This window comes from Segatella hominis (assembly GCF_004535825.1).
GTDB classification, from domain to species: domain Bacteria; phylum Bacteroidota; class Bacteroidia; order Bacteroidales; family Bacteroidaceae; genus Prevotella; species Prevotella hominis.
Window position 1 is genome coordinate 57,672 of record NZ_SGVY01000003.1, and the last position, 102,872, is coordinate 160,543.

82 protein-coding genes and 3 pseudogenes (1 of these 85 only partly in view) are annotated in these 102,872 nt (G+C 43.4%); 35 read left to right on the top strand and 50 right to left on the bottom strand.

Annotation, left to right across the window (positions count from 1 at the left end):
• Positions 1 to 229, top strand: partial view of a S46 family peptidase gene (locus EXN75_RS01550; protein WP_134842532.1) — the end only. Its footprint begins 1,913 nt before the window's first position; the window shows 229 of its 2,142 coding nt (coding positions 1,914-2,142); its start codon lies beyond the left edge, outside the window; the stop codon is at positions 227 to 229.
• Between the two features lie 218 nt (positions 230 to 447).
• Here EXN75_RS01550 and EXN75_RS01555 read toward each other — a convergent pair whose 3' ends face one another.
• On the bottom strand, positions 448 to 675 hold the full coding sequence (locus tag EXN75_RS01555; protein ID WP_187349064.1) for a hypothetical protein: 228 nt from the start codon (positions 673 to 675) through the stop codon (positions 448 to 450).
• Positions 676 to 938: 263 nt separating this feature from the next.
• The gene (locus tag EXN75_RS01560) at positions 939 to 2,891 is read right to left on the bottom strand and encodes a DEAD/DEAH box helicase (RefSeq protein ID WP_134842533.1); all 1,953 of its coding nucleotides are present in this window, start codon (positions 2,889 to 2,891) and stop codon (positions 939 to 941) included.
• 221 nt (positions 2,892 to 3,112) lie between these two features.
• Between EXN75_RS01560 and EXN75_RS01565 the strand changes: the two genes are divergently transcribed.
• Positions 3,113 to 4,711, top strand: a complete 1,599-nt coding sequence (locus EXN75_RS01565) for a DUF3843 family protein (RefSeq protein ID WP_134842534.1) — start codon at positions 3,113 to 3,115, stop codon at positions 4,709 to 4,711.
• Positions 4,712 to 4,794: 83 nt separating this feature from the next.
• Here EXN75_RS01565 and EXN75_RS01570 read toward each other — a convergent pair whose 3' ends face one another.
• A complete protein-coding gene (locus EXN75_RS01570) occupies positions 4,795 to 6,081 on the bottom strand; it encodes an alpha/beta hydrolase family protein (RefSeq protein WP_134842535.1) in 1,287 nt (428 codons plus the stop codon).
• A 216-nt stretch (positions 6,082 to 6,297) separates the two neighbouring features.
• On the opposite strand from EXN75_RS01570, the gene EXN75_RS01575 reads away from it, so the two are divergent.
• Positions 6,298 to 6,831 (top strand): LOG family protein, encoded by a 534-nt coding sequence (locus EXN75_RS01575; RefSeq protein WP_134842536.1) that lies wholly within the window; start codon positions 6,298 to 6,300, stop codon positions 6,829 to 6,831.
• 87 nt (positions 6,832 to 6,918) lie between these two features.
• Here the strand turns inward: EXN75_RS01575 and EXN75_RS01580 are convergent, their stop codons facing one another.
• The 4 genes from EXN75_RS01580 to EXN75_RS01595 all read right to left on the bottom strand — a co-directional run bounded on the left by EXN75_RS01580 (position 6,919) and on the right by EXN75_RS01595 (position 12,325).
• Positions 6,919 to 8,373 carry an ATP-binding protein gene (locus EXN75_RS01580; protein WP_134842537.1) on the bottom strand — a complete coding sequence of 485 codons (1,455 nt, stop codon included), beginning with the start codon at positions 8,371 to 8,373 and terminating at the stop codon, positions 6,919 to 6,921.
• A gap of 344 nt (positions 8,374 to 8,717) precedes the next feature.
• Entirely contained in the window at positions 8,718 to 9,968 is a 1,251-nt protein-coding gene (locus EXN75_RS01585) for an ATP-binding protein (RefSeq protein WP_118117900.1), read from the bottom strand.
• Between the two features lie 205 nt (positions 9,969 to 10,173).
• On the bottom strand, positions 10,174 to 11,361 hold the full coding sequence (locus EXN75_RS01590) for an FprA family A-type flavoprotein (RefSeq protein ID WP_040553662.1): 1,188 nt from the start codon (positions 11,359 to 11,361) through the stop codon (positions 10,174 to 10,176).
• 25 nt (positions 11,362 to 11,386) lie between these two features.
• Positions 11,387 to 12,325 carry a carbohydrate kinase family protein gene (locus tag EXN75_RS01595; RefSeq protein WP_134842538.1) on the bottom strand — a complete coding sequence of 313 codons (939 nt, stop codon included), beginning with the start codon at positions 12,323 to 12,325 and terminating at the stop codon, positions 11,387 to 11,389.
• 300 nt (positions 12,326 to 12,625) lie between these two features.
• On the opposite strand from EXN75_RS01595, the gene EXN75_RS01600 reads away from it, so the two are divergent.
• Positions 12,626 to 13,972: a M16 family metallopeptidase gene (locus tag EXN75_RS01600; protein WP_134842539.1), complete on the top strand. Its 1,347-nt coding sequence runs from the start codon at positions 12,626 to 12,628 to the stop codon at positions 13,970 to 13,972.
• A 1,627-nt stretch (positions 13,973 to 15,599) separates the two neighbouring features.
• Positions 15,600 to 15,755, top strand: a complete 156-nt coding sequence (locus EXN75_RS17565; RefSeq protein WP_158570091.1) for a hypothetical protein — start codon at positions 15,600 to 15,602, stop codon at positions 15,753 to 15,755.
• On the opposite strand, the gene EXN75_RS01605 is transcribed toward EXN75_RS17565, so the two are convergent.
• The 4 genes from EXN75_RS01605 to dapB all read right to left on the bottom strand — a co-directional run bounded on the left by EXN75_RS01605 (position 15,746) and on the right by dapB (position 19,440).
• Positions 15,746 to 16,459, bottom strand: coding sequence for a WbqC family protein (locus EXN75_RS01605; protein WP_118117892.1), 714 nt, complete (start codon positions 16,457 to 16,459; stop codon positions 15,746 to 15,748). The two genes, EXN75_RS17565 and EXN75_RS01605, sit on opposite strands and share 10 nt — an antisense overlap.
• 160 nt (positions 16,460 to 16,619) lie before the next feature.
• Complete coding sequence (locus EXN75_RS01610) at positions 16,620 to 17,093, bottom strand: S26 family signal peptidase (RefSeq protein WP_134842540.1); 474 nt, start codon at positions 17,091 to 17,093, stop codon at positions 16,620 to 16,622.
• A gap of 30 nt (positions 17,094 to 17,123) precedes the next feature.
• On the bottom strand, positions 17,124 to 18,572 hold the full coding sequence (gene lepB, locus EXN75_RS01615; protein WP_118117888.1) for a signal peptidase I: 1,449 nt from the start codon (positions 18,570 to 18,572) through the stop codon (positions 17,124 to 17,126).
• A gap of 106 nt (positions 18,573 to 18,678) precedes the next feature.
• On the bottom strand, positions 18,679 to 19,440 hold the full coding sequence (gene dapB, locus EXN75_RS01620) for a 4-hydroxy-tetrahydrodipicolinate reductase (RefSeq protein WP_022111309.1): 762 nt from the start codon (positions 19,438 to 19,440) through the stop codon (positions 18,679 to 18,681).
• Positions 19,441 to 19,639: 199 nt separating this feature from the next.
• Between dapB and EXN75_RS01625 the strand changes: the two genes are divergently transcribed.
• From EXN75_RS01625 to dprA, 3 genes are all read left to right on the top strand, one after another.
• Positions 19,640 to 20,041 (top strand): acyl-CoA thioesterase, encoded by a 402-nt coding sequence (locus EXN75_RS01625; RefSeq protein WP_022111308.1) that lies wholly within the window; start codon positions 19,640 to 19,642, stop codon positions 20,039 to 20,041.
• 52 nt (positions 20,042 to 20,093) lie between these two features.
• Positions 20,094 to 21,389, top strand: a complete 1,296-nt coding sequence (locus EXN75_RS01630; RefSeq protein ID WP_118117887.1) for a DUF2851 family protein — start codon at positions 20,094 to 20,096, stop codon at positions 21,387 to 21,389.
• A 110-nt stretch (positions 21,390 to 21,499) separates the two neighbouring features.
• Positions 21,500 to 22,627 (top strand): DNA-processing protein DprA, encoded by a 1,128-nt coding sequence (gene dprA, locus EXN75_RS01635; protein WP_134842541.1) that lies wholly within the window; start codon positions 21,500 to 21,502, stop codon positions 22,625 to 22,627.
• 166 nt (positions 22,628 to 22,793) lie between these two features.
• On the opposite strand, the gene EXN75_RS01640 is transcribed toward dprA, so the two are convergent.
• The 8 genes from EXN75_RS01640 to EXN75_RS01675 form a co-directional block, all read right to left on the bottom strand.
• A complete protein-coding gene (locus EXN75_RS01640; protein WP_134842542.1) occupies positions 22,794 to 23,120 on the bottom strand; it encodes a cupin domain-containing protein in 327 nt (108 codons plus the stop codon).
• A 36-nt stretch (positions 23,121 to 23,156) separates the two neighbouring features.
• On the bottom strand, positions 23,157 to 23,888 hold the full coding sequence (locus EXN75_RS01645; protein WP_134842543.1) for an aromatic aminobenezylarsenical efflux permease ArsG family transporter: 732 nt from the start codon (positions 23,886 to 23,888) through the stop codon (positions 23,157 to 23,159).
• A gap of 33 nt (positions 23,889 to 23,921) precedes the next feature.
• Positions 23,922 to 24,341: a nitrophenyl compound nitroreductase subunit ArsF family protein gene (locus EXN75_RS01650; protein WP_134842544.1), complete on the bottom strand. Its 420-nt coding sequence runs from the start codon at positions 24,339 to 24,341 to the stop codon at positions 23,922 to 23,924.
• 81 nt (positions 24,342 to 24,422) lie between these two features.
• A complete protein-coding gene (locus EXN75_RS01655) occupies positions 24,423 to 24,680 on the bottom strand; it encodes a thioredoxin family protein (RefSeq protein WP_134842545.1) in 258 nt (85 codons plus the stop codon).
• A gap of 57 nt (positions 24,681 to 24,737) precedes the next feature.
• Positions 24,738 to 26,453: a DUF6850 family outer membrane beta-barrel protein gene (locus tag EXN75_RS01660; protein ID WP_134842546.1), complete on the bottom strand. Its 1,716-nt coding sequence runs from the start codon at positions 26,451 to 26,453 to the stop codon at positions 24,738 to 24,740.
• 19 nt (positions 26,454 to 26,472) lie between these two features.
• On the bottom strand, positions 26,473 to 29,226 hold the full coding sequence (locus tag EXN75_RS01665; RefSeq protein ID WP_246031260.1) for a TonB-dependent receptor: 2,754 nt from the start codon (positions 29,224 to 29,226) through the stop codon (positions 26,473 to 26,475).
• Between the two features lie 49 nt (positions 29,227 to 29,275).
• On the bottom strand, positions 29,276 to 30,559 hold the full coding sequence (locus EXN75_RS01670; protein WP_246031261.1) for a DUF4876 domain-containing protein: 1,284 nt from the start codon (positions 30,557 to 30,559) through the stop codon (positions 29,276 to 29,278).
• A 185-nt stretch (positions 30,560 to 30,744) separates the two neighbouring features.
• The gene (locus EXN75_RS01675) at positions 30,745 to 31,548 is read right to left on the bottom strand and encodes a helix-turn-helix domain-containing protein (protein WP_134842547.1); all 804 of its coding nucleotides are present in this window, start codon (positions 31,546 to 31,548) and stop codon (positions 30,745 to 30,747) included.
• A 132-nt stretch (positions 31,549 to 31,680) separates the two neighbouring features.
• On the opposite strand from EXN75_RS01675, the gene dusB reads away from it, so the two are divergent.
• Entirely contained in the window at positions 31,681 to 32,670 is a 990-nt protein-coding gene (gene dusB / locus EXN75_RS01680; RefSeq protein WP_134842548.1) for a tRNA dihydrouridine synthase DusB, read from the top strand.
• Between the two features lie 180 nt (positions 32,671 to 32,850).
• Here the strand turns inward: dusB and ybeY are convergent, their stop codons facing one another.
• The 3 genes from ybeY to ruvB all read right to left on the bottom strand — a co-directional run bounded on the left by ybeY (position 32,851) and on the right by ruvB (position 34,936).
• Positions 32,851 to 33,285: an rRNA maturation RNase YbeY gene (gene ybeY, locus EXN75_RS01685; protein WP_006848933.1), complete on the bottom strand. Its 435-nt coding sequence runs from the start codon at positions 33,283 to 33,285 to the stop codon at positions 32,851 to 32,853.
• Positions 33,286 to 33,411: 126 nt separating this feature from the next.
• Entirely contained in the window at positions 33,412 to 33,900 is a 489-nt protein-coding gene (gene coaD, locus EXN75_RS01690; RefSeq protein ID WP_134842549.1) for a pantetheine-phosphate adenylyltransferase, read from the bottom strand.
• Between the two features lies 1 nt (position 33,901).
• Positions 33,902 to 34,936 carry a Holliday junction branch migration DNA helicase RuvB gene (gene ruvB / locus EXN75_RS01695; RefSeq protein WP_022111302.1) on the bottom strand — a complete coding sequence of 345 codons (1,035 nt, stop codon included), beginning with the start codon at positions 34,934 to 34,936 and terminating at the stop codon, positions 33,902 to 33,904.
• A gap of 293 nt (positions 34,937 to 35,229) precedes the next feature.
• Here ruvB and EXN75_RS01700 point away from each other — a divergent pair, with 293 nt between their 5' ends.
• A complete protein-coding gene (locus EXN75_RS01700; protein WP_134842550.1) occupies positions 35,230 to 36,201 on the top strand; it encodes a bile acid:sodium symporter family protein in 972 nt (323 codons plus the stop codon).
• Positions 36,202 to 36,680: 479 nt separating this feature from the next.
• On the opposite strand, the gene EXN75_RS01705 is transcribed toward EXN75_RS01700, so the two are convergent.
• The 7 genes from EXN75_RS01705 to EXN75_RS01735 form a co-directional block, all read right to left on the bottom strand.
• Complete coding sequence (locus tag EXN75_RS01705) at positions 36,681 to 38,264, bottom strand: S41 family peptidase (protein WP_134842551.1); 1,584 nt, start codon at positions 38,262 to 38,264, stop codon at positions 36,681 to 36,683.
• Positions 38,265 to 38,447: 183 nt separating this feature from the next.
• Positions 38,448 to 40,337: a DNA topoisomerase IV subunit B gene (locus EXN75_RS01710; protein ID WP_370453525.1), complete on the bottom strand. Its 1,890-nt coding sequence runs from the start codon at positions 40,335 to 40,337 to the stop codon at positions 38,448 to 38,450.
• A gap of 159 nt (positions 40,338 to 40,496) precedes the next feature.
• The gene (locus EXN75_RS01715; protein WP_134842552.1) at positions 40,497 to 41,648 is read right to left on the bottom strand and encodes an N-acetyltransferase; all 1,152 of its coding nucleotides are present in this window, start codon (positions 41,646 to 41,648) and stop codon (positions 40,497 to 40,499) included.
• Positions 41,649 to 41,754: 106 nt separating this feature from the next.
• Positions 41,755 to 43,338: a class I SAM-dependent methyltransferase gene (locus tag EXN75_RS01720; RefSeq protein WP_223176139.1), complete on the bottom strand. Its 1,584-nt coding sequence runs from the start codon at positions 43,336 to 43,338 to the stop codon at positions 41,755 to 41,757.
• A gap of 290 nt (positions 43,339 to 43,628) precedes the next feature.
• A complete protein-coding gene (locus EXN75_RS01725; RefSeq protein WP_118117872.1) occupies positions 43,629 to 44,387 on the bottom strand; it encodes a succinate dehydrogenase/fumarate reductase iron-sulfur subunit in 759 nt (252 codons plus the stop codon).
• A gap of 15 nt (positions 44,388 to 44,402) precedes the next feature.
• A complete protein-coding gene (locus EXN75_RS01730) occupies positions 44,403 to 46,385 on the bottom strand; it encodes a fumarate reductase/succinate dehydrogenase flavoprotein subunit (RefSeq protein WP_134842554.1) in 1,983 nt (660 codons plus the stop codon).
• Between the two features lie 32 nt (positions 46,386 to 46,417).
• Complete coding sequence (locus EXN75_RS01735) at positions 46,418 to 47,104, bottom strand: succinate dehydrogenase/fumarate reductase cytochrome b subunit (protein ID WP_134842555.1); 687 nt, start codon at positions 47,102 to 47,104, stop codon at positions 46,418 to 46,420.
• A 225-nt stretch (positions 47,105 to 47,329) separates the two neighbouring features.
• Here EXN75_RS01735 and mnmG point away from each other — a divergent pair, with 225 nt between their 5' ends.
• The 6 genes from mnmG (at position 47,330) to deoC (ending at position 54,028) form a co-directional block, all read left to right on the top strand.
• Entirely contained in the window at positions 47,330 to 49,201 is a 1,872-nt protein-coding gene (gene mnmG / locus EXN75_RS01740) for a tRNA uridine-5-carboxymethylaminomethyl(34) synthesis enzyme MnmG (protein ID WP_134842556.1), read from the top strand.
• A 328-nt stretch (positions 49,202 to 49,529) separates the two neighbouring features.
• Entirely contained in the window at positions 49,530 to 50,060 is a 531-nt protein-coding gene (locus tag EXN75_RS01745; protein WP_118117866.1) for an adenine phosphoribosyltransferase, read from the top strand.
• Positions 50,061 to 50,294: 234 nt separating this feature from the next.
• On the top strand, positions 50,295 to 52,142 hold the full coding sequence (gene uvrC / locus EXN75_RS01750) for an excinuclease ABC subunit UvrC (protein ID WP_118117864.1): 1,848 nt from the start codon (positions 50,295 to 50,297) through the stop codon (positions 52,140 to 52,142).
• A gap of 75 nt (positions 52,143 to 52,217) precedes the next feature.
• Positions 52,218 to 52,670 (top strand): D-aminoacyl-tRNA deacylase, encoded by a 453-nt coding sequence (gene dtd / locus EXN75_RS01755; protein ID WP_134842557.1) that lies wholly within the window; start codon positions 52,218 to 52,220, stop codon positions 52,668 to 52,670.
• A 1-nt stretch (position 52,671) separates the two neighbouring features.
• Positions 52,672 to 53,007, top strand: coding sequence for a nucleotide pyrophosphohydrolase (locus tag EXN75_RS01760; RefSeq protein ID WP_134842558.1), 336 nt, complete (start codon positions 52,672 to 52,674; stop codon positions 53,005 to 53,007).
• A gap of 82 nt (positions 53,008 to 53,089) precedes the next feature.
• On the top strand, positions 53,090 to 54,028 hold the full coding sequence (gene deoC / locus EXN75_RS01765) for a deoxyribose-phosphate aldolase (protein WP_134842559.1): 939 nt from the start codon (positions 53,090 to 53,092) through the stop codon (positions 54,026 to 54,028).
• 189 nt (positions 54,029 to 54,217) lie between these two features.
• Here the strand turns inward: deoC and EXN75_RS01770 are convergent, their stop codons facing one another.
• On the bottom strand, positions 54,218 to 55,195 hold the full coding sequence (locus EXN75_RS01770) for a polyprenyl synthetase family protein (RefSeq protein ID WP_134842560.1): 978 nt from the start codon (positions 55,193 to 55,195) through the stop codon (positions 54,218 to 54,220).
• A gap of 107 nt (positions 55,196 to 55,302) precedes the next feature.
• Here EXN75_RS01770 and polA point away from each other — a divergent pair, with 107 nt between their 5' ends.
• Entirely contained in the window at positions 55,303 to 58,065 is a 2,763-nt protein-coding gene (polA, locus tag EXN75_RS01775) for a DNA polymerase I (RefSeq protein WP_134842561.1), read from the top strand.
• Positions 58,066 to 58,298: 233 nt separating this feature from the next.
• Here the strand turns inward: polA and EXN75_RS01780 are convergent, their stop codons facing one another.
• Positions 58,299 to 61,229 (bottom strand): transglutaminase-like domain-containing protein, encoded by a 2,931-nt coding sequence (locus EXN75_RS01780; protein WP_408005913.1) that lies wholly within the window; start codon positions 61,227 to 61,229, stop codon positions 58,299 to 58,301.
• A 370-nt stretch (positions 61,230 to 61,599) separates the two neighbouring features.
• Here EXN75_RS01780 and EXN75_RS01785 point away from each other — a divergent pair, with 370 nt between their 5' ends.
• Positions 61,600 to 62,361 (top strand): copper homeostasis protein CutC, encoded by a 762-nt coding sequence (locus EXN75_RS01785; RefSeq protein ID WP_134842563.1) that lies wholly within the window; start codon positions 61,600 to 61,602, stop codon positions 62,359 to 62,361.
• Between the two features lie 99 nt (positions 62,362 to 62,460).
• Here EXN75_RS01785 and cysS read toward each other — a convergent pair whose 3' ends face one another.
• Positions 62,461 to 63,951, bottom strand: coding sequence for a cysteine--tRNA ligase (gene cysS, locus EXN75_RS01790; protein ID WP_134842564.1), 1,491 nt, complete (start codon positions 63,949 to 63,951; stop codon positions 62,461 to 62,463).
• 402 nt (positions 63,952 to 64,353) lie between these two features.
• Here cysS and EXN75_RS01795 point away from each other — a divergent pair, with 402 nt between their 5' ends.
• On the top strand, positions 64,354 to 65,859 hold the full coding sequence (locus tag EXN75_RS01795; protein WP_118119371.1) for an acetyl-CoA hydrolase/transferase C-terminal domain-containing protein: 1,506 nt from the start codon (positions 64,354 to 64,356) through the stop codon (positions 65,857 to 65,859).
• 366 nt (positions 65,860 to 66,225) lie between these two features.
• Here EXN75_RS01795 and EXN75_RS01800 read toward each other — a convergent pair whose 3' ends face one another.
• Positions 66,226 to 66,993, bottom strand: coding sequence for a hypothetical protein (locus EXN75_RS01800; protein WP_134842565.1), 768 nt, complete (start codon positions 66,991 to 66,993; stop codon positions 66,226 to 66,228).
• A complete protein-coding gene (locus EXN75_RS01805) occupies positions 66,990 to 68,090 on the bottom strand; it encodes an AAA family ATPase (protein WP_134842566.1) in 1,101 nt (366 codons plus the stop codon). The genes EXN75_RS01800 and EXN75_RS01805 overlap by 4 nt, the downstream gene beginning before the upstream one ends.
• 1,078 nt (positions 68,091 to 69,168) lie before the next feature.
• On the opposite strand from EXN75_RS01805, the gene EXN75_RS01810 reads away from it, so the two are divergent.
• The 6 genes and pseudogenes from EXN75_RS01810 (at position 69,169) to EXN75_RS01830 (ending at position 73,560) form a co-directional block, all read left to right on the top strand.
• Positions 69,169 to 70,731 (top strand): ATP-binding protein, encoded by a 1,563-nt coding sequence (locus EXN75_RS01810; RefSeq protein WP_118119365.1) that lies wholly within the window; start codon positions 69,169 to 69,171, stop codon positions 70,729 to 70,731.
• A 10-nt stretch (positions 70,732 to 70,741) separates the two neighbouring features.
• Positions 70,742 to 71,164, top strand: coding sequence for a hypothetical protein (locus EXN75_RS01815; protein WP_134842567.1), 423 nt, complete (start codon positions 70,742 to 70,744; stop codon positions 71,162 to 71,164).
• A gap of 164 nt (positions 71,165 to 71,328) precedes the next feature.
• Positions 71,329 to 71,754: a hypothetical protein gene (locus EXN75_RS01820; RefSeq protein ID WP_022110469.1), complete on the top strand. Its 426-nt coding sequence runs from the start codon at positions 71,329 to 71,331 to the stop codon at positions 71,752 to 71,754.
• Positions 71,755 to 71,768: 14 nt separating this feature from the next.
• Complete coding sequence (locus EXN75_RS17985) at positions 71,769 to 72,185, top strand: hypothetical protein (RefSeq protein ID WP_223176140.1); 417 nt, start codon at positions 71,769 to 71,771, stop codon at positions 72,183 to 72,185.
• Between the two features lie 107 nt (positions 72,186 to 72,292).
• Positions 72,293 to 73,136 (top strand): annotated as a pseudogene (locus EXN75_RS01825) (ATP-binding protein); the annotation flags it as partial.
• Positions 73,137 to 73,272: 136 nt separating this feature from the next.
• Positions 73,273 to 73,560, top strand: coding sequence for a helix-turn-helix domain-containing protein (locus EXN75_RS01830; protein WP_134842568.1), 288 nt, complete (start codon positions 73,273 to 73,275; stop codon positions 73,558 to 73,560).
• A gap of 214 nt (positions 73,561 to 73,774) precedes the next feature.
• On the opposite strand, the gene EXN75_RS01835 is transcribed toward EXN75_RS01830, so the two are convergent.
• Genes EXN75_RS01835 through EXN75_RS01845 form a run of 3 tightly spaced genes read right to left on the bottom strand, consistent with a single transcriptional unit; the run spans position 73,775 to position 76,075 of the window.
• Positions 73,775 to 74,380, bottom strand: coding sequence for an RNA methyltransferase (locus EXN75_RS01835; RefSeq protein WP_134842569.1), 606 nt, complete (start codon positions 74,378 to 74,380; stop codon positions 73,775 to 73,777).
• Entirely contained in the window at positions 74,373 to 74,810 is a 438-nt protein-coding gene (locus EXN75_RS01840) for a SufE family protein (RefSeq protein WP_118119359.1), read from the bottom strand. Before EXN75_RS01840 ends, EXN75_RS01835 begins: the two co-directional genes overlap by 8 nt.
• Positions 74,810 to 76,075: a peptidase U32 family protein gene (locus EXN75_RS01845; protein ID WP_134842588.1), complete on the bottom strand. Its 1,266-nt coding sequence runs from the start codon at positions 76,073 to 76,075 to the stop codon at positions 74,810 to 74,812. Before EXN75_RS01845 ends, EXN75_RS01840 begins: the two co-directional genes overlap by 1 nt.
• 129 nt (positions 76,076 to 76,204) lie before the next feature.
• Here EXN75_RS01845 and EXN75_RS01850 point away from each other — a divergent pair, with 129 nt between their 5' ends.
• The 10 genes and pseudogenes from EXN75_RS01850 to EXN75_RS01895 all read left to right on the top strand — a co-directional run.
• Positions 76,205 to 77,275 (top strand): C1 family peptidase, encoded by a 1,071-nt coding sequence (locus EXN75_RS01850; RefSeq protein WP_134842570.1) that lies wholly within the window; start codon positions 76,205 to 76,207, stop codon positions 77,273 to 77,275.
• Between the two features lie 721 nt (positions 77,276 to 77,996).
• Positions 77,997 to 78,641 carry a hypothetical protein gene (locus EXN75_RS01855; protein ID WP_118120025.1) on the top strand — a complete coding sequence of 215 codons (645 nt, stop codon included), beginning with the start codon at positions 77,997 to 77,999 and terminating at the stop codon, positions 78,639 to 78,641.
• 77 nt (positions 78,642 to 78,718) lie between these two features.
• Complete coding sequence (rpoN, locus tag EXN75_RS01860; RefSeq protein WP_118120023.1) at positions 78,719 to 80,248, top strand: RNA polymerase factor sigma-54; 1,530 nt, start codon at positions 78,719 to 78,721, stop codon at positions 80,246 to 80,248.
• 43 nt (positions 80,249 to 80,291) lie between these two features.
• Complete coding sequence (locus EXN75_RS01865; RefSeq protein ID WP_118120021.1) at positions 80,292 to 80,900, top strand: phosphatase PAP2 family protein; 609 nt, start codon at positions 80,292 to 80,294, stop codon at positions 80,898 to 80,900.
• Between the two features lie 61 nt (positions 80,901 to 80,961).
• Complete coding sequence (gene purE / locus EXN75_RS01870; RefSeq protein WP_134842571.1) at positions 80,962 to 81,468, top strand: 5-(carboxyamino)imidazole ribonucleotide mutase; 507 nt, start codon at positions 80,962 to 80,964, stop codon at positions 81,466 to 81,468.
• Positions 81,469 to 81,516: 48 nt separating this feature from the next.
• Entirely contained in the window at positions 81,517 to 83,385 is a 1,869-nt protein-coding gene (locus EXN75_RS01875) for a 4-hydroxy-3-methylbut-2-en-1-yl diphosphate synthase (RefSeq protein ID WP_134842572.1), read from the top strand.
• Between the two features lie 110 nt (positions 83,386 to 83,495).
• Positions 83,496 to 83,897: a hypothetical protein gene (locus EXN75_RS01880; RefSeq protein ID WP_134842573.1), complete on the top strand. Its 402-nt coding sequence runs from the start codon at positions 83,496 to 83,498 to the stop codon at positions 83,895 to 83,897.
• 103 nt (positions 83,898 to 84,000) lie between these two features.
• Positions 84,001 to 84,180 (top strand): annotated as a pseudogene (locus EXN75_RS01885) (flavodoxin-dependent (E)-4-hydroxy-3-methylbut-2-enyl-diphosphate synthase); the annotation flags it as partial.
• Between the two features lie 677 nt (positions 84,181 to 84,857).
• Positions 84,858 to 85,340: an energy transducer TonB gene (locus tag EXN75_RS01890; protein ID WP_134842574.1), complete on the top strand. Its 483-nt coding sequence runs from the start codon at positions 84,858 to 84,860 to the stop codon at positions 85,338 to 85,340.
• Between the two features lie 306 nt (positions 85,341 to 85,646).
• Positions 85,647 to 85,952: pseudogene (locus EXN75_RS01895) on the top strand (IS1380 family transposase); the annotation flags it as partial.
• Positions 85,953 to 86,162: 210 nt separating this feature from the next.
• Here EXN75_RS01895 and EXN75_RS01900 read toward each other — a convergent pair.
• From EXN75_RS01900 to EXN75_RS01960, 13 genes are all read right to left on the bottom strand, one after another.
• A complete protein-coding gene (locus EXN75_RS01900) occupies positions 86,163 to 87,488 on the bottom strand; it encodes a TlpA family protein disulfide reductase (RefSeq protein WP_134842575.1) in 1,326 nt (441 codons plus the stop codon).
• A gap of 21 nt (positions 87,489 to 87,509) precedes the next feature.
• Positions 87,510 to 88,328, bottom strand: coding sequence for a DUF4465 domain-containing protein (locus EXN75_RS01905; protein WP_134842576.1), 819 nt, complete (start codon positions 88,326 to 88,328; stop codon positions 87,510 to 87,512).
• A 25-nt stretch (positions 88,329 to 88,353) separates the two neighbouring features.
• Positions 88,354 to 89,802, bottom strand: a complete 1,449-nt coding sequence (locus tag EXN75_RS01910) for a RagB/SusD family nutrient uptake outer membrane protein (RefSeq protein ID WP_134842577.1) — start codon at positions 89,800 to 89,802, stop codon at positions 88,354 to 88,356.
• Between the two features lie 7 nt (positions 89,803 to 89,809).
• A complete protein-coding gene (locus EXN75_RS01915; protein WP_134842578.1) occupies positions 89,810 to 93,232 on the bottom strand; it encodes a TonB-dependent receptor in 3,423 nt (1,140 codons plus the stop codon).
• Positions 93,233 to 93,503: 271 nt separating this feature from the next.
• Positions 93,504 to 94,565: a FecR family protein gene (locus EXN75_RS01920; RefSeq protein WP_134842579.1), complete on the bottom strand. Its 1,062-nt coding sequence runs from the start codon at positions 94,563 to 94,565 to the stop codon at positions 93,504 to 93,506.
• Between the two features lie 83 nt (positions 94,566 to 94,648).
• Positions 94,649 to 95,155 carry an RNA polymerase sigma factor gene (locus tag EXN75_RS01925; protein WP_134842580.1) on the bottom strand — a complete coding sequence of 169 codons (507 nt, stop codon included), beginning with the start codon at positions 95,153 to 95,155 and terminating at the stop codon, positions 94,649 to 94,651.
• A gap of 100 nt (positions 95,156 to 95,255) precedes the next feature.
• Positions 95,256 to 96,068 carry a DUF3108 domain-containing protein gene (locus EXN75_RS01930; RefSeq protein WP_118115906.1) on the bottom strand — a complete coding sequence of 271 codons (813 nt, stop codon included), beginning with the start codon at positions 96,066 to 96,068 and terminating at the stop codon, positions 95,256 to 95,258.
• A gap of 6 nt (positions 96,069 to 96,074) precedes the next feature.
• Complete coding sequence (locus EXN75_RS01935; RefSeq protein ID WP_134842581.1) at positions 96,075 to 98,051, bottom strand: Ig-like domain-containing domain; 1,977 nt, start codon at positions 98,049 to 98,051, stop codon at positions 96,075 to 96,077.
• Between the two features lie 68 nt (positions 98,052 to 98,119).
• A complete protein-coding gene (locus EXN75_RS01940; protein WP_022109730.1) occupies positions 98,120 to 99,628 on the bottom strand; it encodes a GH3 auxin-responsive promoter family protein in 1,509 nt (502 codons plus the stop codon).
• Positions 99,629 to 99,763: 135 nt separating this feature from the next.
• Positions 99,764 to 100,366: a hypothetical protein gene (locus EXN75_RS01945; protein ID WP_134842582.1), complete on the bottom strand. Its 603-nt coding sequence runs from the start codon at positions 100,364 to 100,366 to the stop codon at positions 99,764 to 99,766.
• A 294-nt stretch (positions 100,367 to 100,660) separates the two neighbouring features.
• Complete coding sequence (locus EXN75_RS01950; RefSeq protein ID WP_118115914.1) at positions 100,661 to 101,002, bottom strand: hypothetical protein; 342 nt, start codon at positions 101,000 to 101,002, stop codon at positions 100,661 to 100,663.
• 75 nt (positions 101,003 to 101,077) lie between these two features.
• The gene (locus EXN75_RS01955; protein ID WP_134842583.1) at positions 101,078 to 101,620 is read right to left on the bottom strand and encodes a hypothetical protein; all 543 of its coding nucleotides are present in this window, start codon (positions 101,618 to 101,620) and stop codon (positions 101,078 to 101,080) included.
• A gap of 268 nt (positions 101,621 to 101,888) precedes the next feature.
• On the bottom strand, positions 101,889 to 102,719 hold the full coding sequence (locus tag EXN75_RS01960) for a hypothetical protein (protein WP_134842584.1): 831 nt from the start codon (positions 102,717 to 102,719) through the stop codon (positions 101,889 to 101,891).
• Positions 102,720 to 102,872 lie beyond the last annotated feature (153 nt).

Consider the following 102,872-nt stretch of genomic DNA (forward strand, 5'->3'; position numbering starts at 1 on the left):
CTTGACCAACAACGACATTACTGGCGGTAACTCTGGTAGCCCAATGTTCAATGGCAAGGGTGAGTTGATAGGTCTTGCATTCGACGGCAACTGGGATAGCCTCAGCTCAGACATCAACTTCGACAAGCGCCTGGCTCGCTGTATCGGCGTAGATATTCGCTATGTGCTCTACCTGATGGATAAGTGGGGACACGCAGACCGCCTCTTGAAGGAGATCAATGCGAAGTAAATCCTATCTCTGAATCAACAGAGATGATATAAAGAGGTTTATCCTGGGATAAAGATTAGTCTTAGGATGATATAAAAAGAGCGGAAAAACAGCTGTTAACTGTTAACCTGTTAACTCCTGGCTTTCCGCTCTTGTTTTATTTAGTCTTTCTATTCTTATTATCTTGCTGATTTTCAGTTTATTTTTATCTTACAGATTCGCAACCTACAGAATTCCAATTAATATTGCGAGATATTATTCAGTTCCTTCAATGAAACCTGACGAGGTTTTTCGGCGAGTTTCTTCTTCAATTCATCCACCGTTATTTCTGCAGATGGATTGAAATCGGCAGAGCGCATGTAATCAATTACACTCTGATAGAAAGCCTTGCCTTCCGGGTATTTGGCAGCCTTCTCCAAATCACTCATGCAGACAAGGACCTTTCCGGCTCCCACCTTCCATTCCATGACCAAACCAAGTTTATGATTCCGCTACCATTGCCAGTTGGTGTGCATTTCCATTTTGGGCTTGATAAGATTGTCAGAAAGTTGCTTCAATAATTCCATATTTCTTGCCTTATTTGATGTTTACAGCTACAATTATACAAAAATTGCGGTAAAAACGCCGCAATTTGCTAAAGAAATTGCTGTATTTTTACCGCAAATATGGATATTGCATCAAAACATCCCTTTGATGCAGACTTTCATCTTATTATAAATCGCTGCCTAAACTACTTCTTCTTAGGACGACGACGAGCCCAACCTTCTTCCTCGAAGTTTGGCTCCTCGCCCTTGAATTTCACATTGTCATTGTTCTGGAAGAACTGACGCCAGTCGCCTGTTTCCTCCTCACGGCGTGCTTTCTTTCCACCACGACCTTTCTCTGAGCCACGGCTTCCACGACCTCCACGCTCAGAACGAGCATCATCAGAACCTCTGCGTCCACGGGAACCCTTCTCTGCAGAACGTCCGCCACGACTGCCTCTGCCCTCAGCATCACGTCCACCACGACTGCCTCTGCCATGACCTTCCTCGTCAGCATCATTACATCTTACGGTTCTGCCCTTGTACTCAGTTCCGTTCAAAGCCTTCATCACGCGCTTAGCATCCTCCTCTGGCACTTCGATGTAGGCAAACTTACTCAGCAGATCGATGTGACCAACCTCCTGGCGACCCTTCACGTGCTTGTTCAGATACTGCATGATTTCGCCCGGATAGAAACCATCAGCCTTACCCAGATTGATGAAGAGGCGCTTGAATCCAGCCTCAGTTTCGTGCTTTCTGCGACCACCAGAAACCTTGCCACGCTCACCACGACTTCCACGATCTTCGCCATTACGTGAACCCTTACCGCTCTCTGGCTTCACAATCTCTGGAGCATTCTTGTAGTAATCCAGGAACTTACCGAAGGTGATGGTCACCATCTTCTTGATGATATCCTCCTTGTCGATGTACTCAAATTGGCGGTTGATTTCTGCCATGTATGGTTCAATCTGATCCTCATCCACATCGGTCTTCATGATGTCGTCCATCGTCTTAAAGAGCTGCTTCTTGCAGATTTCCTCTGGGGTTGGCAAAACGCCATCCACGAAGTCCTTGCCTATCTGCTTCTCTATCTGGCGAACCTTGAATTTCTCACGAGTATGGATAATAGAGATGGAAGTTCCCTTCTTTCCGGCACGACCGGTACGACCGCTTCGGTGGGTGTAACTTGCCACATCGTCAGGCAAACCATAGTTGATAACGTGAGTCAGATCATCTACGTCCAGACCACGTGCTGCCACATCAGTAGCCACCAGGAACTGAACGGTATGGTTGCGGAACTTCTGCATGGTGAGGTCTCGCTGCTGCTGGCTCAAGTCACCATGCAGGGCCTCTGCATTATAACCATCCTTGATGAGCTTATCTGCAATATCCTGAGTCTCCAGCTTGGTGCGGCAGAAGATAATCGCAAAGATGCGTGGATAGAAATCCACCACGCGCTTCAGAGCGAGATACTTGTCCTTGGCATTTACCAGATAGTAGATGTGGTTTACATGCTCAGCACCCTCGTTGCGCGAACCCACTACGATTTCCTTGTGGTCGTGCAGGTAGTTGAGGGCAATCTTCTCGATGTCCTTGCTCATGGTAGCCGAGAAGAGAAGGGTATTTCTATCCTCCGGCACGTTCTCAAAGATGGCATTGATGCTCTCAGAGAAGCCCATGTTGAGCATCTCGTCAGCCTCATCAAGCACCACGTTATTGACGTGCTCCAACTGAGCCACACCACGATTAATCAAATCGAGCAATCGTCCAGGAGTAGCCACGATAATCTGCACACCATGCTTCAGGGTGCGTATCTGGCTTCCGATGTCAGTACCACCATAGACTGCAGCAATATGCAAACCGTCGATGTACTTGGCAAAACTGTTCAAATCGTCTGCTATCTGGAGACAAAGCTCACGTGTAGGACTGAGGATGACAGCCTGCGTCTCCTTGCTATTAGCATCAGTCTTCTGGATAACCGGAATACCGTAAGATGCGGTTTTACCCGTACCCGTCTGCGCCAACGCAATCACGTCGTTCTTATTACCAAGCAAATATGGGATTACTTCTTCCTGAACTGGCATTGGATTCTCAAATCCAAGCTCTTCGATGGCACGGCGAATCTCTTCGCTCACGCCCAATTCTTCAAATGTCTTCAAATCTTTTTAACCTTAATTCATGTATAATCAAATAGAAGGCCGAATTCACCCTCCCAGCCATGAATTAGGGTGCAAAATCCTTCTAAAACGCTTGCGGCAACCATATAGTTTTATTAAGATTGCCTAAATTCGGGTGCAAAGTTACGAAAAAACTTTGAATTTCTTGCAGATTTCTCTATTATTTCATTACCTTTGCACGAAATAACAAACAATCGAATGATATGAAAAAAGTAATTTTCACTCAAGAATGGATGGCAATGCATCCATACGAGAAACCTAATGAAGTGGATCAATATTATACGGAGTTATCCAATGAAATATACCACGCCCTCGACGATGCCTGCTTCACGCATCAGTTCAAAGACGTGGAAGATGCCAAGCAGCTCGCCCTCTGCATCGCCGGATATTTTGAGGACGTGCTCTCCGGTACTTGTATCTGGAAGACTTTCACCGCAGAATGCAAGAAGCGATATGGTTCATACATCCCATTCTATGAGAACGAAAAGGAGTTTGTCAAGAACTCTCTCAATGAAGATGATGCGCCATACGATCCGGACGAGATCAACATCTCCGACATCAAGTTCCTGTGCTGGCACCATTACCAGCAGAGTGCCTACATCCAGGAGGCCGTACCTTTCCTCTTCAGTACGATAGAACTGGCAGCCAAACTGGTGTATAATCTTCTCGACAAGGAGTATGAAACTGCACCGGAAAACGAGCGTCTGCGTGAATTTCTCTGCGAGTTGCCTACAGCAGAAGACAAGTTCCTGGAATACAGAGACGTGCTGGCATGGTTTCACTATAACTGCTTCTTCAACATCAACAATCTCAAGCGCCTGCAGTTCGACCTCGAAAAGCTCGCCCGCTCTCCACAGGGCTTCAATGAAATCATCGCCTACTCCATCCAGATAGAGCACACGATGAACAGCCGCCACAATCTTTTGGCTCTCACCTCTGCTGAATGGCTTGCCAAGATCAGCGAGCATCATCCTGCCCACAAACTCTGGACGGACATCGATTACAAGGGAACCAGAGCCTTCAGAATGATGAAAGAGGATGAGAAATTCTTCTATCTAAAGGATTTGTATGAGGAAGAAGATGATCCGGAGAAGGCCTCAAAGGAGAATCAGGAGAAGGCAGAAGAAGGGAGCCTCATCAGAGTGCTCAAGGAATCTACCAATATTGGGGATGCTTCTTCCTTCCTCAGCGGCGAGAATGTGCTCGTATGCAATCTCTTCCGATTTGGTGGAGACTGGTGGCAAACCGGTGCTCTCCTCGATCCTACTTATGAAGACAACAAGGCTCAGATAGAGGCTGAGAGAAATATTCAGAAACACAAGAAGAGCATCCACGACTACAATCTGCTCAAGCAGAATGGCTATGGAGACAAGTTTGTGTTCATCGAGGATGTCAAAACGATGAAGGAATTCCTGAAGAATATCGGTTTCGAACTGCCATCCAACATCAGTTTCCCTCAGAAATACGAAAAGGGAATCATCGTGTACGGAAGTCCTTATACGGGCATCAACATCAGCTTCGGAACCGCCCATTGCATCGCTTCGCCTGAAAACCCATACTACAATGCCGAGCGTGCAGCAGAGGACAGTTTCAATATCATCTCCGGCAACGGTCTTCCTTTCCCTTACGAGATTGTTTGCAAGCTGATAGAAAAGGGAATGCTTCCTGATGCCAACATCTTCACCAGCCGATATGTGAAGGAAGAGGGTCTGAAGATTACTCAGGCCAATATCCAGTTCCTTGCCGATTACTATCTGATGGGCAGAAAGGACAAGGACTTGTCGCCTGAAGAGTTGTGGTAAAGATTGATTTCGTATATTCAAAAAGTTCACTACGCTAACGGCATTTTTTAAGGGGTTAGCGTAGTGGACTTTTGATATTTTCCCTATTTCAGATTCTTATCCAGAAACTCCAGCATTTTCTCCTGCGCCTTCAGTCCGCAGGAATGAGGGATTTCCCAAAGCTCCGTATCCAGCAGATTATCAGCCCCCTGACTCTTCCAAACCTTGTGCATTTCGGCGAAAGCATCCTTTACACCAGGCACGGGAAAGAGCTTGTCTTTTGTGCCATTGATGAAGAGCATCGGTTTCGGACAGGCGAGGGAAGCGATATGGGGATAGTCGAGATACTGGCGCAATCCAGGAAAGCAATTCGCAAAACCACCATTCTCCTTTCTGCCAAAACGCCTGGTAAGTTGAGCATCCGTGGTAATCATCCAGCAGATGGAAGCACCCACCCTGATTCTATCCGACAAAGCCGAGAGCATCCACGAGCGATAGGCTCCCATCGAACACCCCACGCATCCGATACGCTTCGCATCCACCATCGGCAGAGAAGCCAAGAAATCGGTACTGGCCATATCGTCGTAAGTCATGAAGGCAGAAAGGTCACGACCCAGCATCATCATATTGCCGGCGATAAGATCGTATTTATTTCTATCCACGCCCTCCTTTCGGCCTCGTTCTCCCCACATCGGCGCATCAATCGAGAGCACCACATAACCGTGCTTCGCCAGGTAATCGCCCACATACTGACCATCATAAAGCTGGTTTACCCACGCATCTGCATCGTCCAGAACCTCCTGGTTGGCAGCCTTCTTCTTTTCAGAAATCTTCCCATCCGCATCCTGCTCTTCAGAAGCGATAAAGAAAGGGCGAATCATCTTCTCCTTTCCTATAAAGAGATGGGCGCCATGATCGTGGAGCGCCACCACGGCTGGGAATTTCCCCGATTTCTTATTCTGAGCAGAAGACAGCAACCCAGCTTCTGCTTTAGGGTTCTTCCCTTCTTCAGAATCCGGAATCAGGAGATAAGCCGTAATGCGGGAATAGGCATTAATATTGAAGGCGATTTTCTGCGCCTTATATCCGTCTCTCTGTTCCTCACCGAGCACTTCCATATCCCAAGCCGCAGCCGCCTTCGGAGGCGTCATCATGCATTCGAATACCTTCTCTCTTGCCACCTCCTTCCACTTCTTGAAGTTTCTGATAGGACTGTTGCCCCAAGCCATCGGATAGGTCAGTTCCTTCTTCAGTTGCTCCACGTAGGTAGGAATTTCTCCCTCCCATTCATACTTCTCCCGCTTCTGAAGTTTTGGTTTCTGAGAGACCTGTGCAAACGCTACAGACGCCTGCAGTAATGCAATGATGCTATATGTGATAATCCCTTTCATTCTGTTGTATCGTTTATAAGAAATCTTTTGTCCTGTTTTATAAGAAATCTATTTTTGTTTATCAGATTAGTTATTGTTTGCAAAATTAAGAAATTATCCGCAAAAACAGATGAATAATCTCGATATTTTTGCGTATCTTTGCCTAAACATCAATAAATAATGGATAAGACATCAATAAATAACAGATAAAACATCATAATCATAGAAGATAAAGACATGAAAATAGCAGTTTTTTGTTCAGCGAATAAGAATATCGACCCGGATTTCTTCACGATAACAGAAGAGATGGGAAAGTGGATGGCAGAGAACGGCCACGACCTGGTTTTCGGCGGATGTAACTCCGGACTGATGGATTGCATAGGCAAGGCGGTGAAGGCGCATGGCGGCAGAACCATCGGCGTGGTTCCTACGCTTGTAGAAAGAGGCGGCAGAACCTTCCCTGACCTCGACATTGAGATTCCGTGTGATAATCTCAGCGACCGCAAGGACCTGATGCTTGCCCAGAGCGACCTCTTCGTAGCCCTTCCTGGCGGCGTCGGCACCCTGGATGAAATCTTCACCATCGCCGCCGCCCACACCATCGGCTACCATCACAAGATGGTGATTCTCTACAACATGAAGGGCTTCTGGAACTCCACCATCGCCCTGCTGGACGATTTGGCAGAGAAAAGCATGATTCGCGGCGATTGGCGAGATGTGATAGAAGTGGCGGATAACCTGGGAGAGTTGGCTAAGCTCTGCGAGGCATAGAACCCTCTATGGAAATCATCTATAGAAATGAAGTAAAGCGACCTTCTACCGAGAACACAATTCGGCAGAAGGTCGCTTTTTACGTTCTTACAAACCAAAACTCTTCCTGGCTTGCCTCAATGTATTCTCTCCTACCGTATAAGCATAGCAGGCAGAAGGAATGAAACGAAGCGTACCAAAATCCATCTCCTTTACTCCTCCCTTACTGATGGAAGTTACCAATGCCTGAGGCAGATGATTCTTCTCCATAAAAAACTGTAAGGACGAAAGTTCAGAAGGTCTGTCGAAGAACCTGTCCGACCATTTGATTTCCACCGCCCAATAAGGCTTCTGCAAAGCATCATTGATGCCCACCAAATCCACCTCGCCCTGCGAACGCCCCATCTTCCAGTTGGCATAGGCAATGTGCCCCTTTCTCGGAATCCACTGCGAATAAATGGCAGTTTCTATCATGTCTCCGATATTGTCATCCATGATCTTGATTGGCTCAAAAAGCGCACATCTCAGCGAAGGATTAGTCAGATAAATCTTGAAAGTAGTTTGGCGCTGGAATCGCTTTGCCGTATCATCCGTTCTTGTCACAACCTTTATCAGGAAAGCAGCCTCCAGATACTGGACGTACCTGCGAATGGTTTCCTTCTTGACACCCGATTCCTTCGACATACTTTCATACGAAAACTCCATACCGCTATGATAAGCTATCATCGTAAACAACGAGTTCAGTTCCTGCACATCCGAAATGCCATAAAGACTCGGCAAATCTCTCAACAATACCTTATCTACAATATCGTGGCGAACAAACTGCCCCGGGTCTTCCTGCATTCGGGAAGAAAAAGCCACCTCAGGATAACCGCCATAATTGATATAGTCGAGGAAGAGACTGTTCAGCTTATCAATATCTATCGTACTATAGATATCGCTCTCTATCCCATCCCATTCCACCTTGGATTGGCGCATCAGATGCTCATATTTCTTAAGATGGATATACTCGAAGAAAAGCAACGGCGGCAGATTGAAATCGGTAAACCTGCCCGCTCCGCTTTCGTTGCTGCTCTTTTTCAATGCCGCAGCAGCAGAACCGGAAGCCACAAACTTCACGTTGTGATAGGTATCTACCAGGGATTTCAGATTGATTTCCCAGTCTTTGAGATACTGTATCTCATCGAAGAAAACATAAAATTCTTCCTGGCTGTCTTCCTTATCCAATATCTGTTTTGCCAAAGAAAACAACTGTTCCAAGAGGATATTGTTATAGATAGGAGTTTCCACCGAAACATAGATGATATTCTGAGGCGATACCCCCTCGTCTATCAACCGCTGGATGGAATGATAGAGCATCACCGTCTTACCCACTCGGCGAGGTCCCATCAAGATGAGGGCACGCTGAATGCTGACATCCCTTACCAGTGGATAGAAGATGTCGAGATAGAGGCGAGGACTCATTTCCTGATAGTAAGAAGGTATCCTGCCTTCCGTCCACCAGGGGTTGTCTATCTTCAACCTACCTAATATCTGTTTCTCTAAAAGTGCCGTATATTCCATAATTCCAACTATTTTTTGGCACAAATATACGGATAAATTTCTTGTTCTGCAAGTTTTGGTAAAAATAAGCCTATATTTTTAGGCTTAATTTGCATTTCAAGGCGATTTTTCAGGCAAAAGCGTGCATTTTAAGGAAAAAGGGACTCAGTTTCACTCATTTCTTATATTAATTTACGCTTATAACTTATTGAATATCAGTAACAAAAACAAGGTTTGTAAATTAAGCATGTTTCAATATGCTTAATTTGCAACAATATAGAACTCTAAAGTAAGAGCGGAAAAACAACTGTTAACTCTGTTAACCCCAGTTGTTCTTCCGCCTTTGATATTTTCTTCAAGACCATCTATCCCTTATTTTCTTTCCCCAAGAGAAAATCGGAGAGACTCATCATCAGAATGCCTTCTTCATTATAACCCGAACGATACCTATCCCCTACGATTATCAGTTTGCGGAAGCCATCGTTTACATTCAAAAGAGAAGCCTGCTCCTGATCTACCTTCTCCTTATCAGGCAAGGCATAAGCAGACTGGATATAGAGGCGTTCATCATGACGGTTCACCACGAAATCTATCTCAAGATTCCTACGCTGCAGCTTACCATTCTCATCCCGCTTGAAGCTCTCTACTGACCCCACATCCACAGTATAACCCTGCTTCCGCAATTCGTTATAAACCACGTTTTCCATGATATGGGTGAATTCTATCTGCCGGAAATCTACCACGGCATTTCTGATACCGATGTCCTCGAAGTAATACTTGGTACCAGTACCAATATATTTGCGTCCTTTCACATCATAGCGCAAAGCCTCGCTAATGATGAAGGAATCCTGCAGGTTCTCCAGATACCTGCCAATAGTTTTAGTACCGATTTCCACTCCTCCAACAGATTTGAACGTATTAGAAATTCTCTGCACATTCGTACAGGAACCAATCGTAGAAGCCAGAAGGCGCACCAACTCGCGCATCCCATCAGAATTCTTCAGCCGATTACGCTCCAAAACATCCTTCAGATAAACCGTCTCGTAAATCTCACGAAGATAATTCTGTTTCGCTTCAGGAGTTTCTATCTGCGCCACAGCAGGCAATCCACCATAAAGATAATAGGTTTCCAGGGCTTGACGCTCCTCTCCTCCTACCACTTCATAATATTCAGAAAAACTCAACGGATGGATTCGGATTTCCCAACCTCTACCACGAAATTCAGTTATCACATCCTTCGATAAGAATCGGGCATTGGAACCAGTAACATACACTTCGGCATTTTCCACATGGAGATAAGAGTTGAGCACATCCTCAAACTCCTTCACCATCTGAACCTCATCCAAGAGAATATAATACCTATCCTTATCTTTCATCAAAGCATCGATATGCTCCAGCAAAGCATCAGGGTCACGGAGTTTCTTGTTTCTACGGTCTTCAAGATTTACTTGTATGATATGATCTTCCGCAACACCTCTTTCAAGCAAATGCTTGCGGAAGATGTTGAACAAAAGGAAGGATTTACCACAACGGCGAATGCCGGTGATAATCTTTATCATCCCATTGCCTTCTGCCGAGATGAGTTCTTTCAAGTATGCTTTACGTTCAAAATACATAGTTTATGACGTTTTTTTGTGTCAAGACACGGTTTTCGGTCACAAATATACGCTTTTTACTCGATAACGCCAAACTTTTTCATCGATTTAACTCTTTAGAAACATAAAAAAGGGCACGATTGCTCGTGCCCAATAGATGAAATCTTTCATTCTGAATGAATACTTTCATTTAAAACCTTTCATTCAGAATGAATAGATTCTTATTTTATTCCGCCAGCAGCTTCTCGGCCATCGCCTTACCCAGCGCCTCGCACTGCGCCTTTACCTCTGGAGTAATCGCCTGCTTCATATCCACCGGCTCGCCCACTGGCTCGTAGTGGAGCTTGGTTTCGTTCCACTCCTGAATCTTAGCCACTGCCTTGCTTGCCCAGCAATGAGAACCGTACCAGCCAAGGAGGTGGTTCTTGACGTCCTTATTGGCAAGCTCGGAGAGGAGAACCTCCATCTCGTGATAAAGACCGGCATTGTAGGTTGGAGCACCCACGATGAGACCCTTGTAGCGGAAGATGTCGCGCAGGATGTAGCTGTGGTGAGTCTTCGAGATGTTGTACATTACGATGTTCTTCACGCCAGCCTTGCTTGCTGCACGGGCGATGATTTCGGCCATGCGCTCGGTGTTGCCGTACATGGTGCCGTAGCAGATAACGAGACCCGGCTCCGTCTCGTACTTCGACATCTTATCATACATGCCGATTACCTTCTCAATATGCTCGTGCCAAACAGGACCATGGGTTGAGCAGATGTAATCCAGCTCCACGCCAGCCAACTTCTTCAAGGCATTCTGAACAGGGATTCCATACTTACCCACAATGTTTGAGTAGTAGCGAACCATCTCCAGCCAGAAAGTCTCGCAGTTGATTTCCGTATCGATGATTCCGCCGTTCAGCGCACCGAAGCAGCCGAAGGCATCGCCCGAGAAGAGCACCTTGTTCTTCGCATCCAGGGTAACCATGGTCTCTGGCCAGTGAACCATAGGGATGAGAACGAAGCTCAGTTCATGATTGCCGAGCGAGAGGGTTTCGCCATTCTTCACCTCCACCACATCGTCGGTAACGCCATAGAAGCCTTCCAGCATACCGAGAGTCTTCTTGTTGCCCACAATCTTGATGTTAGGGTAATATTTCTTGATGAGGGCGATGGAGCCGCTGTGGTCAGGTTCCATGTGGTTGATGATGAGGTAATCGATTTCGCGGTCGCCAATCACCTCGTGGATATTCTCGAGGAACTGGGTGAAGAAATCCACCTCTACAGTATCTACCAGCGCTACCTTCTCATCGTCAATGATATAAGAGTTGTAGCTCACTCCGTTAGGCAAAGGCCAGAGGCCCTCAAAACGATGCTTGTTGCGGTCGTTAACGCCTACATAATAAATTTTGTTTGTAATCTCAGTCATAATATTTTTTTACTTTTTTACCTTTTTACTTTTTTACCTTTTTACACCGCTCTCCGAATTCCTTGGAAACATAGTTGTAGATGTCCTTGCAGCATTCGGCAGAGAACTCCTGGGCACTCTTCAGCAAACTGTCCCATTGCGCCTCGGTCAAACCGTGATCGATGTCTTCGCGGGTGATTCCATCCTTGATCAATCCGAATACGAAACCGGCATTGAAGTTGTCGCCAGCTCCGATGGTGCTCACCGTCTTCATCTTCTCGGAAGGATAACTCTTGGCAAATCCGTTCTCAGCACGCACCTCCACCGGGTCGGCACCCTGGGTGCAGATGAACTTCTTGCAGTAGAAACTGATTTCGGCATTATACACCTTGTCAGCCTCCGGTTTTTTATAGAGAATTCCGAAGTCCTCATGACTGCCGCGCACGAAATCCGCCATCTCTAAATTCTCTATCAGATTAGGCGTAATCTTCATGATTTCGTTCTGATGAGAAGCACGGAAATTCACGTCGTAATAGAGGATGGCTCCACGACTCTTGGCGTATTCCAGGAAGCCAGCCACCTGAGGACGAACCACAGGATTCAGGGCGAAGAACGAACCGAAGAGTACGATGTCGCCTGCATTGATTTCGGGAGTAGCAAACTCCAGCTGGTCGTGCGGATGATCCTTGTAGAAGATGTAGTCAGCATTGTTGTTCTCATCGAGGAAAGCTAATGAGAGAGGCGATTTCGAATCAGGGAAGATGCTCACATTGTCGGCATTCACCCCATTCTCCCTCAAAAACTCGATGACATACTCGCCGATACGGTCGTTGCCTGCCTCGCTGATAAACGAAGTATTCACCCCCGCACGCCCCAAAGAAATGACGGCATTAAACGATGAGCCGCCCGGCACTGCTTCTATCGGCTTGCCATTCTTGAAGATAATGTCCAGAACGGTCTCTCCTATTCCTATAACCTTGCGCATTGTATATTTCTGTATCTTGTTAAAAACTATATTCTTGTCAAAAAACTATATTCTTGTTCAACCGGAAACGATTCTTGCCTGACCGGGAAACAGTTTCCTATCTGAAGAAGAATTGGAATCATTCCCCGTCCGGATTTCCCCGGCAGAATTAATTGCAGGCAAAGATAAATGTTTTTGGCGATAATGCAAAATAAATAGCTGATATTTTTGGATAAATTACATTTTAGATGTAACTTTGCACATTAGAAATTTGCACAATGAATTTTGCACATTGATTTTGTACATTGATTTTGCATAGAAATGAAATACAATACACATACACTCGACAACGGACTCCGCATCATCCATCTGCCTTCCGATAGCAAGGTAGTATATTGCGGTTATCAGATAAACGCCGGCACCCGCAATGAGGAACCTGGCGAAGAAGGACTCGCCCATTTCTGCGAGCACGTCACCTTCAAGGGCACTGAGCGGCGCAAGGCGTGGCACATTCTCAACTGTCTGGAGAGCGTGGGCGGCGACCTCAATGCCTACACCAACAAGGAGGGCACCGTATATTATTCTGCCATTCTGAAGGAGCACATCGCCAGGGCAGTGGATCTGCTTTCCGACATCGTGTTCCACTCCGTCTATCCGCAAGCGGAAATCGACAAGGAGGTGGAGGTGATCTGCGATGAGATTGAGAGTTACAACGATTCGCCTGCCGAACTGATCTATGATGAGTTTGAGAATATTCTCTTCAAGGGTTCGCCCTTAGGACATAATATTCTGGGCACTGCCGAGCAGGTTCGCTCCTTCACTACTGAGGATGCACTACGATTCACCCGCAAACTCTATCGCCCCGACAATGCGATATTCTTCGCTTATGGGGATATTGATTTCAAGAAGCTGGTGAAGCTTGTCAGGAGGGCACTCGCAGATGATGATTCGGGCAAGCTTGCTGAAGAGGATTGTCACGCAGATTTCGCAGATGACGCAGATTTCTCGGGAGACACGGGATTCGCGGGGGATGAGAATTCTATTACTACAGAAAAATCTGTGTCATCTGTGAAATCTGTGGGACCTAAAAATTATCCATCTGTGGGGGAAGAGATTGCCGGGCAGACGATTGTGATGCAAAAGAATACCCATCAGGCGCATGTGATGATAGGAACAAGAGCCTACGATGTGAACGACGACCGACGAATGCCGCTCTATCTGCTCAACAATATCCTCGGCGGACCGGGCATGAACGCTAAACTCAATCTCGCACTGAGAGAGCACAATGGACTGGTCTATACCGTGGAAAGCACGATGGTGGCCTACGGAGATACGGGCACCTGGAGCATCTACTTCGGTTGCGATGAACACGACATCAAGCGCTGCCTGCGACTGGTGCGCAAAGAACTGGACCGGATGATGGAGAAACCGCTCTCCGACTCTCAACTGAAAGCTGCCAAAAAGCAGATTAAGGGTCAGATTGGCGTTGCCTGCGACAACCGTGAGAACTTCGCCCTCGATTTCGGTAAGAGCTTCCTCCACTATGGTTGGGAGAAAAACGTTGATTGCCTCTACGAACAGGTGGAAGCCATTACCAGCCAACAGATTCAAGACGTGGCAAGGGAACTTTTCGACAAAGACAGACTCATCACCCTGATCTTCAAATGAGAAAGACAATTAAATGAGAAATTACAAATGAGAAAGGCAACTGCGAAGGGAAAACTACACCCCCTGCAATTGCCTTTATATTACCTATTGAATTAATAACTGCCTTTTCAAAAACTGATTTCATCCGGTTCGGCCAGCAAACAGTTTTTTCTGAAACCCAACCGCCATGAAACAAAAAAAGGAGCTTTTCGCCCCTCATAGCGGAAGCCCATTTGGCTTCCTCTTCGTTCAAAAACTACTTTCAAACGCGGAGATTTTCATCTCCAATTCAAACTTTAAACACAGGGACTTTCACCCCTAAAACTCTAACTAAACGCAGGGATTCACACCCCAATCTAACCATTTTTTCGAAACCCATGACTACGGTTCCGTTCGCATGATTCCCTCTTAGGAAACCTTCTTGGCTAAGCCTAAGCGAGGTCGTTCTTGATTGCACTAACCTCAGCTGCAACAGCTACCAATACTGCGAAAACCATACCTAAAACTAACATAATTTTTACCTTTCTTTTTTTAAGAGATTGCTTCCCGAAGAAAGACAACCTCAAGTTATCCTAATAATCTTTACCTACCTCTATATTGAAGACTCCGAAGAGCCTGTCAACTTTCATTTGTTATCCTATCTGCAATCTTTTGCCTTTATCTTAACTTTTCCAGCAATCTTTTCATGTTCTTCTTAGCAATCTCTTCATGCCTTCCAAGCTCGTTCTATGCTTATCCTAACAATCTTTTTTTTCTTATCCTAACAATCTTTTGTAACCTTGTATCTTATTTCTGGTGCAAAGGTATAACTTTTTGTGTGCGCACACAAACAATTTAAGAGAAAAGTTTCCATACACTCTGTTTTTTTGATTTAAGTCAAGAAACCGGGGTAAATAGTACCTGCATGGAAGCCAGCCAGTCATGCCATGGGTCTGATAAACCACCAGAATATCCTGCAGAGTGATAATTCAAGTTTCGCAAGTTCAGTCTATTTATATTATAATTAAGGTGATATCGTATCTATTTTATACTCAATAAATGCCCTTTTCGTACTAAAAACAATCATTTGATAACCATTTTTTAGCGATATTGGGGCTTTTTCCAGCATTTTTGCCACAGCAAATGCAAAAGGATAAAAACATAAAAAGGACGAATACCAGCGCCTGAAACACGCTGATATTCGCCCTTCGATATACACACAAATACTTGAGAGTCAAACACTTTTTAGCAAACACATCTAACATAGATTTGCTTTCTAAGAAATGGCAAATCCGTTCAAAATCGGTCATGGTCATTTTCGGTCAAAATGAAAATGGAATTGGTCAAAGTAGTCTATAATATATTATAGGATAAAAGAGCGCCCCCGAAATGATTTTGACCGAAGATGACCATGACCAAATGACCGCTTCATCAAAATCCAGGGCCGCTAACCTTCATTTTTCTTCCAAATCAATCAAAATGCACAAAACGATTGCCAAAATATCGCGATAAAACGTTATCAATCAAGCACTTACGAAAATGCCACCGAAATCTATAGCGAAATAATTTGTTTTCAATTCCCAAAAGTTGTACCTTTGCACCAGCAATCGAAAGAAAGTTTCTCTTGTACTGGAAGTCAGGCTTAATAGACGACTAACCTCAGTCATCAATGATGACCAAAATAAGGGCAAGAAACGGGGGGCAAGCAAAGTCACGTATCAACCAGACAAGGAAAGAGGGTAAGAATCCAGACGAGGCCGACCTCAACCTGGTGAAGACCGAAAAGAAAAATGCCTTCGCCGTATCATTTTTGTCTTACAAATAGAATATCGCCTCATTGCCCTCATTGAAAAGCAGGTCGAGAATGCTCATGTTGGGCAAGAAACCATGTTTCTGCTCATACACCTGATAATAGCGCTGAGGAATGAAATCTGCATCAGGAAGAGGCTTTTTCGGACGAATCGCATCACGGAAATCCCGTATTTGAGCGTTGAATGTTGAGTGTTGAGTGTTGAATTGGGCTTGCGCTTCTGGGCTATTGAATTCTTCACTCTTCACTCTTCCTTCTTCACTTAAAAAGCTCTTCATTCTTCGTTCTTCACTTAAAACGTATCGGTCTGTAACCGAGACTTTCGGACGGATGTCGAGCAGTTCTATCATCTTCTCCATGATTTCCATATTGAAATCAAAGAGGAATTCGTATTTCTTCTCGTAGAAAGGGCGGATGTCGTCCTGATAATACTCGAAGAAAGGACTCTCACCATAAGCCGAGAGAAGCGCATTCCAATGCACGTGGCGCCAGTTGGCATGGTCGGAAATGCGAATATCCTTCATCGCCAGCGAAGTGCCGTGATTGGTAGGAATGGTGAGAGAAAGAGGACCATTGGTGGTAGGGATAATCATTCGGTTGCGGTAAGTCTGCTTGATAAAGCTCTCATGGCGCTCTATCAGGCACTCCTCATAGCGGTTCAGCTTCTGATACCACTGCACAGGACCGAAATACGTGGAAGATAATATTGCTTTCAAAATCTTTTTCTTTTAATAGTTTGGGGTTCTTGAAATTTCTGTCTCTTATCTATAAAATGAAATTGAACAACTTGATTGGGATAAACCAACTGATGAAAACTGGTTCAAAATAAAAATAAACTGTCAACAGTCAACAGTTAACAGTTTATTTTTCTATACTTGTCTAAAACAACTTATATGCTTTTCCGATAATCTGATGCTTGTGGACAATGGTTTTTCCCTTCGCCGTGCGCACGAGATAGAAGCGGCAATCCTTGCAGCCGCAGCGCTTGCAGCAGATGGTAGGAATGACGTATCGCTCCCTGCCCATGCGAATCGTATCGCCAGGCATCTGCTCGATGACTCCGATGAAATTGGCTTCCATCCAGCCCCGCACATAAGAGCCTTTCTTCTCCCTACCCATATATTTCGACTTCGGAGTAACGAGGCACTCTACGGAATCGGCAAAAACTATTGTCTCGCCACGGTGAAAAATATCGCAGTCAATCCTGTTCACTATCACTCTGTTACCCTCCTTCAGCTGGGGAGGAAGCCCACCTTCGGGCACAGAAAAGACAGTGAATACATAGGTGCGGATGCCCCATGCTAAGAGCAATGCCAGCACCAATGAGAGGAGGAATTTGAATGCTATTTTCAAACCGTCTGAATCTTACTTTTGTTATCGACCTTACTTGATGTTATCGACAAACTTGAAGAGTCGGTTCCAGCGAATACCCGAGAAGCCCGGATGGTCTGGACTGTGGCTCCACCAGATGAAGATAGGTTTGCCCACCACATGATCCTCAGGCACAAAGCCCCAATAGCGGGAGTCGGCTGAATTGTGGCGGTTATCGCCCATCATCCAGTAATAGTCGAGCTTGAAGGTGTAACTCTTCGCCTGCTTGCCGTTGATGAAGATGCGGCCCTGGCGGTCCACCTTCAGGTCGTTGCCCTCATACACCTTGATGCAACGCTCATATACAGGCAGATTCTTCAGCGTGAGGGCGATAGACTGGCCCTTCTTCGGAATCCATACCGGACCGTAATTATCGCGCGTCCAACCCGTATAGGCATTCAGCGGATAGAGGTCGCCATAAGTAGCATCGGTATTGATGGAGATGCTCTCCACCAGATTTTTATTGGCCTTCAGAGCGAGATAAGCCTTGCGGGTAAGCGGAATAGCGCCCGACTGGTTGTAGGTCAGCAAGTCTTCATTGGTAATGCCCAACTCGTCTGCCAAATCCATCGGGAACTCGCCCTTGAGCTTCATCTTGTAGGTATATTGCACATTGTCAGGCTCCTTGTTGGCCTTGCCGTCCAGATATACGATGCGATTCTTGATCTGCAGGGTCTGTCCTGGCAAACCAACGCAGCGCTTCACGTAGTTCTCGCGGCGGTCGGTAGGTCGGCTGATGATGTCGCCATATTCGCCCGGATTGCTCACGATGTAGCTTCTGCCCACCTGGTAAACCTGCTCGAAATACTGGCGCTGCTGCAGCGGATTCATCTGTCTCACGTCCTTGGAAAGTCCGTTCTGCTCCAAAATCTGCTCGCCGAATCCATACACCATCTGGTAGTAATCCTGTGCCTGATAGCGCTCTTCATTCACCAAGGTATCGCCCGCAGGATAATTGAACACCACGATGTCGTTGAGCTTCACATCGCCCAATCCCTTCACGCGGCGATAATCCCAATGAGGCCATTCACAGTAGCTCTTCACGTTGACCAGCGGCATGGTGTGCTGGGTGAGAGGCATGGTGAGTGGAGTCTGAGGAATACGTGGACCGTAGCTCACCTTGCTCACGAAGAGATAATCGCCCGTGAGAAGGCTCTTCTCGAGAGATGAAGACGGAATCACATAGTTCTGGAAGAAGAACAGGTTGATGAAATACACTGCCACGAGGGCGAATACCAGAGCATCTACCCAGCTCATGATGAAGCGTACAGGACCCTCGGAGTCCTTCCACCACTGCCAGCGTATCTTCTTGGTAATATACACATCAAAGATGAATGGCACGACGATCAGTCCCAGCCAACTCTTCAACCAGATGAGGAATGCAAGGTACAGTACTATCACAATGGCAAACTTCGTCCACTGCACCTTCATATTCAGTTTTTGTTTCTCTTTATCTATCATTTTTTTCTCTTTTTTCTGCTTATCAGATCAGAACGTTTTTATTAGGAACTGCTTAAAGATTCCATCAGAATTTCATCCTTAGAACCAATCTGAACCTGTTTATCATTTAGAACTTAAAGAGATCTGATGTGGTGAGCAGACCGGAATGGTTGGCTGTGAACTCAGCTGCAAGCACAGCTCCGAGCGCGAAGCCCTTGCGTGAATGAGCACTGTGCTCAATGGTAATCATATCGGCATCAGAATCGTACATCACGGCATGGATTCCAGGAACCTCGCCATCGCGCACGCAGTTGATCACCAAATCCTCATCAGTGATGTTCTGATCGCCCTCGTCGTGATGACCGTCCTCAGTCCAGTAAGTCACGCCGCGCTTCCAGTCTTTCTTGCGGTCGATATTGTCGATGATTTCCTCTGCCAGGGTGATGGCAGTGCCAGAAGGAGCATCGAGCTTATGTACGTGGTGGGTTTCCTGCATACATACAGAGTACTGTGGGAACCCGTTCATGATCTTAGCCAGATAACGGTTGACGGCAGAGAAGATAGCCACACCGATACTGAAATTAGAGGCCCAGAAGAGGGTCTGCTTACCGTCGGCGCAAAGTTTCTCCACGTCTTCCTTATGGTCTTTCATCCATCCGGTAGAACCCGAAACCACCTTTACATTGTGGGAGAAAGCCTTGAGATAGTTGCCGTAAGCGGCAGTAGGGTTGGTAAACTCGATAGCCACATCCGCAGAGCAGAACTCCGGGCTGTCGATATCTTCAGGGTTATTTACGTCAATCTTACATACGATTTCATGGCCACGCTGCAAGGCGATCTCTTCGATCATGTGTCCCATCTTGCCGTAGCCTATCAAAGCTATTTTCATTGTTATCTTGTTTTTTTGTTTATTCCTTTCGGCAAAAATAATCAAAAATCTTGGAAAAACCGATTTATTTGTAGAAAAAAGCGCATTATTATAGTAATAAATAGAAAATTTTGCTTATTTTTGCAGTGATTTGGGGCAAAATCGTATGATTCTAAACATTTTAGCCTACTTCTGAAAGAATTTAAAAAAAATAAAAGATATGAGCAAATACATATTTGAAACAAAAATGGAGGTGCGCGACTATGAGTGCGACATAGAGGGAATCGTAAACAATGCCAACTATCTGCACTACATGGAACATACGCGCCATCTCTTCTTGAAGGAATGCGGACTCAGCTTTGCAGAAATGCACAATAAGGGCGTGGACGCAGTAGTGGCTCGCATGAACCTGCAATACAAGGTGCCGCTGCAGTGCGACGATGAATTCCTCTCCCGCCTGTGGCTGGAAAAGCAGGGCGTAAGATACATCTTCCATCAGGACATCTTCCGTGCTAACGATGAGAAACTCTGCCTCAAGGCTACCGTAGAACTGGTGTGCCTCATCAATGGCAGATTGGGTAATAGCGAAGACTACGACAAGGCTTTCGAGCGCTGGCTTTAAAAACCAAATCTTTTGAAACCAAATCTTTTGAAACCAAATAAAGAAAACTATCATGGAGCAATTACTTCACTATGTATGGAAACACAAGCTGTTTCCACTTTCTCCTCTCCATACTACCGACCATCGGCAGGTGGAAGTCATCGACCCAGGGCTGCACAACCGCAATGCGGGACCCGATTTCTTCAATGCTAAAATCAAGATAGATGGAATGCTCTGGGTGGGCAATATCGAAATACACGACAAGGCGAGCGACTGGTATCTGCACGGACACGAGAAGGACGAGCGATACGACAACGTGGTGCTCCACGTATGTGGAATCATCGACCTGGAAGCCCGCAACTCCAAGGGAGAACCCCTCACGCAGATGCAGCTCAGCATCCCCGAAAACGTGCTCCGACACTATCAGGAACTGCTCTCCATCGACCAGTATCCACCCTGCTATCAGATTATCCCTGCCCTCACCCGACTCTCCGTACACTCCTGGATGAGCGCCCTGCAAACCGAGCGACTCTCACAGAAAACAGAAGCTATTGCCGAGAGAGTGAAGAAATGCAACGGAGACTGGGAAAACGCATACTTCGTGACCCTGGCTCGCAACTACGGATTCGGCATCAACGGGGAAGCCTTCGAGCAATGGGCTCTCTCCATCCCCCTGCACTCGGTAGATCATCACCGCGACGACCTCTTCCAGATAGAAGCCATCTTCTTAGGACAGGCTGGACTGCTCGAACTGTCAACCATCCCCGAACGCTATCAGAAAGACGCACTGAACGACGGATATTTCTCCAAACTCAGGAATGAATACCTCTATCTGCAACATAAATTTTCGCTCGCGCCCATAGACTACAAGCTCTGGCGCTTTCTGAGACTGCGCCCGCAGAACTTCCCCCACATCCGCATCTCCCAACTGGCCAACCTCTATTTCCGGCGCCAGGCAAGTCTCAGCCATCTGCTCGAAGCCACCACCGTGAAGGAGGTCATCGGAGTGTTGAAAACATCGGTTACGCCCTACTGGGAGACGCATTACACCTTCGGAAGCGAGAGCATACGCAACGAGAAGCACATATCCCCTTTCTCGCTCAACCTGCTCATCATCAACACCGTCATTCCCATCCTCTTTGCCTACGGACGGCACAGAGGCGAGGAAAAGTACTGCGACCGGGCTTTCGAATTCCTGGAGGAGCTGAAGGCTGAAAACAACCATATCGTGAGAATGTGGCAGCAATGCGGATTGGAGGTGGAAAACGCCGGAGACTCGCAAGCCCTCATCCAACTGAAAAAGGAATATTGCGACAAGAAGGAATGTCTGAGGTGCAGGATAGGATATGAGTACCTGAAGAGAAAGTAAAGAGTGAAGAACGAAGAGTGAAGAATTCTACAACATGTAGGGAAAACCCTTAGCTCTCAAAGGTGCAAACCTAACTATTAAATTACAAACAATAAATCAAAAACAACACCGTGGATCAACAAGAAATTTTAAATACGATTCTCCTCACAAGGCTCAACTACTTCAGTCTTGCGGGAATGCTGGAACTATATAGAAAGGTGGGCTCGGCTACGCTCATCATGGAGCACAAAAACAATCTCCGTGACATCCTGCCCGATGCCTCAGATAAACTCGTGAACGCCATCCAGAATAGCGATGAGGCAAGAAAAAGGGCAGAAGTGGAACTGGAATACGACCTGCGCTACGGCATAGAACCCCTCACGATGAACGACGAACGCTACCCCAGCCGACTCAAAGAATGCGATGATGCGCCGCTCATGCTCTTCTACAAGGGCAACGCCAACCTGAACCAACAGCGCGTCATCAATATCGTGGGAACCCGCCATTGCACTCCTTACGGCGAGGATCTCATCCGCCGATTCATCACCGATCTGAAGCAGCTCTGTCCACAGGTTCTCATCGTGAGCGGACTCGCCTACGGAGTGGACATCAATGCCCACCGACAGGCGCTTGACAAGGGGTATGAGACGGTAGGCGTGCTGGCTCACGGACTGGACGACCTCTACCCCAACCGCCACAAAGAAACGGCGCTAAGGATGATAGAACAGGGCGGACTGCTCACGGAATTTCTGACCCAGACGAACGCCGACAAGATCAACTTCGTGCGCCGCAACCGCATCGTGGCAGGAATGTCGGATGCCTGCATCCTCATCGAAAGCATGGCCCACGGAGGAGGACTCATCACCTGCCAGATTTCCCAGTCCTACAACCGCGACGTATTCGCCTTCCCTGGCAGGATAGGCGATGCTTACAGCGAGGGCTGCAACAATCTGATACGCGACAATGGAGCCACACTCCTCACCTCTGCCGCCGACTTCGTGAAGGATATGGGTTGGCAGGATGACGCCAAGCTGATGCGCGCCAAGCAGCAGGGCATTGAGCGTAGCCTCTTCCCTGAGTTATCGCCCGAAGAACAGCTCATCGTAGATATTCTCTCCAAGACCAACGACCTCCAAATCAACCTCATATCCGTGAAGTCGAACATCGACATCACTCGCCTCACCTCCATCCTCTTCACGATGGAAATGAAGGGCATCTTGAAGACCTTGGCAGGAGGAATGTATCATCTGCTGAAGTGAAGAACGAAGAGGGAAGAACTGTTCGACGCACGAAGTAAAAGTTAATTAAAGAGAAAGATTATAAAAGCTTTAACAATAAAAAAGGGTATGCCATATCTTACAACATGGTACACCCTCTTTTATTTTCCCTATTTCGAGTCAACAATGTTAACAGTCAACAGTTGAATTATCCCTTAATCATCGTCAAAATCATTTTAAACTTCTGCTCTGCGTAGAGAGCATGAGGCACATTGGCTGGCATGATAAGCATCTCGCCAGTCTTTACTAGATAAACTTCACCACCTACGTGAATTTCTGCCACACCGTCCAAGATCTCAACGACAGCATCGAAAGGAGCAGTATGCTCACTCAATTGCTGCCCCTCATCGAAGGCGAAAAGAGTGATATTGCCAACAGAATTGTATGTAATTTGCTGACTTACGATACTACCCGTAGAATATTCGATACGATCGGATACTAAAAACGGAGTCTTTGGAGTTTCTATTTTCTTCATTTCGTTTCCTATTTTAATGTTTCTATTCAAAGTTCATTATTCCAATGTTGTAAAGATGTGTAAGTAATATACGCAGAAGTAATACAAGCCAGCAATGATAAAAGCAATACCAACTACGATATTTGCACGCTTTTGGATAATAGTTACCCAATTATAGAGTTTACCCAGTCGAGATATGCTAAAGCTTACAATCCATGCAATCAGCACCACAATGATACTGGAGCCTATGGCAAAGACCACTGGGAATAGATATCCACCTGTTTCTACCGCTGACATAGGCAAGAGCATCCCGAAATAGAACACGCCACTTATCGGGCAAAACGCCAAGGCGAAAAGCAACCCCAAAACAAAGGCACCGAAAGTTCCAGTCAATTGCTTACTTCGCTCTGTGGCATGGAAGCCAAACTTCTTGAGTGGTATTTTTTCGCCGAAGAGCAGAAACAAACCGAAGAGCACAAATGTAGGACCTAACACATAGCCTCCATTCTCGCTTACAAAGATCTGGACATTGAAAGTACTTGCCCCTTCTCGAATGATAAAGATACAAAACACACCAAGCAAGGTATAGGTGACGATACGCCCAATGATATACACCAACCCATTGATAAATGAGCGCTTGCCATCCTCCACATCCTTACCAATAAATGCCAATACCATCACATTGGTGGTAAAAGTACAAGGACTTACCGATGTAAGAAGTCCAAGCAACAGTGCCGTAAACAACGGAATGGTACTAGTATCTATCAGTTGATTGAGAATTTCTTCCATAGCTTCTTGACAATCCTCTATCCAACAACAAGGCTACTTCATCATTTTCTTGATTTCCACAACCAACTGTTTGCGGAACTCAGCCGTATTGGTACGAGCGTTCTTGATGGCAAACTTAGAAAGGTTGTTAACAGTCTCCTTACCCTGCGCATCATGCTTAATCAACACAAGCGAAGTCCAGGCAATCTGATACTTCTCTGCAATAGCCTTGTTTGTCTCCTGAGAGAAGTCGATGACCTTGTAAATCACCTTTGCACCCTTCACAGGTTTCTTGAAATACTGATTTACCACCTCCTCAGAGTTCTTCTTGATGGCCTTGCAAGTCTCACATTGCTTCACTCCGTGGAATACTACCACCTCGATGGTGCTACCTGTCTTAGACTTAGCATTACAAACTACGCCGCACAAGAGTACAGCCAATACCGAAAGCATGAAAATTCTAAATTTTCTCATTGTACTAATATCTTTAAATGTTTATACTTACTATCTATGATAATTACTATAGAATATTGTTCTTACGATGTTATTATCTATTTATAAAGAAAGTTCCCTCTTCAGGATTTCCCTGATTTTTTCTACAGAGAGGTCACTTCCTTGCGAGATCACCTTCTCATTCACGATGAGGGCTGGCATCTGCAACACCTCATATTTGAGCGCCACATTAATGTCGTAAACGAACTCTGGCTGACAGTCGATTTTCAGTTCATCCACTGCTTGTTCCACATTAGCATAGAGCTGACTGCAACAAGAGCAACCACCGCTCAACACCTTGATGTCAATGTCTTTTTCCATTTTTCTACGTTTATATGTTTATACTATGTCTTAATAATTCATCCTGTGTCAGATGGTCTAAAACTCCGCAAAGAGCGTCAGTTTCATCCAGTGCTGATCATGCCTGTCTGGAGTTATACTCACTGTTTTTTTCTTGGCTGAAGGAATTTGGGCTTCATAACGCCCAGCATCATAAGCCACGTTCTCCAGACGATTCCCAGTCACCCACATCCATACTAGTTGTAATCCCATTCGAGCAAAGCTAAAAGTATGAGCCACCTCAGCCTCCAGGTTGAGCACATCTGCCTTATGTGCATAATAGGCAAATGTACAGAAAGTATGTTGATATTCCGTATGTCTATCCATATCCACATTCACATGATACTGATGCTCCGGCGAGGTGCGATGACCATAGCAAACCGTCAATCTCGCATTCCCCCACTTAGAGCTATGCTTTGCCTCCATTCCTACCTGCGGAGTTACAAGTGCGTTGCGAACGAGGAACCCCTTCTCTTTGTAGGTCTCTTCCCTCTTCAGATACTCCATACCACCAAAGAGCGACAGTGTGCTGAGCGCACCAAAATACTTTGATACTTTGAGCTGGGCATTGCCTTGCATCATATTCATCTTGTAACGATCTTGCTGCCCTATCTTGCGATAGTCATATACATCCACTCCATCCACTGTTGCTGACACATAACGTTCGAAGATATACTCATGTCCCTGACGTTGAGCACTCTCCAAATGTCCCGTAAAGCCTAAGCCCCAACTTTGGTTGTTCCATAGCAGGCTAGCATCTGCTTTCAGTCGATAGGTCATCGCCCTATAAAGGTTAAGTTTATGTATATTCTCCTCGGTGTTCATCTCATCGAAGCCATAACCCAAGCGAGCATTCAATCTCAGAGGGTGGTTAGCATTCGATGAGAAGATCACGTTGGCACCATACGAGTGCTGATGTTGTTGATGCTTCATTGAATTGTAGATAGGACTATGGATATAGTCGTACATTCCGAAGCCATACTCCATAAAGAAGCCCGCAAACTGACCTGTGCGGAAATGCCTGATGTCTGTGTGCTGCCGATGCAACTGGTAGTCTATATCCAAGCCAATGCGACTGCCTCCGTTCAAAAGGTAACTGGCACCGCACTTTAAAGTAAGCCAGGAAGTTATATTCTCGATGCGCGGGTCAGTCTTACGAAATGCAAAATCGCCCTTATATTCGCCAAAGAATCCCATGTCGACACGCTGGTTTAAACGGAAACTATAGGCACACAAGAGATTGTAGGTCTCATAGTTCATATTGCCACCCGTAGAATCTGCCACGACATAAGGCCAATAAGTCATCGGGAAACGTTGTGCATTCCACCCGATGTTGCGATGGCTTCCCGATGTAAACGAAGCCTTGCCATAGAGCAGGCTTTTCTCACCTCTCATCACACCATTGGCGACAACGGAGTAATCTTCGAAACGATTGCCTTCCATCGGGATGAAATCTCCCTGCATCTTACCTCCCGCCCCTTGCAATGCCACGACTAAAGAGTGGGAGCTAGCTAAGGTCTTCGGATTGTCATTGAAGTAAGAACGGCGATTATCCAACCCATGCCTCAACATGGCAGGATTGGTAAGTACGACGTTTCGAATCTGCAGTTCAGGTCGGGTACCTAGCTCTTGACATTCCACCTCCAACGGAGAATGGGAATTCTCGAAGAGCAAAGATTCCTGTGCCATGCCCATCGAAGACATCATCAGCATCCCCAAAATACAGATATGTTGTTTCTTTTTATTCTTTCTCATTCTAAATACTAAAGCTTATCTAAATGCTAAAAGTCAATTCCGCACCAAAGAAAGCTTTCTTCCATATACGAGTATTCTGCTGGTAGCGGTTCTTGTAGCTCGGATTGATGTCGAGGATATTGTTAACAAAGAACGCTCCCTTCACCATTCTACAGAATTCCTTGGTCAACTTGAAGTTCACGGAGAGCGAGATTGGTTCTTTCTCGTAGTATTCCTCTTTGTAAATATGATAGTGACGCCATGTCAATTCACCACCATCTATCTTTTGGATTATACGCTCGTCCACGCTCTTGCAAACTCCGTCATTTCCATAATAATAGGTGGGATACTCATCTCCATTAATTCGCTTCACATCATTGAGCCATATCATTTGGAAGAAAGTAGTGAAAACCATTTTATAACGAGGTATATTGGTATTGAACCACACGTTCGTATTGAAGATGCGGCGACGAGTCACATCATCCTTCTCATAGATTCCCACGTATGACAATGGCTTGTTATTGTCCTTGAAACTATGGTGATATTCTACTGGGGCTGTCTGTCCATACTTGGTCGCATAGTAAGCGCCATTCACCTCTATGGTAGTGGCTAGCTGCTGTATCTTCGGGAACACAAAGCGGTATTCCAATCCTTGTTTTTCCGTCTTAACACTGTTTCTTACCACAGGCATATCCACGAAGGTTTGGTACATCTCCTCGTTATAATCGTCCTTGCTTGGTCGATGGCCTATGATGGCTTGTCCATTCTTCGGATCCATATATCGCAGATAGCTCACAGGGTGATAGTTAGTTATACTACCAAAACCGCACTTCGACTTCTCCGAAAACACCGTGAGTGAGAGCTGATAGCCCTCAAAACTCAAATCGACGCCTCCCTCCCACTTATTATTTCGGTTGGGGCGAAGCTGATAGTTGGTCACATCATACTTGCGTGTATCTGTGAGCAAATAATTGTTCTTATCGTTTTGCTTCACGTATGCACTCAACATAATCAAATCCTTATACACGGGATCTGGATAGATGTAATCGAGCGTAGGAAACTTATTCTCCTGTCCATATCCCATACGCAACATCGCCTTCAACATCTTGCCATTCTTTCCCATTGGAACATTGAAAGATATGGCACCGTTGACACGTGGTTCAGCTACCACCTTACTCAGTTCTGCATAGGCCTTGTCAAGATTGAACATTTTAGAAAAGCGTACACCGGCATTCAGCGCCAAGTCAAAATACTTGTTGCTGTGCATAATTTGCTCCTCAACATATGCTGCGCCTGCCGACATAGCTGGTATCGCATCATTAGGCATAGGGCGCACATATTCGCTATTATTAGGATATGGTGGACGACTCATGTCTACAACCACACCCTTACCACCATTCTTGGTATACTTCCATTCCGCACCATATATTAGTTTGTTCTTAATCCAAGAAGTCTCGAAAACGCTCTCCGCATTAAGTTGATTAAGCCAAGCCAACGGCTGGTTGTCTATGTGGAATCGACTATAATAAGCCGATGGCAAGAAGATGCCCTCATGTTCTCCCTCCCCGTTATCAAGAGGCGAAGGGAGAGGTATATCAAGCTGTACATAACGATTACGATCTATACGGTCGTACGTATAGTCGAGCGAAGAGATATATTCAATATTGTCTATCCATTTAGCCAACTCAGAAAAACGCCCCTTGAAGACCAACGACGTGCGAGAATACTTGTTCTTTAACATCTCGTTGAACTCATCCGTCAACTCATCCTCCTTAGCTTGATTGAGCGTATAAGTCTCCGAGGCACGAAAGAAAAGGAAGAGCGGCTTGCCCCATACATTGAAGAAGTTATTCCAAGTGACTTGTCCCGTCAGTCGACTGTACTTGCTCAGTGGATCGCGACGATCATCATATACTGATGTATAATCCACACCAACATGAAGGAAGCCCGCATTGTCTGGCAACTTGAATCCCTTGCCTGCATACACCAACTTGGTAAGTGGATCTGTCTTCAGTCTGATTTGCAAAGGTGTTTGTCCTACTTTTGAGTTGAGCGACATCACACCAGAAGAAAGATTTCCCCACTTGGCAGACGAAATACCCTTCACAATCTCTATACGTTGTACATGGTCGGTGGATAGTGTCTTAAGGTCCATACCTTTGTTCCAACCCAATCGTGAGGAATACTCGTCTGAGCTCTGCATCCCTGCTATCTGCGAGCGATAGCCATCATTATCCATGCTGACGCCATCCATAACTACAGCCAAGCCTAGCGAGGTGTTATCATCGCTACCCGACTGGCGGAGACTAATACGATTGAATCCCGTGGCAGAGTTATGCTGATAGAGCCCCCCTGGCATTAAGGTCATTACGTCAGCTACCGATGTGGGCTGAATGTGCTCCAATGCTTGCTGGTTGATGACAGCGACAGAACCTTTATGCGGATCATATTCTGCCATTACCTCCACCTCGTCAAGGGCATAGCTCTGTTGCTCTAGGTCGATATTGATAGAACTTTTGTCGCCTGCTTTCACTTGCACTTGCCGCTCTACACAGTTGATGTAGTTGACAGAAACGGTGTAGTTCTTGCCCTTGACGGCAGGAAACTTGAAACAACCGTTGATATCGGTCAGCATACTCAGGTTCAACTCTTTCACTCTCACAGTGGCAAAGCACAAGACATCCCCATCCTTAGCATTGCGACAACAGCCGCTTACCGTAACCTTGACGGGCTCGGCGGCTGCTGAAGAAAGCGTCATCAAACACAAGAGGAATGTTGTAAACTTTCTTATCATGTGTTTAAAACTTTAGTACAAACATATATTTGATTGAATGAACAGTTTCTTAATTACTATTTCTCCATCCCTTAGGATACCCCTTGAATTCACCACGATGCTCAATCTTCATATCCTTAGAAGAGTCATTAGTGTCTTGGAGCTTGCCGGCTGTTGTCTGCACACGGAACATAAATACACTGCTGTGACAAGAAAAAGAAGAGCTTTCCTGAGCTATTGTTGCCTGTACATAACTTTTATCAACCTCGGCAGGAAGAGACTTCTTTTCAAAATTACCCCAATATGGAGTTGTTTGTGAAGTGCTCTCCACACCATCCACTATCAAACGAGTAGGAATCTTGTAGCCTTGGTATTCTTTGATCTCCGAATTGATGTTTGTCTTTTCCTTATAGGTTACAGCATTCTCTGCCTTGAAAGAATCCCAGTCGATATTACTACCATCAAACATAAACATAGGGCGAATGCCGTATGGATGCATCCATGCTGTCACACCACCAGGCAAGTTGTTAGAAATCTTAATCATGTTTGGCACCTCAGGATTGTCTGTCACCTTTCCATTCTGGCGAGCATCCTCGTCTGCCAACTCAAAGTCTGCACCAGAGAGGTCTACAGGAATACCAGTATCCTTCTCTACGTTCTTTTCATAATACTCTGTATGGTTAAGAGCAGAAGAAGCAATAACATACACCTCGTTAGGCTTCAACACATGCTCATTTCCACTACCAGGAATCTGATACATATTGGAAGCCACCACAAAGTCTGGTAGCAAATCTGTCAAGGTGTTGCAAGGCAAAGAGTTCATATTAGAACTTTGTGCGATAACCAAGCCGTCCACACAGATGTCATGGTCAGAGCTATTGGCTATTACAAGATACTGATCTGGGTGCATCATCTTGCCACCGTATGTTCCACCATTGTAGAAGATTTCCTTGAATACGATACCATCCATCTTGCCAGTATAAGACTTAACAATATGTTTTACATCAAGGGCAAAAGTCTTGGTCTCACCAAACTGCACGATGCCAGAAGTTCCAAAATAGTCCTTGTTGTCCACAAGCCCAGAAATCTCCACACCATAGCTACCCTTATCAACCGTAAATATTGCCTTGCCATCCTTAGACATTTTCTCGGTATAGCTCTTGCCATCTCGCTGAGAAGAAAGCGTTACTTGAAAGTCAGAATAATCACTGACCACATCCTCCTCACTTGGAGCCTGAGCTTGGATTGTCAACTCGATTTTCTCATTTACAGGATCATCGCCACCGCCACAAGAAGTCATCATCAACGAAGCGATAGCTACCAATGCTACCTTTGTGTAAATACGTAATTTCATTTTACCTTAGATACTTTTAATTAATAATGTTACATAAAACGGCTGCAAAAGTACTAGCTTTTCATGATATGATGCTTACACAAATCGGAAGTTGGCTTACACTTTTCCGCTCTTGACCTGCATTTACCAACAAGTAGGTATTTCGTTTCCCCCTAGGAATACCCAATAATAGGTATCTATCGGTATCAACTTTCCAACATCTTGTTGAAATTCTCCCGATATTTCTCAGGTGTAAGTCCTGTCTTCTGTTTGAAGAAACGAGTAAAATAGCTCGGCTCATTGAATCCGAGATGGAAGGCTAATTCCTTAAAAGTCTTGATACCCGATGCTATTTCTCGCTTGATTTCTAAGACAAGGCGGTCTTGTATGATATCCTTGACTGTTTTTCCCAGTACCTTCTTGCTTATGTCGTTGACCACCTTGTCAGACATGGACATTTTTTCGGAATAGAAACAGACATCCCGATGCTCGATGTAATTCATCTCTATCAAGTCAAGCAAATCCGCAGCCTTGCGCTTACTTCCCACAATGGGATTATTACTCAATATTGGTCCCATGTGAATAAAAAGAGCCTTGAAGTAAGCCTCCATCAGAGAATAGCGACAACCACGCTCATATTCGGTGGTTATCAAATGTACCATTGAACGACAAAGGTCGCACTTACGTTGGTTGATAATAGAATTGATAGCAAAAGTGGAACGAGGATAGACATTCACTTCTACAATACTATTAAAGAACTCTGGAGTCAAGGCGATAACGATGCCTCGCTTGCCAGTTCGGTCAATGCGATGGAGTTGGCGCGCAGATATAAAATAGAAACAATCAGGCTCCACTGGATAATCACCAAAATCTATTTGAATGGTATCCTCGACATCAACATCAGTAAACCACACCAACTCGTAATAATCGTGCTGGTGTATATTTTTACGGTCGTATTCAGGGGTGTTCTCTATGGCCGTTATCTTGACAAAATCCTTATCTATACTCATTCAGAATGCAAAAGTACAAATTATAAGGATTCTGTGCAATACCTAAAAATAATGAAATATCGGCTTATTATTTTGTCTTGTCCACGATTTGCCGTAACTTTGCAGTCACAAAATAGATACTTCATTACGACAATGAAAATAGGAAATATAGAATTTGGATCTCAACCCCTCTTCCTCGCTCCGATGGAAGATGTGACAGACATAGGCTTTCGCATGCTCTGCAAGCGATTCGGAGCAGCCATGGTTTATACAGAGTTCGTATCGGCAGAAGCTTTGGTGAGAAGCATCAAGAGCACCGTCAGCAAGCTTACGATAAGCGATGAGGAACGCCCTGTGGGCATTCAGATTTACGGCCGCACCACCGAGGATATGGTGGAAGCTGCAAAGATTGTAGAACAGGCTCATCCGGACGTGATTGACATCAACTTCGGTTGCCCTGTCAAGAAAGTGGCTGGAAAGGGCGCTGGAGCTGGTATGCTCCGCAATATTCCTCTGATGCTGGATATTACAAGAGAAGTGGTGAAAGCAGTCAATGTGCCTGTAACCGTGAAAACCCGACTGGGTTGGGATAATGACAACCTCATCATTACCGACCTGGCTGAGCAGTTGCAGGACTGCGGAATCCAGGCACTCACCATCCACGGCAGAACCCGTAGCCAGATGTACACGGGAGAAGCCGACTGGAGCCTCATCGGAGAGGTGAAGAACAATCCCCGCATTCATATCCCAATCATAGGCAACGGCGATATTACGACCCCGGAAGAAGCTAAGCTTGCCTTCGACCGCTATGGTGTAGATGCTGTGATGATTGGTCGCGCCACCTTCGGAAGACCTTGGATTTTCAAGGAAATCCGTGATTATCTCGACAATACCGGTGCAGCCCCACTGACCGTGGATGAGAAAATCGACCTTCTGGAAGAGCAGCTCCGCATCAATATCGAGCGCATCGACGAGTACCGAGGCATTCTCCACACCCGTCGCCATCTGGCCGCCTCCCCTATCTTCAAGGGAATCCCTGACTTCAAGCAGACCCGCATCGCCATGCTTAGGGCCAACAAGGAGGATGAACTGAAGGAAATCCTGAAGGAATGCCGGGAAAGAATCAAGGCAATACAAATATAGACTTGTTTACGGCAGATTGCAAATCCGCCGAACCATAAAATAAATAAAGGAAGATTCCAACCATCAGCTTTGGAATCTCCCTTTTTTTTATTAGTTCACTGTCAACAGTTAACAGTCGTTTTTTCTATACTTCTACTGGGAAAATGAAGAAACCTAACTTCCTCAAATGATAGAAGGGCTTTACTTCTTCAAAATCGAAGCACCCTCGAGCAGGGCGAGCGCCTTATTCTCATTCTCCTCCATGATTTCACGCTCTCCAGGGCCCTTGTCATTAATGCCACAGAGGTGCAGAATGCCATGGATGATGACACGGTGAAGCTCATCATCGTAGGTTTTGCCAAACTGCTCGGCATTGGTGCGGACGGTATCGAGCGAAATCACGATATCGCCATTGATGACATCATCCTCATCATAATCGAAGGTAATGACATCGGTATAGTAATCATGCCCCAGATACTCATTATTCACTTCGAGAATTTTCTCGTCATCTACAAACATATAGCCTATCTCTCCCACCTTGCGGCCATGAGAGGCAGCTACCTTGCGAATCCAGGCACTGGTGTCGCGCTTCTTGATCTTTGGCATTTTCACGCCATCTACATTGTATGTAATCATACTTTTTCCTCCTATTTTTATCTGTTATTTCTTAATTGTTTTGTTATTCCTTCATTCTTTATTTCTCCAAGGATTGCACGTCACTTCTCGATTCATACGATGAAGTTATTAGGTGCTTCATTCCTGTCACACTTTCGCCTTAGGCAGGAATTCATCCACTTCTCTTCCGAAGAATCTCAACTCCCTGACGAGCGTAGAACTGATGCTGCTGTAGCGAGGATCAGAGAATAACAGGATGGTCTCTACACCGCCCAACTGCTTGTTGATGTCAGCCTGCTCACGCTCATACTCGAAATCCTTGGCGCTTCTTACGCCTCTCACTAAGAACTTGGCTCCCAGACGATGCGCCAGGTCGATGGTAAGGTCATCGTAGGAAACCACCTCCAGCCGGAATCCCTTAGAAGCATCACCAGCATCCACCAGTTCTGCACATTCCTTCGGGAAAACAGCCTTGATGTCCTCCACACGCTTCTCTATCTCCTCGTTAGCATGCTTCAGCTTGCTCATCGCCACGGCAATCACAAGCTTGTCAAACATCGGCAGAGCACGCTCCGCAATGTTCTGATGTCCTATCGTAAATGGGTCGAATGTACCCGTAAATATTCCTATCTTCATATTACTCAAATAAGTCTCCCTGCATCACATTCCCTGCATAAGGGTTTCTGCCCAGATGGTCGTAGGCAAGTTTCGTAGCCATTCTACCACGCGAAGTGCGCTTGATAAAACCCTCCATGATGAGGAAAGGCTCATACACTTCCTCTACCGTGCCCGCATCCTCGCCGATGGCTGTGGCTATGGTGCCCACGCCCACTGGTCCGCCACGGAACTTGTCGATGATGGTGGTGAGAATCTTGTTGTCTATCTCGTCCAGACCGTACTGGTCGATGTTCAGCGCCTTGAGCGCCATTTGCGCAATGTCGTAAGTGATGGTTCCGTTACCCTTCACCTGGGCGAAATCTCTCACGCGGCGCAAGAGCGAATTGGCAATACGAGGCGTTCCGCGCGAACGGCGGGAGATTTCCACCGCAGCCGCATCCTCGATAGGCACTTTCAGGAGCATTGCACTTCTCCGGATAATCTTCTGCAGCGTCTCCGGATCATAATACTCCAGATGGAGATTGATGCCGAAACGGGCACGGAGAGGGGCTGTGAGCAGTCCGCTTCTGGTTGTAGCGCCCACCAGCGTGAAAGGGTTCAGATCTATCTGGATGCTTCTTGCCGAAGGTCCTTTGTCTATCATGATGTCGATGCGGTAATCCTCCATAGCCGAATAGAGATACTCCTCTACAACTGGCGAGAGACGGTGGATTTCATCGATGAAAAGCACATCATTCGGCTCCAGGGAAGTCAGGATGCCGGCCAAATCGCCCGGCTTGTCGAGCACAGGACCTGAGGTAATCTTGAATCCCACACCCAGTTCATTGGCGATGATGTTGCTCAAAGTAGTCTTACCCAGTCCTGGAGGACCGTGCAGGAGCGTATGATCGAGCGGTTCGCCACGGTATTTGGCAGCCTCAACAAAGATTTCGAGATTGTCCACCACACCGCTCTGTCCGCTGAAGTCAGAGAACTTCAGTGGTCGCAGTGCCTTCTCGAATTCCTTCTCGGCAGGCGTAACCGACTCATTTCTTATGTCAAAATCTTCGTTCATTCTTTGTAATTATCGATAATTATGGTGCAAAGATACAAGTATTTAGGGGAAAGACAAAATAAATAAACCAAAAAGTGAGAATAGGAGGAATACTTTTTTCATTGCTCACTTGCAAGCCTTTTGTGCGAAAACGAAAGGATAGACACATTATTTGCTTATAAATCGCAATTATTTCCAATAATATTTTGTCATATTAGAAGAAATCTGTAATTTTGCACCCGAATTTGAAAGAGAGGAAGCAATGAGAGATCATAAACGAGAGAGAAATATAGGATTTTAAAAGAAATAGAATTATGCTTAAGTTATTTCAAGGACTCAGCCGCTGGCTGGCCAATTATACATCTATTTTTGTAATAGGTGTAGCTGTGTTTACATTCTTCTTCCCACATACCTTCGACTGGGTGCGCGGAACAACCCAAACCGTCATTCTCGGCATTATTATGCTTACGATGGGGCTCACCCTGACCACCAATGATTTCAAGATTCTGGCTCAGCGTCCGCTCGATGTTTTCATCGGTGCCTGTGCCCAGTTTATCATCATGCCTGGTGTGGCCTACACGCTGGTTCATGTATGGCATCTTGACCCTGCGCTGGCGCTCGGCATTCTGCTGGTAGGTTGTTGTCCGGGCGGCGTATCGAGCAACATCATGAGTTATCTCTGTCATGGCGACGTGGCCTTCTCCGTAGGAATGACCTGCGCCTCTACCATTCTGGCTCCAGTAATGACTCCGCTGCTGCTGAAGATTACGGCTGGCGAGATTATCCATGTAGATGCAGTGGGAATGTTCATCAACATCCTCATCGTCACGATTATTCCTGTAGCCATCGGCTGCGCCCTCAATTACGTATATGGCAAGAAAGAATACTTCCCTACCATCCAGAGCCTCATGCCGGGTATCAGTGTAACCTGTCTGGCCATTATCGTAGGCGGTGTGATTTCTACGGTTCACGATGATCTCGTAGCCCGTGGCTTGATGCTTTTCCTCTGGACTTTTGCGGTGGTTTTCTGCCACAATACCTTGGGTTATCTTCTGGGTTGGCTGGCAGGCAAATGTGCCGGATTCAATACAGCCAAGAAGCGTACCATCAGTATTGAGGTGGGAATGCAGAACGCTGGTCTTGCCACGGTGCTTGCCGGCAATTTCTTTGCCGCCCAGCCTTTGGCCGTATTGCCTTGCGCCATCAGTTGTGCCTGGCACAGTATTTCCGGCACGATTCTCGCAGGAATCTATCTGAAATGGGATCACATGCATGGGAAGAACTAATTCCTTTCCCACTCCATTCTCATAGAGATTCATTATCCTCTGCTGGAGCTTTCTTCCAGAGATTCCTTACTGGAGGCTTCCATAAAGATTAATTCATCCTTTACCGGAGGCTTCTCCTGAATCTTTACTGGAGTTTTCCATAAAGATCAGATCATTCTTTGCTGGAGGCTTCTTCAGAGATTTAATCATTCCAGAAAACTAAATAAAACAAAAAAGAAAAATATGCTCTCAGAGCTTCTGAATTTAGGGACTCTTTCTCTGCTTTTCTAAGTAACATGTCAGCATGTTCAAACTGTCCTTTATTCAAAAGTTCGTCCACTTTTGACAATTGAGACATTTCCTGCTGATGACAAGAAGTCATAAGCAAGAAAACAAGAAATATAAAAACACTCTTTATAACGCTCATAATACTTCTTTCTTGAGTTTAAACAAGAACAGCTCATGTGAAACTAAAACAATTTCACATGAGCTGGTTTGATTTATTTTCCGGTTTGCAGCAGCTGAACTGCACGCAGAACAATCTCGTTCGTCTCATTCCATACCTGGAAATATTGACTCATATCCCAAATATCGCGCGCTACAAGGGCTTTCAACTGAATAGCTAAGTATTTCTTCGTCTGAGCCAATTCAGCCTCGTCCTTCGCCTCTATTTTCTCTTTCTTGCCATCCTCGATGATCTCATCCACAAGCGACTGAGGAACCTGATAGGTCTTCATGAACTTATTAAAGTCCTTGAACTGAGCTTTCAACTCTTTGCGATGAGCATCGATGAACTTCAGACTGTGATTGATGACAATGCTCTTAGCCGACAACTGACGATGCAATTTGGTGTATTTGGTCGTGTCGAGCGGCACGAAATAATCAGGCATAATGCCACCGCCGCCATAAACCACACGATGCTTGCGCAGGGTATAATACTTCAGAGAGTCGGACAGGTGAATGCTGTCCTGATTGGTAAACTCACCATGCTTGTATCGCTTGTCAAGATCCATCGCATAATCCTCGCGGTCGCCCTTCTTATAAGGTTTCTGGATGCATCTGCCGCTTGGCGTATAATAATGGGCAATGGTGAGACGGATTTCACTGCCATCTTCGAAGGTAAGCGGACGCTGCACCAGTCCCTTGCCAAAGGTTCGGCGACCCACCACTACACCTCGGTCCTGATCCTGTATAGCACCGGAAACGATTTCTGCCGCAGAAGCCGTAAACTCATTAGTGAGGACAACAATCTTGCCCTTGCGCCAGCGACCATTGGCCTCAGCACAGAACTCCTGACGGGGAGCCCTGCGACCATTGGTATAGACAATCAGATCACCCTTCTCCAGGAACTCATTAGCTATCTTTGCCGCAGTCTGCAGATAACCTCCACCATTATCCTCCAGGTCGAAGATAAGGTCTTTCATGCCCTTCTTCTTCAGGGAATCCATCGCCTCGGAAACCTCCTTGTGACTCGTCATTCCGAAACTTCCCAAACGGATATAACCGATGCCCGGACGAATCATATAGGCAGCATCCATCGTGGTAACAGGAATCTTATCACGTTTCACCTTGAAGGTAAGCTTATCCTTGATGCCGCGGCGTACAATGGTAAGGTTTACAATCGTACCCTTAGGGCCACGGAGCCGTTTCATGATTTCCTCCTTGCTCATCTTGACGCCCGCAATGGCAGTATCATTTACCGCCACAATACGGTCGCCGGCGATAATGCCCACCTTCTCGGAAGGACCATTGGTAACCGGCTGGATGACCAGGAGCGTATCATCTACCATATTAAACTGCACGCCGATACCATCAAAAGAGCCATTCAGAGACTCGTGCATTGACTGGGTTTCCTTGGCAGTGGTATAGGAAGAATGAGGATCCAGCTTTTCGAGCATTCCCCGGATGGCGTCCTCTACCAGTTTATTCTCATCCACACTATCCACATAGAGATTGGCAATGGCAATTTCAGCCCTTCCCAACTTCTCTATCGGGCTATTCTTGCCCATTTTCACGCGCAACTGGGCACTGACAGAAGTTACTGCCAAGAATGCCGCTAATGCAATAAACAGATATTTCTTCATTTCTAAATCTTAAGCTTTATGAAAGAGAGAAATCCTTCAAGAGTCAACAGTCAACAGTTAACAGTTCTATTTTCTATGGTTTCCCGTTTCAATGGTTCCCGTTTTCAATAGTTCCCCATTTCAATAGTTTCCCCACGAAAGCACTTGAATTCTTCACTCTTCGTTCTTCACTCTTCACTTAACTCAATCCATCGGTTCAGAATCTTCCTCTGGAATATCCTCCTCAATCACCAGATTGTCGATGATGAAGTTCTGGCGCTCCATGGTATTCTTTCCCATATAGTATTCCAGAAGCTTCTGCACCTGGTCGTTCTTATGCAGCGTAACCTGCTCCAAACGCATATCAGAACCTATGAAATGAGCAAACTCCTCTGGAGAAATCTCGCCGAGACCCTTGAATCGGGTGATTTCCGGGTCTGGTCCGAGTTCACGGATAGCCTGTTGGCGCTCTTCGTCACTATAACAATAGTGGGTAATGAAATCGCCCTTCTTCTCCTTGGGTCCCAACTTGGCATCGGCATCAGCCACTGCCTGCTTATTCTTGATCTTGGTACGCTTGTTGCGCACACGGAACAATGGGGTCTGCAATACATAAACATGGCCCTTCTTGATGAGGTCTGGGAAAAACTGTAGGAAAAACGTGATGATGAGCAGGCGGATGTGCATTCCATCGACATCGGCATCCGTGGCCACAATCACCTTGTTGTAGCGCAATGAATCCAAACCATCCTCTATATCAAGCGCAGCCTGCAGGAGGTTGAATTCCTCATTCTCATACACCACCTTCTTGGTCAGTCCGAAGCAATTCAGTGGCTTACCACGCAGAGAGAAAACCGCCTGGGTATTTACATCACGACTCTTGGTGATGCTTCCGCTCGCAGAATCTCCCTCAGTAATGAAGATGGAACTCTCCTCCTTACGGTCGTTCTTCGCATCGCTGAAGTGGATGCGGCAGTCACGGAGTTTACGGTTGTGAAGGTTGGCCTTCTTGGCGCGCTCACGTGCCAACTTGGTCACACCAGCCATCGCCTTGCGCTCACGCTCGCTCTCCTTGATCTTGTTTTCCAGGATTTCAGCCACATCCTTATGGATATGAAGATAGTTGTCCACTTCCTTCTTCAGGAAATCACCCACATATTTATTGATGGTTTCCCCACCATTCGGAGTCATCGTCGTACTTCCGAGCTTGATTTTCGTCTGACTTTCAAAGACAGGTTCCTCTACATTGATGGCAATAGCCGCCACCAGTCCGTTGCGGATGTCGCCATACTCATACTTGCCGTAGAACTCCTTGATGGTCTTGGCAATATGCTCCTTGAAAGCACTCTGATGAGTACCTCCCTGAGTAGTATGCTGACCATTGACGAAGGAATAGTATTCCTCGCCATACTGATTGGTATGGGTAAAGGCTATCTCAATATCCTCACCCTTCATGTGGACAATATCATAGAGACCCTCATTGGTCATATTGTCGCTCAAAAGGTCCTGCAGACCATGACGGCTGAGGATTCGGCGACCATTGTGCATGATGGTGAGACCTGTATTCAGATAAGTATAGTTGCGGAGCATCGTCTCCACGATGTCATCATGGAAACTGTAGTTCTTGAAGAGCGTATTGTCTGGTTCAAAAAAGATGAAAGTACCATTCTCATCCTCCGTCTTGGAAGTCTTGTCTTTCAGGAGATTACCACGTTCGAAAATAAGATGGCGCACCTTGCCGTCGCGGAATGACTTCACCTCGAAATGGGAACTGAGGGCATTGACCGCTTTCACACCGACACCATTCAGACCGACACTCTTCTTGAACGCCTTGCTATCGTATTTACCACCGGTATTCAGCACGCTGACAGCCTCAACGAGCTTTCCCTGCGGAATACCACGGCCATAGTCGCGGACGCTGACACGCAGATTGTCCTCTATATCGATTTCCAGACGTGCTCCAGCCCCCATCTTAAACTCATCGATGGAGTTATCGACCACCTCCTTCAAGAGCACATAAATACCATCCTCAGGCAAGTTACCATCGCCCAGACGACCGATGTACATACCCGGACGGGTACGCACATGCTCCATATCGCTCAAATGGCGGATATTGTCATCTGTATATTCTACAGGTTGCTCCTGAGGGGTATTTGCCAGTTCTTCAGCAGCACCCTTTTCATTCAAGTTTTTATCTTCAGGCATAAATTCCTCCTTGTAATTCTGATTTTATTTTATACGAACAGTTGCTATTTACTTGATTTTCTTAATATAGCAGTTGCGGCGCTTGTGAAGGATTGGGTCTAAGACACCCCATTGTCCCTGCACAGCAACATTGTCTTCCATTTCCACCTGTGTTTCTCCCCACTCGATTCCATACTTCTGATAGATAGGAATCAGGTCGGCAAAAAGCAGCGCATTGGCACCCTTGGCACGGTATTCCGGCTGGATACCGATGAGCAGGAGGTCAACGATCTTGGTCTTATGGAACTTGATGGCACGCAGCAGATGCCACCAACCGAAAGGAAACAGTCTGCCCCTATGGCATTTCTGCAAGGCTTTGGTAAGAGAAGGCATCGTAATACCGATTCCTATCATCTTATGATCCTCTGTAGTCCAATCCTCGATGGCAGTCACAAAGTTCAGATCGAGCAAAGCTAAATACATCTTGATGTACTGGCCTATCTGCTTCTGCGAGAGTTCAGAATAGCCATAGAGATGCTTGTAAGTATCATTGATGAGGTCGAAAATCTTCTGTCCGTATCCGCCCTGATAAATATCCTTTCGGGTAATCTTACGGGCATGGAGATTGTATCTTTTCTCTATCATCGCCGCTATCTTGGAATATTTCTCCGGGATGGTATCTGGCACTATCAACTTATACTCTACGTACTTATTATCTACGGTAAAACCCTCCAAAGCCTCTACGTGCTCTGGATAATATGAATAATTGTAGATGGTAGGCATGGTGCCGAGCTGGTCAAAGCCCCAGGTAAGCATACCTTCTGGATCCATATCCGTAAAACCGAGCGGACCTACAATATCTTCCATTCCCTTCTCCTTGCCATATTTCTCTACAGCATCGAAGAGAGCCTTGGAAACCTCACGGTCGTCGATGAAATCAATCCACCCGAAGCGCACGGACTTACGGTCCCAACGCTTATTGGCCTTATGGTTGATAATAGCAGCGACACGTCCCACTACCTTGCCCTCTTTATAAGCAAGGAAATACTCTGCCTCGCAAAACTCGAAAGCGGCATTGCGATCTTTGCTAAGTGTGTTCATGTCGTCGCTGAAAAGATTGGGCGCATCATACGGATTGCCCTCGTATAGGTCGTAATGGAAGTCGATGAACGTCTTCAAGTCCTTCTTACTCTCGACCCTCTTAATTTCTATTAATGACATGATAATTCAAACTAGTTTGTTATTTTAAACATGCAAAAATAGCAATATTTCGCCAAACGACCAAATATTGCTATTATTTTTGCAGTTTTTTAGGGATTAGCACTTACTAAATCCCCCTTTCACAAATCACCAGCACATGGCTCTCATCGCTCAAAGTGGTGGCAAAGATATAGGTTTCTCCACCATCTTTCAGTTTCAGGCGCTTGCGCAATTCTGCCACGGAAAGGGGGAAATTGCGGGTGGCGATGTTCGCTTTCGTAATGCCGGAGAGTTGGCGTTTCAATTCCTTTTTATTAAAGGAGGAAACGGCGACAATGCGGAACGCCCTGCCTGGAAATGCTTCGACAGAATCCTCACTTACGAAGAGATGACTGTTCTTGGAAAGCATCTTTGCATCATATCGCTCGGAAAGAACACCAAAACAACCGGCTTTCATCAACGAGGCATTCGGTTCGTAGAGATACGGCATCTCATCAAGGGCTGGAGAGGTTATTCTATCAGAAGAGACCTTTTTTACGGCTTTTACGGAAGAAGAAACTATTTTATCAGGAGAAGCTATTTTCACGGCAGAAGAAGCCATTTCCGTCTCATCACAAACAAAGGATTGGGAGTCGTTGATGCAAAAGATTCGGAGATTTTCGTCATGTTTTGCCCCTAAATCTGTTCCTGAAACCATATTCATGCCCATATTTCGCGCAGAAAGCACCAAAAGCAACTCCTTGCACTCATTGCTCACGGAGATGATATGAACCTCTCTTACGTGGCTTAATTCGCTTATGGCACGGTGCCAGTCGAGCATCGGAGAGAGTTTGATGATGACGTAATCAGCCTTTGAAAGCATCTCTTCCTGCAAAACGGTAACATCAGGCGTGCAGTCTTTCAAAGATACAACCTTATTGCCAGCATCGTCTCTACGGGCAGGATCGATGAAGATCAGCTTAAGACCAAGGTTGGTCTTAAGTAATGACTGAGACTGCTCTTCAGTTATGCCTAAAAAATCTGATGCAGCATTCTTCTTAGAGTGAAAAGAATGCAGCACCTCTATTCCGTCTCCATTCTTCACGCAGACATTCTTCAAACCCAATCGCTCGAAGTTTTCCTTCGCAGCCTCACAAAGATGAGCCTGACGCTCCACATACATCGACTTTACGCCCAACCGGGAAGCTATATATGAGAAATCCACTCCGAAACCACCAGTCAAGTCAACAAACTCAATTTCTTCAGAAAAATCTTCCTCATTCGGTTCTTGTTTAATCTCATTAACATTCACATCACATTCCGTTAATATCTGTTGCTTTTTGCAAGTGCCTTCATTTTTGGCGAATTCTGAATCAACTGACCCTTCGCTCGCAAATTCACAAATTTTGGAAAAATGAGAATTAGAGGCCTTTTCGCACTCTTTTTCGTTTTCAGAAGAAGAAACTGACAAACCGAGCAATCTTGCCGCCAATTCTGCCTTATAAAGAGCTGTCTGCTCTGACGAACATTGCTCCATTGAGATATGAGGAGGATAGATAATGCCCTCAATACTTGCCCAACGTGGCAACTTGACATGCGCCATCTTTCGCCCACGAATCTGGTCGAGCGCGAAAGGCATATTTACTTCCGGATACTTGCTTCCAAGGAAAGCCAACTGGCGGACATCCTCATCCTGATGCTGGCGAATAAAATCTTGAGTGGCTTGATTCATTATTTCTGTTGAATGATTCGTCATTTCGTTACTTGTTCTTTGCTTTGAAGCGCAAAAATACGATATTCTGATGACTCTACAAAATTTTTAAGAGAATATCTGTCTGTTTTTATCCTCTTAAAAAGCATATTCCAAACCTATCAAAAACAAAGGTGAGTAAAAGGAAAAACAACCTTTTACTCACCTAAACCTTTGGTTCTCAGCCAATTATCCTTTCAAAACAAAGAATAAAAGTATAGAGAAGACTTCCTGCATCCGAAAAAGATGCAGAGAAATCCTTGATTACGATATTAGTCAGCCAACTTTGCCTTCAGGAACTCACGGTTCAAGCGGGCGATGTTAGCGATAGACTCGTTCTTTGGACAAACTGCCTCGCAAGCACGAGTGTTTGTACAGTTACCGAATCCGAGCTCGTCCATACGTGCAATCATCTTCTTAGCACGGGCAGCAGCCTCTACACGACCCTGTGGGAGAAGTGCCAACTGGCTAACCTTTGAGCTGACGAAGAGCATAGCAGAACCATTCTTACATGCAGCAACACAAGCACCGCAACCGATACATGTAGCGCAATCCATTGCCTCGTCTGCATTCTCCTTAGGAATCAGGATAGCATTAGCATCCTGAGCCTGACCTGTACGAATGCTGGTGTAACCACCTGCCTGGATGATCTTGTCGAATGCTGAACGGTCAACCATACAGTCCTTGATGATAGGGAAACCGGCAGAACGCCAAGGCTCAACGGTGATTACGTCACCATCGTTGAAACGACGCATGTAGAGCTGACATGTTGTAGCACCACGCTCTGTCTTACCATGTGGTGTACCATTAATATAAAGAGAGCACATACCGCAGATACCCTCGCGGCAGTCGTGGTCGAAGACGAAAGGCTCCTGACCTGACTCGATGAGCTCCTCGTTCAAGATGTCGAGCATCTCAAGGAATGAGGTGTCATCTGGGATGTTCTTCATCTCATGTGTATCGAAGTGACCCTGTGCATTAGGACCGTCCTGCTTCCAATACTTAACTGTGAAACTTATATTTCTTGCCATTGTCTTGTTCGCTTTTTAATTCTTGTAATTTCTTGTCTGTACCTTAATTGCCTCATACTCGAGAGGTTCCTTGTTGAGCACTGGAGCAGTTGTATCGTTGCCCTGATACTCCCAGCAACCTACGTAGAAGAAGTTCTCGTCATCACGCTTAGCCTCGCCTTCCTCTGTCTGGTACTCCTCACGGAAGTGACCACCACAGCTCTCGTTACGGTGCAATGCGTCGTAAGCGATCAACTCGCCCATCAAGATGAAGTCACGCAAGTGGATAGCCTTATCCAACTCTACGTTCAAGCCTTCCTTCTTACCTGGAATGAAGAGGTTCTTGTTGAATTCCTCACGGAGAGCCTTCATCTTCTTCAAGCCTTCCTCAAGACCTTCCTTGGTACGACCCATACCTACGTGCTCCCAAAGGATGTGACCCAACTCCTTGTGGATAGAATCTACAGAGCGCTTGCCCTGAATACCCATCAAACGGTCGATTTCCTTCTGAACACCTGCCTCTGCCTCTGCGAACTCTGGGAGATCGGTAGAGAGCTTTGGCCACAATGCCTGGTCTGCCAAGTAATTCTGGATAGTGTATGGCAATACGAAGTAACCATCTGCCAAACCCTGCATCAAAGCAGAAGCACCAAGACGGTTAGCACCGTGGTCAGAGAAGTTACACTCACCAATAGCGAAGAGACCTGGAATAGTGGTCATCAACTCGTAGTCAACCCAGATACCACCCATTGTATAGTGGATAGCAGGGAAGATCATCATTGGGTTATAGTACTTCACACCGTTGATTTCGTTAGCCAACTCACCTGGGTTAACGTCGGTAATCTCCTCATACATATCGAAGAGGTTGCCATAACGCTGCAGGATAACGTCGATACCGAGACGGTTGATAGACTCAGAGAAGTCGAGGAATACGGCAAGACCTGTGTTGTTGACACCGAAGCCCTTGTCGCAACGCTCCTTAGCTGCACGAGAAGCCACGTCACGAGGAACCAGGTTACCGAATGCTGGGTAACGGCGCTCCAAGTAGTAGTCGCGGTCTTCCTCAGGAATATCAGAACCCTTCTTTGTACCTGCCTGCAATGCCTTAGCATCCTCAATCTTCTTAGGAACCCAGATACGACCATCGTTACGGAGTGACTCTGACATCAAAGTCAACTTACTCTGGTTTGTACCGTGAACAGGGATACATGTTGGGTGAATCTGAACGTAAGATGGGTTAGCGAAGTCAGCACCCTTGCGGTAGCACTGGATAGCTGCTGTACAGTTACAACCCATAGCGTTTGTAGAGAGGAAGTAAGCGTTACCATAACCACCAGTAGCGATAACTACGGCGTTGGCAGAGAAACGCTCCAACTCACCTGTAATCAAATTCTTGGCGATGATACCACGAGCGTGACCGTCAACGATAACTACATCCTCCATCTCGTAACGAGTGAAGAGCTTTACCTTACCTGCCTCAACCATGCGGCTTAAAGAAGAGTAAGCACCGAGGAGGAGCTGCTGACCAGTCTGACCCTTAGCATAGAATGTACGAGATACCTGAGCACCACCGAAAGAACGGTTAGCCAACATACCACCATACTCACGAGCGAAAGGAACACCCTGAGCTACACACTGGTCGATGATGTCGTTGCTCACCTCAGCCAAACGGTAAACGTTAGCCTCACGAGCACGGTAGTCACCACCCTTTACTGTATCGTAGAACAAACGGTAAACAGAGTCACCATCATTCTGATAATTCTTAGCTGCATTGATACCACCCTGTGCTGCAATAGAGTGAGCACGACGTGGAGAGTCCTGGATGCAGAAGTTCAAGATATTGAAGCCCATCTCGCCGAGAGAAGCAGCTGCAGAAGCACCTGCCAAACCTGTACCTACAACGATAATGTCGAGCTTTAACTTATTCTTTGGATTAACCAAACGCTGGTGAGCCTTATAGTTGGTCCATTTCTCAGCAACTGGTCCTTCAGGTATTCTAGAATTTAATGTTTTTGCCATAATCTTTTTTAATACTTAAATGATTACATGAATTAAGCTGCACAGCACAAAGATGGAGCACAACCGAAAGCGAATGCCAAAACGACAACGATGAAGAGGAGAAGCAGGATGGTAGAGTAAATCATACCAATAGTCTTCCAACGGCAGAACCAAGTCTTACCGTTCCAACCGAGAGTCTGAATAGCACTCCAGAAACCGTGAGTGAGGTGGAACCAAAGAGCTACCAACCAGATGATGTAGAGAACTACGAACACAGGGTTAGCGAAGGTGTCCTTGATGAAAGCGAAGCCGTCTGCTGGGCTATGACCGAAGCTTGTACCCAAAAGCTCTGCAAACATCATGTTGTACCAAAAGTTGAAGAGGTGAAGCAACAAACCGAGAACGATGATGATACCGAGCACCAACATGTTCTGACTTGCCCACTCTACCTTCTCTGGCTTTGCTGTTACCTCGTAACGCTGGTTACCACGAGCACGACGGTTCTGTGCTGTCAGGATGAAAGCATAAACGATGTGACAAACTGCCAAAGCTGCCAAACCCAAGGTTGCAACTACGGCGTACCAGCTAGCACCCAACAACTCGCAGATTGTGTTGTAAGCCTCTCCGGAGAAAAGCGCAACCACATTCATGCAACCGTGGAATGTCAAGAATAGAATAAGTGCAATACCAGTTACTGACATCACTACCTTTCTACCAATAGATGAATTGATTAACCACATAAATGATTGATTTTAAAATATTTAACTGTTTGAAACTAAATTATTATTCTATATCTATCTATCACCTGCAAAACATAGATCATGGGGAATCACAATCCTCATTTCTAAGTATAATTGCATAAATTTGCTGCAAAATTACTATAAATTCGTGATTTATCAAAGTATTTTTGCTAAAATTTCAATTTAAATTCTTACTTTTGCCGAAAATTAGAAAAAGTATAGATTATGACATTCAATTATGACGTACTTGTTATCGGTGGCGGACATGCCGGATGTGAGGCTGCTGCAGCCTCTGCCAACATGGGGGCTAAGACCTGCCTGATAACAATGGACATGAACAAGATTGGACAGATGAGTTGCAACCCTGCCATCGGTGGTATTGCAAAAGGACAGATTGTAAGGGAGATTGATGCCTTAGGTGGACAAATGGGAATCGTAACCGATAAGACCGCCATCCAGTTCCGTATGTTAAATATAGGTAAAGGACCTGCCGTATGGAGTCCCCGTGCTCAATGCGACCGAGGAAAGTTCATCTGGGAATGGAGAAGCATCCTCGACCGTACCGACAACCTTGACATTTGGCAAGATCAGGCTGACGAACTCTTAGTCGAAAACGGAGAAGCAATAGGTGTACGTACCATCTGGGGTGCTGAGTTCCATGCCAAGAGCATCATCATTACTGCAGGCACTTTCCTGAACGGCCTGATGCATGTAGGAAGAAAAATGGTAGAAGGTGGCAGATGTGCAGAACCTGCAGTACACCATTTTACGGAAAGCATCACCCGATGGGGAATCACAGCCGCAAGAATGAAAACAGGAACTCCTGTTCGTATCGACAAGAGAAGCGTTCACTTCGAGGATATGGAAGAACAACCTGGTGATAATGATTTCCACCAGTTTTCGTATATGGGCGAGCATCGGGTACTTAAACAGCTTCCGTGCTGGACCTGCTACACCAACAAGAACGTGCATGAAATCCTGAAAAGCGGACTTTCTGATTCTCCTTTATATAATGGTCAGATTCAAAGTACTGGTCCAAGATACTGTCCGAGCATTGAAACAAAGCTCGTCACTTTCCCAGACAAGGAACAGCATCCGCTATTTTTGGAACCAGAGGGTGAAGATACCAATGAAATGTACCTGAATGGTTTTTCATCCAGTATGCCAATGGACATACAGTTGAAAGCCCTTCATGAAATTCCAGCTTTAAGAGATGCCAAGATTTACAGACCGGGTTATGCTATTGAGTACGATTACTTCGACCCAACACAACTCAAGCATTCGTTGGAATCAAAAATCATAAAAGGTCTTTTCTTCGCAGGCCAGGTAAATGGAACGACAGGATACGAAGAAGCCGGCGGTCAAGGTACTGTTGCTGGAATCAATGCAGCGCTCCATTGTGTGGGAGACAAGACATTTGAAATGCAAAGAGACGAAAGCTATATCGGCGTTCTTATCGATGACCTCACGACAAAAGGCGTGGATGAGCCATACAGAATGTTCACCTCCAGAGCTGAATACAGAATTCTCCTCCGACAGGATGATGCAGACGCCCGGCTGACAGAGAAAGCTTACGAACTGGGAATTGCAAAACGAGACCGTTATGACTGGTGGCAAGAGAAGAAAGAGAATATCGAAAGAATCATCAACTTCTGTGAGAGCTACCCAATCAAAAAGGATAAGATCAATCCAAAACTGGAAGCACTGGGCACCACTCCACTTCGCGCAGGATGCAAACTGATCGATCTCGTGGCACGTCCACATCTCAATCTTCAAAACCTTTCAGAAATTATTCCTGAATTAAAAGAAGTAATGGAATCTCCAGCCAACCGACAGAAAGAAATTTCGGAGGCTGCAGAAATCAAAATGAAGTACAAGGGCTACATCGAAAGAGAACGTCTCATTGCAGACAAAATGCACCGACTGGAGAATATCAAAATCAAAGGCCGATTCAACTATGCAGAGCTTAACGAAATCTCCACAGAGGGCCGACAGAAATTGGAGCATATCAATCCTGAAACTCTTGCTCAGGCAAGTAGAATTCCAGGTGTGTCTCCAAGCGACATCAACGTCCTGCTCGTTTTACTAGGAAGATAGTTTCACGCAACTCTACGCTTTCTATCTTTTTAAATGTTTCACGTGGAACACAAACATTGTAAAGCTTTTGATTTTCAGTCAATTAAGATTGCTTTCATCAAGTGTTTTGTGGTTAAAGAAAAACTTTAATCTCACGTGAAACACTACTTAAAGATACACCGAAAAAGAGACATAAAACGCTATGGCTTTTCGAGAATATCTCAAGTTCGCCTTCAAGCAAAAGAGCATTAAAAATGAGGATATGATCCGAAAGAAAAAAGCATTAAAATAAGTACGTAAAAAACATATAATCAAAAGAATAAAACATATAATTAAGAAGTACAGAACTATGAACAATCAGCTATTATTAGACAATCTGCGTTGCATACCAGATTGGCCAATTAAGGGTGTTAATTTCCGTGATGTTACTACCCTTTTCAAGAACCCTGCTTCGCTAAAAGAAATTAGCGATGAGATGTATGAATTGTATAAAGATAAAGGTATAACCAAGATTGTAGGCATAGAATCACGTGGATTCGTTATGTCTTCCGCATTAGCTATCAGACTTGGCGCAGGTGTTGTTCTTTGCCGCAAACCTGGAAAACTCCCTTGCAAAACCGTACAGGAAAGCTATGCTAAAGAATATGGTATGGACACCATCGAAATCCATGAAGATGCGATCAATGAAAACGATGTTGTCCTACTCCATGACGACTTACTTGCCACTGGCGGAACCATGAAAGCAGCATGCGATCTGGTTAAGAAATTCCATCCTAAAAAGGTTTACGCAAACTTCATTATCGAGTTGGTAAACGAGAATTTCATCGGCCGCAAGATCTTTGATGAAGACGTTGAAGTTTCAACTCTTCTTCAATTATAGCCCCCTTATGCCAAGCCTATATAAAGAAGCGAAGAATGCTTTTTTAATGTTTCAGTACGCATAAATACAGTTTTGAAACACAAAAAACGCCCTTTATCATAGTTTCATTATATAGGTTTGGCATCATATTTAATAGTATGTTTTATAAAACACTTCACTGTACGTTTAACAACGCTCATTCGTTTCACGTGAAACAGGACTCAATTAAACTCCTATAAATAAAGGTATTGGAATATGACCAAGCAGGAAAATGAGGAAAGACTCACAAGACTTAAGAATATTGTATTGAGCATGCCGGAGAAGCCTGGCAGCTATCAATATTATGATGAAAACCATACGATTATATACGTAGGAAAGGCCAAGAATCTGAAAAGACGCGTATCTTCATACTTCCACAAAGAAGTAGATAGATACAAAACAAAAGTACTCGTTTCTAAGATTTTCGACATTTCATATACGGTTGTCAATACGGAAGAAGATGCACTTTTGCTTGAAAATAGCCTTATAAAAAAGTATAATCCCAGATATAATGTTTTGCTGAAAGACGGGAAAACATATCCTTCTATATGTGTGACAAACGAGTATTTTCCTCGCATTTTCAAGACTCGCCATATCAATAAAAAGGTGGGGACTTTCTTTGGGCCATACCCCCATATTGGCAGCATGTACGCCGTTCTTGAGGTCATCAAGAAGCTTTACAAGCCAAGAACTTGCCGCTTTCCTATCACAAAAGAAGGCGTAGCTGTCGGTAAATATAAGCCATGTCTGGAGTACCATATTCACAATTGCGGTGCGCCATGTATCAACAAACAAAGCTACGAAGAATACCAGGAGAATATGCGCCAAGCTCGCGAAATCCTTAAAGGAAATACAAGAGAAGTGAGCAAATATCTATATGATATGATGATGAAAAACGCAGAACTTCTGAAGTTTGAAATAGCTGAAGAATACAAGAAAAAGTATCAACTCTTGGATGAATTTGAGGCCAAAAGCGAGGTCGTGAGCCACACAATTACAGACGTAGATGTCTTCACCATCGTGAATGATGACTCCAACAAGAATGCCTTTATCAACTATATTCATGTAAAGAATGGAACTATCAACCAGAGCTTTACCTATGAATATAAACGCAAACTGGAAGAAAGCGACGAGGAACTCTTGATTACAGCTATTCCAGAAATCAGGGAGCGTTTTCATTCCACTGCAAAAGAGATTATCGTTCCTTTCGAGATGGAATGGAAGCTAAAAGATGCATCATTTTTCGTACCACAGAGAGGCGACAAGAAGCACCTTCTGGAACTCTCTGAGATGAACTGCAAGCAGTATAAGTTCGACCGTCTAAAGCAGGCAGAAAAGCTTAATCCTGAGCAGAAACAAACCCGTTTGATGAAGGAGTTACAGGCGAAATTAAAGCTTCCGAAGTTGCCATATCAGATAGAATGCTTTGATAACTCCAACATTTCCGGTACAGACGCGGTGGCTGGCTGCATCGTATATAAAGGTATGAAACCTTCCAGAAAAGACTACAGGAAATACAATATAAAAACGGTTGTAGGACCCGATGATTATGCCTCCATGCAAGAGGTCGTGAGACGTCGATATAGCCGCATGATGGACGAAGGAACACCCTTACCCGACCTCATTATTACGGATGGAGGTAAAGGTCAGATGGACGTAGTTCATGCAGTTATAGCAGACGAATTACACTTGGACATCCCTATTGCAGGTCTTGCCAAAGACGACCGCCACCGCACCAATGAATTGCTCTACGGTTTCCCGCCCAAAACCATAGCTCTTCCACCTGAAAGTGAGCTTTTCAAGGTTTTGACTCAGATACAGGACGAAGTACATCGATATGCCATTTCCTTCCACAGAGATAAGCGTTCTAAGCACGCTTTACACTCAGAATTGGACGACATCAAAGGCATTGGTCCAAAGGCTAAAGAAGCGCTTCTGAGCAAGTTTAAAAGCGTAAAAAAGGTCAAGGAAGCAAGTATAGAAACCCTGACAGAAGTACTCGGACCACATAAAGCGGAAATACTTGTGAAATATTTCACAGAAAAAGACAAGAATATCAAATAAATATCGTATATTTGCATCTGAAATCATTATAGAAACAGAAAGAATTGATATATAAATATAAAAGAATAAGATAACATGAGAATCGTGATACAACGTGTCGCACATGCCTCTGTTACCATTGAAGGCGAAGTAAAATCTGCTATCAAGCAAGGCTATCTCGTCCTCTTGGGTATAGAAGAAAGCGACACTACAGAGGACATTGATTGGTTAGTAAGAAAGGTGATAGGACTGCGTGTTTTTGATGATGAAAACCATGTCATGAATCGTTCTATCATAGACATAAACGGGGAAATCCTGGTTATCAGCCAATTTACCCTTTTCGCCAGCTATAAGAAGGGAAATCGACCAAGTTGGCTGAGAGCTGCCAAACACGAAATCAGCATTCCACTCTATGAGGAGTTCTGCAAAAAGCTCTCTGAAGCACTTGGAAAGCCTGTAGGAACAGGCGAATTCGGAGCTGATATGAAGGTTGAATTATTGAATGATGGTCCTGTTACCATCATGATGGACACTCATAATAAGGAATAAAATGACAATAAAAGAAGCACAGGAAGCCGTAGATAAATGGATCAAAGAGTATGGCGTTCGCTATTTCAGCGAGCTAACCAATATGGCTTGTCTCACAGAAGAAGTAGGAGAACTGGCTCGCGTCATCGCCCGAACATACGGCGACCAGAGCTTCAAGAAGGGCGAAAAGCCTAACCTCGGAGAGGAAATGGCAGACGTTCTCTGGGTTCTCATTTGTCTGGCTAACCAAACGGGAATCGACCTTACTGAAGAACTCAAAAAGAGCTTCGATAAGAAGACCCAAAGGGATTCTGAAAGGCATAAGAACAACCCGAAATTGAAGGGATATAATACCTGAAATTGAAGGAAATAAAACACCTGAAATTGAAGGAATCATATAGATAAACTTAACTTTAATAATTAAAAAAGTAACATTAAGTATGAGCAGTATTAAAGAACAGGTTCTTGCACAGCAACAAGGACAATACAGTGAAGCAGACGACAAGTATTTGTCAGTTCTCAAACAGTATAATTGCAACCTTAACGATAAGGAAATTGCAGCAGAAGTAAAGAAACTCCTTGACGAGAAAGTTGCAGAAAACGAGACCATGGAGGTGAAGAAATTCCTCTTTGGAAGCGTTGAATTAACATCTCTCCATACAGAAGATACAGAGGAAAGTATCTTGAAGATGATAGAGAAAGTCAACAAATTCTCCAAGGATTATCCTGAACTTCCTCATGTAGCAACAGTATGCACCTACCCTAACTTCGCTGGTCTCATTAGCCAAAGTCTGGAAGTTGATGGCGTAGAAATCGCTGTCGTAAGCGGCAATTTCCCTTCTTCTCAGACTTTCATCGAGGTAAAGGTAGCTGAAACTGCATTGGCTATTAAAGATGGTGCCACAGAGGTTGACATCGTAATGCCTGTTGGCAAGTTCTTCAGTGAGGATTACGAAGGCCTTTGCTCTGACATCCAGGAACTGAAGGAAACATGTGGCGAGCACAAGATGAAATGTATCTTGGAGACTGGTTGCCTGAAGAACTGCAGCAACATCATGAAGGCTTCTATTCTTGCTATGTACTCAGGTTCTGACTACATCAAGACATCTACTGGCAAGGAGAAAGTTTCTGCTACTCCAGAGGCTGCTTACGTGATGTGTCAGGCCATCAAGGCTTACTACGAGAAGACTAGTATCCAGATTGGTTTCAAGCCAGCTGGCGGCATCAACACCGTTCACGATGCAATCGTTTACTACACAATTGTAAAAGAAGTTCTTGGCGAAAAGTGGTTAACCAACCAATGGTTCCGCTTGGGAACATCTAGACTTACCAACCTCCTCTTGAGCGAAATCCTTGGCAAGGAAATCAAGTATTTCTAAAAAGGGAAAACTGATTCGTAGATAAAACAAGGTCTTTCAACGGCAAATATAGCCAGTTGAAAGACCTTTATTTTTAGAGACTTATAGTCGTACGACTACTCACTCTATAGACGTACGACTATAACCCCTATAAACGTACGACTATAGACTCTAATGACGTACGACTATAAACTTAATAAACGTACGAGCTTAAACCTTACGTTCAATAACGAAATCAAGATAAGCTTTCAAAGCGTTATAGATAGCCTTATCTTCCACATAAGTGTCCAAGAAATTCATGGCTTCAGCATGAAAATCCCACATACGCTTATCTGCGTATTCTATACCTCCATTGGCTTTCGTAAATTCCACCAAACGAGCAATTTCATCAGGGGTTACGTCATGAGATTTCACCTTACGTGCCAGCTTCATCATCTCCTCGTCACCAGTAGATTTCAGCGCATAGATAACTGGCAAAGTCAACTTACCTTCAGCCATATCATTACCAGTAGGCTTACCTATCTCCTGAGAATCGTAGTAATCAAAAATATCATCACGAATCTGGAAGATAACACCTAAATTCTGGCCAAATCGCTTGGCTTCCTCTATAGCAATCTGTGAAGCATTAGCCGACAAAGCACCGATACCGGCACAAGCCTCAAAAAGAGCTGCCGTTTTCTGCTTAATTACCTGATAATAAATGTCTTCCGATATTTCCTGATTACTGATACTGTTCAATTGCAGAATCTCACCATTGGACAAAACACGTCCTAATTCAGCAAGATATCTCACTATTTCCTCAGAATGAGAATAGGAAACATGGAGCAAGGCAGTAGAGAGAATGAAGTCACCTACCAGTACTGCAACCTTATTATTATAAGTAGCATTGACACTTGCCTGACCACGGCGCTCCCCACTTTCATCTACAACATCATCATGTACTAAAGAAGCCGTATGAAGCAGTTCCAAACCGACTGCTGAATGCTGAGTTACCTCAGTAACTTTGCCGAAATTCTTCGCCATCAGCAGGATAAGCATAGGGCGCATACGCTTACCCGCACGCTGTCGAATATGGTCGAGAGCCTGTGAAAGAAGTCCGTCGCTATGCATCAAAGACTTATTAAACAAATCAATAAAATCTGTCAACTCTGCCTCAATAGGCTGTCTGATAAGTGATAAATAATCCATTATGTGATAGTAAAACTACTTAATTTCTGAAATTTGATACAAAATTAATCAATTATTCGTGAAATGTGGCAATTTTTTAGTAATTTTACACCATAAATATGAATATTATGGATAAATTATTCCTTTTAGACGCGTATGCGCTCATTTATCGCTCGTATTACGCCTTTATCAAAGCTCCAAGAATCAATTCCAAGGGGCTTAACACTTCGTGTATCATGGGGTTCTGCAATACCCTCAACGAGATACTTACCAAGGAGAAACCAACTCATATCGCAGTGGCTTTCGACCATGGAAAGACCTTCCGCCATGAGGCTTTTCCTGCCTATAAAGCCCAGCGAGAAGAGACACCGGAAGACATCAAGCTCTCTGTGCCAATCATCAAAAACATACTCGAGGCCTACAACATTCCCATCCTCCAAGTGGAGGGTTTTGAGGCTGATGATATCATTGGTACTGTGGCGATTCAAGCTGGAGAGAAAGGTATAGAGACCTACATGCTCACACCGGATAAAGATTATGGTCAGCTGGTAAGGGAGAATGTATATATGTTCCGTCCTCGACATGGGGGCGGATATGAAACCTTGGGTGAAAAGGAAATTGAGGAAAAATACGGAATCGCTTCCCCACTCCAGGTTATTGACCTTTTGGCTCTCATGGGTGACTCGGCAGATAACTTCCCAGGATGTCCTGGTGTCGGAGAGAAAACGGCTGCCAAACTGATCAATGAATTTGGAAGCGTAGAGAACTTGATTGAAAATTCTTCTAAGGTGAAAGGCAAACTTCGCGAAAAAGTAGAAGGTGCCATTGAGGATATTAAAATCTCAAAGTTCCTGGCTACTATCCGGACTGATGTTCCTGTGGAAATTAAAATGGATGATTTGAAGTTAGTTGAACCTGATAAAGAAAAGTTGGACGAAATCTTCTCCGAACTCGAGTTCAAAAGCTTTGCAAACAGGATTCTTAAAAAACCTCAACAAAAGAAAATAAAGCCTACAGGAGAGCTCGATTTATTTGGCGCACAGCAAGACGATGGGCAGGATGTTCAAAAAAACGCGAGTTTTGAGACCCTTAAAAGCACTCCTCATAAGTATCAACTAATTGAAAATGAGAAAGATGCAAAGAAACTTTGTGATTATTTGATGACATTCGGTATTCTCAGTTTAGATACAGAGACCACTTCTACTACTGCAATTGATGCAGAATTGGTAGGTTTGAGCTTTGCCGTCAAAGAAAAAGAGGCTTACTATGTCGCCATTTCTGCAAATCGTGAAGAAGCTTTAAAATTCGTAAACATCTTTAAACCGCTCTATGAAAACCCTCAAATTCTGAAAGTCGGCCAAAATATCAAATACGACTACGAGGTTTTGATGAATTACGGAGTGGAGATAAAAGGCAAGATGTTTGATACGATGATTGCTCACTATCTCATCCAACCAGAGTTATACCACAACATGGATTATCTGGCTGAAGTCTTGCTCAATTACCAGACCATCCATATTGAGGAGTTGATTGGTCCGAAAGGCAGAAACCAGAAATCGATGCGAGATCTTGCTCCATCCGATGTTTATGAATATGCAGCAGAAGATGCAGACATCACATTGCGATTGAAAAATGTACTTGAGCCAAAACTCAAGGAGATTCATTGTGAGGATCTGTTTTGGAATGTCGAAATGCCACTTGTTCCCGTTTTGGCCCACATGGAGATGAACGGAGTATGCATCGATACTGATACACTGAAAGAAACGTCTAATAATTTGACCAACAGATTGGCGGACATAGAGCATCACATCTACGAACTGGCAGGTGAATCGTTCAACATAGCCTCTCCACGTCAGGTAGGTGAAATCCTCTTCGGAAAAATGAAGATTGTGGAGAAACCGAAAAAGACAAAGACGGGACAATATGTGACGAGTGAAGAAGTACTGCAACAGTTGAGAAGCAAGAGTCCGATCATCGATGAGATTCTGAACTACAGGGGTTTAAAGAAACTTCTGAGCACATACGTGGATGCTCTTCCTAAGCTCATCAACCCACGTACTGGACATATACATGCCTCATTCAATCAGGCCATTACTGCCACAGGTCGCCTTTCATCAAGTGATCCAAACTTACAGAATATTCCTGTACGTGATGATGATGGAAAAGAAATACGCCGCTGCTTTATTCCAGAGCCAGGCTGTCTGTTTTTTTCAGCAGACTACTCCCAGATAGAGTTGCGCATTATGGCACACTTGAGCGAAGACAAGAATATGGTAGAAGCCTTCCGTGAAGGTTCCGATATCCATGCCGCAACAGCTGCCAAAATATGGCATGAAGAAATATCGCAAGTTACTGATACTCAGCGCAAAAAGGCAAAGACTGCCAACTTTGGTATCATCTATGGTATCACTACATTCGGTCTGGCGCAGCGCATGAATATAGAAAATAAAGAAGCCAAGCAAATCATTGAGGATTATTTCCGCACCTTCCCTGACGTAAAGGCCTATATGGAGAAATCAAAGGAAATTGCCCGCGAGAAAGGCTATGCTGAGACTATTTTCCACCGCCGCCGCTACTTACCAGACATCAATAGCCGCAATGGTACAGTACGCGGTTTTGCCGAGCGCAATGCCATCAATGCCCCTATCCAAGGTTCAGAAGCCGACATCATCAAGGTTGCGATGGTTCGCATCTTCAACCGATTCAAAGCTGAAGGCATCAAGAGCAAAATGATCATCCAGGTACACGATGAGCTCAATTTCTCCGTCTATCCGGAAGAGAAAGAAAAAGTAGAGCAAATCGTGGTAGAGGAAATGCAGAATGCCTATCATCTGAGCGTACCATTAGTAGCCGATGCAGGCTGGGGAAAGAACTGGCTGGAAGCACATTAATGCCAACTCAGAATGACACTAAAACAAGGGAACTTACATTATAAGTTCTAAACATGAATGAAAAAAAGAACTTTTGGTAAAAGAAACCTATAAAAAACAGAGGAACTTTGGAATAAGATAACTCCAAAGTTCCTTTTTATATTTCAGAAATTTGTGTAAGCAGGCGTCCTTGCCAACAAGTAAATTTCAGAACCAGCAAACAATAATAGTTTCAAATCATCAGCACTGCGGATTTACAATTTCCTGATTACGGTTTCCAACTGCTCACCCAATCCGATAGTATAACCCTGTGAGAAATAAACCACACGATTGAAAGTATCAGAAATCATAAATATCGGAAGGAGGTTGGCATTCGTAAGTTTCATATTCTCAACGATTTGCTTCCGAATAGAACCCTCCTTGTCTATACCGAATATCAGATTCTTAGGCAGACCCGGGAACTCGGCAATGCGGAACTTTTTAGCTGAAGCCTCATCCTCAAAGAGGAGCACCATAGGACGATTCCACTTTTCGAATACTTGCGCAACCTTAGCGATATCCTTCAAGGCATGATTAGTAGGCTCTTGGCCTACACCCAACAAACCGGTAATGAAATAACCACGACCCGTCTGGCTCAAAAGACTGACTTCCTTACCATCCAAGATGAATTTAGACTCCGAATCAAAGTTTCCCTTAACCGTAATCTCGGTATCAGAAGTACGTAAATACATCTTAACTACGTTGGTTTCAGCTTGTTTCACATGAAACAATTGCATTTCTGACAACACCCCGCCATTGGCAAGACGAGTACCCGTTACAAGAGCATAATCCCCCTCATCCAATTCCACTCCATTCTTGAACGTATTACTCCAAGTACATCCCTCTTCAGGATATTCCAGCAGCGAAGTAGAGCCGTCAGGATTGATGCGAGTAAGAGAAAAATGACTATAATACTTAGGATCATCCACCACTCCATTAGGCTGATAATCAAGCTTTAACAAGCCCTTAGGAGAAGACTGTACCTTTATCTTTTCCATATTAGATGCAGCAGAAGATGCTTTCGCGTCAAAATCGACATCTATCCAGACGTCATTCTGCAAACCCTCCTTCACTCCACCTTGTTTATATTGCAATTTCTTGGTCACAGCATCCACTCTCGCCTCAATTCCAAGACTTCTTGCCACATCCACGAAGAAAATCTTCCGAGAGCGCTCATCCGTAAGGCGTGATGTCCAAACACCCATAGGAGTCTGGGCGATTTGCAATGCCTTCTTGTCAGGGTTCAGACGGATATTCTCCTTCACCCATTCCACCAGACGAGCTGGATCTTGTCTGAAAACTTGAGCCAAAGATTGCTTTGCTTTAGCTGCATTATTTGCTTTTACAGACTTGGAAGACACATCACGATCATCAGCAACAGAGGTCTTCATCTTTTCAAATTGCTCCTCAAAGAACTGTTTGAAAGGATGAATAATCATCTCGTCCTCCACACGAGGAGACAACTGGTTGCTATGGGCATTGAAATGATCCTCCAGAATATCCATCTGCATATCCCTTAAATCCTTGGCACTCAGCGTACTGAGCAAATCTATAGCCCGACTCAGATTGTCCTGATGAAGCATCAGAAACTTGAGGATAACTTCGTGATTACCCCAAGAACCAACAAGGAAATCCACTAACTTCTGAGCTTTATCAGAAAGCTTTTGAGCATTTTGATAGTCCACTTTTTCTCCCTTTACCATCCAAGTAGGAACCCCGTTTCTCGTCAAATACTTCTCCTCAAGCAATCCTTTTTTCTGCAATGCCTCCAGAGCCGTCTCCTTAGTATAGAAAGTAGCTAGATAAGCATGGCGGATAGAATCCTCATAAGCGAATCGCTCCAGGTTCTTCGCTCTCGCCTCTGCCGAAACCTCAGGAATATTTGCTTTCTCTGGCGGAGGTACGATATCAAAAGAATCACGGAAACTAACGGAAGAAAAATCAAGAGAACGGTTCATATCCGAAGCTGAAACCTTCCGGTCAAGACGGATGGTCATTTTTCTCGCCTTCTCACCTTCCTCACCAGGCAGATTTGCCTTACCGAAAGAAGCCTTTACAAAGCCATACTTACCATCCTTCGAAGCCCAAACCATCATATCGCCCTTACCTGCCGAAAGAAAGGTCTTGCCATCCTGAGCCGTATATTTCGTCACGACAGAACAAAACTCTGCATAATTATAGATTTTAAAATCCACTCTTGCACCCTCTACAGGCTTGCCTTCAGCATCAACTACAGAGAAGTCGATACGGGCTGAGGAACCATAATTGTCTATCAGATTGATTTCTGTATAGTTGGACGTGCGGAGCATTACCTCTTCCGGTCCGTTATAGTCGCCAAACGCCTTCGTATGCATCAGCATGGCTCTCGATGCGGGAGCATTAAACCACGCCAGATTAAGCACAGCCTCAGGTTCACAAGCGCCTAAGAAGTACCATTTACCATCAGCCCATGCTTCTACCCAGGCATGATTGTCGTCAGTATGCGCCCAGCGAGGCGTATAAACCTGTCTGGCAGGAATGCCTATCGCTCTCAAAGCTGCCACGGTAAAAGTACTCTCCTCGCCGCATCTTCCGTATGCAGAACGGATCGTGGCAAGAGGAGCAGAAGTACGACCGTCGGAAGGCTGATAGGTTACCCGCTCATGGCACCAATGGTTGACTTCCAGAATAGCATCTTTCATGCCCATCCCCTTCACACGCTCTTTCAGTTCCTTAAAGAATATCATTCGGGAATCATCCAGATTTTCATTGTTCACACGGATAGGAAGCACAAAGTGACGGAACAGCAACTCCGGTATATACTTGCCCCAAGCCATTTCCTTCCTTGCCTCAAAGCTCGTACGTACATTTTCCAGGAAGAAACTTGTAGGATAGTCTGTCACGTCAGCCACTGGCATATAGGCATAGAGGAATTGTAAGGCCTCCTGCTCCTCAGTCGTCAGTTTCTGCTTAGTGACCTCCATCATCTCCTTAGCCCCCTTTTTCTTCAGGACTGTACCATAGACGTTCATCCCTTTCACCTGATAGAACTGCCTGCCCACGAGTTTCATCTTACTCTCGAAAGCATTTTCCACCTTAGAGCGATAAGCCCCGTCTGAGATAAAATGGGGTTTGTCATGTGCATCCACCGACAAACAGTTGGCCATCACCGCCTGCCAAGAAACCAAGAAGAGGATGGCTAAAGATACTATACTTTTTCTCATATTTATTAAGATTATTTTTTCCAACCGCAAAGATAAGCAATAAAAATGAAGTTCACAAGTTTGTAGTCCTCAAACTTATAAATCTTTAGCATTCTTTTATATCAGTCACTACCCTACCGATAAACCGATTTTTCATGCCTATCTTGAGGAACAGCTACTATCCGTCATATCATTTTAGGGAAAATGTGATAAAAACACCATAAATGCCTTGGAATTTTATGAAAAAGTAGTAACTTTGCTACGAGTATCCCATCCAACATGAAGGATATATAGCCAAAAACTCAATATGGATCAATAAATAGAAAAAGAAGATATGAACAGAGAAGAATTTAAATTTGAGATATGTGCCAATAGTGTAGAAAGCTGTCTGGCAGCACAAGAGGGAGGAGCCGACCGAGTAGAACTGTGCGCAGGAATACCCGAGGGAGGCACTACCCCATCGTATGGCGAGATAAAACTGGCTCGAAAATTACTCACAAAGACTAAACTCCACGTCATCATCCGACCTCGTGGTGGGGATTTTCTCTATACCCCATTGGAACTGGAACGCATGGAAGAAGATATCCGCATCTGTCGCGAATTGGGAGTGGATGGAGTCGTTTTCGGATGCCTCACAGAAGAGGGAGAAATTGATAGGGAAGCCAACCGCAGGTTAGTGGAGCTGGCACGCCCAATGTCAGTAACCTTCCACCGTGCTTTCGACCGTACTGCAGATCCCATGAAAGCCCTTGAAGATATTATTTCTTTGGGATGCAACCGAATCCTGACTTCCGGTCAGCAACCGAAGGCGATAGATGGTATCAGCCTGCTTGCCCAGCTGGAAAAGAAACTGAAAGAATATCCCCTGCCTCCTATCCAGCTTCTGGCAGGTAGTGGCGTCAACGAGGAAAACATCCGACAGATATTCGATGCTACAGGCATTCACGAATACCATTTTTCTGCAAGAGTAAATGTAGTGAGCAAGATGAAACATTATAACCACGAGGTTTATATGGGAGCCAAAGGGGCTGATGAATCCAATTCGCTCGTCACATCAGCAGAGAAAGTGAGAAATACCATCAAACAACTCGTTTAAAGAGAAAAAAGTATAATAGCCTCCACAAAGCGTGAAGGCTATTATACTTTTTTATAGCATCTGTTTTCAATTGACACTATTTCTTATAGCTTCAATTTCCTATTTATTCAGTTTCCAAGTTACACCATCCTTGGTGTCCTTAACTTCAAATCCGGCATCAGCAAGAGCATCACGAATCTGGTCGCTGGTAGCCCAATCCTTAGCTGCTTTAGCCTTAGCACGAAGGTCGAGTACCATATCCACCACCTTGCCGTAAGCCTCCTCACGTGCATCATTGTTGGCACCCTTCTCACTCTTCAAACCGAGAAGATCGAAGGTGAAGAGCTGCATCGTTTCGGTGAGTTCCTTCAAGTCATCGGCTGAAATATTCGCCTTATGATCAAGAGCTGTATTGATAACATGGCAAGCCTCGAAAAGGTAACTGATGACAAGCTGTGTCTGGAAGTCATCGTTCATTGCATCATAGCAACGCTGGCGCAGCTCTGCTACGAACTTCTTCACCTGCTCGTCGCTCTGCTTAGCCACTGGCACACGCTCCAGGTCGTTCAAACCATTCATCAAGCGCTCCAATCCCTTCTGACTGGCCTTCAAGGCATCATTAGAGAAATCTACTGTGCTGCGATAGTGAGCCGAGAGGATGAAGAAACGGATGGTCATTGGCGAATAAGCCTGCTCCAGACTGTCATGATTGCCTGTGAAGAACTGCTCCAGAGTGATGAAGTTGCCCAAGCTCTTACCCATCTTCTGACCGTTGATGGTAATCATGTTATTATGCATCCAGTAGTGAACCATCTGATCGCCCTGAGAAGCCACAGCCTGAGCAATCTCGCACTCATGATGAGGGAAAATCAAGTCCATACCGCCTCCGTGAATATCGAAGTGGTTGCCTAAGTACTTTCTGCCCATCGCAGTACACTCGCAATGCCAACCAGGGAAACCATCGCTCCAAGGACTTGGCCAGCGCATGATGTGCTCTGGTGAAGCCTTCTTCCAGAGAGCGAAATCAGCCTGATTTTTCTTCTCGCCGATACCAGCAAGTTCACGGCTTTCATTGATGATGTTCTCCAGGTTACGGCCAGAAAGAATACCATACTTATGATCCTTGTTGTATTTCTCGATATCAAAATAGATAGAACCATTGCTCTCGTAAGCATAACCATTGTCGAGAATTTCCTGCACTAACTTCTCCTGCTCGATGATATGACCGGTAGCATGAGGCTCGATACTTGGAGGGAGCACATTGAGTGCCTCCATGGCATCGTGATAGCGGTTGGTGTAGTACTGCGCAATCTCCATTGGCTCCAACTGTTCCAGGCGAGCCTTCTTCTCTATCTTGTCATCGCCCTCATCAGCATCGTGCTCCAAGTGACCTACGTCAGTAATGTTTCTAACGTAGCGAACCTTATAGCCCAGATGCTTGAGATAGCGGAAGAGTATATCGAATGTGATGGCTGGTCGTGCATGACCGAGATGCGGATCGCCATATACGGTAGGGCCACAAACATACATGCCCACATTAGGAGCGTGGAGCGGAGTAAATCTCTCTTTCGTACGAGTGAGAGTGTTGTAGATCAATAATTTCTGTTCCATCTTATTATGAACCTTTCTTTTTATTATTTATATTTGTTTGCAAAGTTAACTCATTTTTCTGAGATTTCAGTCAATTCAGCCACAAAATGTTATAAAATAGTCTGAAAATACCATTTTTATCTTAGAAAAATCATCCACAGAGTCTGTTCTCGCAACTCACTATACCATTCATCCGCAAATCTTCAATCCCTATTCACTACTAACAAAAAATGCATAAAGCAAGTTATTCCTGCATATTCATGCACAAAAGATAAGTAAAATGCCTTTTATTTGCATAAATTCGTCAAAAGATTGCCATATATTAAAAATAATGTGTAACTTTGCAGCCACAAAAAGTTATGAAATGTAAGGGCAGCAACAAATTGCCCGATAATATTACATGATAATAAATAAAGTACGGAAATGGCATATATTAGACTTTCAGCTGCCGAAGCCGCAGCTATGATCAAGGATCAGGACACGATAGCACTAAGTGGTTTCACACCTAACGGCGTGCCTAAGGCTACCTTCCGCGAACTCTCCAAGAGAGCCGTGGCAGAACATGAAGCAGGCAGACCATTCCAGGTGGGCATCCTGACAGGAGCTTCTACCTCGCAAAGTATCGAGGGTGACATGGCAGCAGCCCATGCCATCAAGTTCCGTGCGCCATTTTCTACCAACAAGGATTTCCGCACCCATACCAATCTGGGCGAAATCGACTACGAGGATATGCACCTCGGTCACATGGCTGAGCGTCTGCGCCGTGGCTTCTATGGCGAGATAGACCTTGCCATCATCGAGGTGAGCGATCTGGAAGAAGGCGAAACCACCTGCAAGGCATTCCTTACCTCTGCCGGTGGTATCGTGCCTACCATCGTACGCCTTGCCAAGAAGGTGCTCATCGAGAAGAATACCTTCCACAGTCCAGCATCCCGCTATCTCCATGATGTCTATGAAATAGCAGAATGCCCGTTCCGTACACCTATCCCTATCATGAACGTAGGCGACCGTATCGGTAAAGAGTATGTAGAGATAGATGCCCATAAGATTGTCGGTGTGATAGAATGCAATATCCCGGAAGAGGCTCGTGCCTTCAAGCCGCTCGACCCTATCACAGAACAGATGGGTCATAATGTGGCCGACTTCCTGGTCAGCGACCTGAAGAAGGGACATATTCCTCCACAGTTCCTGCCACTCCAGAGCGGTGTAGGCGTTACTTCCAATGCCGTACTCGAGGCATTGGGTCAGAATCCTAACGTACCGGTATTCAGCGTTTATACCGAGGTTGTACAGGATGCTGTCGTAAAATACATGCGTGAAGGAAGAATCAAGGATGCTTCCTGCTCATCCCTCACCGTCACCAATGATACTTTGAAGGAAGTATATGATGACATCGACTATTTCAAGCAGCATCTCACCATCCGTCAGAGTGAGATTTCCAATTCTCCTGAGGTCATCCGCCGACTAGGTGTCATCGCCATGAATACCGCCATCGAGTGCGACATCTATGGCAACGAGAACTCCAGCCATATCTGCGGCAGCAAGTTGATGAATGGTATCGGCGGTTCTTGCGACTACGAGCGTAATGGTTACATTTCTATCTTCACCACTCAGAGTACCACCAAGAACGGTTGCATTTCAGCCATCGTTCCGATGTGTAGCCACGTGGATAGTACGGAGCATGATGTGGATGTCATTGTTACCGAGCAGGGCGTTGCCGATCTTCGTGGCAAGGGTCCTTTGCGCCGTGCCAAGGAAATCATCGAAAACTGTGCTCATCCAGACTATCGCCCTATGCTCCGCGAATATCTGAAGTTTGCCGAGAAGGGCCATGAGCCACAGAGCATGCGGGCAGCCCTCGCCATGCACGATACCTTCCTGAAGAAGGGAGATATGAGACTGACTGACTTCGGGGAATATCTGAAATAAGAGAAGACTGAAAAGACTTCTTTTTTGAGATAACTCGGACAAATATCGAAATATGATAAGCGGCATTCACATCCGAGGAATGCCGCTTATCTCGTTCTTTACCATATCATATTTTCACTAAAAGATACAAAAACAGAAATAATGATAATACTAACAAAGAAAAATCACAAAACATGAGTTAGTTTCAGATTTTCTGATTATTTTTGCAAAGTCAAGATATATATTTACTGGAATACATTAAAGAAGGTTCTAAAATAAAAACATTAAAATTAGTGAAATGAAACATATATTATTAGGATTCGTCATAAGTTTGATTTTTTTTGCTAATCTTCTATCCAAAATAAGTTTTTACTTTGTATTCTAATCTTACTTGAAGTAATCATATATGAATAGCGGGAAAGCATTGAGTACTGCCACTTTGCAATCCTCGGTATTCACATATTTTTCTAATTGTGAATCGAATATCTTGTCCTGAAGAATGTCGTCCTTTGATCCTGGTATTCTGTTCTCACCATTGCAAAGATAGTTTGCTTTGCTCACGTTCTGCTCCTTCAAATATACCCAGTTCTGCTTGACTTCCTCTATTTCATCTTCTGTAGGTTCCCGATTCTCTGTCAGAAGGATAAAATCGAAACTTTGATAGGCTGAGAATTCTGCTGATAATCCCTTAAACCTGCTGCAATCAGTACGGGATATCGTATAGGTCCAATAGTTTGCATCCGGCAAAAACTTGGTATAGCGGATAGATTCTACCATCGGATAATCAATATAGAGCTTTCCGTATTCTGTTTCATTATTAAACGTTTCTAACATCTCTTTTACCTGTCTGTTGATTTCTTCGAGTGATAAATTCCTGTTGTGGAAATCATAATCGAAGAAAAGATAAATTTCGGAAATGTCGGCAGATCTATCTATGCCTTTTAGAGGATTGTCTTTTTGAGAGGCAAACTTTTCCATCAGTAAAGACACGATATCTCCATCTCCATCGTACTCCTGCAAATCCTTGTAAAGCTGATAGATATTGTTGTTGTAGGAACAAACTATCTGCTCTTCCCAGTTGGAAAAGTACAATCGTTGGATGGTGCGGAATAAATCCGGCTCACGTTTTACTCCTTCAAAAACAAATAATATCATACTTCAAAAGCGTTACCTCTAAACATTTTTTCTATATTATGGCCGAACCTCAGTTCCTTCTGGGTGCAGCTGCTCAATGGCTTGATCTTGTTGTCTTGCAAGATGAAATTGCAGTCTGGGCGCAGTAAGTCATTGGTCATCAGGTAAGTGTTGTGGGATGACGTGAAAGCTTGGCATGGAAGGGAAAAAAGTGTCTTGCAAACCTCGAAGGAAAGCTTGAAGTGATAGAATGCGTCAAATTCATCAATGAAAACGAATGATGCATCTTTCATCTGCTTGAGCCAATAATAGAGCAACATCAGCGAGTGGGTGCCTGTTGATGCAATCTTATCAAATGGAATGCGACCTAAGCCGAATATGCAATACAGTTCTTTGTCGTCATCATTCGGCTTCTGAAACTCAAAGTCTTGTCCGCTTACACGATGGATGAAATCCTCAAAGTCGCATGTCAGATGATTCTTGATGATATATTCGTCAAGGTTTGCTGGAGCTGTAGCTAAGCCCATGAATTCATTCTTCTCCACGCTTCGGAACCACAACATGGAGTTGACAAACTTCTGTAATTTAAGGAGATAATGCTCTTTTGCTAATGGGTAGGAGGTGAGAAGAAAATTGATAATGGATACGTTGTTGGCGTTGTTGGCTAAGTTGGTCTTCACGGTTGCTTCCATCTGAAATTCTTCTTCATCCAATGTCAGGATAGAATCCTTGTTGCAGAATATCAGCTTGTTGTTCACCACAAGTTTCTCTGCCTCTAATTTTCCCTCTGGTGATTTGCTATAAGAATACTGCAACAGATCATCTCCCAACAGGAAGGTGTACTCAAAATCTACAGGGAAGTTCAACTTTCCTGTATAAGTGAAGTTGTCATAATAGTTCACTCTTTTCCACTTCTGTGAAAGATGATTTGTGATATCGAAGATAGCCAATGCAAAGTTCGACTTGCCAGAACCGTTAGGTCCATACACGATGCCATTCTTGATGATTCCGTCTTTTATGGCAAATGTGTTGAACGAATAGTTACTTGGTTCCGACAAGTCCCATTCTATGCGATTGGCAAATCCTCTATAATTCGTAACGGCAAATTTTACTAACATAATATCTTTGTTAAAATATAAACGAAATGTTACTGCAGGCGAGTGCAAATGAAAGTTCTATGATTGCTGTATGCAGTTCTTTTTTGCAAAGATATATAAAAATCTAATATGCCGTAATTTTTTTACGGATATTTAAGATTAAACTTGTTTTAGTCTCTTAATTCATTCCTTGAATGACTGTTGTTTCCCCTAAGTTTAATTTTTACTTTGTGTTTTTGCGGTACTTTACTTTGTGTTTTTGTGATAAATCGCTTTTGCCCCTTTTCTACCCCTTCGTCATTTCACTGGCGTGAGTTGATTACTGATTACGATTACAGTTCGATTTTCCGCTGGTTCATCTTCGTCATTGTAAAGCATGAAACTTTCCTATGATGCAGGGGTAAGGGGATAGGATGCATTGCGATAGCACCTTGTAAGAAGTACTTTAAATTTAGTTAAAAGTAGGGCGTGTAATCATATCTTTGTCCGTTTATCTAATATAAAAAGGAGGCATTTTGTCCGTTTTTCCAAGATTTAACACTTTCAGTTATAGCAGCTCCCCAAAGTGGACACGATAAATCCATCCAGACAAGAAATAGTAAGTCAACGTAAATTATAACTAAGTAACAACAGAGTCAACTCATATTAAAAATAATGCTGAGAGTGGTCAACTAAAACCGTTAAACCACACAACTAAAACCATTAAACCGAATAAAAAGTATATGCCCTTAGAAGAAAGTTCCGTTCAACGACGTTAAATGTCCGTTCAGCGTCTTTGAATGGCGGTTCAACGTCGTTGAACGGACATTCAAAGACGCTGAACGAAGAATTCATCAGGCTTCAAAACATTATCTTATAGTAACAAGAACAATCAACTAAGATAGGAGAAAGTTTACCATTGGCTTTTAATATTCTTAACGCCCCGTTTTTAATTTAAGTACTTGACGATTTTGGCAAGCCATTTCTTTTCTATTCTGAGGACTAAGACTGGTTAGTTAAAAACCCATAAGGAGGAAAACACAGAAAAAATAACAATAGCAAACTTGGTACTTTCGATTATTTTGCTTAACTTTGCCTTCGAAATCAAGAACAAGAGACTATGGCAAGAAAACGATATCCTATAGGCATACAGACTTTCGAACGAATCCGCAAAGAAGATTGGTTCTATGTTGACAAGACGGAATACATCTATCGTATGACCCATACAGATGGTACATATTTCTTCTTGAGCCGACCACGCCGTTTCGGCAAGTCACTCCTTGTATCTACCTTCGAAAGCTATTTTGAAGGAAAAAAGGAACTATTCAATGGTCTTGCCATCGAAAAGTTGGAGAAAGAATGGAATGAATATCCTGTGCTCCACTTCAGTTTGGCTGGAGGCAAGCACATGGAGAAAGAGCAGTTGGAGCACTATCTTCTCTTCATACTAAAGACCAATGAAGAGAAATTTGGCATAACATGTGACTCTCCAGACCCGAACATACGTATGCTCAACCTCATACAAACCGTATATGAGAAAACGGGCAAACAACCTGTGGTATTAATCGACGAATATGATGCGCCATTACTCGATGTTGTACATGAAGGAACCTCCTTAGACATTCTGCGAAATGTGATGAGAAACTTCTATAGCCCGCTCAAAGACTGCGAGAAGATGCTCCGTTTTGTTTTTCTGACAGGTATCACCAAATTCTCCCAGTTAAGTATCTTCAGCGAACTCAACAATATCACAAATATAAGCATGGATACACCATACGCTGGAATCTGTGGTATAACCAAGGAAGAGTTGATGACACAAATGAGTGATGATATTGACAGACTATCAGAAAAATTAAGCCTGTCTCATGACGAAACCCTTGAAAGACTCAAACAGCACTACGACGGCTATCATTTTGCATGGCCATCACCAGATATATTCAATCCATTCAGTTTACTGAACTGCTTTTCCAAGCAAAAGATGGATTCCTATTGGTTCGGTTCAGGCACACCAACCTACCTCATCAACATGATGCGCAAGTATGCTTTCACCCCTATCGACCTTGGTGAAAAGATGGAAGCAGGCAAGGATGACTTTGATGCTGCTACAGAGACGATGACCACCATCATGCCTTTGCTCTACCAGAGTGGATACTTCACCATCAAGGATTACGATGAGGACACCGAACTATACACCCTCGCCCTTCCTAACAAGGAAATCAGAGTCGGCCTATACAGAAGTCTTCTCCCTCACTACCTGGCTTCCAAGACGGTTATGGGCAACACGACCATCGCCAAGATGTCCAAGCTGATTAACCTGGGACAATTGGACGAAGCACTACTGTTATTCAAGACTTTCCTTGAGACGGTGCCTTACTGCGATAATACCAACTACGAGGGGCATTATCAACAGATGATGTACATCATGTTTGCCTTGCTCACCAATTTCCGCATTCTCGTAGAGCAACATACTGCCAAGGGAAGAACAGACATTACGATGGAGACGCACGACACCATCTACATCATGGAACTGAAGTTCAATAAGACGGCAGAAGAAGCTCTTCAGCAAATCAACGACAAGCGGTATGCCGATGCCTTTGCCCTGCAAAACAAACCTGTGGTGAAAGTAGGCATCAACTATACAATTAAGGAAAAAATAAGCACCTTAGAATGGGTGATAGAATAAATAGAATAATATGAGAAATAGTCTGATAATTGCCTTAGTATTCCTTTTGAGCATGACATGCCATGCTCAAAAAATCAGCATATCTGACTTTGTTGGTAAGACATGGGTTGCAGATTCTGGTTATGATGGATGTGGAAATATAGATTGGAATATCGTATTTTCTGCAAAATCATCAGAACATAAATTTGTTGGAAAGTCTGATAATAAGGTAAGTGTGTTTACTTATAACACTTACTTGTGTAGTTATAACCCCGAAAAGTACGAAGCTTCGTTATTGGGCAATACTAATGGAAAGTATATTGTATTTGAGCGAAAATATACTTACAAAGGTAAAGAATATGAGGACTTTTTCTGTGGAGAACTTCTTTCTTTGGAATCAAATAGATTGACTATACGAATGAAGCATTCTACTATTTTGTTTATCGCAAAATAGTAGAGATAAGCAGTACGGAAATCATTTTGTTATCTAAATGAAGCGATACGACAGTTTATCAAAAGGTTAAGTAATAATTTTTTTGCAAGTTTTATCGATTCGATAAAGCTTGCAAAAATACGTAAATATAGTTATTCTTATACAACATAAAGACAAAGTAGTCTATGAAAAGAATTCTTTATATAATAATGGTTTTATGGTTTTGTGTATGTGATATACAGGCACAGGCAATTACTCTTCAACAATTGAAGAATACATCTTGGCATTTAAAAGAGCCAAGCAATCCGAATGTAGATACTTACTTCGAATTTTCAGATAGAGTCTTGACTAATGTATCGGATGCTCATTATGCTGATACTAAGTTTAGAAAAGGGTTGAAGAAGAAATATACAAACAAGTACTTGTATTATATAGCCAATCAAATTCCAAGTAGCTTCGATGGTAAGAAAGTAGGGCAATCAGGACAAGGAACATATATCATCCAAGAGTTGGATGGTGAATTCTTTTGGTTTCAAATATTGCAATTTAGTTCTTCAGAATTGAAGGTAAAGACTAAGTTTGGGCAAACTTTTGTATTTGAGAAAGTATGATATTCTGACAAATCATGGAGACAATAGGGATGAGAAATATTTTGGTAATTTCTTTAGTTTTTCTTCTGAGCATGGTGTGCCATGCTCAGAAGATTGCTACGTCAGAACTTAATGAGACGAAATGGAAAGAGATTAGTCCTACTTATGATTATTGTGAGAGAGGAATGACTTTTACAATGGACACTCGTACGACAAGTACCAAGTTTTACAAGACAGGAAAAGAGTTTAATTGTCCTCTAAAGTATTATATATCTTCCTCTATTCCAGAAACATTTGATAGTTCACAGATAGGGAAGAATCGAAAGGGTAGTTATATTATCCAATATGTTGATAACAGTGTGTTTTGGTTCAAGATAGTTGATATAAGCAGTACGAAAATAACTCTGTTGTCTAAATTAGGCGACACGACTGTTTATCAGAAAGTAAAGTAACAAAGGCTTGTAGGTATGTAAAAGACATACCTACAAGATTTTTCCTATCAAACAAGAACATTTCCAAGTAATATTAGGAGAAAGTTTACCATTGCCTTTTAATAATCTTAACGCCCTGTGAAATGCCTGGAGGTACACTTTTCCCCGACACGATGAAACAGTATGATGACTACACCATTCGTGAGGCCCTTCATAACTGTATTGCCCATCAAGACTACACTCTTCAACAGCGTATCAATTTCGTGGAGAATCCAGGATATCTGTATTATTCCAATGCTGGCACATTCATTCCTGGAACTTTGGAGAATGTTTTGAGGAACGAAGAGCCTCAGACGCATTTCCGTAATGAATGCCTGTGTAGGGCTATGGTAGATTTCAACATGATAGATACCGTAAGCCGTGGTATCAAGAAAATGTTCAATGAACAATGGCGCAGACATTTCCCTATGCCAGACTATGAGATTGACCAGATTAAGAAGAAAGTAGTTGTCCGCATTTACGGCAATGAAATCAACAAACGATACACTGATTTGTTGAAGACAAACGACACTCTTTCGCTATGGGATTGCATCTCGCTTGATACAGTACAAAAAGGCAGAACTATTCATGAGAATATAGCGCAAGACTTGCTCCAGCGTGGACTTATTGAAGGTGATGCTCCCCCATTACAGCATCTCTCTTAGCATTGCAAAAAACACGCATCAACTTCCTTCTTACACAAAGACAAAAGGATTGGATAAGGAGAAACTGCGCCAAATGATACTGCAATTCTTACAAAACGCAGGTGACGAAGGAGCAAAGCGAGACAGTATTTATGAATACTTGAGGGATGTACTTCCCTCCAACAAAACAGACGAACAACAATTGCGCATGGTGGGCAAATTGCTTGTAGAGATGGATGAAAATAAATTAATAACAACCAAAGGACGAAAGTGGATAATAAGGTCGTAATAAGACCTAATTTGTGAATTACGACCTTTTTACGACCCAATATTAACCAATTGAGGTTTAATAGGTCGTAATTTGAACCGATTTACGTCGAAAGAATCATATTATAACGGAGTTAGAATCGTAAAAAATAAAAGATATGTTACTCGGAAACAAGATAAGAGAATTCAGAGATGAGCAGAAACTCCTGCAACGCCAATTGGCGGCAGCATTAGAAATTGACACTCCCATGTTCAGTAAAATTGAGCGTGGAGACAGACGAGCTAAGCGAGAGCAAGTGGTTAAACTTGCAGAATTGCTGCATCAGGATGAAAATGAGCTGTTGAAGCTGTGGCTCGCAGATAAAGTGATCGATGCTGTAGGAAATGAAAATGACTCTGCACTGAAACGGGATGCCATAAAAGTGGCACAAAAAGCAATATTGTAGGACAACAATTATGGATACAAATCCCATTATGAAAAAGTTGTATGAGAAGTGGTGATAAGCAACAAAGATACGCTTTTTATTTGATATTACCAAACGAGTTCATGCCAAACTTGGCAAAAAAAATCCAAGTTTGGCATGAACTCAACTTATAAAGAACTGCTTAATTCAAAGATTAAAGCAGTCTATATGAATACGAAATCAGCTTGAATGCCGCTTATAGCTTCAAGAGTTTGGCAAACTCCCAGACCACAATGCCTGCCGTTACGCTGACATTGAGCGAATGCTTCGTACCAAACTGAGGAATCTCCAGGCAGCCATCGCTCATATCCACGATGTTCTGCTTTACACCCTTCACCTCGTTGCCGAAGATGACGGCATAGCCGCTGGGGAGTGAAGAGTGAAGAGTGAAGAGTGAAGAATTCTCTTGCTTTTCTGATTCTGAAGCCGTTCTAACAATATTAGAATGAGCCTCTGGCAGATTCTGGAGTTTGGTAGAGCCTTCCACCTGTTCGATGCTATAAATAAAAAAGCCTTTCTGCTTCAATTTCTCCACAGCCTCTTCCGTGGTCTTGAAGTATTCCCAATCGACACTGTCCTCACCACCCAATGCAGTCTTATGAATCTCGACATTAGGAGGAGTAGCGGTAATACCACACAGATATACAGCCTCTACACGGAAAGCATCGCAAGAGCGGAAAACACTTCCTACATTATATAATGAACGCACATCATCCAAGACTACTATCAGGGGAAGCTTCTCAGCCTCCTTGAATTCCTCCAGCGTGAGGCGGTTCATCTCTATCGTTCTTAACTTACGCATTTCCCTCAGCCTCCTTGGTCTTGTAAGCCAAAGCGTACATACGAATCTGCTTGATCATCGCCAAGAGACCATTGCTGCGGGTTGGACTCAGATGATCCTTCAAACCAATCTTCTCTACGAAATAAAGATCAGCATCCATAATCTCGGTAGGAGTATGACCGCTCAATACGCGAATCAGAAGAGCGATGATACCCTTCACGATAAGAGCATCACTATCAGCAGTAAACACGAGCTTGCCATCCTCATAATCGCATTGCAACCATACACGGCTCTGACAGCCATCGATGAGGTTCTGTTCGTTTTTGTATTTCTCGTCAAGAGGAGCCAATTCATTACCCAAGTCGATGAGCATCTGATACTTATCCATCCAATCGGTGAAGTCCTGGAACTCCTCCACTACTTCATCCTGCAAATCATTGATTGTTGCCATTATTTTATTTCCTTTATTTCGTTTACGGTAATTAATTTATAGAGTTTATCATTCGGACGAACCTTATCTGGTACAGGGATAGATACTCTCCAACCCTGCTTGGCTGTCTCAACTGGTTTCAAATCATAACGGATCTCATCGGCTTTGAGATACATCACACCTGTAGTATTTCCTGTAATCAGAAGTTTATCGCCCTGATTGAAGGTAGTAGCTTCCACAGCAACCTCAGCCACACCGAGCTTGGAGAAGTACTTCATCACCTTACCTACGAGTACCTTCTTCTCTGTTGCCACCGAACCATAATGCTTGTTCCATTCGCCGAGTGTCTGACCCTGATAATAACCATCCCAGAAACCACGATTGAAGACAGTTGCCAATCTTTCGTCCCAGGCATCCTTCTTTTCCTCAGTAAAAGTACCCTCCAGTACAGAAGCTATCGCCTCCTTATAGCATTTTACTACAGTATAGACGTATTCAGGACCACGGGCACGACCTTCTATCTTGAAGACACGCACACCGGCATCCATCATACGGTCGATGAAGCGGATAGTCTTCAGGTCCTTAGGACTCATCACATACTTATTGTCGATTTCCAGCTGGTTACCCGTTTCATTATCAGTTACCGTATAGCTGCGGCGGCAAATCTGTACACACTCACCACGGTTGGCAGAGCGGTTGGCATTAGCCAAGCTCATATAGCACTTGCCGGAAACAGCCATGCAGAGCGCACCATGACAGAACATCTCAATACGAATCTGCTTGCCCATAGGACCACAGATATTCTGCTGCTCTATCTGTTCGTGGATATGCTTCACCTGATCCATATTCAGTTCACGAGCCAGCACCGAAACATCAGCAAAGCGGGCATAGAACTTCAGCGCTTCCGTATTGGAGATATTCAACTGGGTAGAAAGATGAACCTCCTCGCCCACTTCATTACAATAGCTCATCACAGCCACATCACTTGCGATGACAGCCGAGATGCCAGCCTCCTTAGCAGCATCGATAATCTCCTTCATCGTGGCAATATCATCATCATAGATAACGGTATTGACGGTGAGATAAGTCTTGATACCATGCTCATTGCAGGTAGCAGCGATCTCACGCAGGTCATCGATGGTAAAATGATTGGCAGAATGTGAACGCATGTTCAACTTACCGATACCGAAATAGACAGAATCTGCTCCGGCTTGGATAGCTGCAGCCAGGGATTCGCGAGATCCCACAGGAGCCATCACCTCAAATTCTTTTATTTTATCATTCATGAATGTCATATATATCTTTTTAGGATGCAAAGTTACACTTTTTCTTTGAGATATGAGCAATACTATAGATTTTTATAGTATCTTTGCAACCAATTAAAAGCAATTTGTACAAAATAAAGTTCATACAACATGAAAAGAAAGATTATCTTCGCCATACTTGCCACACTCTTCATTGCCAGTTGTGACTACAAGAGTCAGCCTTCTTCCCAACCATCAGAGAAAGCTGGGAAGAACAACTTACCTGCCCATGTCAAACTCATCGGCACTACCCCCGTCAAGGACCAGGGACAAAGTGAACTCTGCTGGGCATACGGCATGTTGGCTACCATCGAGAGTGAACATATCATGAAGGGCGACTCCATCAACCTCTCCGTGGCTTACATCGCCCGCATGATGTTGCAGGAAAAAGCCTTGGAATATTATTTTTCTCAAGGTAAAAAACCTATCAGCATGAGGGGTATGAGTTCGATGCTCATTCATTACATCAATAAATATGGAGCAGAACCATACGACAGCTACGAGGACAAGAAAGATATCAACTATAAGGTACTCTGCCGCAAGGTAGAGCAGGTTTGCAACGGTGCTATCGCCAAGGGGGCCGGTATCGCGAAACTAAAGGAAGAACTCAACGATCTCTTCGATTCAGAATTAGGATATATGCCAGCCCAGCAGATTCACATGCTCGGTGCAGAATATACTCCTCTGGAATTTGCCCACAGCGTCTGCTATCCGGAAGAATATGTGGCCCTGACAAGCTTCACCCACCATCCCTTCCGTGAATACTTCGCACTCGAGGTAGCCGACAACCAGTTGCATGATGAATTCCTCAATATTCCTATCGACGAACTGATGCTGCATATCCAGCAGGCGATAGAGAATGGTCATCCTGTTTGTTGGGAAGGCGATATCAGCGAACCGGGATTCCAGAATCCTAAGAACAACTATGTGGATATCACTTCTGCCGAGCGCCCAGTCACCCAGGACTCCCGTCAGAAAGCTTTCGAACAGTTGCATACCACCGATGATCATGTGATGGAAATCATCGGCACCTTCGTCCAGGGCAAACAGCGATATTACGTTTGCCGCAACTCCTGGGGCACCAACTGGGGCAATCAGGGCCGCATCTATCTCTCAGAAGATTATATCAAGCTCAAAACCATCGCTGTTTATATGAGTGAAGAGGCTTATATCGGCAAATAACAGCAGAAATATATAGAATAGCAGCAATCACATATAGGAAAAAGCTGATATTATATATATAATAATGTATAAAGGCGATTAGCCGCTTTCAGCTACATTCTTCTAAGTGCTTGATGCAGGTCAATTTTGAGCTAAATACTTGATGTGTGCGCACACACATAGTTGATTTACATCAAAAAAAAGGGCTTATTTGAGACTTTTCCTTCTAAAGATTTGGAAGATACCGAAAATCGTCGTACCTTTGCATCGTCAATAAGACAAAAGGTTATTAGGTTTTTAGGTTAAGATTGTTAGTTGTTTAGGTTTAGTTTTAGGTTTTAGATTGTTAGTTTAGGTAACAGGTATTAGAAAAGGTAAGAAAAAAAAGATTGTTTATTCAGAGATTAACAGTGTTCAATAGGATTAAGTTGAAAAGGTAAAAAAGAATGTTATAGGATTAACGAATGATGACGCCTGTGTAGCAGAATTTCTGCTTCAGGCTCAGAAATGGAGAGGAACTTAAAATGAAGTCAATCTCCTTTGAATTATGAGAAATTTGGGAATATAACATTAAAAGTGCGCAAGAGTTCGTGAGAAGTCTTGCGCACTTTCTTTTATCTCCCCCCTCACTTCATTTCTCATTTCTAATTTCTCATTTTTCTCCCTTTCTTTTAGAAAAAATTCCGATTTTTATTTTGTATTACCGATGAAAAGTCGTACTTTTGCAGAAAAGTGTTGTAATATGGCTAAACATCCTCTTTGGAAAGATGAATACTGGCTTTTGCTATTGCAATTATACCAGAAAAAGCCAATGGGCGTTAAACCTCTCTATTCGAAAGGCATGGTCAATCTGGCTCTGGAGTTGCATATTGCCCCAGAAGTTCTCCACGAACAGATGTTCAAACTCAGAATGGTCACCCCACGCATCAAGAGGCTTTGGGATAAATATGGAGACAACCCTAAAAAGTTGGCTCGTGATATCCATTTGCTCAAGAAAATGGAAGGATGTGGAAATGCAACACAATTCTATCAGGGGGTTTCCATCAGGGAATCATTCGAGCACGACTGGGAACCTATCGAAGCCGAGCCTTCGCTCACTCCCGTCAAGCTGATTATCATCCTCGATCTTTATTTCCAACTCACACCAATCACCATGGTGCCGGAAACACCTGAAATCATTGATCTTGCCAAACTCATCAAAACCAGCACGAAAGTGATAGTAGAGGCCATGAATGTGTTCCAAATTTGCGACCCATATCTCAACAGAAACGATGTGGTGATCAGCCATCTGATAGACGCATGCAGCAAAATCTGGCAGCGATATGGAAACGGAAATCCTGATAAACTCTACAAACTGGCATTGGAACTGAAAGAATACTTCAAGTAAGATAGGAAAAATACTTCTAATAAGAAGATATAACTTTTTAAGTAACTTGGAAAGAACTTATTTAAAAGACACGAAACATGACTCAAAAACTCATTCAGACACAGGAGCAGAAACTACAACAGCTCCAGCGACTCTCCGCCCAACAGATGTTGCAGGTGAAGATGCTGGAGATGCCGCTCAACGAACTGGAGGATAATATCAATGCCGAACTGGATGATAATCCTGCCTTGGAAACTGAGAATCCGGACGATGCACTCATGGGAGAGGGCAACGAAGACCGTTCGGCTCTGGATGATTCAGACAACAGTAATGACGATGAATTTGGAGACGATGCCTACGAAGCACAGTCGGAAAAAGAAGAAAGAAAGGACGAACTGGATCAGGCATTGGAAAGTATCGGAAAAGACGACCAGATGCCCGACTACAATACTGACAGATATAATACGCAGAACGCCGACTACGAGGAAATGGTTTATGGCGATACAACTTCCTTCTACGATAAGTTGAAGGAACAGATGGACATGCAGATACTCACGGATAAAGAAAAGCAAATCATGGAGTATCTGATTGGTTCGCTGGATGAAGACGGATTGCTCCGCAAAGACCTGGACAGCATCTGCGATGAGCTCATCATCTACCATAATATTGATGTAAGCGAAAAGGAAATTGAGCATGTGCTCCACAAACTCCAGTCGTTCGATCCTGCCGGTGTGGGCGGAAGAAGCCTACAGGAATGCTTGCTGCTGCAAGTAAAAAGACTGCCTAAGGGAGTGCTGCGCAAAACCATGGAGGAAGTATTCGAGGATTATTTCGACGAATTTACCAAGAAACATTGGGATAAAATCAAGTCTGGACTGGAACTCAACGAAACCCAGTTGGAGACACTCAAGGACGAGATACGCAAGTTGAATCCTAAGCCGGGCGCATCGCTTGGCGAGACTGACGGACGAAACATGCAGCAGATCAACCCCGACTTCATCGTAGATACAGCCGATGACGGAACCATTACATTCACGCTCAACCGAGGCAATATGCCAGAGCTGACTGTATCTCCTTCCTTCACCGACATGATAGAAACCTACAAAAAGCACAAGGATCAGATGAGCCGGAAAGACAAGGAAGCCCTGCTCTATGCCAAGGAGAAAGTAGATAAGGCCCAAGGATTTATCGAAGCCATCAAGCAGCGCCGACATACGCTCATCATCACCATGAAGGCTATCATCGACATCCAGAGGCAGTTCTTCCTGGATGGTGACGAGGCTGACCTCAAGCCGATGATTCTCAAGGATGTAGCAGAAAGAACGAAACTTGACATCAGTACCATTTCACGAGTAAGAATCGAGAAATATGTACAGACCAAATGGGGCATATTCCCACTCAAGTTCTTCTTTACAGACAGCTATACCACCGAAGACGGCGAGGAACTGTCAACACGCAAGATCAAGATTGCCCTCCAGCATCTCATCGAAAACGAGGATAAGAAGAAACCTCTCAGCGATGATGCTATTTCCAAGGTCATGAAGGAAAAGGGATTCCCTATTGCACGACGCACCGTGGCTAAATACAGAGAGCAGTTAGGCATCCCGGTAGCACGATTGAGAAAATAAATTCAGGAAAATATACAAAAGGTTACATACAACATAGTTTGTTATGAAAGAGAAAAATATCATATTGGCGGCACGCATCATGAGCATGATCTTCACCCCTTTCTACCTGCCATTGGTAGGACTGGTGGCTCTGTTTCTGTTCAGCTATATGTCGCTGCTGCCATTGGCATATAAGTTGCCGATGCTGCTCACGGTGTATATCTCCACCATCCTCATGCCCTCCCTGCTGATACACCTATACCGCAGGTTTCAGGGATGGACCTCCAAGGAATTGGGCAGGAAAGAGCGCCGCATCGTACCCTACCTGATATCAATCCTGTGCTATTTTGGCTGTTTCTTTCTGATGGAATACCGCAACACACCGAGAGTAATCAGCATTATCCTGGTAGCGGCATTGGTGATACAGATGGTATGCGCACTCATCAATGTATGGTGGAAGATCTCCACCCACACGGCAGCCATCGGAGGAGTGGCAGGAGGACTGGTAGTCTATTCGATTGCCTTTTCCTTCAATCCTATCTGGTGGCTGGCATTCGTCATCCTGCTGGCAGGCATGGTGGGTACTGCCCGCATGATTCTCCGTCAGCATACGTTGGCGCAGGTGGTAGCCGGATTTCTCGTTGGAGTAGTGTGCGCTCTCTTTATTATATAAGTAAGGTGAGCATTCATTAGATGATAGAACAAAAAATCATTAATATTAAATATAAAAGCAAATGAAACCATTAGTTAGCATTATCATGGGCAGTACCAGTGACCTGCCTGTTATGGAAAAAGCATGTAAGTGGTTGAATGACAACCAGATTCCTTTTGAGGTAAATGCCCTCTCTGCTCACCGCACTCCAGATGCAGTAGCAGCATTTGCCAAAGGAGCTAAAGACCGTGGTGTGAAGGTTATCATCGCCGCTGCAGGTATGGCAGCTGCCCTTCCTGGCGTGATAGCAGCAGAAACACCGCTGCCAGTTATCGGTGTGCCTATCAAGGGTATGCTCGATGGTCTGGATGCCATGCTCAGTATCATTCAGATGCCTCCTGGCATTCCTATCGCCACAGTAGGTGTCAACGCAGCTCAGAACGCAGCTATCCTGGCTGCAGAGATGATTGCATTGGGAGACGAGGAAGTGGCAGAGAAGGTGCAGGCATGGAAGGCTGGTCTGGATGTAAAGATCGAGAAGGCCAACAAGGAGCTGCATGAAATCAAATACGATTATAAATGTAACTAATATATCCTGATATGCCCCTTCCCTGGGGCATATCTCATCTTATACATTATGGTAGATTTATTCAATTATACCCGACGCACTTCTTCTGTTGCCCATGTCGGAGGACTTGACTTAGGCGGTAACAATCCTATCCGCATCCAGTCGATGACCACTACCAATACCAATGATACCGAGGCTTGTGTACGTCAGGCAGAGGAAATCATCAAGGCTGGTGGCGAACTGGTGCGCTTTACCACCCAGGGCTCCCGCGAGGCTGAAAACATGAAGAATATCAATGCGGGAATCCGTGCCGATGGTTTCAACACTCCGCTCGTGGCTGACATCCACTTCAATCCGAATGTGGCTGATGTAGCTGCACTCTATTGCGAAAAGGTGCGTATCAACCCAGGCAACTACGTGGATCCTGCCCGCAAGTTTATCAAGCAGGAATATACCGACGAGGAATATGCCCACGAACTCCAGAAGATTGAGGAACGATTCGTTCCTTTCCTCAATATCTGCAAGGAGAACCATACTGCTATCCGCATCGGCGTAAACCATGGTTCGCTCTCCGACCGCATCCGCAACCGTTATGGCGATACTCCGGAAGGCATCGTAGAGAGTTGCATGGAGTTTCTTCGCATCTGCAAGAAAGAGAATTTCCACGATGTGGTCATCAGTATCAAGTCATCCAATACCGTGGTGATGGTGCGCTCTATGCGTCTCTTAGTGGATGAGATGGAGAAGGAAGGAATGAACTACCCTCTTCACCTGGGCGTTACCGAAGCCGGCGAAGGTGAAGATGGAAGAATCAAGAGTGCCGTGGGCATCGGTGCGCTTCTGGCTGATGGCATCGGTGATACCGTGAGAGTAAGTCTGAGCGAGGAACCTGCGGCTGAGATTCCTGTAGCCCGCCATCTGGTGGATTATATCGGAAAGAAACAGGGGCAGCTGATGATTCCTGCTACGGCTTGTCCTTCTTTCGACTGGTTGCACCCTACTCGCCGGGAAACCGAGGCTGTGGGCAATATCGGTGGCACTCAAGTGCCTGTAGTCATCAGCAACCGTATCAATGGCGAGAGTACGATTTGTGAGAATAAGGATGCCCAACCCGACTATATTTATATAGGTGGAAAGATGCCTAAGCAGTTTGTGCCGGGACAGAGCTATATCGTAGATTACAATGTCTATGAGACCCTCAACTGTAAGCCGGAGACTACGGGTGCCAAACTCTATCCTATCTTCCCTGCTATGGCTATGCCGTTCATCGCCAGCATCAAGGCAGACATCAAGTTCCTCACGCTCCAGTTTGGTACTCCTGCCGAAGAATACATCGCTTGCTTGAAGAATCATCCGGAGGTGGTAGTCATCTGCGTCAGCAATCACCAGAACCGTTTGGGCGACCAGCGCGCCTTGGTTCATGAGATGATGAATGCCGGCTTGAAGAACCCTGTTGTCTTTGCGCAGATGTACCAGCACAGCAAGGAAGAGAAGAGCGACTTCCAGTTGGAGGCTGCTGCCGACATGGGTGCGCTGATGATAGATGGTCTGACCGATGGTATCTGGTTGATGAACAATGGCGACATCCCTGCCCAGACCATTGATGAGACTGCTTTTGGAATACTTCAAGCAGCTCGTCTGCGTACCAGCAAGACCGAGTATATCAGTTGTCCTGGTTGCGGAAGAACCCTCTACGATCTCCGCGAAACCATTGCCAAGATCAAGGAGGCCACCAAGCACCTGAAGGGTCTGAAGATTGGCATCATGGGCTGCATCGTGAATGGTCCTGGCGAAATGGCAGATGCCGACTATGGCTATGTGGGCGCCGGTCCAAACAAGGTAAGCCTCTACCGCAAGCAGGTTTGCATAGAGAAGAATATCCCGCAAGAAGTGGCAGTAGAGCATCTGCTTGCCCTCATTGATGCGGATAAGAAATAAAGATGATATAAATCGAATTTACAAACAGCCGTGTTTAACACGGATTGTACTTCATAGATTAAAATTGAACTCTTGAAGTCCTCGGTGCGAGATGCATCGGGGATTTTTTTGTGTACTTCTACATTTATATCAGGGCTGCCTTTGAACTGAACATCCATGGGATTCTTATTTCTTCACCAGAACCTCCTTCTCTTCATAACGGTCGAAGCCGATGCTCATATCAGCACCATGCGCCCGAAAGATGGAGATATTCTCATGAGGCTTTTGCCCGTCAGATGATGAGCAGCTACTGGTTTGGCGATGTAGAAGACTACAAGCGTTTTTCTGGCGATACCTTGCGTGAATACAAGCGTTACTTCTCCGACTACGACTACACGCAATGGGATAATGATGAGTTTCTGGAGCAGAAGCAGCTGTTCGGCATGACCAAATGGTCGAACTCTCTCTGCCAGAAATTTCAGAAGCTATGCCAGGAAATGGAGCAAGCCATCGTGGGGTGGAAATACTTATAACCTCTTGATTTCCAAAATAATATTAAAGTTCACAAGTTTGTGGTCCACAAACTTGTGAACTGTATTTTTTTTGCGTACTTTTGCATCAGAAATCAAGACTAAAGGCATTATGGGCTGCATCGTGAATGGTTCTGGCGAAATGGCAGATGCCGACTATAGCTATGTGGGCGCCGGTCCAAACAAGATAAGCCTCTACCGCAAGCAGGTTTGCGTAGAGAAGAATATCCCGCAAGAAGTGGCAGTAGAGCATCTGCTTGCCCTCATTGATGCGGATAAGAAATAAAGATCGCGAATTCAACAAGCATCAAACAATTATGGAGTTACTGACTTTCATTTTCTCAATCGCCCTGGCAATCGAGCTGGGCATAGCGATTTGGTTCAACACGGAGTCTGACCAGAAATGGATAAACAACCTTTAATGTGTTAGACAGAGCGAAAAGAATAACCGCTGTTGTCATGTGCTATTCGGTTAGTGTTTGCACTTTATGTGCTGTACGTCCTCAGCGGAAACCTATCGTTGTTATGTGCTATTAAGTTAGTTTTTGTCTCTTCAATGAGGCTGGACGTGACAGGTAGGCCTACCCTCGATGCCTTGGCATCGAGGGTTTTATTATGTTCTCAATCTTTTTCGAAAAATACGCTAAAATCTGCAGAATAGCTTAAAATGGGCAATCTATGATGATTTTACCTCAATGGAGACTATGATTTAACAACATTCTGCATGCATTTATCATCAAACAACACTCTTTGGCTGCAAAAATACTAAAAAGAAGTAATTTACAAGCCAAGATTGTTATAAAAACATTAAAAACAATGGCAAATATCAGCAAATCTTTTGCTTATTCGCATTTTTGCAATATATTTGCAGCGAAAATAAATAAAAAACATGATGTAAGAGACTTGCATCTTCTCAGACTAAATATGTAAAGAAATTAACAGATAAAATCATATAGAATAAAGATGAAGGAATTAGTGGGTATTATATTATTGACAGTTTTGGTAGTATTTGGTTCACGCAACTCCAATACAGATGTGTCTCTTGTGGGAACATCTCCGAAACTATTTGATGTATGCCAAGTAAGCACAGGTAATCCTGACTATAGAAATAAAGAGTTGTTTATAAACGAATTGAAAAGAAAATGTAAATATCCTATTGAGTTTCAAAAAAATAATTTGGAGGCATACGTTGCTATTGAGTACAAGACAGACCAACGAGGATATATTGTAAAAAAAAGAGTAGCTATTTGCGACAATAAAAAATTCAAAAAGATAACATTGGAAATATTCAATCAAGTTAAAACTCTCAAAATAGCCACAACAGAGAAAATAGATACAATCTACTTCCAATACAAGATACAAGGTTCACCAACTTTAATCCATTCAAAAGTAGATGTCAAGATTATCGGCTATGGCTACAATAATAAATCAATTTTAATGAAGTAACTTGATTTATCATAATAAATAAACACATCTGAATTTTCATCAACCCCAATTAAAACAATAGCATGACTTCACCTCAAATCCACAACTAAGCCCTTCAACGTCCTTCTTGTGTGTACACGTCCTCTCATTACTGAATTATCAGATAAATTGAGGCTGAAGCACCCACTTCTGCCTACAATATCCCCTTACGCCCGCAATGCGACTTGAGACAATACGCATATCATACCCATAAGTTATAGGCGTTATCCTAAGAAACCACTGTTCATATCACCGAAGATACGTTCCTTTCATCAGTTTCTTTATCGTTCTGAGAATAGTGTCAGAGCGATAAAGGGGCTAACGCAAGAAAATATTTCATACACATCAGATACTGGTAAGAACTACGATTTCAATACGGCTGACACTCTCAATACTTTACTACTCAATTGTATGTTTGCATCTGGCCAACTGAAAGAGGGTGAGAAGTATGATGCAAAGCCTACATACAAGAAGTTCTCGCTCTACAAAGACATCTTTGCTCTCATAGGTTGGAAAACAAAGGTAATCAATGGCATTGTGTTTGAATTGAACTCTATCCTTGTTGAGAAGTGGAAGGGTAAAGCATATCGGCTGTTTTTCACAAAAGTTATACGACCGGTTTACTCATGTGATGCCTCTCCATCCATTCACTTTAGCGGAAACAGAGAAATTGTGTACCAGTAAGCAGCCAGAAAGATTAAGTGTTCGCGCAGCTCTATAAAAGCCAAAAGCACGACCATCTTCTCAGATAGCCGTGCCAATAATATTTTTCAAAACCACTGTTTTGCAAGAGAGAGATTGTATTTATTTCTTCAATAATTCATCAATAAGCTTAGAAGTCTCTGGACTTGATGGGCGAGGAGCATCAGCCTTGATAATCTTTCCTTCACGATCAAGCAAGATGAAACGAGGAATACCATTAATAAGATATTTTTTCATAAACTCATCTTTGTTGCCCATGTGCAACTGGATGCCCTTCATATCTCCTTTCTGGATTCGTTTTTCCCAAGCCTGCTTGTTTTGGTCGCAGGACAAACCGACGAAGTAGATGTCCTTACCAACGTATGCCTCCTCCAACTTGGTCATATAAGGAAGTTCACCACGACAAGGGCCACACCAGGTTGCCCATACGTCAATATAGACATACTTGCCTTTTAGAGACTCCAAGGAAACCATTTTACCATTGATATCAGGACAATTGAAAGATGGAGAAGGATTACCAGCTCTTAAAGTTTCCCATTGCTTGCACAAATTGTCAAACTTCTCTATATTCTTGGCATCTGTTACATTCTTGTGGAAGTATGCAATTACTTCATCATTTCCAGCCAATCCAGAACCAGAAACCACACCATAAAGATAAGCATTAGTTACATAAGATTTCACTTGAGCATCTGCAACATGAGCATCCATGAAGTTCATAAATTCTTGTTTTCTATCACCACCCTTAAAAACCTGACACAAAATAGAATTCGTGATAAACTCTCCGTATTCAGGATATTCAAACAAACTACCATCCATAACTGCCAATTCCTTCAACTTGGTATAATAGGCAGCAGAAGGCACAAATGACTCTAATTTATGAATATAAGGATAATATGACTTATATAAAGGGAACTTAGAATAAGACTGCAATTTCAAATGTTCTTGTTCTTTCTTAGTGAATTTAGCAGGTAAACCCGCCTTTTTCAATAAGGCCAAGTTAGCCTCATATACACTATCATTACTCTTGATAAAAGCAGCCTCATCCTTGCCAAAATCATTAAAGCCAAGAAATGCAAAGCGAGTTTTCAACAAATAGTTATTGACAGATGCCAAATCACCAGTACAATTGAAAACACGAGATTCTGTATCATAATCTACAGTCAGATCTTTATCAGACTCCAGATATAAATTACGACTGAAAGATTTACCATAACGTACCTGTACGTACTGTGGAGTGAAACCATCCTTTTTTACAGTAACTACACCATTCACTACATCTACATCCATTATTTCATTGGATGCACACCAAGTCAACTTCAACTTTGCTCCTTCCTCTGGATGAGCAATTTTAAAAGTATAAGTTCCTGCGTGCATTGACATAGCGGCAAGCCATGTCAATGCAATACTAAATATTCTTTTGCTAATCATTTATTGATATTATTAGTTGTATTACTTTGCAAATTGAAAACCATCAAGACAGAACCAAGCAGGTGTACGCATTTTACCATTTTCATCCTTATCAGAGGAATCTAAATAGAATACTACCTTATCAACAGTACCCAAAGCCGTAAGATCCATCTTCATCCAATCAGCTACTACATAATCCCAAGTAGGATGGTCTGCGTTATGTCCTTTCTTGCAAGCCAAGTCGAAACTAACACTTCCTGTTTCACTACCAGCAAGGTAACCCTTAGCTGTAACTATGAAATAGTCATTTTCCCCAAACTTCTTTACACCGCCTTCAACGTATGTATGCCAAATTCCCTTTGGTTTGCTGGGAATATTAGGATTTTGCATAGGCTTTTCCGCTGTTCCGTATGTATCACCACAAGTCATAGCAAGATAATCCCATGTTGTATTAGATACAAGAATGTACTCAATCTTCTTTGGCTTGTCCAAAGTAAAGTAAGCATCATCACCATTGATATGGCAAACCAAATATGTACCTGTATTATTAGGCTTGGTTGACCAAACACTATAGCGCATAGAGTCAACAGCTGTCTCGTCACCTCCCCACGTGAAAGAGCGCAAAGAACGATTACTATAACAGAAACCACCTGCCAATTGTTTACCAGCCTTCACTGTATTGAAATTCATACCCGCAACAGAGAACCCATTGTCAGGAATGACATGAGAGAAACGAGTTGGAATCTCTAATTCCGAAAAAGTGATATTATCGGCATGAGGAATGACCAAATCCATATCATCACTACATGACGCCATCAATCCTCCAAAGAGAACTAACATACTAAATATAATCTTCTTCATTGTCTTATCTTATTACTTATTTTTATTATTCAAGTCCAGGATTTTGCTCTATAACATTGCTATGAGCATGAATCTCATCATCAGGAATAGGCCAGCAATACTGATTCTCACTGAAATTGACTTCTGGCTTTAATGTATAAATCCATGGTTTTCCATCATGCTCGAAACGTAAAGATGCAAACCAAGGGGTTTCATTCTCCATGAACAAAGCCACTACGTATTCCTTGAAAATCGCATCCATCAATTCCTGATGTGTACTGATACCTGTGACAGGTTCCATTACAGGATTGGTGTATTTGGCTCTCATCTCATTCAGAGGAGCCAAAGCACCCTGAATATCAGAAGGATTAGTTCGAGCCAACAATTCAGCTTTCATCAAATATAACTCGGCATAACGCATAGGATAAGTAGCATACATATCATTCTTTCCTGCATAGCGGCCGCGATGATAAAGCTTGGTCAAGATATTATCTTTAGTACTGGTATCCCATGTTTCTGGAGCACGAGCAGTACCAAAAGTTACATCATGGCGTGCATCATTATCAAGCCATTCCTGAACCAAATCCGTAAACTTATTGCTATAATAGAAGCCGTATGAGTACATAAATTCATAACCAGAAATACCATAATAAGAATCCGTATTATCACCCAAATAATGTGAGAAACAGTTTTCCTTGGAATTCCAGCCATTTTCGTAAAGTTTAGCCAAATCGGTTTCCATCTGCCAACCAGAATTGTTTGCCAATAATTCGTTGACCAATGTCAAAGCTTTAGCATAATCTCCTTCCCATCCACGAACCAGCAACAACTTTGCATGCATAGCCTTGGCAAAGAGTTTATTCATACGATATGCAGTGGTATAATCTGGAGCATTCTGTTCTGCAAACTCTAAATCATCAAGAATATATTGATAACTCTCACCTACTGTACTTCTGCCTACCATCAAGTTAGACAATTCAGAAGTCTGGTCACGATAGATGATACCGTATGGAGAATCAGCCTTGTCAAACCAATGTCCATAGAGCCACAATAATTCCAAATTACAATAGCCACGAAAACAACGAGCCTCGCCTAAGAGTGAGTTTTTGTCAGCTACAGAAGGAAAACTACTATCATCCAACTTGTTTATACCATTGATGGCAGCATTACAAGTATTAATAATATCATATAACTGAGACCATTGACTGGCAGTAGCACTTGAACTCTGCTTATAGCTCATAGAATACATCTCATTGCTATATGTCCAAAATCCAGCCATGCACTGAAGGTAAGAATACAAATATCCTCCCAGATTAGAACCGCCAGTCTCATATACACCATAAATGCCGTTTACAGCATTTTTTGCACCAGAATAATCCAAGACTGCATTATCTGTAGTCAAGGAATGCTTTGGAGTTTCTGTAAGATAGTCATCACAAGCTGTAAAGCACAAACTTCCAGCCAGCAACAAACTGAATATTTTAATTTTCTTCATTGTTTCTTTATTTAATCGTTACTTTCACGCCTACATTAAATGTCTTTGCAGAAGGATAAGTACTATAATCTGTACCATATCCATACAATCCCGCACCAGCATTGAAGTTACCCTGAGGATCCATGCCTGGATACTTCGTTATGGTAAACAAGTTGGTTGCCTGGAATGTCAACTCTATTCCTTTAACCACAGACTTACGGAACCATTCCACAGGGAACTTGTAAGAGAGGTTTAAGGCACTCAGACGCATATAAGAAGCATCATGCAACCAGCGGTTTGTAAATACACTATTCTGACCCATACCATAGTGAGTTACTACAGGATACTTTGGATTGTTATTGCCAACCATTGTATAGCTATCTTTCACTATATTCAATGTATTATACGCATTGGTACCGCCAAATGTAGAAGCTTCATCACTCCAATAACGCTGACCACCTATAGAATAGGTAAATGTCAAATTACACATCAAGCCTTTCCAATACAATGTAGTGCCAAAACCTCCAAACATATCAGGAATGGCATCACCTATATAAGTACGGTCACCATCAGCAGTAATCTTTCCGTCACCATCAAGATCGACAACATAAACATCACCTACATTTTCTGTCCATGAAGTAACACGATAGTTGGTTGGTTTTCCTGTAGAAGGATCAATTGGTTTACATGCCCAAACTTCCTCGCCATTTTCATACAAACGACCTGCATCTACATATCCATAAAAACGACCTAACTTGCCGCCTTCCTCTATCTTGTAGTTGGCATAGGCTGTACCACCCAAGTACTTGGCAACTCCATTCAATTTCTCCAAGATTCCACGGTTATGAGCTGCATTGAAGTTGACCTCCCAAGTCATATCATGATTCTTGATGATATCTGCAGTAATATCGAATTCTATACCAGTATTACTAATGGCACCTATATTCTGGTCAGCAGAGGAGAAACCTGAAGAAATCGGAACAGGACGATTTGTTATCAAGTTATCAACATACTTACGATACCAACCAAACGAACCACGGATACGGTCATCCAAGAAACCATAGTCAAGACCTATATCCGTCTGTGTCTGAGATTCCCACTGCAAAGTGTTATTACCCAAAGTTGATGGATAAGTTCCAGGCTGCTTATTGAACATATTAGAACCCATATAACTGGTAAAGTCATAATAGCCTAAGTTCTGAGAACCTGTCAAACCATAAGAAGCTCTCAACTTCAAATAACTTACGACATCTTTCAGAGGTTTCATAAACTCCTCTTCAGTCATAATCCAACCTGCAGCTACTGAAGGGAAATAACCCCAACGGTTATCCTTACCAAAGCGAGAAGAACCATCAGTACGGAAAGTACCTGTTAATAAATATCTGTCGTTATACTTATATTGAGCACGAGCAAAGACTGAAACCAAAGAAGCAGCACTCTTGTTACTATTCATCTTACTTCTATTGGCAGCACTACCTAAGTTGGTCAAAATGTCATCATCAGGGTAGTTTGTACCAGAAGCTGACATATAATCAGTAGATATATGTTCTACGGAATGACCCAACATAGCTTGCAAGTCATGCTTGCCCATAGTTTTATAGAAAGTCAACAAGTTATCCCATACTATCGTATAGTTTTGTGTATCACTCTGAGTTCCTGAGTTTGTGCCAGAATCATAATAACGGCGTGTGAAACTCTCTGACTTGGCATTGCCATACTGGGCATTCAAAGTGGTACGGAATTTCAAAAATTTGAAGATGTTATACTCCAAGAAACCAGATGCATTGATATTTCTGGAAACACTATAATTCAAATCCTTCAATTCTACAAGAGGATTCTTTGTATAGTAGTCAATCGTATTGATAGTACCATCTTCGTTGTAAGCAGGATAATCAGGGCGCATTTTAATCAGGCGATAAATCATATTATCCTTCTGATTAGCACTACGGGAAGAAGCATCCATATTCATACCAAATTTCAACTTGTCAGAAACCATTGACTCAAAGTTGAAACGTCCACCAAAGGTTCGTGAATTACTACCCTTGACAATACCATCCTGATCCTTATAACTAACAGATGCATAGTAAGAGGTCTTAGGAGAACCACCACGAATAGAAACATTATAGTTTTGGACAGCAGCACTTTGGGTCATCATATCCCAATAGTTATCATGACCATTATAATAAGCATTTGGCAACCATAAGTTATCTATATCAGTCATATCCCATTGACTGGTATTAATCAGGTTGAACTTATCCAAATCCATGTATTTTCTATTAAAATAGGTCATGCCACCATTACGAAAAGCCTCCAACAAATTTGCTTTCTTTGAATAAGTCTTATACTCCTCGGCATTCAAAGTCTTCATATCGTTGGAATTAAGTTCCTGCCAACCATAACGAGCATTGAACTCGATGGTAGGTTTCATACCTTCAGAACCCGTTTTCGTAGTAACAATAACAACACCATTAGCTGCACGAGAACCATAAATAGCTGTAGCAGAAGCATCCTTCAAAATATCAATACTCTGTACATCGTTCAAATCCAAATTATACAAAGTATTGCTTACATCACCTGAAATACTGGCTGAATACTGTGGCACACCATCAATCACCCACAAAGGCTGACCATCGCCAGAAAGAGAAGACTGTCCACGGATAACCAAAGAAACAGGAGAAGTAGGAGAAGCATTGGAAATCATGACATTGACACCAGCAGCCTTACCTTGAATCATACTGGCAATATTAGAAGTCATTGGAGCCATCTCCACATCTTTCTCAGAAAGACGAGATACAGAACCTGTTAAATCTTTAGCCTTAGCTGTTCCATAACCAATAACTACAACCTCATCAAGCAACTGTTTATCATCGCTCAATGTAACTGTAATATTGCTAACGTTCTTACGACAATTAACAAAATAAGAAGAAGTTTTCATACCAAGAAACGAAACCAACAAGGTCTCACCCTTACCTTGGTCAAGATTCATCGTAAAATTACCGTTGAAATCAGTAACTGTACCTATACCCTTCTTGCCTTGCAACGTAACAGTTGCAGCAGGAATCGGATCACCCTTATCATCAAGCACACGACCAGAAATCGTAACCTTTGCAGCCTGTCCTACAGTAGAATTCGGAGAGATAACTTTGACAGAAATGACACCATTGTTTTGCGTATAGGTCACAGGGAGACCAGCTAACACTTGCTTCAATGCACTCTCAATGCTATTGGCTTTCACATTAGCATTCACTTTGTAGGCATCAAGATCCTCATAAGAGAAAATAATCTTGGTACTAAATCTCTCTTCCAACTCTTTCAATACCGAAGTCAAAGGCTTGGAACTGATCATTTGCTCATACTTCACACCATTAGTCTGGGCTACAGCGTAACTACCTGTATAACCAGACACCAGCAATGCCAAGCATGTAGAAAACAGAATTCTCTTCTTTCTCATAACAGCATTTTATTATTAATTAATGAATATTATTTCTCTTTTATATGCCATTATGACGTGCCATTATCGAAACAGGGTACCCTAATTGAAAGAAAATTCGCCTAAAAAGTTCTATTTTGTAACTTTTTAGGCGATATTCTTAATTATTTCAACGATACAAATGGTAAAATTTGAATAACTATGCAATATAAAACATGTCTCAGAAGACATCTTCCTTTATCACTACTTTAGAAGCGAATTTAAGAGACGGACATGACTATAGAAACGGTAATTACTCTATAACTATCACATTATCCTGAAGCTTGACATTAACCTCAGAACTCTCATTGAGCAACTTAAGAGCATTCTCTAAACTATCCTTTATATTGCACATATAATGGAAATGCTTGTTGAGCAATTGCTCGTCACGACAAACTATATTCACATCATATACTCGTCCCAACTGCTGTAAAATGGTACGCAAAGAAGCATTGTCGAAATACAAGACGCCATCCTTCCAACTCGTAAAGTCTTTAGGGTTGACATTCTGAACCATGACCTTGCCATTTTCTATATAAGCATCTTGTTTTGGGGAAATTCTCACCTTGCTCTGGTCAAGAGATACCTCCACAGAACCTTGTACCAAAGTGACATGTACATCCTCATTGTTATAACAACGAAGATTAAATTCTGTACCTAATACCTTGGTTGAAACGGAATGAGTCTTGATAATAAAAGGAAGATTAGCATCATGGTGTACTTTGAAATATCCCTCACCATAAAACTCTACATTACGATTGTCTTTACCAAAATTCTCTGGATATTTCAGGATACTCTTTGAATTAAGACATACTTCTGTGCCATCAGGCAAAGTAACAGTCTTCTGCTCTCCTGCTTTAATCTCAATCGTTTTTACTGATTCTGATGCAGATACTTCATGAGATTGTGGAGATTCTATCTTAGCAATTTGATTTTCTACTGAATCCTTGACTTCCGCCATCGGTTTTTGACCCGGCTGCTGATGATTCCAGATCATCAAGACTACAATCAGCAGAATAGCTGCAGCACAGGCTGCAATATAACGTAACAAAGTCTTGAATATCGGATGGCTCTCAGATTCTTCCTCCTCATATTCTTCGTCCATCTTATCTTTACTGAACTTATCCCATGCAGCATTCACATCAGGAACAGGTCCAAATTGGCGATTAGCGGCTTCGTCCAAATCCAGTATATCGCACAAGGTCTCCATGCCCACCTCGGATTCGAGTTGTGCATCTGAATGCTGAAGCATATCCTCTACAGAATCGTCCATTGCATCTAAGACTTGCTGTTTTATATCTTTTTCTTCTTTCATTGGAATCTTTTTTCTTTTAAAACGAAGTTTCAAGAAAATATGGTACCTTTAACGTCTTAATATTTCGTTAGAATAAGTTAAGTTTAGTAAAACTCAGCATCTTTGAATTTTTGCCGCATATAACTGAGTGCCTGCATGATATGTTTTTTCACGGCACTCTCGCTGATATCCAACTCCGCCGCGACCTCTCGGTATTTCTTATGCTCCACATAACAGAGTTGTACAATCTGTTGGGTTCGTGGAGTCAACTCAGTTAAAGCACCCATTATCGCCTTTATTTTCTCTTCATGAACATCCCAATGGTCATAAACAGAATTGACCACCATTTCTGTTTCCTTCATACTCGCCAATACATAACGAGAACGAATATCCTGCCTACGAATATAGTCTAAGCTGACATTCTTTACTGTGGTCAACAGATAGGAAGAAATATTATCAACATCTTGATACCGGACTCTTTTCCAAACCAGTTCGAAAGCATCGGATACAACATCCTTGCTTGCCTCGTCATCATGCAAGATGCGCAAGGCAAGATAGTAGGCTTTGGAATAATTGTCCTTAAATAATTTTTCAAAGCTCTGTCTATCCATTCTCTCTCAATAATTTATCTCCCTTACAAATAAAGAAAATACAGTTTTACCCAATACTATAATGAGTAAGACTGTATTTTTTTTATATTTTCTCCACTTCTTACTTCACGATAGAAGTAACAGGATTTCTAACGCCCTTCATACCAATGAGGAAGGCCTTGGCACTACCAAACTTCAGGAACATGTCCAGACGTACGGGTACATGATTTTCATCATCAGTAATGTAGAAATCGACGATGCGCTTATACTTGCCCTTCTCATACTCCTGATAAGCCAGACGCAAACAACGATACTTCACACCATTGTCGGCCTTGATGGTTTCTCTGCCCGCAAACTTAATCTGGGCAGGAGTACGGCCATCGCCATCCACAATCGGGAACTTGACTACATAACCCTTCTTCCAGTTGGCAGGATCGAAACTACGGGCACGGAGGAAGATGTTCAGCATGTCAAATACGCAATCATCATAGCTGACCTTCTTCCAGGAATGAGAACCGTCATTGTGCTTACGATGCATCTTGACATGACACTTGCCGCCAGAATAGCTGTAGAAATCCTCATCTACCGTATATCGCTTGCCCTCACGAGCTCCCTTGCGGAAATACATCGGAGACATATCGGTACCCGTATAGCTCAAAAGCGTATCACGAAGGACAAAGAAATCATCTACCTTGTGATTTCCTCTCGTCACCAATGAGGTGCGATAAGCGGGCTTGCCATTCTTGGTACTCTGCACAATAGACATGCTGGCTGTACCAGCCTTCACCCACACAAACTTCCAGTTGTAATACAAATTGTAAGTGAGAAACTCACCCGACTTGAAGGCTGTATTACGGAAAGTACACTGGGCAGACACTGTAGTGCTGACCATCAGCAATAATACTGCTATCCACAATGACTTCATTCTTTTCATAGTTCATCATATTTTAGGAATGTATTGTATGCCAAGTTTCTTGGCACGCTCTACATTCTGGTTCTTTACTTTCTTCTCCTTGTCTGGCTTCTGCTTGGTGATGGCACCTGGCTTCTGGTGTGACAATGGTTTCTCCTTAGGATCCCAAGATTCCGTGACATCCCACTTCGCCTTACATTCGATAGCTCCAGGATAGTAATATACTTCTTCTGCCTGCTGGTCTTCATCATAACAGCCCGTATCCCACTTGCCGTTATTGTTGCGGTCCACTATCAGGCGCAAGTAATATTTCTGTGGCTTCAGATAATAAAATTCTGCCACACCATTGATGGCCTTCATTTCCTTGACTACCTGATCCTGACCATTGAGCAACTGTACAAGCAGCGGTTCGTCAGTCAAACTGGTGATATTGACCAGAAGAGTACCATACTCATCCAGCGAAGATACCTTGAATCCCTGTTTGATAGCCTTGGTAGCCAATCCGTAGATGTCTTCGAATGCCGCAGAATCCACTTCCAGACTATATTCGATATTCGGACGCCATTCGCCTCGCAACTCATATTCCCTCAATTTATTCGGAACCGGTTTAAACTCGAAAGGTGCCCGATACCAGAGCGTATCATGCTTGGCATAAAGATGAATGCCTGCCGTATCTACCTTTGAGAGAGGCGTAGGGAACGTAAATCGGATGTTCTTATCCGGATCCAACTGGGATGAGACGCCCACCTGCACTTCCAATGGCTTGAGAGGCATGATGGAATCATAAGGCTCCCCTTTCTTCTTGAGTTTTTCCTGTTTCTTGGTCCAGTCTTCCAGTTCCTTATTGAGCTGTTTCTGTCGCTTGGCGTATGGAGTCTTTGCCAATATCTCCAATGTATCAAGCTTATCCACCAATACGCCGGTACTGTCGGTCATGCGATAAGCCAATTCCATCCGCAGCGTGTCCTGATTGACCAACGCAGTATCTTTCAACCAGTAAGTAAGGGTATCCTTCTTCTCTACTGCCTCCAGCAGGAAAGCATCTTTCTCATTGAAATTCAGACCCTTGATGGTAGGCAGGATGCTATCTCCATAACTGAAGAAGAGAGAGAAATTGTTGGGCTCCTTGCGCTCTGACTTCAGAAAATAGCGGTCGGTAAGCGTTTCGGTGAATGCTCTCAGCACGATATCGTCTGGATAGAAATGGGTGTAATCCACCTGGGCGATAGATTTGATATGAAGGGTATCTATCCAAGTGGTATCCTGTCTGACGTCCGGCTTGCAGGAAGGTACGATGATGTCATGAGAGAAAGCTAATTTCTCGCTTTTCTGATTGAACATATAGTTGCCATCCATATCCTGCAAGGCATAGATGCGATAAGAGCCTGGTGCAATACCCTTCACTACGAAACGGCCACGGCTATCCGTACGGCTCACTCGGAGCATCGGCTTGGTCTTGAATGCAGAATCAGCCTGATCGCTATACAGACCCACCAAAATACCCTTGATGGGTTCCAGATTTTCTGCTTCGAGCACATATCCGGATACTTCCATGGTGTCGATAGCCTCGCCCGTAGAAAAACTATAGGTGAAGTTACCCATCGGATTGTTCTCATTGTTATCGCTGATAGCATCAGAGAAATCGATGGTATAAGTCGTATTCGGCTTCAGGGAATCGACCAGAGAGACGGTGATTTTCTTACCCGCAGCCTTGATTTCTGGAGCCTCCAACTGAGGTGGAGACACGATGACTTTCTCAGAAGGATTGTCGAGCTTGATAAACTCATCGAAGTAGATGCTTACTTTCTTGCTCTTCACCCCTACTCCGCCATCTGCCGGGTCGGCACCTATCACCTTAGGCGGAGTTTCATCATACCATCCTCCGTCTGGCTGTCCCATCTTGGCACAGGAAACCAAAAGCAGAAAAGCAAGCAGATAGAGAGGCAAAAACAGAGTTTTTTCCTTCTGGCTGTTTCCAACTAAAAAATCTAATATCTTCTTCATTATTCTTACCTTTCTGCTAATTATTCTTATCCTTTAATATATCATAAACTTCCGGATGAAGCCATGATCTACTGATTCATCTGGAGCATCTCGTCGATATTCTTACGGCTGTTGCTCAGACGAGGTATCTTATGCTGTCCACCCAACTTGCCCTTGCTCTTGAGCCAGTCGTTGAAGAGATTAGGACGGGCCTTCACAATCTCCAGATGCTGGAGGGTAACATCGTGGAAGCGCTTTGCCTCATAATCACTGTTGATTTCCTGCAGATGCTGATCCAGCAATGTGGCAAACTCATCGAGACTTGCCGGTTCCTTAGAGAACTCTATCAGCCACTGATGGCGGCACTTCGCATTACTGTCCATAAACACAGGTGCTGCCGTGTATTCTGCCACCTGGGCTCCTGTCTTATCACAAGCATACTTCAGTCCCTTCTCGGCATTGTCCATAATCAGTTCTTCGCCAAAGGCATTGATGAAATACTTGGTACGACCCGTGATGACAAACTTATATGGATTCTTGCTGGTAAACATGACTGTATCACCAATGAGATAGCGCCACAATCCACAGGAAGTAGTAATAACCATCGCATAGTTCTTGCCTATCTCCACTCCCTGCAATGGCACTACGGTAGGATTGTCGGTACCAAATTCATCCATCGGGATAAATTCATAGAAGACATCATAATCCACCATGAGCGACATGGAAGGGTCTGACGGATCATCCTGCAAACCGAAGAATCCTTCGCTGGCATTATAGGTTTCCATATAATGCATGTTAGGAGAAGTAATGAGCTGCTCATACTGCTGGCGATAAGGAGTAAAAGCGATACCGCCATGGAAGAAGACCTCCAGATTAGGCCATACCTCCTCCAGATGCTTCTTGCCGGAAAGTTCCATCACACGAACCAATACGCTGAGCATCCAACTTGGAACACCCGAGATATTGGTTACGTTCTTATTCATCGTTTCACGGGCAATGCGGTCGCGTTTCACCTCGAAATCGCTCAGAAGAGCTGTCTGCTTCTTAGGAACACGTACCAGATTGGCAAGTGGATTGATATTTTCGATGAGGATGGCACTCAGGTCTCCCACCAGACTTCCCTCTACATTATAATTAGGTGAATGGCTACCGCCGAGAATCAGACTCTTGCCATCAAACAGTTTACTTTTCGGATTATTACGGAGATAATATGCCACAGCATCAAAGCCACCGGCATAGTGGATGCCATGCAATCCGTCTCGTGAAACAGGGATAAACTTACTCTTGTCATTGGTAGTACCAGACGACTTAGCATACCATTTCACGGTTCCAGGCCAGAGAACATCCTGCTCTCCGTGGCGCATACGGTCGATATCCCCTTTCAGTTCCTCATAGGAATTGACAGGTACATTTTTTGCGAATTTCTCGTAACTATCAGTCGTATTTAGTAGATGCTTAACGCCATATTCTGTATTTTTGCCCTTATTGATAAGGTGCATGAGTACTTTATGCTGCATATGTTCTGCATCATAAAGGTACTTCTCCAACTCCTTTTGGCGAGGTTTGAAGACGTTGCTTACTATACTTGTTAAACTCATATATGATATTAATATCTTTTGAGTTGCAAAATTAACCTAAACTTTTCATATAGAGAAAGTTTTTACTATTTTTAATATTAAATATATGACTTTAAAAAGAAAAGAAGAATGACTAAGGCTCGGAATTCGCACTTTTTATTCGTAATATAGCTTATTTTTCTTCAAGTCAATATAAAAATTCCCCTTAAAGAACGACCCATTGATACTGCCAAAACTGTTTTTAATAGAGATATTTTTCATGATGGGAATAAAATGATTAGGAAAATACTTAGTACCTATCTTTAACTTATCATATCTGATGGCTTTATAGCTATCCAAATAGTCATTATAAACATCTATCAGTTTCACCTTCGTTTGTCTGCAAAACTCATCCAGACACTTACTTGGATAAAACTCTATCAACTCTGCATTACTCAGATACAGCCTCATGTTTCCTTCCAAGTTCCACATTTTTCCATTCTGTCGGATAGTTATTGGCACCTTTATTACAATTGAAGGATAGACAGAAAGGATGTCAAACTTGCTTAACTTTGTAGTATCCACGGCATTCATATCCACAAAAGCCAACTTTTGCTCAGCAAAATTAAGATTGATAACGTTTTTGGTAGAGTCGGAAAAGTTGCAGAGGTTTTGCACATCAAGTTTTGCAGTAAACGGATAAGAATTTTCCAGCACGAAGATATTTCCAACAAAGCAAACATTCCCCACATTGAATTTTCCCACAAAAATATTCTTCACAAGATACTTTTTTCTAAAACATTCTATAGACCGCACCTTCAACTTGGACTTTGCAAAAGAGTGGTCAGGAAACAGTTCATTGAAGTCATGCTCCTTGATATAAAAACCAGCATCTCCAGTAGTTATCAAAATATCATTAAGTTTCGTGCCATTGATTGGCGCACTTATATAATACCAGCTTTTCTTAGATTCTTTCTGATACACTCTAAACTCTGTCTGTGCCTTCAGGCATATGCTGAACAAACAGACTAACAATAATATAATACTACGCATAGTTGATATGATTTTAATTAGTTATCTTATCCTAATTTCCCCTTTCTTTGTTGGATGTTTTTTATTTTTTTTCAATTCTTCTTTATACTTCTGTATAATAGAGCGAAGTTGTTTTTGAGATTTTGTTTTAATAAGCATTAAACCACCCATACGAGGATAGAAATACTTCAATATTTTCGGATCTTTTACTATATCAACAGACTCTATATCATCTTTTGAAATGCTATCCAAAGATAGAACTTCCACCCCATCAACCAAATAGACAGGAATATTAAAAGAAACTGAATCTTTCGAATTTTCTTTTTGAGCAAAAGAAAACAAATAAAAGAAACAAGCAAAACATACCAGCAATAACTTTTTCATATTCTATTTTTTAGCAATATTTTTATAACGAAAAAAATGTTAGTTAGCATAATGCTATCAATTTAGTACTATAAACTATGCATTATATCTCCTCACTATTGTTAGTTTGATATAATTCCCTTTAGGTATAGGTATAATACCTTTCAACCTTTTCTTTTTTATTTTATCTATAATTTTAACTATTTTTCTTACAGAAAGAATATTATCAGCTTCTTTATAACTGACAATTTCTACCATAATAGTCTTATAACTTTCATCTATATAGAAAGCAAAAAGTAAATTGCATTGATTTTCAGATAAGAGTTTTTTCTCATGCTGAGAGAGAAGCTTATTTACTGTATTTAAAACCTCATTACGGAATTTTATTTCATCAACCCTATTTCTAAAAGCAGAAAAGTCAACAGACTTTGGTTTTATTTTATTAGTAAGTTCCAAATCTTTCAACTTATAAAACTCACCTATATGATGATAAGAATATCGCTTATTCTTTACGATTTCTTTATTCAAACATTTTTTTTCCAGTTTATACTTTTCTGAAATAACTTCTGTTTGAGCAACACCTGTTAGTGGATAAACTAACATAAGTAGTAGTAATAACTTTTTTATTAACTGTCTCATATACTTAACTTTTATTATTGAATAATCTTCTAATAGTATGTCTTAGACATGATTGGCAAAGTACAGAATAGAAGTACCCCACCAAATAAAAGTCGATTGATTTTATTCATTTTTATATTGTTTATAATTCGAGTGCAAATATATAAAACTTTTTGCAAACAATACTCAACAATCAAAAATAATAATTTACTGAAAATTTACAAATAATTAAAAATTACTGATACTCAGGTAGTTTTGAAATATTTTACTGAAATTTTAAAATGATAATTTAGACCAAAGAAAGAATAAATTTATCGAAATCTTTAGCCGTTCCATCTTTTCCACACACTTTTTCCAACATCCTTTTTCTGGAAAGTGAAACTCCAGAATTTGATAATCCTACAAGATTACTTATAGAAGATGGTGAAATATGAAGTCTTATTAATAGACAAATATGATATTCTTTTTCCGTTAGACGATTTTTAAGCATTTGTGGAAAAGACGGTATTAATTGCTCTATAAAGTCACTTAACTCTATCCAATCCTCATTTGATAATTTCTCTTTTGGATGTAATGTTATAAATTGTATTTTTCTAAATATTGCTGAATTTTGTAAAATAATATCAGTATCAGTAAGTAATGAACCTGAGAATTTTTCACGAATATCTTTTATTGTATTTTTTAAGTTCATTATAACTTCTTCCTTTTGTTGTATTACTTCTAATTCATTAAGGTCTTTAACTCGCTGCAATTCTCTTTGATTTGATTGAAGTTTTAACAAACTATCATTATATAATTGCTGAATAAGAGATATTCTATGATTTTTTTTATTCATCTGCAATTTATAGATAAAAATAGAGAGACAAAACAGAATGATACTACACAATATAACAACATAAATGACCATAATTCTTTTCTCGGATTTCTGTTCTGCTACCATAGCAAGTCTTTTGTTTCTGCTATAATCATACATAGCTTGTAGCTGATGCAATTGTGTTTTTCTTACTCGAACTAAATCAGAATCATTATATTCAGAACTTAGCAAAGCATACTTTGTTGCTAAATCTGGTTGATTGGTCAAAGCATAATATTGAGCTAATCCCTTAGCAGAAACGGCCAAATTGTTATAAGATTTACTTTGTTCAACCTCAAATCCGCAACCTATAGGGTTTAGTGGGATTTTGCTTGCAAAGCGACAAAATTCATTTTATTGTACATATTTCTTGCACAACAGAAATGTCGCAGACACAAAATCCCCTTACCCCATAAAGCG

What these genes read in the sequence shown, in the direction of transcription:
- EXN75_RS01655 (WP_134842545.1), bottom strand. Translation starts at nt 24,680, where the DNA reads ATGGAAAAAGACATTGACATCAAGGTGTTGAGCGGTGGTTGCTCTTGT.
- dapB (WP_022111309.1), bottom strand. Translation starts at nt 19,440, where the DNA reads ATGAAAATAGCTTTGATAGGCTACGGCAAGATGGGACACATGATCGAA.
- EXN75_RS01915 (WP_134842578.1), bottom strand. Translation starts at nt 93,232, where the DNA reads ATGAGAAAGAAGAGAATTCTGTTTTCTACATGCTTGGCATTGCTGGTG.
- EXN75_RS01585 (WP_118117900.1), bottom strand. Translation starts at nt 9,968, where the DNA reads ATGTATTTTGAACGTAAAGCATACTTGAAAGAACTCATCTCGGCAGAA.
- EXN75_RS01665 (WP_246031260.1), bottom strand. Translation starts at nt 29,226, where the DNA reads ATGATAAGAAAGTTTACAACATTCCTCTTGTGTTTGATGACGCTTTCT.
- EXN75_RS01850 (WP_134842570.1), top strand. Translation starts at nt 76,205, where the DNA reads ATGAAAAGAAAGATTATCTTCGCCATACTTGCCACACTCTTCATTGCC.
- EXN75_RS01780 (WP_408005913.1), bottom strand. Translation starts at nt 61,229, where the DNA reads ATGGCCAACTGTTTGTCGGTGGATGCACATGACAAACCCCATTTTATC.
- EXN75_RS01820 (WP_022110469.1), top strand. Translation starts at nt 71,329, where the DNA reads ATGAAAAGAATTCTTTATATAATAATGGTTTTATGGTTTTGTGTATGT.
- EXN75_RS01770 (WP_134842560.1), bottom strand. Translation starts at nt 55,195, where the DNA reads ATGGATTATTTATCACTTATCAGACAGCCTATTGAGGCAGAGTTGACA.
- EXN75_RS01600 (WP_134842539.1), top strand. Translation starts at nt 12,626, where the DNA reads ATGAAATACAATACACATACACTCGACAACGGACTCCGCATCATCCAT.
- dtd (WP_134842557.1), top strand. Translation starts at nt 52,218, where the DNA reads ATGAGAATCGTGATACAACGTGTCGCACATGCCTCTGTTACCATTGAA.
- EXN75_RS01710 (WP_370453525.1), bottom strand. Translation starts at nt 40,337, where the DNA reads ATGGAGCATGTGCGTACCCGTCCGGGTATGTACATCGGTCGTCTGGGC.
- dusB (WP_134842548.1), top strand. Translation starts at nt 31,681, where the DNA reads ATGAAAATAGGAAATATAGAATTTGGATCTCAACCCCTCTTCCTCGCT.
- deoC (WP_134842559.1), top strand. Translation starts at nt 53,090, where the DNA reads ATGAGCAGTATTAAAGAACAGGTTCTTGCACAGCAACAAGGACAATAC.
- EXN75_RS01575 (WP_134842536.1), top strand. Translation starts at nt 6,298, where the DNA reads ATGAAAATAGCAGTTTTTTGTTCAGCGAATAAGAATATCGACCCGGAT.
- EXN75_RS01705 (WP_134842551.1), bottom strand. Translation starts at nt 38,264, where the DNA reads ATGAAGAAATATCTGTTTATTGCATTAGCGGCATTCTTGGCAGTAACT.
- EXN75_RS01950 (WP_118115914.1), bottom strand. Translation starts at nt 101,002, where the DNA reads ATGAAAAAGTTATTGCTGGTATGTTTTGCTTGTTTCTTTTATTTGTTT.
- EXN75_RS01630 (WP_118117887.1), top strand. Translation starts at nt 20,094, where the DNA reads ATGGAGCAATTACTTCACTATGTATGGAAACACAAGCTGTTTCCACTT.
- EXN75_RS01625 (WP_022111308.1), top strand. Translation starts at nt 19,640, where the DNA reads ATGAGCAAATACATATTTGAAACAAAAATGGAGGTGCGCGACTATGAG.
- EXN75_RS01725 (WP_118117872.1), bottom strand. Translation starts at nt 44,387, where the DNA reads ATGGCAAGAAATATAAGTTTCACAGTTAAGTATTGGAAGCAGGACGGT.
- EXN75_RS01805 (WP_134842566.1), bottom strand. Translation starts at nt 68,090, where the DNA reads ATGTTAGTAAAATTTGCCGTTACGAATTATAGAGGATTTGCCAATCGC.
- EXN75_RS01720 (WP_223176139.1), bottom strand. Translation starts at nt 43,338, where the DNA reads ATGAATCAAGCCACTCAAGATTTTATTCGCCAGCATCAGGATGAGGAT.
- EXN75_RS17565 (WP_158570091.1), top strand. Translation starts at nt 15,600, where the DNA reads ATGATGACCAAAATAAGGGCAAGAAACGGGGGGCAAGCAAAGTCACGT.
- EXN75_RS01830 (WP_134842568.1), top strand. Translation starts at nt 73,273, where the DNA reads ATGTTACTCGGAAACAAGATAAGAGAATTCAGAGATGAGCAGAAACTC.
- EXN75_RS01940 (WP_022109730.1), bottom strand. Translation starts at nt 99,628, where the DNA reads ATGAGTTTAACAAGTATAGTAAGCAACGTCTTCAAACCTCGCCAAAAG.
- ruvB (WP_022111302.1), bottom strand. Translation starts at nt 34,936, where the DNA reads ATGAACGAAGATTTTGACATAAGAAATGAGTCGGTTACGCCTGCCGAG.
- uvrC (WP_118117864.1), top strand. Translation starts at nt 50,295, where the DNA reads ATGACCAAGCAGGAAAATGAGGAAAGACTCACAAGACTTAAGAATATT.
- EXN75_RS01660 (WP_134842546.1), bottom strand. Translation starts at nt 26,453, where the DNA reads ATGAGAAAGAATAAAAAGAAACAACATATCTGTATTTTGGGGATGCTG.
- EXN75_RS17985 (WP_223176140.1), top strand. Translation starts at nt 71,769, where the DNA reads ATGGAGACAATAGGGATGAGAAATATTTTGGTAATTTCTTTAGTTTTT.
- EXN75_RS01845 (WP_134842588.1), bottom strand. Translation starts at nt 76,075, where the DNA reads ATGAATGATAAAATAAAAGAATTTGAGGTGATGGCTCCTGTGGGATCT.
- EXN75_RS01930 (WP_118115906.1), bottom strand. Translation starts at nt 96,068, where the DNA reads ATGAAAAGAATGAAGTCATTGTGGATAGCAGTATTATTGCTGATGGTC.
- EXN75_RS01675 (WP_134842547.1), bottom strand. Translation starts at nt 31,548, where the DNA reads ATGAGTATAGATAAGGATTTTGTCAAGATAACGGCCATAGAGAACACC.
- EXN75_RS01835 (WP_134842569.1), bottom strand. Translation starts at nt 74,380, where the DNA reads ATGCGTAAGTTAAGAACGATAGAGATGAACCGCCTCACGCTGGAGGAA.
- EXN75_RS01905 (WP_134842576.1), bottom strand. Translation starts at nt 88,328, where the DNA reads ATGAAGAAGATTATATTTAGTATGTTAGTTCTCTTTGGAGGATTGATG.
- EXN75_RS01580 (WP_134842537.1), bottom strand. Translation starts at nt 8,373, where the DNA reads ATGGAATATACGGCACTTTTAGAGAAACAGATATTAGGTAGGTTGAAG.
- EXN75_RS01565 (WP_134842534.1), top strand. Translation starts at nt 3,113, where the DNA reads ATGAAAAAAGTAATTTTCACTCAAGAATGGATGGCAATGCATCCATAC.
- EXN75_RS01715 (WP_134842552.1), bottom strand. Translation starts at nt 41,648, where the DNA reads ATGTCATTAATAGAAATTAAGAGGGTCGAGAGTAAGAAGGACTTGAAG.
- EXN75_RS01815 (WP_134842567.1), top strand. Translation starts at nt 70,742, where the DNA reads ATGAGAAATAGTCTGATAATTGCCTTAGTATTCCTTTTGAGCATGACA.
- rpoN (WP_118120023.1), top strand. Translation starts at nt 78,719, where the DNA reads ATGACTCAAAAACTCATTCAGACACAGGAGCAGAAACTACAACAGCTC.
- EXN75_RS01920 (WP_134842579.1), bottom strand. Translation starts at nt 94,565, where the DNA reads ATGAAAGAAGAAAAAGATATAAAACAGCAAGTCTTAGATGCAATGGAC.
- EXN75_RS01955 (WP_134842583.1), bottom strand. Translation starts at nt 101,620, where the DNA reads ATGAGACAGTTAATAAAAAAGTTATTACTACTACTTATGTTAGTTTAT.
- EXN75_RS01785 (WP_134842563.1), top strand. Translation starts at nt 61,600, where the DNA reads ATGAACAGAGAAGAATTTAAATTTGAGATATGTGCCAATAGTGTAGAA.
- EXN75_RS01700 (WP_134842550.1), top strand. Translation starts at nt 35,230, where the DNA reads ATGCTTAAGTTATTTCAAGGACTCAGCCGCTGGCTGGCCAATTATACA.
- EXN75_RS01730 (WP_134842554.1), bottom strand. Translation starts at nt 46,385, where the DNA reads ATGGCAAAAACATTAAATTCTAGAATACCTGAAGGACCAGTTGCTGAG.
- EXN75_RS01855 (WP_118120025.1), top strand. Translation starts at nt 77,997, where the DNA reads ATGGCTAAACATCCTCTTTGGAAAGATGAATACTGGCTTTTGCTATTG.
- EXN75_RS01650 (WP_134842544.1), bottom strand. Translation starts at nt 24,341, where the DNA reads ATGAGAAAATTTAGAATTTTCATGCTTTCGGTATTGGCTGTACTCTTG.
- EXN75_RS01800 (WP_134842565.1), bottom strand. Translation starts at nt 66,993, where the DNA reads ATGATATTATTTGTTTTTGAAGGAGTAAAACGTGAGCCGGATTTATTC.
- lepB (WP_118117888.1), bottom strand. Translation starts at nt 18,572, where the DNA reads ATGATAGATAAAGAGAAACAAAAACTGAATATGAAGGTGCAGTGGACG.
- EXN75_RS01645 (WP_134842543.1), bottom strand. Translation starts at nt 23,888, where the DNA reads ATGGAAGAAATTCTCAATCAACTGATAGATACTAGTACCATTCCGTTG.
- EXN75_RS01745 (WP_118117866.1), top strand. Translation starts at nt 49,530, where the DNA reads ATGAACAATCAGCTATTATTAGACAATCTGCGTTGCATACCAGATTGG.
- EXN75_RS01595 (WP_134842538.1), bottom strand. Translation starts at nt 12,325, where the DNA reads ATGCGCAAGGTTATAGGAATAGGAGAGACCGTTCTGGACATTATCTTC.
- EXN75_RS01760 (WP_134842558.1), top strand. Translation starts at nt 52,672, where the DNA reads ATGACAATAAAAGAAGCACAGGAAGCCGTAGATAAATGGATCAAAGAG.
- EXN75_RS01840 (WP_118119359.1), bottom strand. Translation starts at nt 74,810, where the DNA reads ATGGCAACAATCAATGATTTGCAGGATGAAGTAGTGGAGGAGTTCCAG.
- EXN75_RS01875 (WP_134842572.1), top strand. Translation starts at nt 81,517, where the DNA reads ATGGTAGATTTATTCAATTATACCCGACGCACTTCTTCTGTTGCCCAT.
- EXN75_RS01865 (WP_118120021.1), top strand. Translation starts at nt 80,292, where the DNA reads ATGAAAGAGAAAAATATCATATTGGCGGCACGCATCATGAGCATGATC.
- EXN75_RS01925 (WP_134842580.1), bottom strand. Translation starts at nt 95,155, where the DNA reads ATGGATAGACAGAGCTTTGAAAAATTATTTAAGGACAATTATTCCAAA.
- EXN75_RS01890 (WP_134842574.1), top strand. Translation starts at nt 84,858, where the DNA reads ATGAAGGAATTAGTGGGTATTATATTATTGACAGTTTTGGTAGTATTT.
- EXN75_RS01570 (WP_134842535.1), bottom strand. Translation starts at nt 6,081, where the DNA reads ATGAAAGGGATTATCACATATAGCATCATTGCATTACTGCAGGCGTCT.
- EXN75_RS01910 (WP_134842577.1), bottom strand. Translation starts at nt 89,802, where the DNA reads ATGAAGAAAATTAAAATATTCAGTTTGTTGCTGGCTGGAAGTTTGTGC.
- EXN75_RS01900 (WP_134842575.1), bottom strand. Translation starts at nt 87,488, where the DNA reads ATGATTAGCAAAAGAATATTTAGTATTGCATTGACATGGCTTGCCGCT.
- EXN75_RS01555 (WP_187349064.1), bottom strand. Translation starts at nt 675, where the DNA reads ATGGAATGGAAGGTGGGAGCCGGAAAGGTCCTTGTCTGCATGAGTGAT.
- EXN75_RS01795 (WP_118119371.1), top strand. Translation starts at nt 64,354, where the DNA reads ATGGCATATATTAGACTTTCAGCTGCCGAAGCCGCAGCTATGATCAAG.
- coaD (WP_134842549.1), bottom strand. Translation starts at nt 33,900, where the DNA reads ATGAAGATAGGAATATTTACGGGTACATTCGACCCATTTACGATAGGA.
- polA (WP_134842561.1), top strand. Translation starts at nt 55,303, where the DNA reads ATGGATAAATTATTCCTTTTAGACGCGTATGCGCTCATTTATCGCTCG.
- cysS (WP_134842564.1), bottom strand. Translation starts at nt 63,951, where the DNA reads ATGGAACAGAAATTATTGATCTACAACACTCTCACTCGTACGAAAGAG.
- EXN75_RS01640 (WP_134842542.1), bottom strand. Translation starts at nt 23,120, where the DNA reads ATGAAGAAAATAGAAACTCCAAAGACTCCGTTTTTAGTATCCGATCGT.
- mnmG (WP_134842556.1), top strand. Translation starts at nt 47,330, where the DNA reads ATGACATTCAATTATGACGTACTTGTTATCGGTGGCGGACATGCCGGA.
- EXN75_RS01810 (WP_118119365.1), top strand. Translation starts at nt 69,169, where the DNA reads ATGGCAAGAAAACGATATCCTATAGGCATACAGACTTTCGAACGAATC.
- purE (WP_134842571.1), top strand. Translation starts at nt 80,962, where the DNA reads ATGAAACCATTAGTTAGCATTATCATGGGCAGTACCAGTGACCTGCCT.
- EXN75_RS01935 (WP_134842581.1), bottom strand. Translation starts at nt 98,051, where the DNA reads ATGAAGAAGATATTAGATTTTTTAGTTGGAAACAGCCAGAAGGAAAAA.
- EXN75_RS01590 (WP_040553662.1), bottom strand. Translation starts at nt 11,361, where the DNA reads ATGACTGAGATTACAAACAAAATTTATTATGTAGGCGTTAACGACCGC.
- EXN75_RS01735 (WP_134842555.1), bottom strand. Translation starts at nt 47,104, where the DNA reads ATGTGGTTAATCAATTCATCTATTGGTAGAAAGGTAGTGATGTCAGTA.
- EXN75_RS01670 (WP_246031261.1), bottom strand. Translation starts at nt 30,559, where the DNA reads ATGAAATTACGTATTTACACAAAGGTAGCATTGGTAGCTATCGCTTCG.
- ybeY (WP_006848933.1), bottom strand. Translation starts at nt 33,285, where the DNA reads ATGATTACATACAATGTAGATGGCGTGAAAATGCCAAAGATCAAGAAG.